Annotated in this window: 105 protein-coding genes; 56 read left to right on the top strand and 49 right to left on the bottom strand. The window is 44.3% G+C overall.

Annotation, left to right across the window (positions count from 1 at the left end; all coding sequences use genetic code 11):
- The 8 genes from Q5866_RS08165 to Q5866_RS08130 all read left to right on the top strand — a co-directional run.
- Positions 1 to 904 (top strand): zinc ribbon domain-containing protein (locus Q5866_RS08165; RefSeq protein WP_303179803.1); only part of this gene is annotated, 904 nt, incomplete at its 5' end.
- 33 nt (positions 905 to 937) lie between these two features.
- Positions 938 to 1231, top strand: a complete 294-nt coding sequence (locus Q5866_RS08160) for a hypothetical protein (protein WP_186975205.1) — start codon at positions 938 to 940, stop codon at positions 1229 to 1231.
- Between the two features lie 52 nt (positions 1232 to 1283).
- Positions 1284 to 2480, top strand: coding sequence for a hypothetical protein (locus Q5866_RS08155; RefSeq protein ID WP_303179802.1), 1197 nt, complete (start codon positions 1284 to 1286; stop codon positions 2478 to 2480).
- 49 nt (positions 2481 to 2529) lie between these two features.
- The gene (locus tag Q5866_RS08150) at positions 2530 to 3441 is read left to right on the top strand and encodes a hypothetical protein (protein ID WP_176555053.1); all 912 of its coding nucleotides are present in this window, start codon (positions 2530 to 2532) and stop codon (positions 3439 to 3441) included.
- A gap of 9 nt (positions 3442 to 3450) precedes the next feature.
- Positions 3451 to 4698 carry a DUF6175 family protein gene (locus tag Q5866_RS08145; protein WP_303179801.1) on the top strand — a complete coding sequence of 416 codons (1248 nt, stop codon included), beginning with the start codon at positions 3451 to 3453 and terminating at the stop codon, positions 4696 to 4698.
- A 29-nt stretch (positions 4699 to 4727) separates the two neighbouring features.
- Positions 4728 to 6068 carry an LPP20 family lipoprotein gene (locus Q5866_RS08140; RefSeq protein ID WP_303179800.1) on the top strand — a complete coding sequence of 447 codons (1341 nt, stop codon included), beginning with the start codon at positions 4728 to 4730 and terminating at the stop codon, positions 6066 to 6068.
- 11 nt (positions 6069 to 6079) lie between these two features.
- A complete protein-coding gene (locus Q5866_RS08135) occupies positions 6080 to 6637 on the top strand; it encodes a hypothetical protein (protein WP_303179799.1) in 558 nt (185 codons plus the stop codon).
- 172 nt (positions 6638 to 6809) lie between these two features.
- Positions 6810 to 7157, top strand: coding sequence for an efflux RND transporter periplasmic adaptor subunit (locus Q5866_RS08130; protein WP_141560950.1), 348 nt, complete (start codon positions 6810 to 6812; stop codon positions 7155 to 7157).
- Between the two features lie 40 nt (positions 7158 to 7197).
- Here the strand turns inward: Q5866_RS08130 and Q5866_RS08125 are convergent, their stop codons facing one another.
- Both Q5866_RS08125 and Q5866_RS08120 read right to left on the bottom strand, forming a co-directional pair.
- On the bottom strand, positions 7198 to 7743 hold the full coding sequence (locus Q5866_RS08125; RefSeq protein WP_303179798.1) for a porin family protein: 546 nt from the start codon (positions 7741 to 7743) through the stop codon (positions 7198 to 7200).
- 34 nt (positions 7744 to 7777) lie between these two features.
- Positions 7778 to 8545, bottom strand: coding sequence for an RNA methyltransferase (locus Q5866_RS08120; RefSeq protein ID WP_303179797.1), 768 nt, complete (start codon positions 8543 to 8545; stop codon positions 7778 to 7780).
- A 48-nt stretch (positions 8546 to 8593) separates the two neighbouring features.
- On the opposite strand from Q5866_RS08120, the gene Q5866_RS08115 reads away from it, so the two are divergent.
- The 4 genes from Q5866_RS08115 to Q5866_RS08100 all read left to right on the top strand — a co-directional run bounded on the left by Q5866_RS08115 (position 8594) and on the right by Q5866_RS08100 (position 13411).
- Positions 8594 to 10930, top strand: a complete 2337-nt coding sequence (locus Q5866_RS08115) for a BamA/TamA family outer membrane protein (protein WP_255302013.1) — start codon at positions 8594 to 8596, stop codon at positions 10928 to 10930.
- 121 nt (positions 10931 to 11051) lie between these two features.
- On the top strand, positions 11052 to 11993 hold the full coding sequence (locus tag Q5866_RS08110) for a sensor histidine kinase (protein ID WP_227214568.1): 942 nt from the start codon (positions 11052 to 11054) through the stop codon (positions 11991 to 11993).
- Positions 11994 to 12003: 10 nt separating this feature from the next.
- Positions 12004 to 12654, top strand: coding sequence for a response regulator transcription factor (locus Q5866_RS08105; RefSeq protein WP_099292200.1), 651 nt, complete (start codon positions 12004 to 12006; stop codon positions 12652 to 12654).
- A gap of 37 nt (positions 12655 to 12691) precedes the next feature.
- Positions 12692 to 13411: a sugar phosphate nucleotidyltransferase gene (locus Q5866_RS08100; RefSeq protein WP_303179796.1), complete on the top strand. Its 720-nt coding sequence runs from the start codon at positions 12692 to 12694 to the stop codon at positions 13409 to 13411.
- 58 nt (positions 13412 to 13469) lie between these two features.
- Here the strand turns inward: Q5866_RS08100 and Q5866_RS08095 are convergent, their stop codons facing one another.
- From Q5866_RS08095 to Q5866_RS08050, 10 genes are all read right to left on the bottom strand, one after another.
- Entirely contained in the window at positions 13470 to 13862 is a 393-nt protein-coding gene (locus Q5866_RS08095; protein WP_099292201.1) for a DUF6146 family protein, read from the bottom strand.
- 269 nt (positions 13863 to 14131) lie between these two features.
- Complete coding sequence (locus Q5866_RS08090; protein WP_099292202.1) at positions 14132 to 14509, bottom strand: RidA family protein; 378 nt, start codon at positions 14507 to 14509, stop codon at positions 14132 to 14134.
- Positions 14510 to 14669: 160 nt separating this feature from the next.
- The gene (gene rbr, locus Q5866_RS08085) at positions 14670 to 15242 is read right to left on the bottom strand and encodes a rubrerythrin (protein ID WP_018336532.1); all 573 of its coding nucleotides are present in this window, start codon (positions 15240 to 15242) and stop codon (positions 14670 to 14672) included.
- A gap of 108 nt (positions 15243 to 15350) precedes the next feature.
- On the bottom strand, positions 15351 to 16247 hold the full coding sequence (locus Q5866_RS08080) for a hypothetical protein (protein WP_099292203.1): 897 nt from the start codon (positions 16245 to 16247) through the stop codon (positions 15351 to 15353).
- A gap of 27 nt (positions 16248 to 16274) precedes the next feature.
- The gene (locus Q5866_RS08075; protein WP_303179795.1) at positions 16275 to 17498 is read right to left on the bottom strand and encodes a porin; all 1224 of its coding nucleotides are present in this window, start codon (positions 17496 to 17498) and stop codon (positions 16275 to 16277) included.
- A 15-nt stretch (positions 17499 to 17513) separates the two neighbouring features.
- Positions 17514 to 19046 (bottom strand): M14 family zinc carboxypeptidase, encoded by a 1533-nt coding sequence (locus tag Q5866_RS08070; protein ID WP_303179794.1) that lies wholly within the window; start codon positions 19044 to 19046, stop codon positions 17514 to 17516.
- Positions 19047 to 19067: 21 nt separating this feature from the next.
- The gene (locus Q5866_RS08065; protein WP_099292206.1) at positions 19068 to 20414 is read right to left on the bottom strand and encodes a porin; all 1347 of its coding nucleotides are present in this window, start codon (positions 20412 to 20414) and stop codon (positions 19068 to 19070) included.
- A 14-nt stretch (positions 20415 to 20428) separates the two neighbouring features.
- Positions 20429 to 21580 carry a beta-aspartyl-peptidase gene (gene iadA / locus Q5866_RS08060; protein ID WP_303179793.1) on the bottom strand — a complete coding sequence of 384 codons (1152 nt, stop codon included), beginning with the start codon at positions 21578 to 21580 and terminating at the stop codon, positions 20429 to 20431.
- A gap of 3 nt (positions 21581 to 21583) precedes the next feature.
- Positions 21584 to 22957 (bottom strand): C4-dicarboxylate transporter DcuC, encoded by a 1374-nt coding sequence (gene dcuC / locus Q5866_RS08055; protein WP_099292208.1) that lies wholly within the window; start codon positions 22955 to 22957, stop codon positions 21584 to 21586.
- Positions 22958 to 22961: 4 nt separating this feature from the next.
- A complete protein-coding gene (locus tag Q5866_RS08050; protein WP_303179792.1) occupies positions 22962 to 24368 on the bottom strand; it encodes a hypothetical protein in 1407 nt (468 codons plus the stop codon).
- A gap of 239 nt (positions 24369 to 24607) precedes the next feature.
- Here Q5866_RS08050 and Q5866_RS08045 point away from each other — a divergent pair, with 239 nt between their 5' ends.
- The 4 genes from Q5866_RS08045 to Q5866_RS08030 all read left to right on the top strand — a co-directional run bounded on the left by Q5866_RS08045 (position 24608) and on the right by Q5866_RS08030 (position 27719).
- Positions 24608 to 25420 carry a DUF1573 domain-containing protein gene (locus Q5866_RS08045; RefSeq protein ID WP_303179791.1) on the top strand — a complete coding sequence of 271 codons (813 nt, stop codon included), beginning with the start codon at positions 24608 to 24610 and terminating at the stop codon, positions 25418 to 25420.
- Between the two features lie 396 nt (positions 25421 to 25816).
- A complete protein-coding gene (locus Q5866_RS08040; protein ID WP_099292212.1) occupies positions 25817 to 26941 on the top strand; it encodes a DEAD/DEAH box helicase in 1125 nt (374 codons plus the stop codon).
- Between the two features lie 22 nt (positions 26942 to 26963).
- On the top strand, positions 26964 to 27407 hold the full coding sequence (locus Q5866_RS08035; protein ID WP_176555055.1) for a cold-shock protein: 444 nt from the start codon (positions 26964 to 26966) through the stop codon (positions 27405 to 27407).
- 36 nt (positions 27408 to 27443) lie between these two features.
- Entirely contained in the window at positions 27444 to 27719 is a 276-nt protein-coding gene (locus Q5866_RS08030) for an RNA-binding protein (protein WP_099292214.1), read from the top strand.
- Positions 27720 to 27958: 239 nt separating this feature from the next.
- Here Q5866_RS08030 and Q5866_RS08025 read toward each other — a convergent pair whose 3' ends face one another.
- The gene (locus Q5866_RS08025) at positions 27959 to 28099 is read right to left on the bottom strand and encodes a hypothetical protein (RefSeq protein ID WP_176555056.1); all 141 of its coding nucleotides are present in this window, start codon (positions 28097 to 28099) and stop codon (positions 27959 to 27961) included.
- Positions 28100 to 28232: 133 nt separating this feature from the next.
- On the opposite strand from Q5866_RS08025, the gene Q5866_RS08020 reads away from it, so the two are divergent.
- Genes Q5866_RS08020 through Q5866_RS08005 form a run of 4 tightly spaced genes read left to right on the top strand, consistent with a single transcriptional unit; the run spans position 28233 to position 30589 of the window.
- Complete coding sequence (locus Q5866_RS08020; RefSeq protein ID WP_303179790.1) at positions 28233 to 29015, top strand: HipA family kinase; 783 nt, start codon at positions 28233 to 28235, stop codon at positions 29013 to 29015.
- A complete protein-coding gene (locus tag Q5866_RS08015; protein ID WP_227214582.1) occupies positions 28993 to 29376 on the top strand; it encodes a DUF3037 domain-containing protein in 384 nt (127 codons plus the stop codon). The genes Q5866_RS08020 and Q5866_RS08015 overlap by 23 nt, the downstream gene beginning before the upstream one ends.
- 60 nt (positions 29377 to 29436) lie before the next feature.
- Positions 29437 to 29949, top strand: a complete 513-nt coding sequence (locus Q5866_RS08010) for a HigA family addiction module antitoxin (protein WP_186975233.1) — start codon at positions 29437 to 29439, stop codon at positions 29947 to 29949.
- Positions 29930 to 30589 carry a nucleotidyl transferase AbiEii/AbiGii toxin family protein gene (locus tag Q5866_RS08005; RefSeq protein ID WP_099292218.1) on the top strand — a complete coding sequence of 220 codons (660 nt, stop codon included), beginning with the start codon at positions 29930 to 29932 and terminating at the stop codon, positions 30587 to 30589. Before Q5866_RS08010 ends, Q5866_RS08005 begins: the two co-directional genes overlap by 20 nt.
- Before the next feature lie 117 nt (positions 30590 to 30706).
- On the opposite strand, the gene Q5866_RS08000 is transcribed toward Q5866_RS08005, so the two are convergent.
- The 9 genes from Q5866_RS08000 to Q5866_RS07960 form a co-directional block, all read right to left on the bottom strand.
- Positions 30707 to 30991, bottom strand: coding sequence for a helix-turn-helix domain-containing protein (locus Q5866_RS08000; protein ID WP_303179789.1), 285 nt, complete (start codon positions 30989 to 30991; stop codon positions 30707 to 30709).
- Positions 30992 to 31029: 38 nt separating this feature from the next.
- Positions 31030 to 31290: a hypothetical protein gene (locus tag Q5866_RS07995; RefSeq protein ID WP_303179788.1), complete on the bottom strand. Its 261-nt coding sequence runs from the start codon at positions 31288 to 31290 to the stop codon at positions 31030 to 31032.
- Between the two features lie 69 nt (positions 31291 to 31359).
- Complete coding sequence (locus tag Q5866_RS07990) at positions 31360 to 31728, bottom strand: hypothetical protein (protein ID WP_303179787.1); 369 nt, start codon at positions 31726 to 31728, stop codon at positions 31360 to 31362.
- A 227-nt stretch (positions 31729 to 31955) separates the two neighbouring features.
- Positions 31956 to 32117 carry a hypothetical protein gene (locus Q5866_RS07985; RefSeq protein WP_303179786.1) on the bottom strand — a complete coding sequence of 54 codons (162 nt, stop codon included), beginning with the start codon at positions 32115 to 32117 and terminating at the stop codon, positions 31956 to 31958.
- Entirely contained in the window at positions 32104 to 32346 is a 243-nt protein-coding gene (locus Q5866_RS07980; RefSeq protein ID WP_303179785.1) for a hypothetical protein, read from the bottom strand. Before Q5866_RS07980 ends, Q5866_RS07985 begins: the two co-directional genes overlap by 14 nt.
- A gap of 267 nt (positions 32347 to 32613) precedes the next feature.
- Positions 32614 to 33162, bottom strand: coding sequence for a hypothetical protein (locus Q5866_RS07975; protein WP_099292221.1), 549 nt, complete (start codon positions 33160 to 33162; stop codon positions 32614 to 32616).
- Positions 33163 to 33186: 24 nt separating this feature from the next.
- Positions 33187 to 33816 (bottom strand): fasciclin domain-containing protein, encoded by a 630-nt coding sequence (locus Q5866_RS07970; protein ID WP_099294509.1) that lies wholly within the window; start codon positions 33814 to 33816, stop codon positions 33187 to 33189.
- 33 nt (positions 33817 to 33849) lie between these two features.
- Complete coding sequence (locus Q5866_RS07965) at positions 33850 to 35409, bottom strand: RagB/SusD family nutrient uptake outer membrane protein (protein ID WP_303179784.1); 1560 nt, start codon at positions 35407 to 35409, stop codon at positions 33850 to 33852.
- A gap of 3 nt (positions 35410 to 35412) precedes the next feature.
- On the bottom strand, positions 35413 to 38670 hold the full coding sequence (locus tag Q5866_RS07960; RefSeq protein WP_303179783.1) for a SusC/RagA family TonB-linked outer membrane protein: 3258 nt from the start codon (positions 38668 to 38670) through the stop codon (positions 35413 to 35415).
- A 37-nt stretch (positions 38671 to 38707) separates the two neighbouring features.
- Between Q5866_RS07960 and Q5866_RS07955 the strand changes: the two genes are divergently transcribed.
- The gene (locus Q5866_RS07955; protein WP_255469435.1) at positions 38708 to 38995 is read left to right on the top strand and encodes a hypothetical protein; all 288 of its coding nucleotides are present in this window, start codon (positions 38708 to 38710) and stop codon (positions 38993 to 38995) included.
- A 61-nt stretch (positions 38996 to 39056) separates the two neighbouring features.
- Here the strand turns inward: Q5866_RS07955 and Q5866_RS07950 are convergent, their stop codons facing one another.
- Positions 39057 to 40283 (bottom strand): FecR family protein, encoded by a 1227-nt coding sequence (locus Q5866_RS07950; RefSeq protein ID WP_227214587.1) that lies wholly within the window; start codon positions 40281 to 40283, stop codon positions 39057 to 39059.
- Positions 40284 to 40772: 489 nt separating this feature from the next.
- On the opposite strand from Q5866_RS07950, the gene Q5866_RS07945 reads away from it, so the two are divergent.
- Positions 40773 to 41138 carry a hypothetical protein gene (locus tag Q5866_RS07945; RefSeq protein WP_099292225.1) on the top strand — a complete coding sequence of 122 codons (366 nt, stop codon included), beginning with the start codon at positions 40773 to 40775 and terminating at the stop codon, positions 41136 to 41138.
- A gap of 74 nt (positions 41139 to 41212) precedes the next feature.
- Here Q5866_RS07945 and Q5866_RS07940 read toward each other — a convergent pair whose 3' ends face one another.
- Entirely contained in the window at positions 41213 to 42667 is a 1455-nt protein-coding gene (locus Q5866_RS07940; protein ID WP_099292226.1) for an amino acid permease, read from the bottom strand.
- 105 nt (positions 42668 to 42772) lie between these two features.
- Positions 42773 to 43357 carry an RNA polymerase sigma-70 factor gene (locus Q5866_RS07935; RefSeq protein ID WP_303179782.1) on the bottom strand — a complete coding sequence of 195 codons (585 nt, stop codon included), beginning with the start codon at positions 43355 to 43357 and terminating at the stop codon, positions 42773 to 42775.
- Between the two features lie 64 nt (positions 43358 to 43421).
- Between Q5866_RS07935 and Q5866_RS07930 the strand changes: the two genes are divergently transcribed.
- On the top strand, positions 43422 to 45092 hold the full coding sequence (locus tag Q5866_RS07930; RefSeq protein ID WP_186975242.1) for a putative transporter: 1671 nt from the start codon (positions 43422 to 43424) through the stop codon (positions 45090 to 45092).
- Positions 45093 to 45116: 24 nt separating this feature from the next.
- On the opposite strand, the gene Q5866_RS07925 is transcribed toward Q5866_RS07930, so the two are convergent.
- Complete coding sequence (locus Q5866_RS07925; protein WP_303179781.1) at positions 45117 to 45665, bottom strand: hypothetical protein; 549 nt, start codon at positions 45663 to 45665, stop codon at positions 45117 to 45119.
- A 325-nt stretch (positions 45666 to 45990) separates the two neighbouring features.
- Here Q5866_RS07925 and Q5866_RS07920 point away from each other — a divergent pair, with 325 nt between their 5' ends.
- The 8 genes from Q5866_RS07920 to nth all read left to right on the top strand — a co-directional run bounded on the left by Q5866_RS07920 (position 45991) and on the right by nth (position 52558).
- Complete coding sequence (locus Q5866_RS07920; RefSeq protein WP_186975244.1) at positions 45991 to 46206, top strand: heavy-metal-associated domain-containing protein; 216 nt, start codon at positions 45991 to 45993, stop codon at positions 46204 to 46206.
- 5 nt (positions 46207 to 46211) lie between these two features.
- Complete coding sequence (locus tag Q5866_RS07915) at positions 46212 to 46982, top strand: YaaA family protein (RefSeq protein WP_303179780.1); 771 nt, start codon at positions 46212 to 46214, stop codon at positions 46980 to 46982.
- A 70-nt stretch (positions 46983 to 47052) separates the two neighbouring features.
- A complete protein-coding gene (locus Q5866_RS07910; protein ID WP_186975246.1) occupies positions 47053 to 47805 on the top strand; it encodes a CDGSH iron-sulfur domain-containing protein in 753 nt (250 codons plus the stop codon).
- A gap of 139 nt (positions 47806 to 47944) precedes the next feature.
- Entirely contained in the window at positions 47945 to 48706 is a 762-nt protein-coding gene (locus tag Q5866_RS07905) for a DUF1295 domain-containing protein (protein ID WP_303179779.1), read from the top strand.
- 23 nt (positions 48707 to 48729) lie between these two features.
- The gene (locus Q5866_RS07900; RefSeq protein ID WP_303179778.1) at positions 48730 to 50022 is read left to right on the top strand and encodes an NADH:flavin oxidoreductase; all 1293 of its coding nucleotides are present in this window, start codon (positions 48730 to 48732) and stop codon (positions 50020 to 50022) included.
- Positions 50023 to 50104: 82 nt separating this feature from the next.
- On the top strand, positions 50105 to 51004 hold the full coding sequence (locus Q5866_RS07895) for an SDR family oxidoreductase (protein WP_303179777.1): 900 nt from the start codon (positions 50105 to 50107) through the stop codon (positions 51002 to 51004).
- Complete coding sequence (locus tag Q5866_RS07890) at positions 50970 to 51833, top strand: SDR family oxidoreductase (protein WP_186975248.1); 864 nt, start codon at positions 50970 to 50972, stop codon at positions 51831 to 51833. The genes Q5866_RS07895 and Q5866_RS07890 overlap by 35 nt, the downstream gene beginning before the upstream one ends.
- 89 nt (positions 51834 to 51922) lie before the next feature.
- Positions 51923 to 52558 (top strand): endonuclease III, encoded by a 636-nt coding sequence (gene nth / locus Q5866_RS07885; protein ID WP_099292236.1) that lies wholly within the window; start codon positions 51923 to 51925, stop codon positions 52556 to 52558.
- A gap of 14 nt (positions 52559 to 52572) precedes the next feature.
- Here the strand turns inward: nth and Q5866_RS07880 are convergent, their stop codons facing one another.
- Positions 52573 to 53109: an HD domain-containing protein gene (locus Q5866_RS07880; protein WP_099294515.1), complete on the bottom strand. Its 537-nt coding sequence runs from the start codon at positions 53107 to 53109 to the stop codon at positions 52573 to 52575.
- Positions 53110 to 53246: 137 nt separating this feature from the next.
- Here Q5866_RS07880 and Q5866_RS07875 point away from each other — a divergent pair, with 137 nt between their 5' ends.
- The 5 genes from Q5866_RS07875 (at position 53247) to Q5866_RS07855 (ending at position 57076) form a co-directional block, all read left to right on the top strand.
- Positions 53247 to 54104, top strand: coding sequence for a nitroreductase family protein (locus Q5866_RS07875; protein WP_303179776.1), 858 nt, complete (start codon positions 53247 to 53249; stop codon positions 54102 to 54104).
- An 86-nt stretch (positions 54105 to 54190) separates the two neighbouring features.
- Entirely contained in the window at positions 54191 to 54472 is a 282-nt protein-coding gene (locus Q5866_RS07870) for a YtxH domain-containing protein (protein ID WP_099292238.1), read from the top strand.
- 6 nt (positions 54473 to 54478) lie between these two features.
- Entirely contained in the window at positions 54479 to 54892 is a 414-nt protein-coding gene (locus tag Q5866_RS07865; protein WP_099292239.1) for a phage holin family protein, read from the top strand.
- Entirely contained in the window at positions 54822 to 55160 is a 339-nt protein-coding gene (locus Q5866_RS07860) for a hypothetical protein (RefSeq protein ID WP_303179775.1), read from the top strand. The genes Q5866_RS07865 and Q5866_RS07860 overlap by 71 nt, the downstream gene beginning before the upstream one ends.
- A 551-nt stretch (positions 55161 to 55711) precedes the next feature.
- The gene (locus tag Q5866_RS07855; protein WP_186975251.1) at positions 55712 to 57076 is read left to right on the top strand and encodes an MATE family efflux transporter; all 1365 of its coding nucleotides are present in this window, start codon (positions 55712 to 55714) and stop codon (positions 57074 to 57076) included.
- 99 nt (positions 57077 to 57175) lie between these two features.
- Here the strand turns inward: Q5866_RS07855 and Q5866_RS07850 are convergent, their stop codons facing one another.
- Both Q5866_RS07850 and Q5866_RS07845 read right to left on the bottom strand, forming a co-directional pair.
- Entirely contained in the window at positions 57176 to 57484 is a 309-nt protein-coding gene (locus Q5866_RS07850; RefSeq protein ID WP_099292242.1) for a hypothetical protein, read from the bottom strand.
- Between the two features lie 130 nt (positions 57485 to 57614).
- A complete protein-coding gene (locus tag Q5866_RS07845) occupies positions 57615 to 57989 on the bottom strand; it encodes a hypothetical protein (RefSeq protein WP_186975252.1) in 375 nt (124 codons plus the stop codon).
- Between the two features lie 193 nt (positions 57990 to 58182).
- Here Q5866_RS07845 and Q5866_RS07840 point away from each other — a divergent pair, with 193 nt between their 5' ends.
- Both Q5866_RS07840 and Q5866_RS07835 read left to right on the top strand, forming a co-directional pair.
- Complete coding sequence (locus Q5866_RS07840; protein ID WP_099292244.1) at positions 58183 to 58710, top strand: GNAT family N-acetyltransferase; 528 nt, start codon at positions 58183 to 58185, stop codon at positions 58708 to 58710.
- A gap of 3 nt (positions 58711 to 58713) precedes the next feature.
- Positions 58714 to 59667: an NAD(P)-dependent oxidoreductase gene (locus tag Q5866_RS07835; RefSeq protein WP_303179774.1), complete on the top strand. Its 954-nt coding sequence runs from the start codon at positions 58714 to 58716 to the stop codon at positions 59665 to 59667.
- A 65-nt stretch (positions 59668 to 59732) separates the two neighbouring features.
- Here the strand turns inward: Q5866_RS07835 and glyA are convergent, their stop codons facing one another.
- Entirely contained in the window at positions 59733 to 61013 is a 1281-nt protein-coding gene (gene glyA / locus Q5866_RS07830) for a serine hydroxymethyltransferase (RefSeq protein ID WP_099292247.1), read from the bottom strand.
- Positions 61014 to 61173: 160 nt separating this feature from the next.
- Between glyA and Q5866_RS07825 the strand changes: the two genes are divergently transcribed.
- Positions 61174 to 61668 (top strand): hypothetical protein, encoded by a 495-nt coding sequence (locus Q5866_RS07825; protein ID WP_099292248.1) that lies wholly within the window; start codon positions 61174 to 61176, stop codon positions 61666 to 61668.
- Positions 61669 to 62052: 384 nt separating this feature from the next.
- Here the strand turns inward: Q5866_RS07825 and nqrF are convergent, their stop codons facing one another.
- The 6 genes from nqrF to Q5866_RS07795 all read right to left on the bottom strand — a co-directional run bounded on the left by nqrF (position 62053) and on the right by Q5866_RS07795 (position 68129).
- Entirely contained in the window at positions 62053 to 63321 is a 1269-nt protein-coding gene (nqrF, locus tag Q5866_RS07820; protein ID WP_099292251.1) for an NADH:ubiquinone reductase (Na(+)-transporting) subunit F, read from the bottom strand.
- An 83-nt stretch (positions 63322 to 63404) separates the two neighbouring features.
- Positions 63405 to 64028, bottom strand: coding sequence for an NADH:ubiquinone reductase (Na(+)-transporting) subunit E (gene nqrE, locus Q5866_RS07815; protein WP_099292252.1), 624 nt, complete (start codon positions 64026 to 64028; stop codon positions 63405 to 63407).
- A gap of 24 nt (positions 64029 to 64052) precedes the next feature.
- Positions 64053 to 64697: an NADH:ubiquinone reductase (Na(+)-transporting) subunit D gene (locus Q5866_RS07810; protein WP_303179773.1), complete on the bottom strand. Its 645-nt coding sequence runs from the start codon at positions 64695 to 64697 to the stop codon at positions 64053 to 64055.
- Positions 64697 to 65473 carry an NADH:ubiquinone reductase (Na(+)-transporting) subunit C gene (gene nqrC, locus Q5866_RS07805; RefSeq protein WP_186975257.1) on the bottom strand — a complete coding sequence of 259 codons (777 nt, stop codon included), beginning with the start codon at positions 65471 to 65473 and terminating at the stop codon, positions 64697 to 64699. The genes Q5866_RS07810 and nqrC overlap by 1 nt, the downstream gene beginning before the upstream one ends.
- Positions 65474 to 65541: 68 nt before the next feature.
- Positions 65542 to 66690, bottom strand: a complete 1149-nt coding sequence (locus tag Q5866_RS07800) for an NADH:ubiquinone reductase (Na(+)-transporting) subunit B (RefSeq protein WP_099292255.1) — start codon at positions 66688 to 66690, stop codon at positions 65542 to 65544.
- An 83-nt stretch (positions 66691 to 66773) separates the two neighbouring features.
- Positions 66774 to 68129 (bottom strand): Na(+)-translocating NADH-quinone reductase subunit A, encoded by a 1356-nt coding sequence (locus tag Q5866_RS07795; protein WP_303179772.1) that lies wholly within the window; start codon positions 68127 to 68129, stop codon positions 66774 to 66776.
- A gap of 246 nt (positions 68130 to 68375) precedes the next feature.
- Here Q5866_RS07795 and Q5866_RS07790 point away from each other — a divergent pair, with 246 nt between their 5' ends.
- Positions 68376 to 68807, top strand: a complete 432-nt coding sequence (locus tag Q5866_RS07790) for an META domain-containing protein (protein ID WP_227214597.1) — start codon at positions 68376 to 68378, stop codon at positions 68805 to 68807.
- Positions 68808 to 68916: 109 nt separating this feature from the next.
- Here the strand turns inward: Q5866_RS07790 and Q5866_RS07785 are convergent, their stop codons facing one another.
- The 4 genes from Q5866_RS07785 to Q5866_RS07770 all read right to left on the bottom strand — a co-directional run bounded on the left by Q5866_RS07785 (position 68917) and on the right by Q5866_RS07770 (position 73819).
- Positions 68917 to 71517 (bottom strand): carboxypeptidase-like regulatory domain-containing protein, encoded by a 2601-nt coding sequence (locus Q5866_RS07785; RefSeq protein ID WP_303179771.1) that lies wholly within the window; start codon positions 71515 to 71517, stop codon positions 68917 to 68919.
- 1 nt (position 71518) lies between these two features.
- Positions 71519 to 72499, bottom strand: coding sequence for a FecR family protein (locus tag Q5866_RS07780; RefSeq protein ID WP_099292259.1), 981 nt, complete (start codon positions 72497 to 72499; stop codon positions 71519 to 71521).
- A gap of 18 nt (positions 72500 to 72517) precedes the next feature.
- Positions 72518 to 73195: a hypothetical protein gene (locus tag Q5866_RS07775; RefSeq protein WP_303179770.1), complete on the bottom strand. Its 678-nt coding sequence runs from the start codon at positions 73193 to 73195 to the stop codon at positions 72518 to 72520.
- 81 nt (positions 73196 to 73276) lie between these two features.
- A complete protein-coding gene (locus Q5866_RS07770) occupies positions 73277 to 73819 on the bottom strand; it encodes an RNA polymerase sigma-70 factor (protein ID WP_099292261.1) in 543 nt (180 codons plus the stop codon).
- Positions 73820 to 74246: 427 nt separating this feature from the next.
- Here Q5866_RS07770 and Q5866_RS07765 point away from each other — a divergent pair, with 427 nt between their 5' ends.
- Positions 74247 to 74864 carry a DUF1062 domain-containing protein gene (locus Q5866_RS07765; protein ID WP_099292262.1) on the top strand — a complete coding sequence of 206 codons (618 nt, stop codon included), beginning with the start codon at positions 74247 to 74249 and terminating at the stop codon, positions 74862 to 74864.
- A 124-nt stretch (positions 74865 to 74988) separates the two neighbouring features.
- Here Q5866_RS07765 and Q5866_RS07760 read toward each other — a convergent pair whose 3' ends face one another.
- Complete coding sequence (locus Q5866_RS07760; protein ID WP_303179769.1) at positions 74989 to 76263, bottom strand: folylpolyglutamate synthase/dihydrofolate synthase family protein; 1275 nt, start codon at positions 76261 to 76263, stop codon at positions 74989 to 74991.
- Positions 76264 to 76548: 285 nt separating this feature from the next.
- Here Q5866_RS07760 and Q5866_RS07755 point away from each other — a divergent pair, with 285 nt between their 5' ends.
- Positions 76549 to 76920 carry a polymer-forming cytoskeletal protein gene (locus Q5866_RS07755; RefSeq protein ID WP_099292264.1) on the top strand — a complete coding sequence of 124 codons (372 nt, stop codon included), beginning with the start codon at positions 76549 to 76551 and terminating at the stop codon, positions 76918 to 76920.
- 68 nt (positions 76921 to 76988) lie between these two features.
- Positions 76989 to 77624, top strand: a complete 636-nt coding sequence (locus Q5866_RS07750; protein WP_099292265.1) for a redox-sensing transcriptional repressor Rex — start codon at positions 76989 to 76991, stop codon at positions 77622 to 77624.
- A 263-nt stretch (positions 77625 to 77887) separates the two neighbouring features.
- On the opposite strand, the gene Q5866_RS07745 is transcribed toward Q5866_RS07750, so the two are convergent.
- Positions 77888 to 79087, bottom strand: coding sequence for a TlpA disulfide reductase family protein (locus Q5866_RS07745; protein WP_303179768.1), 1200 nt, complete (start codon positions 79085 to 79087; stop codon positions 77888 to 77890).
- 323 nt (positions 79088 to 79410) lie between these two features.
- Here Q5866_RS07745 and Q5866_RS07740 point away from each other — a divergent pair, with 323 nt between their 5' ends.
- From Q5866_RS07740 to Q5866_RS07695, 10 genes are all read left to right on the top strand, one after another.
- Positions 79411 to 80070: a hypothetical protein gene (locus Q5866_RS07740; protein ID WP_303179767.1), complete on the top strand. Its 660-nt coding sequence runs from the start codon at positions 79411 to 79413 to the stop codon at positions 80068 to 80070.
- Positions 80071 to 80246: 176 nt separating this feature from the next.
- Complete coding sequence (locus Q5866_RS07735; protein WP_303179766.1) at positions 80247 to 81101, top strand: Rpn family recombination-promoting nuclease/putative transposase; 855 nt, start codon at positions 80247 to 80249, stop codon at positions 81099 to 81101.
- A 132-nt stretch (positions 81102 to 81233) separates the two neighbouring features.
- Positions 81234 to 83192, top strand: coding sequence for a threonine--tRNA ligase (gene thrS, locus Q5866_RS07730; protein WP_303179765.1), 1959 nt, complete (start codon positions 81234 to 81236; stop codon positions 83190 to 83192).
- Positions 83193 to 83221: 29 nt separating this feature from the next.
- The gene (gene infC, locus Q5866_RS07725; RefSeq protein ID WP_099292271.1) at positions 83222 to 83755 is read left to right on the top strand and encodes a translation initiation factor IF-3; all 534 of its coding nucleotides are present in this window, start codon (positions 83222 to 83224) and stop codon (positions 83753 to 83755) included.
- Positions 83756 to 83869: 114 nt separating this feature from the next.
- Positions 83870 to 84064, top strand: a complete 195-nt coding sequence (rpmI, locus tag Q5866_RS07720; protein ID WP_186975268.1) for a 50S ribosomal protein L35 — start codon at positions 83870 to 83872, stop codon at positions 84062 to 84064.
- A gap of 81 nt (positions 84065 to 84145) precedes the next feature.
- Entirely contained in the window at positions 84146 to 84499 is a 354-nt protein-coding gene (gene rplT, locus Q5866_RS07715; protein ID WP_099292273.1) for a 50S ribosomal protein L20, read from the top strand.
- A gap of 101 nt (positions 84500 to 84600) precedes the next feature.
- Complete coding sequence (dapB, locus tag Q5866_RS07710) at positions 84601 to 85332, top strand: 4-hydroxy-tetrahydrodipicolinate reductase (RefSeq protein ID WP_303179764.1); 732 nt, start codon at positions 84601 to 84603, stop codon at positions 85330 to 85332.
- A gap of 24 nt (positions 85333 to 85356) precedes the next feature.
- Positions 85357 to 86727, top strand: a complete 1371-nt coding sequence (gene lepB / locus Q5866_RS07705; protein WP_303179763.1) for a signal peptidase I — start codon at positions 85357 to 85359, stop codon at positions 86725 to 86727.
- 71 nt (positions 86728 to 86798) lie between these two features.
- Positions 86799 to 88139 carry a PhoH family protein gene (locus Q5866_RS07700; RefSeq protein ID WP_099292275.1) on the top strand — a complete coding sequence of 447 codons (1341 nt, stop codon included), beginning with the start codon at positions 86799 to 86801 and terminating at the stop codon, positions 88137 to 88139.
- Between the two features lie 171 nt (positions 88140 to 88310).
- Positions 88311 to 88946, top strand: coding sequence for a LysE family translocator (locus Q5866_RS07695; protein WP_186975270.1), 636 nt, complete (start codon positions 88311 to 88313; stop codon positions 88944 to 88946).
- Here Q5866_RS07695 and Q5866_RS07690 read toward each other — a convergent pair.
- On the bottom strand, positions 88926 to 89879 hold the full coding sequence (locus tag Q5866_RS07690; protein ID WP_186975271.1) for a GNAT family N-acetyltransferase: 954 nt from the start codon (positions 89877 to 89879) through the stop codon (positions 88926 to 88928). The genes Q5866_RS07695 and Q5866_RS07690 overlap by 21 nt on opposite strands.
- 10 nt (positions 89880 to 89889) lie before the next feature.
- Positions 89890 to 90705 carry a glycerol acyltransferase gene (locus Q5866_RS07685; protein WP_227214604.1) on the bottom strand — a complete coding sequence of 272 codons (816 nt, stop codon included), beginning with the start codon at positions 90703 to 90705 and terminating at the stop codon, positions 89890 to 89892.
- Positions 90706 to 90851: 146 nt separating this feature from the next.
- On the opposite strand from Q5866_RS07685, the gene Q5866_RS07680 reads away from it, so the two are divergent.
- On the top strand, positions 90852 to 92540 hold the full coding sequence (locus Q5866_RS07680; RefSeq protein WP_292267332.1) for a tetratricopeptide repeat protein: 1689 nt from the start codon (positions 90852 to 90854) through the stop codon (positions 92538 to 92540).
- Positions 92541 to 92679: 139 nt separating this feature from the next.
- On the opposite strand, the gene ruvC is transcribed toward Q5866_RS07680, so the two are convergent.
- The 5 genes from ruvC to rplU all read right to left on the bottom strand — a co-directional run bounded on the left by ruvC (position 92680) and on the right by rplU (position 95627).
- Positions 92680 to 93234, bottom strand: a complete 555-nt coding sequence (ruvC, locus tag Q5866_RS07675; protein ID WP_186975273.1) for a crossover junction endodeoxyribonuclease RuvC — start codon at positions 93232 to 93234, stop codon at positions 92680 to 92682.
- Between the two features lie 13 nt (positions 93235 to 93247).
- The gene (locus tag Q5866_RS07670) at positions 93248 to 93550 is read right to left on the bottom strand and encodes a DUF4286 family protein (RefSeq protein ID WP_292267336.1); all 303 of its coding nucleotides are present in this window, start codon (positions 93548 to 93550) and stop codon (positions 93248 to 93250) included.
- 57 nt (positions 93551 to 93607) lie between these two features.
- A complete protein-coding gene (gene serS / locus Q5866_RS07665) occupies positions 93608 to 94882 on the bottom strand; it encodes a serine--tRNA ligase (RefSeq protein ID WP_186975275.1) in 1275 nt (424 codons plus the stop codon).
- Between the two features lie 139 nt (positions 94883 to 95021).
- Positions 95022 to 95282, bottom strand: coding sequence for a 50S ribosomal protein L27 (gene rpmA, locus Q5866_RS07660; protein ID WP_099292283.1), 261 nt, complete (start codon positions 95280 to 95282; stop codon positions 95022 to 95024).
- Between the two features lie 33 nt (positions 95283 to 95315).
- Positions 95316 to 95627 carry a 50S ribosomal protein L21 gene (gene rplU, locus Q5866_RS07655; RefSeq protein WP_099292284.1) on the bottom strand — a complete coding sequence of 104 codons (312 nt, stop codon included), beginning with the start codon at positions 95625 to 95627 and terminating at the stop codon, positions 95316 to 95318.
- A gap of 529 nt (positions 95628 to 96156) precedes the next feature.
- On the opposite strand from rplU, the gene Q5866_RS07650 reads away from it, so the two are divergent.
- Complete coding sequence (locus Q5866_RS07650; protein WP_303179762.1) at positions 96157 to 96567, top strand: immunoglobulin domain-containing protein; 411 nt, start codon at positions 96157 to 96159, stop codon at positions 96565 to 96567.
- A gap of 312 nt (positions 96568 to 96879) precedes the next feature.
- The coding region (locus tag Q5866_RS07645; protein WP_303179761.1) for a hypothetical protein at positions 96880 to 97446 on the top strand (567 nt) is incomplete at its 3' end.

Below are 97446 nucleotides of genomic sequence, written 5' to 3'. Positions count from 1 at the left end.
TGTTCGTCTGGAAGGTGAAGCTGACAAGGCGGCAGTGATTATCAAGAAGGAACTCGAGTTGACCGGTTTGCGTGACGATTATGACGACAGCCGTTTCTATAAAGAAGTTGAAAAACAGCGTACGCTTGCCGAAACTAATTTGGATTTGGAACAGCGTAGCCGTGATATGGACTATCAGGATGTCAAGCGTATGCACGATATGGAACGGGAGGATGACGATACCCAATTCCAACAGTTCATGGCGATGCAAAAGGGGGAGGAAGAAGGAAAAGAAAATCAGCGCCGGCATGAGGCGGAACTGGAACAAACGCGTTTGAAGAGTGCCGAGGAGTTGGAACGTCTGAAGTGGGAGAACTCCAAGGAACTTTCCGACGAGAAGGTGTGGGCGTTAAGCGGTGGCGATGCTGCCGTGGCGTATGCCGAGAACAGGTATAGCGCGGATGCCGAGCGGGAAGCGAGCGAACGTCTGGAAGCCCAACGGCGCGAGTTGGATGCGCGTCTGGAAGCGGAACGTGCGTCCCGTGATGCCGAGCACCGGGATAATCAGAGTCAGATGTTCGGGATGATGCGCGACATGATGGCTATGACCGGGGGTATTCAAGCCCAGAAAGCGGAGGAGCGGGATAGCCGGACACGGGAAAAGATGGAGGAAAAAGACCGTCAGTTGCGTGAACGCGATGAGCGTATTCTGCGGCAGGAGGGACGGATGGATACGGCTTACGACCGTGCGTTGGATTATAGCACCCGCGGTAACGCGCCCGCTCACCCGCGGCAGAACGCGGAGTCGGAACAGGTAGCACGGCAAGCGGGAGCGAAAACGGTTGCTTTTGTCGTGTGCCCGGAATGTGGGAAGCAGTTGGAAGCCGGAATCAAGTTTTGCGAGGATTGCGGAGCCGAGGTATAGCAAAAGAATTTCTCATTTCAAAGAGTTAAGGATATGACAATAATTCATGGAATCATAGAGTGTCGTTTGCAGCATGTCGGGTCGAAGTCGGAAGGCGTGAGAGCGGTTCTGAAAGGAGATGACGGCAGGACGTATAAACTCTATCGGGTTGGCATTTTACCTGCCGGGGATCCTTTTTTTATCCCTTATGACGGGATGCGGGTCGGGATTTCCGGAAACGCGGAGGAAGCGACAGGGAGTTTTTGTGTAACATCTATTCTATTGGATGACGGAACGGAAGTTTTTTCGCAACCGGTAGAACCTCCCGTTGCCGACGAGTCTGTTTAGTCCTATGTGCTGTACGAGTTTAAAGAAAAAAATGAATTAAAAATACGAGATTATGAGCAAAAAGAGATATTGTCCGGAATGTGGTCAGGTAATGGAAACGGATGAACGTTTTTGTCAGGATTGCGGGGCAGAGGTACCGTGTGATCCGGATAAAGACCGTGCCGCGGCGGAGGCGGTTTTGAACGAGGTCAAGCCTTCGGATACGGAGGGATCTATCATCGGCGCGGGGGCGCGGGCAAACGTTACCGGGGGCATCAATAAAACTTCAACTACACATACTAATGTCAATACCTCCCATGTGGATAATTCCGCTACCGTCCATAATAACACGACGATAGTGATGGGAAAGGGGGAGATTGAATATTGTGAGGTATGCGGGAATCCTTTCGGGGAGAAACACGCTCGTTGTCCGAAATGCGGCAAACAGATATGTTTTGACTGTAAGGTGAAGAACAAGAATCGTTGCGTGGAGTGCGAGAAAAAGTCCGTGAACGAATACAGTGTCGCTTTTCAGCAATTGCTCTTGACGACGAACGGGAATATTGGTATTGCCGGACGGCAGATGATGAATCAGAAGGCGAGAGAGTTGGACGTGGAGGACTCGAAAGAGGCTATCGAGGAGGAGATGAATGAATTGTACAAACCGGTGGATAAGGCTGTACAACCCTTGGTTGGGGGTGCTGCAACATTCACGGGACAATCCGTTCAGCAAGCGGAAATAGCCGGAAAAGGCGTGGGAGCTTTAACCGGGGACAAACCTCTTCAGCCTCGTTCGACAAGCAAGGGGAAAAACAAGTGGCTTCCCGCGGTTGTTATCGTGTTTGTCGTGATTGGCGTTTTTTTCGTTTTTGGCAAGAAAGATAATTCTTCCAAAGAAACGGCTTCTGTTCCCTCGACGGAACAAAAACAGACGGTTTCTAAACAAGCGGCTCCGGCAGCGGAACAGAAAGCCGCACCACAGGTCACAACTCCGGCGAAAACGGAAAAAACGGCGGTAAAGGCTGAACAACCCGTGGTGGCGAAGAAAGATGCTGATTATGATGCGGGAATGGCGGCTTATGATAAGAAGGAGGGGATTGAAGCCATTCGCCTTTTCAAGAAATCCGGCAGTGCGACGTCTTATTATATGCTGGGTAGGATTTATGAAAGCGGCTGCGGTAAAGTGGCTGCCAACGCAATGATGGCACGGCAGAATTTTAAGAAAGCTGCCGATATGGGAAATGAAGACGCGAAAGCGAAATTGAAATGAAAATAAAAAAACATATTAATAGAATTTACTAATGACTAAAATTGGCGCTATGTTAAAAATTGTTTTGAGTGTTGCCTTGTTCTGTGTTGTAGCAATTGCAGTTCAAGCTCAGGAAGTTAAGAAACCGCGTTTGTACGTGGAGTATTTCACGGAAGCGAATGGAGTATCGAAAGCGGACGGCGATAAAGTTCGTCAGGCGGTGATTGATGCCCTCAGCAAGACAAAGCGTTTCGAGTTGGTAGACCGGGATGTTGAAAGCTCTCTTAAAAAGGAAGAGGAACGCCGTTCCGACGAGAAAGCGATGGGAGATGAAAAAGCCCGTACACAAACCATGTCTGCCGCCGCCCATGATTATATCTTGAGCGGGAATGTATTGGGTTGTTCCGTGAAATCCGAACAAAAAGACGGCAAGACGATGTACACCTGTGTTTTGAATTATTCTGTCACGTTGACGGAAGTTACCACGTCAACGACTGTTGCAACCAAAGCGTTCGATCATTCACCTTCGGGGATAGGCGGTACCGTGGGTAAACTTTTGGATATGTCGGATTCGAAAGAAAAGGCAATTGCCGGTGCCGTTAATATGATTTCCAGTGATATTCAGGATTTCCTGATCAAGGAATTTCCGTTGGAAGGTACAGTTATCCCTTTGGACTATGAGGTGAAGAAGGACAAAATGGTAAAGTGTTACATTGATTTGGGGGCTGAACACGGGGTTAAGAAAGGAGATTATTTTTCCGTTTTGTCGCCCAGCGTAAGAGCCGGTCGCACGACTTACAGCGAAGTGGGGCGGTTAAGAGTGGAAGAAGTGGTAGACGGAACCATGTCGCAGTGTAAGGTGGTGCAAGGGGACAAGCGAGTGTTTGCCGCGATGGAAAGTTTTCAAGCACTGGATGAAGCGGCACAGAAGAAACAAGCTCTAAAGATTAAATCTACGGTGGCGCCTTTATTATCATTTTAATAGTCAGCTATGAAAAAAATAATTAGCCTATTTTGTGTACTATTATTCGGGGGTGTAATTTCAGTAAAGGCTCAGGATTATCTTCAGATTGTTTCTTTGGAATCGGATAACGGGACACAAGCTGTTTTTTCTTCCGCGGGGGCGGCTGAGAATAAAAAAGGGATTGAAACAGACGCTATAAAATCACTTATCTATACCTTGTTTTTTCAAGGTGTAGAAGGTGTTAATGACGGGAAACCTTTGGTTAGCAAGCCTAACGAGGCCTATACCAATTCGTTTTTTAATAATCAGGCGCGCTACGCTTCTTATGTGGCGCGTACCGAAGAGGCTGTCAAGGCCGCGAAGATTGGCGGACGTTACCAAGGGACGACGCGTGTCACGTTGCGCCTTCGCCAATTGATAAACGACGTGAGGAAGAACACGGGTTATGACCAGATGGTGGCGGAAACTCCTAAACCCCGCCTGCCTAAACCCACAATCATTGTTGTTCCTTACAAGAAGGAAGGCGAAAGTTTTCAAAGCATACTGGAGAATGACTATGATCTTCGTGTTGCCGTGGCTGCCGTGCAGAAAGGGTTTGAAGATTGTGATATTAAAACGAGGGATTTGCAGGGGACTATCGACGCGATGAAACGGCGTATGCAATACGAGGACAATGTCGGTGCGGCGGATTCCAATGATAAGCAGCTTTTGCTGTCGTCGGGTGCGGATGTGTATGTCACCGTGGATATGAAAAAGGATGTCACGGAACAGGATGCCCGCGTATCATTGATAATGAAGGCTTACGAAACGGCAAGCGGAACTATCTGGGCATCGGAAGACGGGTGGACGAATCGTTTCCGTACCAGAGCCACGGATGTTTTGTGTTCTCATGCCGTTAAGGACAATCTTCCGAAGTTCTTGGAACAGATTGTTAAGAATTATTCTCAGCCGGCACGTGTCGTTTTGCAAATATCCATTAGCGGAAGTTCTATAAGTTCCTTGAACGATGCTTCCTGCTCTAATGGAGAGCGGATTTTGGATTTTATCCAGAATTGGTTGGATCGTAACGCTTTTGAAGGGGATTATCATATGCAGGGTATTATGGGAGAGTCGGCTATATTTGATTATGTCATGATTCCTATGCAAGACGAGAACGGTTACAAAATGACCGCGGACAAATTCGCCGGTCAACTGGGACGGCAACTCAAAGAACAGGGTGTTTCCGCCTCTTATCGTATCGAGGGCGGCACGATTTTGCTGATGCTGGATTTGTAGAGAGTAATAACAGTTAAAAGAAAAGGATTATGCGAAAGATTATTTTAAGCTTGTTGCTTTCCGTGTACGGTGTTTTTCAAGCCGGAGCGCAGGAACCCGAATGGGTAAACAAGCGTCCGACTTCGCCGGATATGTATATCGGCATAGGCATGGCATCGCTGACAGAAACCGACTACATGAAAAAGGCCACTCAAAATGCTCTGTTGGACATTGTTTCACAGATAGCGATAAAACTTGAAAATAATTCTTTTTTACATCGGGTGGATGTAGACGGGAAGTCGCGCGAGATGTTCGAGGACAAGATACACGGTTCGCTGGCGGCTTGGATAGAAGGGCAGGAGTTGAAGGATACCTACCAATCCGGACAAAAATACTACGTGTATTATGTTCTGGATAAAAACGTGTATGCCCGGAAGGCGGAGGAACGCAGGCAGCAGGCGATAAAAACGGGTATGGATTACCTGCAAAAGGGACGTGCCGCGGAAGAGGCCATGAATCTCACGCAAGCCGTCCAGCTTTACGGTAAAGGACTTGAAGCCGCGGAACCGTGGGTGTTTATGGATTTGACGACGGACGAGGGGGGAAGGTCTGTAAATGTTCCCGTTGAACTTTACAATGCCTACATGAATGTATTCAGCGGTATGGCTATTACCACGAATGTCGTTCAAGTGGAAGGGGAGGCTTTCAAGGCGGTTGCTGAGCCTATTGCCGGGTGTCTTTCAAAGAATGGCGTTGTTGTTCCCAATGTGAAGTTGAAAGCGTCGTTCGTGTCCGGTAGCGGTGCCGTGTCGCCTGCCATACAGACGGATCACACGGGGATGGCTGAATTTTACGTGACGAATATCACGTCTAAAGAAGATGTGCAGGAGTTACGCGTTTCTATTGACGAGTCGTTCACGGACGCTCTTCCTGCGGCGTATCGCCGGCTGTTACAAAATCAAACGTGGCCGGCTGCCAAGGTTTCTATTCTGTTGAAAAGTGCCCCGATCACGGCTTACTTGTATGTCAACGATAATGACTTGGAAGGATGTGAACGCCATATCAGCAGTTTATTGACCAACAATTATTTCACGCTGTCGGAAGACCCGGATGCTCCACAATGTTTTGTCGATTTGTCAACAAAAATGGAGATGGGGGAAACGGTTACCGGTGGTATTTATGATTTGAACGCGTGTTATTGTACACTCGTTCTCAAGATTTATAATAACAAGAATCAGCAGATGTTACTAAACTATTCGGTGAATCGCGTGAAAGTTCTGGTACCTATCAGTAAGTCTGCGGAAGAAACTATTTCAATGTGTGTGCGGGAAGTTATGAAACGTGTCAACCGTGAATTACCGGACCGGATTAAAAAATTAAAAATCAATTAAAATGTAAGATTATGAAACATTATGCCTTGTGGGTAATATTTTTAGTTCTGTTTTTCTCGTTAGTCGGTTGCGGCTCATCGAAGAAAGTACAGGAAACATCTCCCGTATCCACTTTTATCATGCCCGGTTCCGAATATGTCAGCGGCAACGGTGTGCTTCGCGGATGGGGTTCCGGGAAGTCCGACAGCGAGGCTTCTGCCCGGAAGAAAGCACAGATGATGGCTTCCGCTGAATTGGCCGCCATGTTGTCTAAAACCGTGGAGGCTACCGTTGAAGAATACACCACGGTGCTGTCCGAGGGGATGTCGTCCGCGTCCAAATCTTTGCTTCAGGATAAGACGAAAGTAACGGTGAAAAAGACTTTGGTGGGGGCTACTATTGTATTCGACCGTTGGACACAGGATGAGCAAACCGGACAATACACGAATTATATTGTTCTGGAACTGAAAGGAGCTGAATATTTGGATGCTCTTTACAAGGAATTAGGCAAAAATAACGAGGATTCTATTGATAAAGAATTGTTGCAACGCCTTTTCTTGAAGTCTATTGACGCAAACGCGAAAAAGTAAAATATTTCCCCTGCCCGGAGAAAAGAAGGGCAGGGGGACTATAATTGGTTTACGAGTCTACCGTGGAGATTACTTCGTTGATACGCAAACAGAATAACTATAGTATTAGCAACTGAAGCGTAAGTTCGAGAACAAGCAAAGTGCCTCTCGAGCGGAAATCTGGTCGTTGGAATTGGATTACAAGATAGCCAGCTCGGTGAATAACGGGATTATCAAGTTTGTCGTGTTCCTGACGGAGCATAACAACACCCGTTTGCGTTCCGGGCTGAAAGTGGATGTACATGTTACCCACGCCATGAAAGACGACGTGTTACGGATCCCGACGGGAGCTTATTACATGGGTAAAGGCGATTACGATATGTGGGTAGTGAACGGCGACCGTGCCGAGAAGCGAAAAGTAGTGTTGGGAGAGAGCGGTTTTGAGCACGTGGAGGTTGTGCGGGGACTGACTTCGGGAGAGAAGGTGATATTGTCGGATATGGGAAGATACCGGGATAAGGAGGGGTTGTATATAAAATGAAGGAGTGTTTTTACACTCCTTCATTATGATATACAGTTTATTAAATAATCTTGAATCCAAGAGTCAAGTTCCATGATTTCGGGGCTTTGATGCCGTCACCGAATTTCTTTAAACCGAATTCGTAGTCGATATCGAAAGTAACTTTCCATACATCTACACCGGCGCCGACTTTACCGTTCCACATCATCTTGTCGGTGTCAAACATATCTTTTTTAAGTTTTTTTGTTGTGAAAGAGGCTACCGGGCCAACGAATCCGCGAAGTTTGAAGATCGGGAGTTCCAGTATATGGTAACCGACCATAACCGGAATGTCAATAGAGCTGTATTTGAATTTCCCGATATTTCCGGCGGTAACTTTACTTTCCTTGTGAGCGAAGTTTAAAGCCGGTTCCAGATAAATACTTCCGAAATTGATTCTGGCAAAGGCACCGATCATGTATCCGCCGTGAGAATCTACTTTCAAGTGTTTTGCCTTGATTTTCGTGTCGTTCCAACCGCCGTGGATACCCAGACTGATAGGGAGGGATTGAGCCATGGTAGTTAAACTGATAAGGCTGAAGAACGCTAAAATTACAATCTTTTTCATACTGTTCTTTTTTGTGTGATTAAATAAATTGTTGCTATTTATATTCTATCCGTTTAAATTCCGAGAGGATGATGCCAGTGGCAACGCCCACGTTCAGGGATTCCGTCGAATAGGGGCTGTGTGCAAAGCTGGGGATTGTTATTTTTCGGGTAACAAACCTTTCTATTTCGGGACTGATACCGTTCCCCTCGTTTCCCATGACGATAAATCCTTTCGTTCGAAGTTCAGTCCGGTAGATGTTTTCTCCTTCCAGAAACGCCCCGTAACAGGGGAAATCCTGATCCACGAATTGCGGGATAAATTCAACAAGATCCAAGTAGAACACGTTCACCCTGAAAATTGCACCCATACTCGCTTGAACGGATTTCGGGTTAAAAATGTTCGCGCAATCATGGTCACAAAACACGTGCCTAACTCCAAACCAATCACTCAAGCGAAGAATCGTGCCGAGATTACCGGGATCTTGAATACCGTTGAGCACGATGCTAAGCTCATTTTTTATTTCTTCCGGCGAGTGTTCTTTGACCGGAATCTGTGCCAAAGCGATTACTTCGGGGAGGGACTTGAAGTTGGAAACTCGTCCCATTTCAATTTCGTTGACTTCTATCGTGTTGTATGACTGTGCTTTTTGCTTGTTGCGTTCAATCCACGAGGGACGGGCGATCAAGGTGTCAACCTTCATGTCGGAAAGGAATAATTCCTGCACGAGTTTTTCACCCTCTATTTTGAACAAATTATATTTTTCCCTGAATTTCTTTTTTTCAAGGTTTTGGATTATATTTGTTAAGTGTTTACTAAGCATACTTTTCAAGTTTGCTGATTAGAATTAAAACACAAACATAGTATTTTTTTGAGATTTTTGAGCATGCGTGGAGCGTACAAGATAAGTTTTATTCTTTTTATATTCTACTTCCTGTATTCGTGTTCCCCGACGAAGTATGTCGGTAAGGATGAGTATTTGTTGGATCACGTGAAGGTGAAAGTGGATGATTACAAGCTGAATAGGAGTGATGTGAGGCGGAGTATACGACAAAAACCGAACACCCGGATTCTAGGTACTGTACGGTTCCATTTGGGGCTTTATAATTTAAGCGGACGGAACGAAAAAAAGAAATTTAATCAATGGTTGCGTCGTATCGGGGAGGCTCCCGTGATTTACGATCCTTTTTTAACGAAACGGAGTGTCGAGCAAATAGAATTATTCCTTCACAATAAAGGATTCTATCAAGCGGAAGTGCATGATACGGTGTATTACAAGAAGAAAAGGGCGAACGTGGAGTATAAGGTGAAAGTCGGTCCCGTGACCTCGATCGAGAGTATAAAATTTGATGCCCCCGAAGGACGGCCGGAAAATCGGATAGCGGAAGAAAGTGGCTTAATGGCGAATTACCGGAGAGACACGGTGAACACGCTGTTGGAGAAAAATGCACCTTTGGATTTGGACGTGCTGGACGACGAGCGGGAAAGGATCACGAAAGCGCTTCGGGAAAAGGGGTACTTCAACTTCTCGAAGAATTTTATTCGCTTTATGGCAGACACGTCGACCGTGAAAAAAGAGAATATGGCAAAAGTCTTCGTGCGTATTGTCGAGAATGCCGTGGACAGTAATGCCTACAAGCGTTATTTCGTGCGGAATATCAGCGTCAACTTTGACTATGATCCTCTCGTGAGCGCGGAACAGGTTGCCGCAACCTATAATTCATTGGTGTATAACGGGTACACGATATTGTACAAGGATAAGTTGAAAATCAAGCCGAAGATGATTATCGAGACGATACAGTTGCAGCGAATGGAATTGTACGATGCGCAACGGGTGATTGATACTTACGTGCGTTTACAGGCGTTGAATCTTTTCAAGCTGGTGAATATCGACTTCAAAGAGGTGGAATCCGACGGGGAGGTGAAAGCGTTGGATTGCACGATACAGTTGTCCCCCGTGAAAAGACAGTCATATAACGTGTTCTTGGAAGGAACTCATAATTCGGGTAACTTGGGAGTCGGGGGAAACTTCACGTATAACCACCGTAACGTGTTTCGGGCGGGCGAGAATATCTCTGCCAGCGTGTGGGGAAGCCTGCGTAAGGAGCAAGTGAACGGGGAGGGAAAATTATTTAATACCACGGAGATCGGGGCGGAATTGAAACTCGTGACGCCGCAGTTCTGGATGCCTTTCTTGCGGATGAAAGATTTCCGTCGGAATTATGCCCCGAAGACGTCGATATCTTTCTCTTACAGTTATGAATACACGCCTTATTATACCCGTTCGATTGCCAACGCCCGGTTCGGTTACTTGTGGCGGAAAGCGGATAAGAAATGGCGGTATAATTTTGATTTGATCGATTTGAATTACGTGTTGATGAAGGATGTCGACAAGAGTTTTATTGACGGGCTGAAAAACGAGTATATCAAGAATGCCTACACGGACCACATGATTCTTTCGGCCGTGTTCTCTGCGACCTTTACCGATCAGCTCCTGAATGCGAAAGCAATGAATTATAATTATTTCCGGGTGAACGTGGAAACTTCCGGTAACGTGTTGAATGCGATAGATCGCCTTTCCGGCGGCAAGAAGACAGGTGAGAGTCTGGACGAGAAATATTATAAGTTGTTGGGTGTACGGTACGCGCAATTTGTCAAATCGGATGCCGAATACCGTTACAATTGGTATATCAACCGGGCGAACTCCCTCGTCGGGCGTTTCTTTGTCGGTTGCGGTTACCCGTACGGGAACATGAAAGTGTTGCCTTTCGAGGAGGCCTTTTACGGGGGAGGGGCTAACGATATGCGGGCTTGGCAGGCTCGGACACTGGGACCGGGGTCATATCTGGCAACGGAAAAGTACCCGAATAGCGTGGGGGATTTCAAGTTGGCAGCCAATATCGAGTATCGTTTCAAATTACTTTGGCTACTGGAAGGTGCTTTGTTCCTCGATGCCGGAAACGTGTGGAATATCAACCCGAAAGAAACCCGTCACGGTGCAAAATTGAATTACAATTTCTTCAACCAGATAGCGATAGGTACGGGAGCCGGATTACGATTGAACGCTAATTTCTTCCTTCTGCGTTTCGACTTGGGTATAAAACTGAAAGATCCTGCGCTCCCCGCCGGACAGCGTTTCGTGTTGTTTAACTCGGGCGGAGGTTTCCGTCGTTCGGTATTTAATGTGGCAATCGGGTATCCGTTCTAGCAGGGTAAAAGCGTTTTAACGTATTTGCCCTGTGGCGTTTGGTAAATTTGTAAATTATACCGATATTTGACAGATAACTTTTATCTTTTAGTTTTTAACTTTTAATTTAATATATCTCTTGGTGACACAGATCGTTGTATATTTATCGTTGTTGTTGCAGATCGTGGCGATGGGATTTGCAATCAGTTTATTTAAGCGGACAAAATTCAACGCGGCGTGGATATTGATTTCCACGGGCTTTTTTCTTATGGCGATTTACCGGGCGATAGAGTTAGTTCCGTCCATGCACCGGGGAGAATCGGAAGAGTTATACCAGACGAAAGTATGGCTGTCGTTCGTGATTTCCTTGGCATTTGCCATCGGGGCGTTTTATATACGGAAAGTATTTCAATTCCTGCGGCGTTTGGACGGGATACGGAGTGAAACGGAGAAAAGGGTTTTGTCGGCAGTGATCCGCACGGAGGAACAGGAAAGGCAACGATTTGCCAAAGAATTGCATGACGGTCTGGGACCGTTGCTGAGCGTGATAAAAATGCTGCTTTCCGGTTTTGACCAAAGTAATACCCCGGAGGTAAACGAGAAAATCAAGGTGAATCTGAAACAGGCAGTAGACGAGGCCATCGTGGGAGTCCGGGAGATATCCGCGAATATCAGTCCGCACATATTGAACAATTTCGGGCTAAAGGATGCCGTGGGGTCATTTATCAAGAAATTGCGTCCGGCCGAAGGTATCGAGATAACTTTTGAAACAAATGTAGAAAATCGCCGTTTCGCTTATAATGTCGAGGTTATCATGTATCGTGTGGTTTGCGAATTGCTCAATAACACGTTGCGCCATGCCGAAGCGAGTAAAATCAGTATTGACCTGCAATTACAAAATGATATCCTATACCTCGAATACGAGGATAACGGCATGGGATTTGACGTGAAACTGGCGGAAAGTGACGGGGGAATGGGATTGAGTAATATGCAATATCGTCTGAACTCCGGTAACGGGGATATCAAGATATTGAGCGAGCGGGGAAAGGGAATGATTGCCCGGGCTTTTATAAAATGTAAGTAGTTGTTTAAATATGGATAAATTGAGAATATATCTGGTCGACGACCACAAGTTATTTCGCGAGGGATTGAAGCTGTTGCTCTCGACGCAGGATTTCGTGCGACATATCTACGAGGCTTCGAACGGTCGGGAGTTTATCGAGAATCTCTCGTTCGTGGATTGTGACGTGGTACTCATGGATATCGAGATGCCGGGAATGAACGGGATCGAGGCGACGATCGAGGCGATGAAGATGAAGCCCGGCTTGAAAATTATCGTGCTTTCCATGTACGGGGACGAGCAATATTATTACAAGATGATCGACGCGGGAGCGAAAGGATTTTTGTTGAAAAATTCCGGTATTGATAAAGTGGTAACGGCGATTCAAAAGGTGGCGGAAGGGGAGAGTTTCTTCTCGGAAGAGTTGTTGGTGAATATCTTGAATAATATGCGGGATAATAAAAATGACGTGCCGGAAGTGGTGGATAATGACATTTCGGAACGGGAATTGGAAATATTGTACCACGTTTGTCGCGGGCTTTCCAACCAAGAGATTGCCGACGAGTTGTTTATCAGTAAACGGACGGTGGATAAACACCGTGCCAATTTGCTAAGCAAGACGGGATGCCGCAATACTGCCGCGTTAGTTATGTACGCCATAAAGAACAACATAATAGAGATCTGAAAGCTAAAAGATAAATCATTAAATTTAAAATTAGTTGATGAATGGAATGATTTTCGCCGCCGGATTAGGCACACGGCTAAGACCGTTGACGGATGATCGCCCGAAGGCTTTGGTGGAATTGAACGGGAAAGCCTTGTTGGAACGGGTGATCGGGAGAATGAAAGAAGTGAAGGTCGAGCGTTTGGTGATAAACATTCATCATTTTGCCGATCAGATAAAGATCTTTCTACGCGAGCATGAGAATTTCGGAATGGATATCGTTCTATCCGAAGAGCGGGAAAAATTGCTCGATACGGGGGGAGGAGTTCTGAAAGCCCGTGATTTATTCCTTCCTGACACTCCGGTGCTGATACACAACGTGGACATATTAACCGATCTGGATTTGAATGCTTTGATTCGGCAGCACGAGGAACACGACGCGTATGCCACGTTAGTGGTGAAGCCTTGTCTGGCAGATCGGGTGTTAAAGTTTAATGGCGGTATATTGAAAGGTTGGGAGAACAAGCGGACTGGAGAACAGAAAATCGTGGACGACGGTTTTTACAGGGCGAAAGAATACAACTATTGCGGGATGCAGGTGCTTAGTTCCGAATATTTACATAACATGATCCATGGGGATGTTTTCTCTATCATCGACGAACATCTGGCACAAGCAAAGAATCATCCTATCGAACTTTTTCAACATGACGGACTTGCCTTTGACCTCGGAACTCCGGAGGCGATAAAAGAGGCAAACGGGATGATTTACGATTTATGATTTACGATTTCGGATTGAAAAAAAGATATAGCCTCGTGTGGTTGAAATCTAAAATCATTTAAATGCTTCTGCTTCCCGGTATCAGTTTGATGTGATTCGTGTCCTCGAAGAATTTGAAATACATGTATAGCTTGTAATTAAAATCGAAGCCGTAGTTTTTATTCATACTATAATCGATATAACTGTTTATCCTCGGATCGCCCATGGCATAGCGCCTGTTCCATTCGATGGAGTATTGCAGATTCATGCTTTGATAATATTCGTTGCTGTGTTGGTTCGCGACGGATTGGTGAGTTGCCAGCCAATAGTCAAACCCGGAATCGAAAACGATTAATTCATATTGCGCGGAGTCTTTGATAGCGCAACGTCCCTTCTTGTTTTGGGTAATGTCTTTCTGTGAGGCACACGAGCAAAAGAAGGCAAGCACGAGAAGAAATCCGAATGTTCTCATAATCATTGTTTTTATGTATTTATAAGTGCAGTCCAAGTTACGAAAAAAAACGGAGAAAAACAAAAATCATGACATGCTCCATGTATCGCCCTCTCGTCCATAAGGTCTGAATGTCCATAATGTCATAAGGTCAAATCTATCGGAATGTTTTGTTTATGATACTGTATATCATTATGTTATTGCGTCGTGAACTTTATGGACTTTAGGATCCGGAGGCTCGACTTTATAGACATTACAGACAGGAGGTGTGTTTGACACACCTCCTTTTTTTATTTCACGGCTATCGTTTCGATCTCCACCATAGCGCCCATGGGAAGTGCTTTCACGGCGAACGCGGCACGTGCCGGGCAGTCACTCTTGTAGAATTGCGCGTATACTTCGTTCATTTCAGCGAAATAAGACATATCACCGAGTAAACAAGTTGATTTAACCACGTTGTCGAAAGTGTATCCGGCTTCTTCGAGGATATAACCGATGTTCTTCAAACATTGTTCGGTTTGCTCTTTCACGCCACCTTCCGCGAATTTACCGGTGTTCACGTCAATAGGAAGTTGTCCGCTGATATAGAGCGTTCCATTGGCTTCAATAGCTTGACTGTAAGGCCCGATTGCTTTCGGTGCTTTCGGTGAATTGATAACTTTTTTCATAATGACTTTTATTTTATTGATTTAAAAATATAATTCTATTTCCTCGACGCGAATATAACGAAAATCACCTTGTTATTTTTCTACCACGTGTAAAAATAAAAAACTGAAAGCTGGAAAAATATATCCCCGGCTTTCAGTTTTTAACTATTAACTTTTCTCGTTAATAGTTGTTCTTCTTTTCTTCAAAGTATGCTTGCGGATGAGCACATGCCGGGCATGCTTTCGGGGCGGTCTTGCCTTTATGCACGTAACCGCAGTTACGGCATTGCCACAGGATTTCTTCATCTCTCTCGAATACTTTTCCTTCTTCAACGCGAGCGAGTAAAGTTCTGTAACGAGCCTCGTGTTCAGCCTCTACTTTCGCGATATTGCGGAATACGGCAGCGATAGCGGTAAATCCTTCTTCTTCGGCTACTTTAGCAAATTCAGGGTAAAGGTCTGCCCATTCTTCGTTTTCACCTTCGGCGGCAGCTTTCAGGTTTTCAGCGGTAGTTCCGATAATTCCCGCGGGGTAAGACGCCGTGATTTCAACCATTCCGCCTTCCAAGAACTTGAAGAATCTCTTGGCGTGTTCTTTTTCTTGTTCCGCGGTTTCCATGAATACTCCGGCGATTTGCTCGAAGCCTTCTTTTTTAGCCACGCTTGCAAAGAAAGTGTAACGACTTCTGGCTTGTGATTCACCAGCAAATGATTTCAATAAGTTCTGTTCTGTTTTTGTTCCTTTAATACTCATAGTCTTATATATTAGCTGTTGTTGTATTTTCGCATTACAATATTACTACAATTTGAGGAAGCAAACAAATATTTATTTTTTATATAGTTATAGAAATTAACGATGAGTTTATAAACCCAAGTAATCCGCCGTTTCCACCATCATTGCCTCAAAATCGTGTGCCACACCTTTCACGATGACTCTTTTCCAGTTGAAAATCATCGAGTTGGTTTGGCTGATTTGTTGGCTTTCGCTGTAATAGTGTTCCCCGCGGGCGTAACGGTACAGACCTTGCGCGTCGGCTTCCGGCGTGTGGCGTAAAGAACTGTCGTTCGGGTCGGTATCTTGATCCCCTAATGCCACGATCAAGTTGGAGCCGAATAAATGTGTTAGGGTAGACAGATCGGAGAAACCGGAGTTTTTCAACCCGTAAGGGTACTCTATTCTCGTGTCGGGCACCGTGTACCAGCCGGAATTTGCCGCTATGGCTTTGTTCAGGTGCGTGTTTTGTTTGAAAGTGACGAAACGATGCACGAATTGAGCTCCCGCGGAATGACCGAACATGTTGTATTGCACGGATTGATTGCCCGTTTCTGATTTCACGTGATCGAAAATGGCTTCAATCACCGAGTATGACCATTGTTCTTCCGGAAGTGCCTTGTTGTTCTTGAACATATTTCCCTCTATGTATTCGCTCGTGGAATAATGATTCTGGGGAAATTCCAAGGCAATGGCAATTACTTTCCGGTCTTTGAAATGTTTCACCCAAGCATCCAGATAGTCATTGGCATTTCTGGACGTCCCCGGCAAAATAAACACGATCGGCATTGCCTTGATATCGCCTTCCGGGATGTAGAAATGTAAATTTATCGGTTTGTCCTTCAACGGTTCGTAGCCCGTGTAGGTCACGATTCCCCGTCCTGTCCCCAGTTGATTCAGAATGGGATCATCCACGTCGCTTTTCCATTCACAGCTCGTGAGTGTAAAGCCGAAAAGCAACAGTAATATAGATATTCTTAAATTCATAAAGCGTTTCTGATTATTATTTGTGATTTAGAAGATGATTTGTAACGATAATTCTGCGCTTAATTTCTCGTTTGAAGTTTTCAGGTTCGGGTTTTTCCAGTAACTGAAAGAGCCTTGACACATCAAGCGGTTGTCAATGAAATATTTGGCAACACTCACGGCGTATTCATCGGTTTCAAGTAATACGGATTTAGCGGTTTCCTTAAATTCCGGTTTTACTTTGCTGTAACGGGCGTCGAATGCCCAGCCGTTTTTCAAGATATAACCCACTTGTACGTTGTACCCGTTTCCGATGCTCAAGTAGTTGGCAATCTCTTCCGGCTGGAGGGGAAGATCACCCGTTGATTTGGTGTAAATACCTTTCAAGTCGGTAGCCGAGGAGTTCACGTATTCGGCCATCACGCTCAGGCCTTGCCATTTAAATAATAAGTCGGCTGCAATCTTGCGGAGTGCCGGGAATCGTGTATCCCCGTCCTTGTCGTAGAGGATAAAATCACCATGGCCTTCACCCGCGCTGTTGCTTGCCCCGTCATTGTAGCTCATGGCTCCACCGATCAATAATTTCGGGGTGGCTTCCCGCGCGAAGTCTGCACCCACGCCGTCGTTGCCCGGTTTGAATTCACCGAGGGGAAGTACGTCCAGACGTCCCCCGTATTTTAAACCGCCCATGTCCGCGTCAACAGAACTGGAGCCGAACGAGTTTCTCCCGTCGCCTGTGGTGATGGCGATAGAGGGTTTCAAGCCTACATTCCCGATATGGAATCTGCTTTCGAAGAAAAGTCCGAGTTCACGTCCCGTACCCGAAAAATATTGACTCACGATGCTCCGTTCCGCCATGCTCAATCCTTTCTCGTGCATCATCATCTCCCGGTTGTTGGTGAATGTCTGTTTCTGTCCGGCGGTAATCGTGAGGTAGTCTTTATAATTGTAGGCTGCCCATGCGTCCATCAACGGGTTGGAATCCGCGAAATTGACTTCCAGCATAAAGGTGAACTTGTTGTATAAAGCGCCTCCTTTAAACCCGAAGAAAGCGTTCTTCACGCCGAAAACCGATTCGTCCTCGCCGTCTTTCTGGTTGCGGTAAGCCCCGTAAACTTGAATAAATCCGTTCAAGTTGAAGTGGTACTCGCCATTGTTTAAATTGATATCCAATCCTTTGCCCAATTCAAATTTGGCCGTGTTTTTATTATCTTGTGCAACAACTGTGGTTGCTGATAATAATGTTATGATAGCTATAAATAATGTTTTCATATTGCTGTAATTCCCTTATTTTTCACTGTTCATTTTCCGGTAGACCGGTAATTCCTCTCCTTGTTTTGTTTCGTAAACCCGGTAATTGATAAAACCGTTCGGTGCTTCCGGTTCGAGTACCGATGCCGCCACGTTACCGTTCTTCTGATTCATGGGAATCACGAACGATCCGGTGGGGAAGGTCACGGTTTTGGCGGCGACACTTGTTTTCACTTTCACGGGATAGAATTTCTCGAATAACGAGTATTCCGCTTTGTGCGACTCTACCGTGTATGCTTCCACCTCGACGGTTGCCGGGGCGGTTAGGGTTTCGACCGTTACCCCCAGTTGTTTCAGTTTTTGAGTGATCTCCGGGTGGGAAGCGGTAATATAATAGGCTTCCGGGCGTTTCCGGGTGAGGGTAGGGGTGGACTCCAACGACAGGTTGGCGTTTACTTCCAGTTCCACGATTTCATTCGTGTTCATGCTGATGAACGGAAGCACGTAATTATCTACCGTTTTGGCTTTACTGGTGACCACGATATCGTTTTTAGAGCGGGCAGCCTCCGCCGTGATATTCATTACCTCGTCGAAGTTGTCATATGCCGTTTTCAAGTACGATTCGGCTAGCGTGAAAGCGGTGTTGATTCTGCGTTTCAAGGATGTCTTACCGATTTTCACGCCCCGTAATTCCATTAATATAGCCACGGAATTACCCAGAGAGAAAGCGTTGGCTGTTGAACGGGGATTGATACCGCCCACGTTGAATACCACTTCCCCGAATTTCTTCGAGGTCGTGAAATAGTCGTGATGGCGAAGTCCCTTGGAGTCAAGTGCTTCACGAGCGTTTCCGACGAATTTGCCCGCCGTGAGGTTGCGCAACTCTTCGGGCACGTTGAGGTTGCCCGTGTAGAGGAACATGGCGTCGAACGAGTTGGTGATGTTATCCGTGCTGATTAGCGTGTAGTCGGCACGTAGAGGTTGGAACTCGTGGAAGTCGATCACGACTTGCGGGTTGTAGTTGTTGTAAAATGCCCGTAGAACCACGGCTTCCGGTGTAGCGAGTTTGCTTTGATCCCGGTTCAGGTCCAGCGTGTTGGCGGTTACCCGTTCCAGATGACTGCCCCCGTCGATATTGACCATGGGGATGATCGTGATTTCCAGACGTTGCAACAGGTATGCCAGTTCCGGATCGTTCAACAGGCGTTCCATCGTGTAGAGCATGCTCTCCGTGCTGCCCGGTTCATCGCCGTGTACCCGTCCGAGGAATAATACTCTCATCTTGGTATTTTTGGTCTTCCCGGAAATGGTGACGGCGGGGATCTCTTTACCTTTCTGTGTTTTCCCGATAAAATTCAGCGTCGCTTTGTCGGGATGTCGCGTAACGAGTTGACGGATGTATGTCATCATTTCGTTGTATGTCGTGAATTTCCGTCCTTTCTGGAACCACGGTGTCTGAATATCCATCTCGGGGTCAGGGAAGAATTTTTTGGCAACCTTGGCAGGTTGTTGTGCCCAAAGTGAACCGACCTGCACGAGAATCAATAATGTCAATAAGTATCTTATCATCGTATTCATCTTTTGCTGTTATTAGAATGAGAACTGGATCATAGCTTGAAAGAGCGTTTCGTTGCCCTTGGTCACGACACTGTTCACGTTTTTACTACCCGGTTCGGCATCCACGAATACGACGGAAGCCTGTACTTTCACGGCGTATGATTTCGTCAGGTATTTGCCGAGTCCGATTTCGTAAAAGTTGTTCCGGTTGAAGTATAGTTCGTTATGCAGGAACGAATCTTTTGCCGGATCGAAATGCGTGTACCGGGCATCGATCGACAGGCGGCAGGGGAACATATACCCGGCTTGGATATTGTACCCGGAACCCAGCATCATGCGTCCCTTCACGTATTTTTCCATATCTCCGCTGAAATCGGTCGAGGTTGTTCCGTCGTTTCTCACCCGTTGCGTGATTTCACTTGGCACGTGCGCCCATGTTTTCACGAACTCGCCCAGCATGGAGAATCCCATGTATTTGAAATGGAAGTCTGCCACGAATTTGATGTAATCCGGTAATGCTTCTTTGTTCTCGTCGTTCAAGTAGAGGATAGAACCGCTTTCCCGACCTCTCCGGTCACTGATGCCGACATTGTAACTGAATGCCGTACCGATGGAAAGTTTCGGGACTACTTCTCTTACCATGTCCCCGCCACGGCTCTCCCCGTAAGCCCGGAATAGCCCGAAAGGCAGGTAATTGACACGAGCCCCGTATTTGAATCCCCCGTGACGGCGGGTAAAGGTGGCGCTACCATCGCCGTCCGTGATGGCAATCGAGGGACGGATGTAACCCGTGTGTCCGACACGGAAAGAACCGTCCACGAAAATACCCACTTCCCGGATGGAACCGAAATAAGAGGATAGTTTACTGCGGTCGACCAATTGTAGCGTGTTTGAAGTCATTCCCAATTCCCGGTTATCCGTCGGGGTGGACTTTTGTCCGAAAGTCAAGGTTAGTCCTTTCACGGGTTTGTAAGAAATAAAGGCATCCAGTAGCATCCCGCTTAATTCGCCGTCGCCGCCATTGGCTTGAGCGAAGTCTGTCTGTAAACGGTAGCCGATTTTACCACCCCAAGCGTCACCGGATAAGCGAAGACGTAAACGTCGCATCCGGAAACGGGAATAGAATTTATCGTCACCCTCGTATTTGCGGGTTTCAAAGGAAGTTTGAATAAATCCCCGCAGGTTGATGTTGTACCCCCCGTCCGGTGCGGAGAACGTGATTCCGTCACCCGGACGGTATTTATTCACGATGATTTTAGCTGCATCGGAATCTGCCGTTACGGCTTCCGAGTCGTCGTCTTCCGTTTCGTTCTCTTGGGAGAGAGCGGGAAAACAGAACCCCAGCATAAACAGCATAAATATGAACTTATATTTTTTCATCTTTTCGTTTCAAGTTAAAGCGTTTCGAAATTCCCAACCTTTACCAACTGTCCCCGGCGCATCCATTCCACACCACCCGCGATCACGCCTTGCAGGTTCAGTTCGTTGTCGAATAAACAGAAATCGGCGTCACAATCCGGGGCTACGCGTCCCTTCGTGCGCAAGGTCATGTTCTTTGCCGGATTGGTCGTTACCGGGCGGAGAGCCTCTTCTAACGGTAGTCCACCTTCTTTCACCAGTTTCTGCACTTGTTGCAGGTTCAAGTGCAAGGGGGCTTTGTAGAACACGAGTTCGCCCGTTTCCGGATCTTTCTTGCTCATTCCCGCGTTGCCGTCGCTGCTGAAAGTCATGCGGTCGATAGGTACTCCTTTTTCCAGACCGTGCAACAGAATCTTGTAGGGTTCATCGTATTTGGTGCCTCCCGTGGTGATATCAATCATTCCTCCCAGAAGGGCAAACTCGACGGCTTCCTCGAATAAGGCTGCCGTTCTGCCCACGTGAGTGGGAGAGATGTGTTTTACCAGCGTGGGATATTCCCGTGCGATTTCCAACAGGAGTTGCATACGGGAAGGTAACGCTCCCAAGTGGATATGTAAAACTCCTCCCTTGCCGGAAGTCAGACCACCTGTGTGTACTTGATTGATCAGGCGCAGTAGCTCCTCCTTGGTCGGGAATGAACACCGTTCATCGCTAATGGCTACCTTGCAACCGATGATTTTGTCAATAAACAACATATCCTCTGCCACGCTGTTCATGATCGTTTTCGGGGGTACGGCGAAATAACTCGTGAGCATATATGCCCCGATACCGTACTGTTCCAGTGACTTGCATTTGGCGTAGAGAGTGGTCAATTCTTTCGTGATACCGTCGGTACCCAGCAGACCTACTACCGTGGTGGTTCCACAGCGAATCAGTTCGCTCGGTTGTACTTCGGGGGTGATGGAGAAATAACCGCTTTTGCCGCCTGCACCGATAATATGCATGTGTTGATCGATAAAACCGGGGGTCACGATCATGCCCCCGGCATCGATCTTCGAGTGGCTAACACTCGTCAACTCGATCTTCTCATCCACCATGATTATTTTCCCGTTACACACGAGAAGATCTTTTATCCCCAGTTTTTCCGGGGCGTATATATTTGCGTTTCTTATAATTGTAATATTCATACCTTATCCGATTAAGAAGTGATATGCCAGCATGACTATCATGGTAACCGATAGCGGAATCAGGTTCCGGCGTGCAAGGTCGAAGGACGATACCCCGGCGATTTCCGATATGGCGATGATAACCCCGGCGATTGGTGATGCCGCGCGCCCCATGCTGGAGGCAAGCTGCATCGGTAATATCATGTTCACCCCATCCAATCCTACTTTGGTTGCGATGGAAGGAACTAGCGGTCCGAACGAGAAAAATGATGCGTTACCGCTGCCCATCAACATGGAAGCCGCGAAGATGAGCAGTGTCATCAATATGGCTATGGCTGCCCCGGAGAACCCGATGTGCTGCGAGAGCATCACCAGCGAATCGATAAAGCCGAGGCTGATCAATCCTCTGGAGAAGACTTCGGCGGCCACGATCAACGTGATCACGCTGGCGAAGACTTTTCCCATGCCGTCCCAGAACGTTTTGATGGAAGCGAATACATTCTTGAGGTTCTTTTGCCGGATCAGCTCGAAGATGATAGCGATAAAGAATGACATGAACATCGCTGTCGTCGTGTCGAGTTCTACCGAGAAGTTGAACAATTGAATGTATTTCGAGAACACGATCAACAGGATCAACGGCAATACCGGAAGAATGGCGTAAATCAGAGGTACATCTACCTTGAAATCTTCCCGTTTGGGTTCTTCGGGTTGTTTGTGCAACGCATCTTTCCTGTCGTAATACCGGTTACTGAAGTAATACACTACCATGAGCAGTATCGTCATAGGGATGGTCAGCGGCATCTGGTGTTCGATAAAATACATCACGTTATTCATCCCCACGAGTTCCGATGCTCTGGCTGTATTTGCCGAGGCGGGCCCCATGTCAAATACCGTGCATGCCGAGATTACCGATACGGCAGACAGTTTGCTGACACCCAGACTCACGAGAACCGGGTAGATGGAAGCTACCAGCAGTAGTCCCAGCCCCGTCGCCGAGGGAGTGCAGATAAACAGCAGTTGCCCGATAGGTATCACCAATGATGCGGCGAGATAGGGGTACTTCCGGAAGATAGACAGCGGTTGCATGGAAACGTACACGAGGGCATCGCTTGCCTTGATGTGCTTCATGTAAGCCACGAATCCTCCGATGGTCATAATCATCAATCCCACTCCCGCACCTTTCTCGCTGAAAATCTCCTGTATCACTTTGAAGAGATCGAACTCTTTCAGTCCGGTAGCGTTCTTCAGTTCGGGAATATCGAACCCCAGCAGCAATGCTAAGGTCAACATCGCCAAACCGCTGAAAAGCAGTACCGCCTGCGCATGATATTTCTTGAACAGCCAGTAGGCAGTCAGGGCAATGAATTGAATTGAAATAAGTGCTCCTATGTAAATCATGGTGTTATTTTTTGATACTGTCGATGACCGTGTTCTTATTGCCTTCGGCTGCAACATTGTCGTAAACTTCAGAGGAAACGACAAAGGGAACTCCCGGGTTTTTACTTAAGTCAATGACAGTCAATTTCGTGTTTTTACTTAAATCCAAGTCATTCAATAAATGACCGCTTAATAAAACGGTGGTTAATGCTGTGTTCTGTGTTAAGTCGAGATTGGAAAGTTTGCTGTTTTCCGGGGCATCTTTACTTGAACTAGCCCCGTAACGCAGGTATTCTAACTTCGTATTTTTGGTTAAATCCAAACTGCCGATCCAGTTAGCGTTCAAATCCAGATAAGTGAGGTTCACGAGTTTTGTGATATCTAAAGAGGTAACTTGATTGGAAACCAGTTTCAACGAGGTGATTCCCGTGAAATATTCGATACCGCTCAAGTCGGTTAATTTGGTTTCTGCCGTTTCAAGTCCGGCCTCCGTGAGTTCGGTTATAGCGCTTTTGCTTTTGGTCAGATCCAGTTCTCCCGTGTAGGCGGCGGCTTTTGTCTTGTCAATTTTATACGCTCCGTTTTCTTCTGCCACGATACCCTGATCTTTTAAACGGTAGTGCAAAAATTCGCCGAAGGCTTTATCCGGAATCGTGTAGTAATCCCCTTCTCCTGGGGTTTCCGGTTCTTTGCTCGGCTGTAATCCGGTCGCCGTATTCAATCTGTCGTACACTTCTTGCGGTATGTACAAAGTATTGCTGTTACCTTTAAAGTTTACACCCCGTAGTTTCGTGTTCTGTGACAGGTCGATACTTTCCAACTCGTGATTTGTCATGGATATCGTGTCTAATTCCACGTTGTGAGTGAGATCAATCTCGATAAGTTTGCTGTTTTCCGGGGCAGATGCGCTGCTACTGGCGTTATATAAAAGTGTTTTTAATTTCGTGTTTTGCGACAAATCCAACGAACCTATCCAGTTGTTGTTCAAATTCAATAAGGTTAGATTCACAGACTTGCTCAAATTGATGGATGTCAACTCGTTTGACGTGAGGATTAATGACGTGGCTCCCGGAAAATACTGGATGCCGTCCAAGTCTTTGATTTTCTCTTTAGCTGTCGTCAGTCCGGCTGTTTCCAATTTCGTCATGGAACTGTTACTCTTGTTGAGGTTGATCTCTCCCGTGTAGCCTTGGGATTCAACCGTGTCGATCACGTAGGAGATAACGGCGTTCCCGCTCTCGTTGGATACTTGGGAATAAACTCCGCCAACCTTCAGGTATTTTAGATATTCCCCGAAAGCATTGTCTTTGATGGCATAGAGATTCGTCCCGTCACCGGGGCCTGTTTCTGTTAATGACACGTCATCCGTTGTGCACGCTTGAAAGGCGAACAACATCGAAATAAGTGCAATGAATAGATTCTTTGTTTTCATGGTGGATTAAAATTTATAATTAAAGATTTTGCTTCATTTTACTGCAACAAATTTATCTTGGAGAGATAAACAGAACAGTAAATAATCCACTAACGAAACCATTAATTACTACTTTTCTCTGATTAATTATGCTGTTTTCGAGGCAAAAATACGTTTTCTCCACAAAATTCGGAGAATGCCCGGACGAAATTAAGATTTTAATAGTAGCTTTGAAATTCATAAACGATTTATAATTTGTCATGAGAAATTTTTATTGGATTTTTATATTGTCTTTGGGGGTTTGTGCCTGTTCCGGGAAGAAAGTTCCGGAAGGGTTTATTTACCCCTTGGGCGATCTGTTGTTCAATAAAGAGAATATTGCTTTAGGTACGACTTATGTCGGGCGGGAGTACACGGATACCGTCATGGTATATAACCCCAAGAGTAAGGCTGTTCGATTGGAAGGCTTTAATAATTTCCCTGAGTTGACTTGTCGGAAAATAGGAAGGAGCGTTCAAGACTGGCGTTTGGGAGGATATGATATTGCTTCCGGTGAGATAGATACTTTGATTATCACTTTCCGACCGGAAAATGAAATGTTGTTGGGTGAATATTATAATGTTCTCCGTTTTTTGGTTGATGGAGAAGTGGATTATTCTTTCGGCGTTGTTGCCGAAGCGGAAGTAGAGGAGAATTTTAACGAGTGGAGCGAGGAAGAAAAAGCCAAAGCTCCCCGAATAGAGGTTGATTCTTTGGAATATGATTTCGGAACGCTAAAGGAAGGTGAAGAAAAATCGATCATCATCCCTATTCGAAACACAGGCAGCGGTAGCCTTCTGCTCCGCAAAATCGAAACCACCTGCGGTTGTACCGCCGTCGTCCCCGGGCAACGTGTCATTCTCCCCGGCAAATCCACTCAACTTGACGTCGTTTTCCACTCCGCCGGAAGAATCGGCAAACAACGCAAACAAATTACGCTCTACTGCAACGATCCCCGCCGCCCCATCCTCCAATTCATAATCAAAGGTGAAGTGCGCAGGGCAAACGCGTCAAAACGCTTTTCGCCCTTTTAGTTAAAAGTTTATAAAGTCTATAAAGTTCATAAGGTTTATGGACCCTAGCGGGCGCTTTGTCCACGGCAGCATGGCTGCCGGTAAACCTTGTCCGAAGGACGCCCGTTACTTTATGAACTTTATAAACTTTAGGAGCTGAAAGCTCAACTTTATGAACCGGGCGAAAAGCGTTTTGATGCGTTTGCCCTAGTGAAGTGCGGGAGTGAGTTGGATTGTTAAATTATTTTTCGTATCTTTGCAGAACAAACAATCGAGTTCATATTGTATCTTTTAGAGCTGTGCTTTGCTCTGTCGTATTCAGGCAGGTCTTTTCATCGTCAAAATTGACTTCAAAATCAACTTATTTGTTTTAAATTTTTAATTAGACAGAGCTAGCTGTAAAGTAGCAGATATTTTATGACATTTAGAGAATTGAATATTTCGGAGCCGATATTGAAGGCTTTGGTAAATAAGAAATATGAAACGCCGACTCCCATTCAGGAACAGGCGATACCGGTCGCATTGGAGGGGCGTGATTTATTAGGTTTGGCACAAACGGGAACGGGTAAAACCGCAGCGTTCGCTATTCCCATTATTCAACAGCTTGATCAACAGATGCCCAAGAACCGGAAAAGGGAGATTCAGGCATTAATCCTTACCCCGACACGAGAATTGGCAATCCAGATAGATGAGTGTTTTCGTGATTATGCCAAATACACGAGTGTACGCCACACGGTAATATTCGGGGGAGTAAATCAACGATCACAAGTAGAACAACTTCAATCCGGGGTGGATGTTCTGGTGGCAACGCCGGGGCGTTTGCTGGATTTGATTAATCAAAAATACATTTCCCTTAGCCATATCCGTCACTTCGTCTTGGATGAAGTAGACCGGATGCTCGATATGGGTTTTGTACACGATATAAAACGATTGTTGCCTATGCTACCGAAACAAAAGCAGTGTCTTTTCTTTTCGGCAACCATGCCCGTGACAATTGCTAACCTATCCAAATCAATTCTGTACAAACCCGTTAGAATAGAGGTGGCACCCGTGTCGTCGGTCGTCGATACCATCCACCAGAGATTGTATTTCGTGGAAAAATCTCAAAAGAGCAAATTGCTTGTCGAGATTCTGGCAAAGGAAAAGAAAAAGACGGTTTTGGTCTTTTCAAGAACCAAACACGGGGCGGATAGAATTGCCCGGGTGCTGAACAAGCAGGGCATAGGCTGTGAGGCTATTCATGGTGATAAGACTCAAAACGCCAGGCAGCGTGCACTCTCGAATTTTAAATCGGGTAAAACTCGCGTGATTATTGCCACGGACATTGCCGCGAGGGGAATAGATATTGCCAATCTGGAGATTGTGATTAATTACGATTTGCCTGATATGGCGGAAACTTACGTGCACCGGATCGGACGTACCGGGCGTGCTGGGAATAGCGGGACTGCTCTGACGTTCTGTTCACAGGAAGAAAGTATCATGCTTAAAAATATACAGAAACTGACAGGAAAAGAATTGAACGCGGTATCTGTCTCCGCGTAAATATAACTATAATAATTTATAAATGCCTATGGCGATATCGTTTAGTAAAAGAGAATTAGAAAAGAAGAAACAGAGTAAGAAACTGGAAAAACAGAAACGCAAAGAGGAGCGTAAAGCAAATGCCGGTAACGGATCTTTTGAGGATATGATCGCTTATGTCGATGAAAATGGTCTTATTACCGATACCCCTCCTGATATGAATAACAAACAGGAGATTAATATAGAAGACATTGCTGTCTCTACATTAAAGAAAGAGGAAACCGAAGAAACCGTGTTGAGAGGTCGGGTGGAATATTTTAACGAGGACAGGGGATTCGGTTTTATCAAGGATGTCAATAGTACGGAAAAATATTTTTTCTATATTACCAGCGTCCAAAACCCTATTGTTGAAGGAAATATGGTTACTTTTGAGTTGGAACGCGGTCGTAAAGGCATGAATGCCGTGAGAATCGCTCTTGCAAGTTAAAGGATAACCCATTATCAATAATTAAATACCTAAATGATGAACATCTATGTATCCAATTTAAGCTATAGCACGACGAGTGAAAGCTTACAAGAATTATTTTCAGCGTATGGTAGTGTAACTTCTGCCTACATTATTACAGACCGCGAAACTAAAAGGTCACGTGGTTTCGGGTTTGTTGAAATGGCGAATGAGCCGGAGGCTCAAGAGGCTATTGCTAAATTGAATGAAACGGAATTTGAAGGAAAGACAATTAGCGTAACCGTTGCACGTCCCCGTGTTGAAAGAAGCGGCGGGAACAATCGGAGATATTAAAAAACAAGAAAGGGGTAAAAGTCATTTTAGCTTCTTCCCGTCTACGCCGTACCCCCTCTATAAACAGAGGGGGAGCTTGGTTACTCGCCGTTTTTGGAAAGATTCACCAGCTCCTCCTCTGTTTATAGAGGAGGTGGCTGCGAAGCAGACGGAGGAGTTTTTGAAGAAAAGGGGTTTTTACCCCTTTCTTGTTTTTAATTCATATCCTCTTTTCCCATCTTCAGGAAACGCCATACCTCTCAGGAATCCAACCATTCGGTTGCCGGGGTGTAAGTGTAATGTTCCAGTTTTTCCAGCAACAAGTTGACTTTGTCTATCAATGTTCTGCTATTTTTCAACAACAAACTCATGTTTTCATCTGTCATACTTTTTTCTTTCATATCTTTTGTTTTTTAATTTGTACATACAATATTACTGCTTAAATAAAAAAAGTTAATAGAGTATTTCGTGTGAAATCTCCGGTAAAATTGTCGTTTATTTATATCTTTGTTTTTGCTAAAATAAAGGAACGATATGGAGTTACGGACTGCAAATGTTACGAGGTATATCATGCCCTTGCGTGAAGGCGGCTCTTTGCCGGCATTGGCGGAAGCGGATGATGAATTCAAATACGTGGTGAAATTCCGGGGTGCAGGTCACGGGGCAAAAGCTTTGATCGCTGAACTGATCGGGGGAGAGGTGGCTCGTGCTTTGGGATTACGGGTGCCCGAGATCGTGTTTCTTCAACTGGACGAAGCATTCGGGCAGGCGGAAGGCGACGAGGAGATACAGGATTTGCTGAAAGCGAGCCGGGGATTAAACTTGGGGCTTCATTTCTTGTCGGGGGCATTAGGGTTCGATCCCACGGTGAATATAATTGATCCCGAATTGGCATCGAAAATTGTTTGGTTGGATGCCTTGCTCACGAATATCGACCGCACGATACGAAATACCAATTTGTTGATGTGGCACAAGGAACTTTGGTTGATAGACCACGGTTCATCACTTTATTTTCATTACTCGTGGGTGAATTGGGAAAAACACGTCTTGAGTCCTTTCGGGCAGGTAAAAGATCATGTCTTGTTGCCTCGGGCGAGCCGGTTGGTGGAAGTGGATGCCGGACTGAAAGCCTTGCTCACGCCGGAAAAAATACGGGAGATTGTCCATTTGATTCCCGACGAATGGTTGAATTGGGAAGATTTCGGCGTATTGCCTTCGGAGGTTAAAGATACTTACGTGCGTTTCCTTGTGGAGCGGGTAGCAAATTCGGAAATATTTATAAAAGAAGCTCAACATGCCAGAGAAATACTTGTATGAATATGCGGTCATCCGGGTTGTGCCCCGGGTGGAACGGGAAGAATTTGTGAACGTGGGAATCATTTTGTTTTCCAAACGGAAAAAATACCTCAAGGCAAAATATATCCTGCACGAGGATAAATTGAGAACGCTTTTTCCGGAGGCGGAGGTTGAGGTGATAGAAAATAATCTGCGTGTTTTCGATCGTATCTGTTCCGGTGCGAAAGAGGGCGGTCCTATTGCCGAATTTGAAATTCCCGAACGTTTCCGTTGGCTTACCGCCGTCCGGAGTACTTCAATACAGACCTCCCGTCCTCATCCCGGTTTCTCTGCCGACCTTGACGTGACGTTCGAGAAACTGTTTCGGGAATTAGTGTTGTGATTTTTGTTATAAAAATGCAAACAAATTTGTTTGCATTTTCGTATCTTTGTAAAAAGAATTATGGTGCATAAAATTGACATATTAAAAGGAATTCATCCGGGAAAGATCATTAGCCGAGATTTAAAAAAGAAAAATCTCAGCCAGCGTTCTTTCGCTGCTTCTATTGGTGTTCATAGTCAAACTCTTAATGCTATAATTAACGGGCGGCGGCAACTGACAATTGAATTATCTCTTAAGATAGAACAGGCATTGGGATACGAAGATGGATTCTTATATGCTCTTCAGGCGTATTATTTAGTAATAGAATTTAAGAATAAGGAATTAAGTCGGTCTGTATCTGGAATTCCCAATATCCGAAAGTCTTTGTTTTGGGACGTAGATTTTGATTCGATAGACTGGGGTAAATACAAAAAAGCCGTAATACAAAGGGTTTTAGAACGAGGAAATAAAGCAGAGAAGAAAGAAATAGCACGTTTCTATAATATAGAGGTTACTGAACTTGAAGGTTACAAATCGAACAATTATTATCGGATTACTAAAACGAAACATTCTAATGACAGTATTACATTATGAAACGGTAAAACCATATTTGAAGGAAATTCTTGATATGCTGATGGCGGAAGAATTGTTTAACCCGTTTCGTTTGGTTGGTGGAACTAATCTCAGTTTGCGATTTGGTCATCGTATTTCAGAAGATATTGATTTATTCACAGATGTAGAATACGGTAGTCTAAATTACCGGAATTTTGAATCTTATCTTCGTGCTAGATTTCCATATTATGAATCCACGGATACAACTTCGGTAGTGGGAAATGGCAGATCATATTATATAGGGTTGTCTGCTGATAATTATATAAAACTTGATCTGATGTACACGGATTCTTTTATAAATGAGATTGAAATCATTGACAATATACGTATGGCTAGCCTAAGTGATATTATTGCGATGAAAATGAATGTGGTGTCTCGCGGTGGACGAAAAAAGGATTTTTGGGATTTACATCTTTTGCTTGCTAGATTTCCACTATCTGAAATGTTTGCTTTTCATGAGAAAAGGCATCCGTGGGAACATGAGCCCAAAGAGTTGTTACGATTGTTCACTGATTTTAGTGTTGCGGATGAATTTCCTGATCCTATATGTTTGCTTGGTAAAAATTGGGATGATATAAAACTTGACCTAATTGAGATTGCTGATGAATATGTGGAAAAATAAGGTTCTCATGTATTCTTTAATGGTTTTGATTTTAGTATAAACTTGTCATTGTTTTGCAAATCCACTTTTAACAAGTGGATTTGCAAGAAATGCAGATTGTTTAATACGTGTTCTTCGTTAAAATTTCTTCGCTTCCAATGTTGCCTCGATGTCCGTTTTGCTGAAAAATACTTTGCCTCCTAAACGCCGGAAGGGGAGGATATTTTTGTTACAATAAACTTGTAATGTTCGGGGGCATATTTTCAGAATGCGACAGACATCGTTGCCGTCCAGCCATTCTGTAGTCGGGGCTATCGTTTGTTGGTCCACTCGGTTGAGCAATATTTCCACTTGGTTCAATAACGTGTGGTTACATTCCAGTAACACGTGGAGTTGATACTCGATGTCAATATATTTTTCCATAATATTGTAGATTTGTGGTTAGTGAAAAGGAAGGGAAGTTATTTTTTTCTCTGTTCTCGTTGCTCTGCGTAATCGAGGTACTGCTCCCGCAGTTTGTCCACGTATTTAAGCGGGTTGTAACGCCCGAGAGATTGGTGTATCCTATCTTCGAAATTATTGGCGCATTTCCGGTTCATCATGGCCGAGAAGTATCCTGCGAAAGCCTTTTTCGTGACACCGGGAGTGATGCCTTTCACCGCACCGGAATGCCATAGGAAATTGATTAATTCGTTCAAGTCTATTTCGGTACCTTCAAGCATGAAATCGGATGGACGGAAAGAGGTCGTGACGAGCAGGCTGGCTTTAGTTCTTTCGAAAGACTCTCGTTGCTAGGTGAGAAACCGGTCAAGATATTTCCGGTGGTCATTTGACAAATCCTGTAAAGACACGAGCTCGTTTCTTTTGGTGATTAATAAATGGCGGTGAATGCCGTTGATATTCTTTCCCGTGAACAGACTCTCCACGTGAAGGCAATAATTGTACGCTAACTTGCGCCAGTGATTGGTGTGTGTGCGGTTGAGGACGATCTTTACAGCAAGGGGCAATAACTCGATTTCCAGTCCAAGGAGGTAAAGTTGGTAATCTGCGAAATTGTCGGCACGATTGAAGGTGACGGGGTGATAGGGATCATCGGTGATTTCCACTCGAGCTTTACTTAATTCTGTTATATACTTTTTAATGGTTTTGGTGTTCATCATAGTTGGAAATGTTTATCGTTTGAAAATTGATAAAAGTTCTCGTTACTGAAAAAGCAGTACAAATGAGAAGGAAGCGATACTCCGGCGGGAAGACGGAAGGTGTAGTTTTCGTCGGCACGGCAAACAGTTGTTGCGATATATAAGGGAAGGAATGAGGTTTTCTCTTCAATTAGGATAATCAGTAATTGGTCGGTGTGTGAGGAAGATGCTGTATCGGGGTTACATGTTCAGTGCAAGGTGAAATTGCCGTCGGACATGGTTTTCAAGTTTAAATTCTCCGCTTGTTGCCGGACGCCTTCGCTGAAATGCAATTGCGAGTAATCCGCCACGAATCCGTCGCCCCGGAATGCGTGGATGTTCCGTTTCAAGAACAGGTTATACCCTGACATGGGTAAACCGATAGCGGCAATCCGCCAGATCCGGCGAATCTTTCATTCGCTGATAGAGGACGGTAACAGCTTTCAACTTTCCTCGTTGTTGCAACTGTTCTTCGCTTTGGGCATCGTGATACGTGCCGGGTAGGAGGCTGGCAAACTTCTTCCCGTAACGCTCCACCACGGATACCCCTCCGATCTTACCGGAAAGGGTTTGTACAAAATCAGAATCAATTTCTGCCATAGTTTTGTTATTTAGTAAGACAATGTTCTTCTCCAGTCAGACTGATATGACTGTATAGCCTCTATTCAGTCTGAAAAGAAGAAATAAAATAGATTCACACATGTTACAAACTTGTTTTCATTCGAATGTCAAGCGACTTTATATCAAGTCTATTTCGACTTTATAGGCTTAACATTCCTTGTCAAACGCCGGGAAAACAAGGATTATTTTTGTGAAGGGGTAGAGGAGGGCATTAGTGAAAGTGCCCTCCTGACACGCAACGATGACTTATTTCACGATGATGGTGAAACAATCATTTACGTCTTTCGAGTACCCCTCGTTCGAGAAATTTAAGGAGATCACGTAACGTCCGACGGGAATATCATGTTCAATAGGAACCTCGAATATTCCATTACCTCTAACAGTTAGGCAATCCGCTAATTTATTAGCATCGCCATTCGTTGTTTTGATTTCTTTCACGGTAACATAAATCTGTTGAGTTCCTTGAATGCCTTCGATAGGTACGCTTACCCATGGTTGTTTCCACTTTAACCGATAATAATCTTCTCCTTCTCCTCCCATACCTTCATAAGTAGGTTCGATTCCCCATTCGAGAATTTCTTCAGGTGGTATCCCCATGTTGATTAAATCGTAATATTCCGGGTTCGACCAAATACCCCAACTTGGAGGTGTAATATCTAAATCTTTTTTTACAATCATTGAATCGGTTTCATAACTGGCATTTTCTGTCAATAAATAGCCTATGGTTACATCTTGACACCCGACTCCAAGCCAAGTAACCATGGCAATAATCGTCAATATAATTATATTCTTCATAGTTTTAATTTTTTAATACCTCCATTATATTCTTCCCAAATCGTAATTATAATTCAATGCATGAACTACTCCATTCAGAGGTTGAATGTCTGGGGTGGCGAGAGGAACCATTGTTGCTTTTGTAAAAGAATAAATGTACATGGTCTCGGGACCTAAATCAGGAACTCCGCCATAAGCCGATTTATCTCGATAAATTCGTAAATGACTGCCGCCTAAAGTTTCAACATCCGTTCCTCCGTCTTGTAATTCGTCGTCAATCATATAGTCTACATTACGGTATGCAAAGTCGGCTTTCAAGTATTTTTTGTTCAACACGTGGCATAGCACGATTGCTTTACAATCCTTTATACTCATCTCGTCCACTGATTCCATACCGTTATTCCATAAATGTCGTAATATAGTGTAACTCGGGGGAGCAAAGAAAGTAATCTCTTTGTAATTCGAGTCTTTTCCCTCGAACATATCGGTTAATCCTGCCCGTTCTATCAATTTTACGGTTAATTCCCAGTTATATGTATCTTTTCGTAAATACTCCATGATAGAACAATCATGATAAGGGCTGGAAACCCCGCTGTCATACCAATCTTGTGCGGTACAAGAAGACAGGAAGATTGCGGCACTAATACAAACAAATATATTATATATTTTTTTCATAAAATTCAATTTAATAGATTTACGTTGTTCCATTTACATTCTTCGTTGCCAATATATATTTTGCCTTAACAAGGGGTTATCCCAAAAATTTGAACTTTGAAGGGCACCAAAGAATACACCGTCAATAATATCTTGGGCGCTTACGTTACGAAAACCGCCATATAATTCCGTTTTGTAGTATTCATTGCGTAACACGTCAAACCAACGTCCACCCTCTATCAGGAATTCTTTTTCCCGTTCTTTGAATATTGTATAACGCAAGTTACCGCCATACTCGGATGCATCATATAATTTTGCTTTTGCACGAGTCCGGATCGTGTTCAGGTCGTCTATCGCACCTTGCAGGTAACTGCCACCTAATCTAGCCCGGCATTCAGCTCTCAATAGAATAATATCGGCTAATCGCCACCAGATTTTATTAGCGTCGAAATTGATAAATTCTCCGCCGCCCGCCCCTCCGTCCGTGGAAACATAGGCTTTACGGTGTTTGTAAGGGTAAGCGTATCCGCCTGTTATATCAATATCCACGGAATCACGCATATATTCATACCGATAAAACCAAGCATCTCGTCTTAAATCGTCTTTGGAGAACATTTTTTCAACGGTTTCATTCGTGATTCGGAATCTCATGTATTGTATATTAGCCATTGTTGCCCCCGTAACCACCGGATAGCCTTGATAAAATACTGCCATATCGGTTGAAGCTAGACGTTGATCCCATTTTGTCTGAGCCAATTCATCCCAATAATTTCGGAAAATACTCTCGAAAACACTCTCCTTTGAACCACCCATGAAGGTTGTTTCACACATGTCTTCCGGGGCATCCGCTAGTTTATAAATATCTTCCCGCTTGATGATGTCCGTGCAAGCTTGTTCCGCTATTTTCCACAGTTCCTGTTCATCATAATTTCGGTCTTCCGGTTTTGCCATGTATTTACAACCGGCTTTCCATGCGCACAAATGGGCTAACAAGGCATTTGCCGCACCTTTGCATGGACGGGCACGATGAGTTACAGCATTGCCGTTTGCGTCCGTTAATTTGTCCCATTCGGGGAGAAGTTGTACCGCTTCTTTAGCTAATTCAATGGCGTAATCTATTACTTTTATCCAAGAGATTTGCCCTTGTGGGGTGGTTTCCACTTCGTCACGAATCAAGACGCAATCTCCGCATAGACGAACGATATGCAAGTAAGCAAATGCTTTAAAGAAGTAGATTTGTCCCCTGTAAAAATCGCGTCTTTCTTTTGGCATGTCAATTTTATCAATATAAGGTAATGGTACATTAGCGTATGAGATTACACGATAAAACCAATCCCAATCTACAATATACATAAAGGGTTCATGTTCTTGTAATAGTGACGATGAACCTTCTTCAATGTAATCCGAATATTCTCCATTGGGGGCAAGGTCTTGACCAACGCATTCATTGCGTACAGAGGCTTCCGCACCCATTACGCCAATCTCTAGTTCTCGTTCTGTTTCAAAAACATTCATGAATGTGACAGAGTTTTCCGGGCTCATGTCCAAGGAATCCACGCAAGCCGTGCAATTCAACAAAAATGTGAAGAGGAATAAATAATATATGTGTTTCATGGTTTAGAATTTTATCGTTAAACCTAAAGTAAACTTGCGAGCCAATGGATAGGGTAATGCTCCATTGTTTCCATCTATTCCGGAGCGAATATCCACCGTTTCCGGTTCTATACCGGAATAGTTTGTCCACGTGAACAAGTTTTCTCCACTGGCAAAGAAACGTAATTCTGAAAGCCCACAACGTTTGATCCAATTTTGGGGGAGCGAATAGCCTAAAGTTACGGTCTTTAGCTTTAACCAGTTTACTTTTTCTACGTCATCCTTAACGCTACCCCAGTTGTGGTCAGCATTTCCTTGCCACATGGGGAAATCTGATTTATCTCCGTTTTTTTCCCAGAAAGTTACTTTATTTAAATTCATTGCGATAGCGGGGTATTCACCGGGCATGCCCAAACATCTTTTAGATATATAATTTATCATATGTCGTCCTAATTGATAGGATATCAGCATATTCAAATCAAAATTTTTCCAACGTACTTCATTCACAATTCCTCCGCTTATCTCGGGTAAGGCACTGCCACAATATACTCGGTCTTCAAAACCGATTTGTCCGTCACCGTTCACATCAATGAACTTGTAATCCCCGGGTTTGAAATAAGTACTATTACCTTCATCTCCTCCTAGATAATGACTTACACCAACAGAATTATAGAACACGGGCATTTCATCTTGTGAATTTATATAGCCGTCTGTTTTAGGTAAATAAATTCCGTTTAAAGCTTTTCCTATAATTCGTTCGGCTCCGTCATCTTTTCCGTTCGTGGATTTTTTGAAGCGATTCCAGTTTTTGGCAGCGTTGATAGAAATTTTCCAATACAGCTCGGGACGTCGGAATATCTCGTAACGAACCATTAGTTCTATACCTTCGTTTGAAATTGTTTTTGCATTTTGCCATTGGGAATCATATCGTTGATAAGAGCCTGTGGGTAAATTGATTCTATCAAGTAATTTGTCTGTAAGCCGATAATAATAATCAACCGTAAATCCTAAGCGATAGTCAAAAAAATCCAAGTCAGTCCCAAAATCATATTGGTCGGTTTCTTCCCAACTTAATTTATCATTATATAGTCCTCCAAACCATTGGGGACGAATCATTCCGTTACCCATGTAAGGAATATCCGTGACAAAGATTCCTAATGCTAAATAGTTTTGTGCGAAATGCATACCAGAACGTCCCCAACTTGCACGTATTTTACCGAAAGAGAACCATGCTAAGTGTTCTTTTATCCAGTTTTCTTCAGAAAAATTCCATCCTGCTGCGATAGAGGGGAAAGTTCCCCAACGGTTGTTTTTTCCAAATGTGGAACTTCCGTCCCTGCGAATGCTAAATGAAAGTAGATATTTATCTCGGAAACCGTATTCCAAACGGGCAAAATAAGAGAGTAAACATTTTTCTTGCATGTCGGATTGGTAATTTTTGAAAGCGATTGGACGAGATTCGCCACCTCCCCAATCTTCATACCCGATATCCGGCATTCCATCCGGGGCATAATATATTTTATCACTTGGTGAATTTTGGGCGTATCCTCCGTTGTATTCCTCTTGATCATACTGGTAAGAGAAACCGGCTACAAAGTCAACATGATGGTCTTCATGAATTACTTTTTTGTATGTCAATAAATTTTCATTTAGTACCATGAGATTTATCCCCGTTTCCCCGATGCTTTTAGAATAACCGGAATAGCTTAAGTTTGCCGGTTGGAAATAGTTTCGACGGTCAATGACATAATCTGCAGCCAAGGAAGAAGAAATATTCAATCCCTCTATGATTTCGTAACCTAATTTCATGTTCGTTCTTAAGCGTACGGAACGATTGTTTTCTTTTGTACCTTTGTATGCGTTTAGGGCTTGCTCCCACACGATGGAACCTTCTCCTGGCAATAAGGATGATAATTGATAGGGTTCTCCCGGGACTGTTTCTATTGGGACTGCATTTCCCGAATAAGCTAAATTTTCAGAAGCATTTGAACTTGCTCGTTTTTTTCGTGTGATAGAAGCGTTAAAACGTAAATCTACAGTCAATTTTTTTACCGGATTCACATTTAAATTGGCATTTAGATCAATTCTCCGGTATCCTGTGCCCTTATAAATACCTGTTTCATCGTATAAACCTAATCCGATGGCGTAAGTTGTTCTCGTTGTACCTCCATACGTTTGAATGTTTGCATTTGTAATTTTACCGGTTTCAAAATACATTTTGAAAAAATTCGTGGAATTGTTGTAAAAAGGATTTAAACTATCTTGAAACATCGTGCCATTTCCTGTTCCCCAATATTCCGTGTTTGGAATCCAATTTTTATCTAATGTGGCTCCTTGTGTATTGTGTTCGTATTGTTCCTTTAAAGAAGTCGGGTATTTCCAGCGATTGGTTTCTTTATCTAAATATGCACGATAATACTTTCTATTGGCAGCCAAACGAAAGGCTCGTTCTGCTCGTCCTGACGTTAAATCGGGATAACGTGGCAGAATGCTCCATGATTGGGAAAAATTGACAGAAAATGTAGCATCTTGATCTTTCAATCCTTTTTTCGTGGTAACAATAATTACTCCGTTTGCTGCACGTGAACCATAAATTGCCGCAGAGGAAGCATCTTTTAATACTTGAATTGATTCGATCATATCCGGGTTTAAATCAGCCAATAAGTTTGCTCCCGTGATAGGTGAAGTAAAAGAGTTTAACGGCATCCCGTCCACCACCCATAAAGGATTGGAAAAACGACGTTTTTGTTCGACATCTAATGAGTTGTAACCTCGGATTGTGACTGCAATATCGCCTCCTCCCGGTGCTCCGGAGATATTGGTTATATCCATACCGGCTACCCGTCCTTGTAATAGGTTAGCAATACTTGATGTCGGAATTCCTTTTATTTCATCAGCCTTTATGGTTGACACTGCGCCTGTCATTTTTCTTTTCGTGGTATTTCCATAGGCAACAACGACAGTTTCGTCCAACATTTGTATGTCTTCCTCTAGGGTGATGCGGAGGGTATCTGTTTTTCCCGTGAAGTTGATGATTTGTGTTTTGAAACCCACGAAAGAAAATTCTAAAGAGCCTTTGGTTGTTGGAAGTTGTAAAGAAAACCAACCTTTATTGTTTGTTGCTGTTCCAATGCTCGTGTTAGCTAGTTTTATAGTTACTCCCGGCATCGGTTCTTTTTTCTTGTCATAAACCCAACCTTTTAACGTGATAGATTTTTTTTCGTCCTGTGTATTGGCTTTGAGTTTGATAACAATAGCGTTATTTAGAACGACGTATTCCAAGTTCGTGTTCTCCAAGCATTTTTGTAGAATCTTTTCTATGTCTACATCGGTTTCATTAAGCGTGATGCCTTTCACGGGTGCAATGTCCGTATCATTGTACATGAAGGTGAAGTGGCTTTGTTGCTTTAACTCCCAGATTACCTCTTCCAAGGTGGCATTTTTCTTCTTGATCGTGACGGTTTGTGCGTTCGCCCCGGCAAAGGTTTGTATCACGAAACACGTGAGTAATAGTAATGTCAATTTCATACATCTAATCATTTTTCGCGTATTTCCCCCGGAGGGAAAAACGCTTTTCCATCTTTTTTTCATAACTTTGTTCAGTTAATTAATGACTAATTAATTCCTAGGATCGGGAAATGTTGGAGCAGGCCCCGATCCTTTTCTTGTTATCGGGTTTGAACGGTAATCGTGTTTGCCTTCCGGACGGCAAGCACTTTCCCGCTCTCGTTGATAATTTCCAGTAAGTTGTCGATTTCTTCGTATTTATCCAGATTCGCCGAAATTTTTATCTCTTTCGCTTCCGGGTTGGTGTAGAAGATTGTCATCCCGTACCAACGAGCCACCTCGTTCATCACGTCTTCCAAACGTTGGTTGCGGAAGACAAACATCCCTTTCACCCATCCCGTGTATAAGTCTGTGTCCACTTTTTGGACGGAAGTTTCTCCGGTTATCCTATCCAGACGGAATTGCTCCGAGGGTTTCAACAACACTTTCGATTTGTCGGTGTAAGCCCAAACGGAACCTTCCACCAGCGTGGTATGCACGATGTCTTCGGTGGGATAAGATTTTACATTGAAACACGTTCCCGTCACTTGTACTTTCATGCCCTTCGTGTTTACTATGAAAGGCCATCCTTCGGCATGCACGACTTGGAAGAATCCTTCTCCTTCGAGAAACACCTCTCGCGGTTTCCCTTCCTCGAATTGTTCGGGAAAGCGTAATTTCGATTCGCAGTTCAACCATATTCGAGTCCCGTCGGTAAGTGTCACTCCATAGTCTGTTCCTGCCGGGATTTGTATCGTGTGGTAGGAAGGAAGTATTATCTGTGAATCCCGAACCTGTTGATGTTGTGAACCTGCCGGGCTATTTGTTTGATAGGCAAGTAAATTCGAGGAGTCGTTCACGATCTGTGTACCTTGAGGTGTTTCCAAGTGAATCTCCGTTTGAGTCAGATCGTAGACTTGTCCCGATGCGGTTGTCAATATGGCACCTTGTTTACCCTTGTGTACTTCTTCTGCCACTTGAATCGTTTTCTGTTTTGTAAAATGCTGTTTTAGCATCAATCCTCCCGCCACGCTCAGCAACACGCCCGTGCATGCAACCACGGATAGCCACGCTCTCCTTCCAACTCGGTGTTGCCGTATCGTTCGACTCCTTTGTGAAGTCATATTCTTTTCTTGTACCTTTTGCCGGAACTTCTTCCACTCCTCGCTCACCACGATCTGCCGCCCGTACTCCTCGCGTAAAAACGCCTCTCGATTCAAGATTACCTCCTCGAACAATTCTTTGTTCTCTTTGATAAGTAGCCACTCTATAAACTTTTCGTCCAACAACTTCTCCGGCTCCCTCAAATGAGAAAGAATAAATTCTATTCTATCGTATTTTTCGTCCATTTTCAGCTTTTTTCTTCTTGTTTTCTTATATCACAGATTCATCTCGAAAATGGGTGAGAAAAAAATGAACTTTTTTTAATTTTTTTTCGTCGAACTTATCCCCGGGAATTTGAAACATGACCTAATACTTTTATTTACACCAATCTAACGCAATAAAAAAAGAGGGCGTATTTCCCGTTTGCTTTCCCGTTCGCCCTCTTAACAAATTCGAATTGTCGCACAAATGTAATAAATTATTTCAATATTAGAATAAAATGCGTGATTTTGAAATGTTTTTTTGGTGGGAATATGATTTTGAATTGAAATTTCGGGATGTGAATTTTTCTGATAGTTGTAGACTCGTTAATGGATTAGGAAGATTTGGCTATTTCCTTTATTATTCGATTAAAATCATTTTTCGTGGAAAAATGTGGTGTTTATATTTTTTTGTATATATTTGTAAAACAGTGATGATGTATTAAGGTATGTTTATTTTATTTCAAAAGTAGCATGAATAGAGAGGATTATTTATCTCAGATGAAGGCACTTGAGGATATTATTATTGATGCTCGTTCGCAACAAGATACTTTGAGGCAGCAGTATATAGATGCCAATAAGAAGTTTGATGTAAATGAGAGGATCAGGATAATTACTCCCGGTTTTAGAAGAGTTACTCCGGATGAACAAGGAAGAACGCGTATTCCCGAAGATGTGAGGTATGCTTATGTAGAAGGATACACGATAGACAGTCAGGGGAAAATAACGTATTTACTGGCGAAGGAGACAACGACTCATCGGAAAGCGGTAGCAAAGACTTCTTACACGGAGTTTGATATTCTTGAAAAGATAGATCCGGAAGCACTTCCGGTTTTGTAAAAGAGGGGAATATCCCGGTGCATAAAAAAAAGAGCGATAAGTGAAAAACTTACCGCTCCCGGTATGTTATGCGGTTAATGTCCGCTTCGTTGGCGTTTCTTTTCCATCGCGATACTGATTATGAATGGGATGGAGAAGAATACCACGGTTCCTATGACGACAAGTCCGGTATACATTGCCGGGCTGCCGACAGGTAGTTGGGATGGTGGGAAGAAGGTGACAGCGAAGGAGAATAGTACTGCAAGAAAGCCTATGCCCGCTATAAGCCACATTCCCAGATTTCCTCCCGGTACCCGGTAACTACGGGGAAGGTCGGGTTGCGTGTACCTCAGCTTAATGCCGGAGGCGTACATCATCATGTACATAAGTAAGTACAATCCGATCGTGAGGGCGCTCAACAGGAAGAATGCAACGCTGACGTCGTCCATGATCATGTAAAGTGAAGATAGAACGGAAACGATACATCCTTGTATGATAAGGATGTTAATTTGTATCCCGTTTTTATTGGTTTTCTTCAGTAAATCGGGAAGTTGTCCGTCTTTTGCTGTCCAGAGTAGACCGCGGCTGGGGCCGGATATCCATGACATAACTCCGGCGAGAGCCCCGAAAGCGACAAGGAGTCCCATCACGTTGGATAGCCAGCCGACATGGTAATGGTCGAACAATTGTTGGAAGGTGGTAAATAATCCCGATTGAAGGTTTATCTGGTCATAAGGGGTGACGATTGCCACTGCCAAAGCTCCTAGGGTAAACAATGCGAAAGAGATCAATGCCGCGAGGAACATGGCGGCCGGGAATTGTTTTTGAGGGTTTTGTAATTCTTGGGCGTGTACGGCGTGTACTTCAACTCCGGCAAAAAGAAGTAATATTCCTGCAAGGAAAGCGATATCGCTCATTCCCGTGATGTGAGGGAACAGACGGGGATGCACGTGATGTGCGGCGTCTATATTTACAACTTCCGAAACGGTGGCCGGCACGTGTTCCAGAGCTATCGGGTTTTTATCAACCATCCAGATGATAGCCATAACGATGACGACGATTCCGGGTAATACCGTTCCGATCAAGAAGCCTTGGCTGGTGAGCTTGGATACGGTGGAAGTCCCCTTGAGGGTTACCCACGTGGCAAACCAGTACATGATGATAGAGAATAATCCGACAAACATTCCGTTCTGTGCCAGATCGGGTTTGCCTATCATGTACGCGATGGATGCGGCGGCAAAACCGAGGACGGTAGGATACCAAACCACGTTCTGTATCCATTGCAGGAAGATAGCGGCAAATCCCATCCGTTGGTTGAAAGCTTCTTTTACCCACGTGTAGACGCCTCCTCCTTTGGAGGCGAAAGCACTACCTAATTCCGCTCCAACAAGGGCGGCGGGAATAAGAAACAGGAAGGTGGCAAAGAATATATAGAAGAACATGGTAAGTTCTTCTTGTGCCATCATTGGTAAACCTCGCAGGCTGATTACCGCGGCGGCGGTCATTAGCGCGAGTTGAGTTGTAGTGATGTTCTTAGTTGGTTTAGTCATAACGAAAAATTTAAAATGAGATATGTTTTCCTCCGTTTTTATTTAATATTTTTCGTTGTAACGTGGAGAGAAGAAGATTTGTTATGTAAATTTCTAATAATTTGATTATCGTTGATAGCCCTCCGGTGTGCTATCGTTGTGCAAAGAGTCTTCGTGAACGAGAAGAAGTAATAGCAGAGAAGAGGGAAACTCGTCACGTAATATATTTAATCCGGTGGTTACGTGTGTTTTAACGGTGTTGACCGAGATGTTAAGTTCTTCCGCTATTTCTTTATATTTTTTGCATTCTATAAAGCATAATTTCATCACCCGCGAGCAACGTTCCGGAAGTTGGTCTATTCGTTTTATGATACGGTTGATGAGTTCATCCCGATCGGAAGGCTCGGATAGGGTATATACCGGTTCCTCGACAAGTGCCTGTTGTGCGTGGGCGTCCTCTACTTTCCGGTGTGCCAAGTAATTGATTGCCCTGTTGCGGGTAAGGCTGAACAGGTAAGGCAGGATAGGACGGGAAAAGTCTATTTCTTCCCGGTGACTCCACAAGCTGAGAAATACGTCATGAACGATATCTTTCGAGGCGTCCGGATCGTTCACGAAAGTAGTAGCGTGGGTACATAGCGTTGCAAAGTGCTGTTTGAAGATATCTTCAAACCCGGTACACATCGATTCTTTGTTTTTCACGCGTTCCATAATCCAACTTTGATTGTTGCAAAGGTAGGAAAATTTATTAATTTTGGCATTCAAATTTCAATATATGGAATGGTTGAATAGTTTATTTGTAGAACACTCTGTTATTCAGGCGGTAATCGTGATATCGCTGGTTTCGGCAGTGGGATTGGCTTTAGGGAAAATCAGTATCTGGGGAGTATCGTTAGGGGTGACGTTCGTGTTCTTTGCCGGTATTATGGCAGGCCATTTCGGTCTCACGATTGATCCGCAGATGTTGAATTACGCCGAGAGTTTCGGGTTGATTATTTTCGTGTACGCTCTCGGTTTGCAGGTGGGACCCGGTTTTTTCTCGTCATTGGGAAAGGGCGGTTTGAAGTTGAATATACTGGCAATGGTCGTGGTGGCTCTCGGGGTAATGCTGACTTTGGGTTTTCATTGGACGACGGGGGTATCTTTGCCGGACATGGTAGGTATTCTCAGCGGTGCGGTGACAAATACCCCGGCGTTGGGTGCGGCGCAACAGACGTTGAAGCAGATGGGAGATCCGACGATGACTCCTTCCGATATAGCGTTGGGATGTGCGGTGGCTTATCCGTTGGGGGTAGTCGGGGTGATTCTTGCAGTGATTTTCGTGCGTAAACTTTTTGCCTCGAATATCTTTTTCAAGAAATCGAATGATGATAAGCATAAGAAGACGATTGTTGTGGGGTTGAACGTGAGCAATCCCGGCGTGGAGGGCAAGACAATTAAAGATATAGCGCGAATGGCGTCGAAGAGATTCGTGATTTCCCGTTTGTGGCGTGACGGGAAGGTAGTCATTCCGGCTTCCGACACGGTAGTGCAGCTTGGCGATCGTTTGCTGGTTATTATCACGGAAAGTGATGTTGACGCTTTGTCGGGAATGATTGGTGAGCGGGACACGACGGATTGGAATCAGGAGGATATCGACTGGAATGCCGTGGATAACCAACTCGTGTCGCATCGTATCGTGATTACACGTCCCGATATTAACGGGAAGCGGTTGGGGACATTGCGCCTACGGAACGAGTTCGGGATTAACGTGACTCGTATTTACCGAGCGGGAATCGTGCTTTTGCCGACACCTGATCTTGTCTTGCAGTTGGGCGACCGTTTGAACGTGGTTGGCGAGGAGGCTGCTATTGCCCGGGTGGGGGAAGCTGTGGGTGATGCCGTGAAAGACCTTGACGAACCTAATCTTGTGGCGGTGTTTATCGGTATGGTATTCGGTTTGTTGCTCGGTTCAATACCTTTGGCTATTCCCGGTATCAGTTTTCCGGTGAAGTTGGGATTGGCGGGAGGTCCGATTATAATGGGTATTCTGGTCGGTGCTTTCGGTCCTCGGATACATATGATTACTTACACGACGATTAGCGCGAACTTGATGTTGCGGGCTTTGGGACTTTCGATGTATCTCGCTTGTCTTGGGCTGGATGCCGGTACGCATTTCTTCGAAACGGTTTTTCGTCCGGAAGGAGCATTGTGGGTGGCTCTCGGTTTTGCTATCACGGTGGTTCCTGTCGTGCTTGTGGCGGCTGTGGCAATCAAGTGGATGAAGATTGATTTCGGTTCGGTGGCGGGAATGTTGTGCGGGAGTATGTCTAACCCGATGGCGTTGAATTATGTAAACACGACCGTGGATAATGATTCTCCTTCCGTGGCATACGCGACAGTTTACCCGTTGACGATGTTCGTACGGGTAATTCTGGCGCAGGTGATTTTGATGTTGTTTCTTTGAGTGTAGGCTTGTGAACTTTTATTTTCAGAGGCAGAAGTCGCTTTTTTCCCATTCGATGGAGCATCCTGTGATTGGGACGGCGCCTTTGTCAGTGATATCGAGCAGTTCATCTTCCATTTCATAGTAGGCGAAGCCGGCTCCTATGACTAGCTTTTTGTAGATTTCGTTTATGTCGATAGCTTTCGGCACGAGTTTTCCTTGCCTTATGGATACAGGGGTGAGTTTTTGTCCTTTTACCCCGATTTTTATTCTTCCGCCGATAAACAGGATATGCCAACCGTCCACCACGGGCAGGTCTTGCGTGGGATATAGCACGTGTTTTCCTTTTGTGCTGGTAAAGGTGATTTTTGCCGGACGTATTTCACGATTTTTCCCGAATATTTTACTGGCGAGAGTACCCTGTCTGGTCATTTCGTCTATGGTATATTTAAATTCATCAATGAGGTCGGGCATGAGCATGTAAAGTTCTTTCTGCGGGTCTTCGTCCCATTCATCGAGTTTCATTTCCAATATTAGAGCAAGAGCCATGAGAGCCTCTGGTGCCACGTGGAGGGTAATATCTTTTCTTTTCATAGCTGTATGTTTTATATTTTCCTTCTTGATCATTTGTATTTATAGCCGGGAAGTAAGTTACGCGAATATTTTATAAAAAACAACGAATTGTTTCATTTTTCTCCTTGCGGACGGTAGGTAGACACGGGAACAGGCAAAGATTTTATGGAGATCCTATAATAATGTCAAAAAAAAGTTTACCCTTGGTATGGAATTTGGTGATCTAATACTTTATATGCCTGTCATTTGAAACATAGAAGCACTTGTATTCGTAAACATATAAATGATAATTTGCAATGTCAGGTAATGATAGTCATATCTTGTAAACTTTATAAACAGATTAGACATGGAAAAGAAATTTCGATTCAAGACAAACCTAAAATGTAATGGTTGCGTATCAAAAGTTACCCCGTACTTGAATAGCACGAGGGACGTTACGGATTGGACTGTTGATTTGAAACATCCCGATAAAGTACTGACAGTGACGTTGCAAACGGGCGATACCCGTTCCGTGCGCAAGGCATTCGAGGGTGCGGGGTATAAAATTGAAGAAATACATTAGAAGTTATGTTGATTATTTTATCACCGGCAAAGGCCATGGATATGTCCGCGGTAGAGAAAGATGTTCCGGGTTCTATACCCGAGTACGCGACCGAGGCGGAGTATCTCGCGGAACAGATGCGTCGTTTTTCGGCATCCGATTTAGAGAAAATGTTAAAGATCAGTGATAAGTTGGCTCAGGAGAATTACGAACGTTATCAAAAGTTCGGTAGTTTGTCGAATCCTCGCAAACAGGCGTTGCTGGCATATAACGGGAGTGTGTTCAAAGCTATTGATCCAGCTTCATTCGCGGTAGACGATCTGAGATATGCCCAGAATCATCTCCGTATTATTTCAACGCTCTACGGGTTGGTACGACCGCTTGATCTGATACAGGCGTACCGTATCGCTTTCGCGGTAAAATTGAACGGGACAAACGGGGGTGATCTTTACGATTATTGGACGCCCAAGTTGACAATCCCGTTGCTGGATGCCGTACGTTCTGCCGGTGGTATTATGGTAAACCTCGCCAGTCTTGATATACAAGGGGCGTTACAAATGGACGTGATCCGGGAAAAGGTGAAGGTGATCACACCGGAGTTTCAAGAGTGGCGTGACGGGAAATACGAGACAATTCGTACTTATGCCAAGGTAGCACGAGGTATTATGACCCGTCACATTCTGCTCAACCGTATCGAGGCCCCCGAGGAGTTGAAGTCTTTTCGTTGGGACGGTTTCACGTTTAACCCGGAACTATCGAATGAAGAACATTATTTTTTCACGCGGGTGAAGAAATAATGTGGTGATTTCTTGAAACAAAACCTTATTTTTTTACGATATATCTATCATGTTATAAATCTTATAAGTCATGAAAGAGCGTAAAATAGAACCGGGGACACCCCTGAACGATCATAAGTATTCTATCGTGGTGGATCGCAAAGGACCTTATATGGTCTACGGGCGTCCACCCATGAAACAACAGTTTATCGTGCAAAATGAGGAAGGTACTTCGTGGTCGTATCGCGACGGTATCGAGTTCGATTTGGAAGATGACCCCGTGGCGCTTTGTCGGTGCGGTGCATCAAAGAATCACCCCTTTTGTGACGGCAGCCATTTGACCACCAATTGGGATCCCTCGCTGACTGCCGATAATATACCTTTACTCGATAACGCCGACGTGTTCGACGGTCCGGAATTGGAATTGACGGATAACGAGAAATATTGTGCTTTTGCCCGTTTTTGTGATGCTTACGGTAAGGTGTGGAATCTTGTCGAGGAATCCGACGATAAGGAAGCACGTGAACTTACCGTGCGCGAGGCGAATTATTGTCCTGCCGGAAGACTGAAGGCGTGGGACAAGGAGAAAGGTGAGTTTATCGAGAACAGGCTGACTCCCTCGCTCGTGTTACTTGAAGATCCTCAGGAACGTTGCAGTGGTCCGCTGTTCGTGAGAGGGGGGATTCCTATTGACGACACGGAGGGGGTAAAATACGAACTTCGCAATCGGGTTACTCTTTGTCGTTGCGGTGCCTCGTCCAACAAGCCATTCTGCGACGGTACGCATGCCAGTATCCGTTTCCGTGACGGATTGCCGGGACCGCACGGGGAAGCTAAACGATAAATAGGTTCATAAAGTTCATAAGGTTTGTAAAGTTTATAAAGTAACGGGTGCTTCTCGGACTGTGTCTATTACTTTATAAACCTTATGAACTTTATAAACTTTTTATTAGTTTTGCCGGAAACTAATAAAAGGTTATTGTATGGATACATTTCATATATTTTTATTCGTGATGACCGGAATTGCGGTTATCGTTTTCGTGGCACTTTATTTCGTGAAGGCGGGATACGGTATGTTTTTTGACGCGAAGTGGGGATGTCCGCTGAATAATCGGTTGGGGTGGGTGCTCATGGAGAGTCCCGTTTTCGTGGCGATGTTGCTTTACTGGTATTTTTCCGATCGTCGTTTTGATATTGTTCCGTTTTTATTCTTTCTTTTTTTCGAGATACATTATTTCCAGCGTTCGTTCATTTTCCCGTTTCTGCTGAAGGGTAAGGGACGTATGCCGTTGGGTATCGTGCTTATGGGAATCACGTTCAACGTGCTTAATGCATGTATGCAAGGGGGATGGATATTTTATTTCTCTCCCGCGGATATGTACACGACGGCGTGGCTGACCACCCCGCAATTTATCATCGGTACGGTCGTGTTTTTCGGGGGGATGTTTATCAATCTTCATTCCGATTATATTATCCGGCATTTGCGTCGTCCCGGTGACACGGCTCATTATCTGCCTCGAGGCGGTATGTTCCGTTACGTGACTTCCGCGAATTATTTCGGTGAAATCGTGGAGTGGACAGGTTTTGCCATACTCACGTGGTCTCTTTCCGGCACGGTATTTGTCGTTTGGACATTCGCGAACCTTGTGCCGCGAGCGAACACTATTTATCATCGTTATCTTGACGAATTCGGTGATGAGGTGCGCGCGATGCGTTTGAAGCGGGTGATACCGTTTATATATTAGTTCTCAAAGATAAAAAGGTTAACATGAAAGAAGACACCACTAACAGCAACAACTTGCAACTCGCTAACGGCGGATGTAACCCGCAACCTGCGACTGCCGAAGGCAGCAAACTGTTCACGCCTTATAATATCGGTCCTTTGACATTGCGCAACCGGACGATTCGGGCGGCTGCTTTCGAGGGAATGTGCCCGGGGAATGCCCCGTCGGATATGTTGCATGATTATCACGTGGCGGTAGCCCGCGGGGGAATCGGTATGACCACCTTGGCATACGCGGCAGTGACGAGGAGCGGATTGTCGTTTCCTCACCAGCTATGGTTGCGGCGGGAGATCATTCCCGATTTGCGGCGTATAACCGATGATATCCACGCCGAGGGAGCCGCGGCATCTATTCAAGTGGGGCATTGCGGGAATATGTCCCATCGCTCGATATGTGGTTGTATGCCTCTCTCTGCGTCCAGCGGTTTCAATATTTATTCGCCTACGCTCGTGCGGGGAATGAAACGGGACGAGATCGTCGATATGGCACGGGAGTATGGTAACTCCGTGCGTCTTGCCCGAGAGGCGGGATTCGATGCCGTGGAGATTCATGCCGGGCATGGTTATTTGATTAGTCAGTTTCTTTCGCCTTATACCAATCATCGTCGCGACGAGTATGGTGGTTCGCTCCAGAACAGGATGCGTTTTATGCGTATCGTGATGGACGAGGTGATGGAGGCGGCGGGCGATGATATGGCTATCCTCGTGAAAGTGAATACACGCGACGGTTTTCGCGGTGGCATGGAAGTACCGGAGTGTATCGAGGTTGCGAAAGCTTTGGAAAAATCAGGAGCACACGCTCTTATTCTTAGTGGCGGGTTTGTCAGTCGGGCTCCGATGTACGTGATGCGCGGGGCTATGCCGATACGTTCTATGACACATTATATGCATCAGGCGTGGTTACGCTGGGGGGTACGTTTGGCAGGACGTTTTATGATTCCGACGGAGCCTTTCAAAGAAGCTTATTTTTATGATGACGCGATAAAATTTCGTGAGGCGTTGCATTTGCCTCTCGTCTTTGTCGGTGGTCTGATAGCTCGTGATACGATAGATCGGGTGCTGAATTCGGGATTCGAGTTTGTTTCTATGGCAAGAGCCTTACTTAATGAACCGGATTTCGTGAACCGTATGGCACGAGAAGAAAACGCCCGAAATACTTGTGAGCATGTCAATTATTGCATCGCCCGGATGTATTCCCGCGAGATGGCTTGCTACCAGCACGTGAAGGATTTGCCGAAATCGCTGGTAAAGGAAATGGAACGATTAAATGATTTATGATTTATGATTTATGATTTATGATTGCCGATTGAGTGATTAAGTGATTAGTGATTAGATATTTAGTGATTAAGTGATTATCGGAATGAAAAGTAACTTGCAACTCGCCGAAGGCGAATGTAACTTGCAACCTGCAACTTGCCGAAGGCAAACAAAGAAGGCGAACCTCACGGCTGTTGTAACCGGAGCGAGTTCCGGTATCGGACGGGAATATGCCCGGCAGTTGTGCGAGAAGGGATACGAGGTGGTGATGGTGAGCAACGAGGATATCCCGCTACGGAAAGCGGCGGAAGAGTTCGCCGCGAAATACGGAACCCGGACTTATCCCGTGTGCATGAATCTGGCTGTACCCGATGCGGCGGTGCGGTTGCACGAATTTTGTCGAGAACGGGGATTCACGGTTGATATACTGGTGAATAACGCGGGTGTATTCTATTTCGAGCAGGTTGTGGATGTTCCCGTTGATCGGGTGGAGTTGATGCTGACGCTTCACGTGACTACACCGACAATGCTATGCCGTCTTTTCGGTGAAGATATGAAATCCCGCCGTCGCGGGTATATCTTGAATATGTCGTCCGCCTCGGCGTGGTTACCTTACCCGTCAATTTCGCTTTATGCGTCCACGAAAGTTTTTCTTAGAAATTTCTCCCGTGCGTTCCGGTTGGAAATGCTTGACCACGGGGTAAGTGTCACTGCGGTGTGTCCGGGTGCGGTAGCGACAGACTTGTACAATTTACCGCGACATTTGCAAAGACTCGCCTTGCGCCTTGGGGTGATGATGACTCCCCGTTCGTTGGCTCGCCGCGGGTTACGGGCTATGTTCCGTCGTCGGGCAAGAGTAATCCCGGGGATATTCAATTATTTCATGATCGGGACATTGAAACTCGTGCCATTAGGGGTGATCAGGTGGGCGATTCGAGAGGTAGATAGAAGGATAAAAGGAAAGAAAAATGAAACAAGGTTGGGTAATAGTCACGGGTGCTAACGGCGGCATGGGACGGGCAATTGCGATGGCGGTAGCCCGGGCGGGAATGCCCGTGGTGATGGCTTGTCGCGATATAGCGAAAGCGATACCGGTGCGCGAGGATATTGTACGGGAGAGTGGTAATTCAAACGTGGAATTATATCGTCTTGATCTCGCTTCGTTCGCGTCCATTCAAATGTTTTCCGAGGAAATGACAAGAAAGGATATTGCCGTGCTGGTGAATAACGCGGGAACGATGCCCGGCGAATTTTCTCTGACGGAAGACGGGCTGGAAATGACCGTCGGTGTGAATTACGCGGGGACGTGGTTGCTGACCAATTCGTTACTCCCGTTCATGGGACACGGCATCGAATCGCGTGTTATCAACACGACCTCGATCACCACTTGCATGGGACACGTGGGAGAGCGTTTCCTTGTTCCCGACCCGGAACGTTTCCGGCGTTTCCGGGCGTATCCGGATTCTAAACTTGCCGTGCTCATGTTCACGGCGGAACTTGCCCGGCGGTTACGCGGGCGCACGATTACTGCCAACGCGGTCGATCCCGGTGTAGTCGATACGGGCATGATCACGATGGGACGTTGGTATGACCCGTTGACCGATCTTCTGTTCCGTCCCTTTATCAAATCTCCCGCGCGGGGAGCATCCTCTGCCATTATGCTCGCTACTACCGACCGCTACGCCCACGTGACGGGTAGTCTTTTCCGTGGCGGTCATCCCGTCAAACTACCTGCCGAGGCTCGTGACCTTCCGGCTTGTCGGGCTTTGTGGGAAGAAACACTTCACTTCGTGCAGGGAAAGTTGCGTCGCCCGTGGGATGAATTTAGTTGATCGTGTGATTACAGAATCGACTTCGGGGCGTGTATTTTGAAAAATAACTTGTAACTTGCGGACTTGAAACTTGTAATTATATATAAGGTATGGAATTGAAAGAAAGATATGACCGCGTGTTGGCATGGTTCCGGGAAGAGATGCCCGTTGCCGACACGGAGTTGCGTTATAATGACCCTTTCCAGTTGCTGGTTGCGGTCATCCTGTCGGCACAGTGTACTGACAAGCGGGTAAATATGGTGACTCCGGCATTATTCGAGCGATTCCCGACAGCCGAGGCGATGGCGGGCGCCACGATAGAAGAGATTTTCGAGTTGATACGGTCGATATCGTACCCGAATAATAAGTCCAAACATTTGTCGGCAATGGCGAAGAAATTGATGAACGAGTTCAACGGGGAAGTGCCGTCTGATTTCGAGTTACTGCAAACCTTGCCCGGTGTGGGACGAAAGACCGCGAACGTTATGGAAGCGGTGGCTTTCGGGCGTCCGGCAATGCCCGTGGACACGCACGTGTTTCGTGTGGCTGATCGTATCGGGTTGGTGACAGGGGCACGTACTCCACTGGAAACAGAGAAACAACTCGTGGCTAATATCCCGGCGGAATGGTTGTCGAGAGCACACCATTGGTTGATTTTGCATGGACGGTACGTGTGTACGGCACGAAGCCCGAAATGCGGGGAATGCGGGATAAAGAACTGGTGTAGAAAGCAAAATGGAGAATAACACTCCATTTTAAATTACAAGAACAGTCTGCACCATTCGTCAAAGCGGGCGGCGGAATCCGCCCCGTGAAACAACATTTCGGCACGGATTTTACTGATTTTCTTTTCGCGGGTGAGGTTGCTTTTCGAGTAGAACTTGTCGGCGAAAGCGATGAGTTTCTCTTCCAGCGTGACGGGTTGCATGTCGCGAAGGGGAAGCGGGAGATGTTTTTCCTGTATCATTTCGATCGTGAGCCCTGTGCCCGTGTGACGTTCGCACACGAGGGCGTGGCGAGGCAGTCCTTCTTTCCGGAGTAAATCGGCACCGAGATAGCCGTGGCAAATGTAAGGATATTCGCCGAAACACCCGATGTCGGGAGCGTTGGTGAGGAATATCCCGATATCGTGCAACATGGCGGCTTCTTTGATAAAGGAGATATCGAGATCCATTTCCGCGTGGCGCATAGCGATGGCGAGTGCTTTGTCCCGCACGAGTTGGCTGTGTATCAATAGACTTTGTCCCGCGAGGGAGTCAAGCGTGTAGTATTTGCGTATAATATCTAACGGTTGTATCATTTGTTCGTTTTTTAAGCCCACAAATATAAGGTTTAGTTTATAAAGTAGCGATACCCGCAAGTATGCTTTGAAATCATTTACGAATAAAAGTTCTTTTAGGTTATGAAATAGTCATTGAACTTTTATAAATTTGTATGATTTTAAGCGGGGAGAAAGGTAGTGGGGTGTGGAATGTCGAATTTCTAAGTGAACAGGATATGATCAGAATAAATGTTACTTTATCGGTCGGCGCCGGGGTACGCGCCGAAGTTGCGGCTTTGTTGAGCGAAATGGCAGACCTCTCGCGAGGAGAGCGGGGATGTATCGGTTACGAGATACTGGAAAATTGTCGGCTGGAAGACACGATGATGATCATAGAAACGTGGGAGAACGAGGCGGTGCTGGCGACACATAAGGAAAGCGGACATTTCACGCGCATTATTCCCCGTGTACGGGAATTGGCGACGGAGATGAAAAGCCAGAAATTCACGACGATGGCTTCCGCGGACGAGGCGATTACAGGTCGCCGCACGGTGCGGGAATACACGGGGGAGAAGATTTGCACGGGAGTGATCGAGCGTGTGGTGCGTGCCGGAATGTACGCACCCTCGGTGAAAGATCGTCGCCCGTGGGAGTTCTTCGTGATGGAGGATGCGAAACATCTGCACGAGTTGGCGGAGATTTTGCCGGGGAGCGAGGCGTTGCGGACAGCCCCGATGGCTATACTCGTGTGTTGTAATACCCGGCTGGCAGGTCTGGAGGGTGGTAATTGGCCGCAGGAATTGGGAGCCTGCGTGCAGAATATGTTGCTGCAAGCCTATGCCGAAGGATTGGGAACGGCATGGATCGGGGTGTACCCGAAAATGCATTTCGTGCACGAGGTGAAAAAAGCATTGCACTTGTCGTCGGAATTTGTGCCGTTCGCCGTGGTTGCGCTCGGGAATGCGGCAAGGGAAACGGATACTGTGACGGAACGGTATGACCCGTTGAAAGTGCATTTTATAAGTCGTTAAAATTAGTCTTGAAAAATAAAGAAAAAGGCAAACTTTTTGCAGTTCTATTCGTTGAAGTAAATATATAAATTAAAAATTAGACGAATATGAAAAACGAAACTTCAAATTTACTGCTGGGTCTGGGTATAGGCGCGGTAGTTGGAGTAGCTGTCGGGTATTTAATGGTTGCCGACAACCGCAAGAAATTAGCCGAAGAGTTTGATCACGCTGTTGCCAAAGTAAAGGACGAGGTGAAAGGCGTATACGCTAAAGCAAAATCAAAAGCCGAGGAAGCACGCGAACATGTTTCCGAGAATGTACATGATGTAGCGGAAAAAGTAGCGGGAAAGACTGAACACGAGGGGAGAGCGGCTGCTGAAACCAAGTAACGGCTTATGGAGAATTTCGCCGAAAAGACTTTCTCCGGGTTGAAAAATGACATTTCAACCTACGTGGAGACAAGACTTGAGCTAATGAAATTGAACACGTACGAGAGGGTAGCCAAGACAATGGCGGTCTTCTCGTACGGTATTGTTTTGGTATTGCTCGCCTTTTTCGCTATTCTTTTCCTGTTTCTCGCCCTTGGTTTTTTCCTCGGCGAGATATTGAACAGCGTGGCACTGGGGTTTTTGTTGGTAGTGGGGATGTACCTGTTGTTGTTCGGGCTGATTCTGTTGTTCCGGGAGAAGATTAGCGCGAGGGTGACAAATGAGATTATAACCGCGATGATGAGTAAAGATGAAAAAGAGGACGAAGAAACCACCGACCCCGCTGGAGATATTACGGGCGGAACAGAAACGGGTGCGTGAGAGTTGCCGTTTGCAGGAGGAAAAACTGAACGAGGATTTCCGTTTTATCCATCGCCATTCCGGGAAATTGTTGTTTTCCGGTATCTCGTCGTTGTTTTTTTCCGGCAGGAGGGACGATACCCCGAAGGAAGAAAAGGAGGTGTGCGATACCCCGATGCTGGGTGCCATGTTAAAAGATTTTTCGCCTGTTTTGATAGAGGCGGCTATACCCATTGTATTACGCTGGGGTGTGGGGCGGATCGGCAGACTATTCAAGGGAAAAAAATAAGGGTTTGTAAGGTTCATAGAGTTTATAAGGTTTATAAAGTAATAGATATCCGCGGGATGCTTTATATGCGGCGTCTCCTTGGGAATCCTCTACTTTATAAACCTTTAGGGCAAATGCGTCAAAATTGAATAGAGAGAAAAATTATCCCCTTTTTCTCTCTTGTTTAGTGTGAGATAAGTTAAATAGTAATTATATATGATATATATACTTTATAGTTTCTTTATAACAACTCCTATTCAACTCCTATTCAACTCCTATTCATCTTCTATTATAAAGGTAAAATAATAGAAAATAAATTGAAATTGAATAAAGTTTGATAATACGAAAATACATGGTATAATTATTATTCATTATAGAAAAATAACTGAATACACCAGAATCTTATCTTGAAAAAGGAAGGAAAATAGTAAAAATTATTTTGATGCGGTTGCCCTAGATAAACCTTATAAACTTTATAAACTATTTGCTATCTTTGCGCTCTCTGTTCTTATCTGATGGTGATCGAGGGGGAGTGAACGAGGCTGTAATACTAAAGAAAGGAGGATCATTTTATGTCTGCTGCGGACGCATCGCATTTATTGGAAACAAAACCCGTCGGGAAGTTATTGCTTCAGTACTCGATACCCGCTATCATCGGGATGACGGTTACATCGTTGTATAATATTATTGATAGTGTTTTTATCGGTCATGGCGTGGGACCGCTTGCCATTTCGGGATTGGCGATTACTTTCCCGTTGATGAACCTGATTATTGCTTTTTGTACACTGATTGGTGTCGGGGGAGCCACGATCAGTTCCATATACATGGGACAGAGAGATATGGAAAAGACCTCGTCGGTGTTGGGGAACGTGTTTTTGCTGTGCGTTATTCTCGGATTCTGTTTCGGAGGGATTGCCACGTTATTACTGGAGCCCACGTTGCGGTTCTTCGGGGCAAGCGAGGCCACGATGCCTTACGCCAGAGATTTTATGGAGGTGATACTATTGGGAAATCCTATCGCTTTCACTTTTATCGGGTTGAACAACCTGATGCGCGCGACGGGATACCCGAAGAAAGCCATGTTGTCATCGCTGTTGACGGTTTTCGTGAATATTATATTAGCCCCGATATTTATTTTCCATTTCGGGTGGGGAATCCGGGGGGCAGCGTTCGCTACCGTGATCGCGCAGACGAGCGGGTTGGTGTGGATTCTGGCACATTTTATAAACAAGAATAGTTCGGTACATTTCAAGGCCGGAATATTCCGGTTAAAAGGCCGGATAATCAAAAGTATTCTTTCTATAGGGATGTCGCCTTTCTTGATGAACGTGTGCGCCAGTACGGTGGTGATTATCTTGAATAATAGTTTCATGCGCTACGGTGGAGATTTGGCAATCGGGGCTTATGGCATCGTGAACCGGGTGTTGACGTTGTTTATCATGATCGAGATCGGGCTCACGCAGGGAATGCAGCCGGTAGTCGGGTATAATTACGGGGCGTTATTGTTTGACCGGGTACGACGTGTGTTGCGTTATGCCATGATCACGGGAATCTCGATCACGACGTTCGGGTTTATCACGAGCCAATTATTCCCGGACTTTATCGTGGGTATGTTCACGGATAATCATGAGTTGACGGAGCTTGCAAAGTTCGGGTTACGGATAACTTGTTTGTTATTTCCGCTGGTCGGGTGTCAGATTATTATTACCAATTTTTTCCAGTCTATCGGGAAAGCGAAAGTTTCTATATTCCTGTCGTTGTCGCGCCAGTTGATATTCTTGATACCGTTCCTGCTGATTTTACCCCGTTTCTGGGGTATCACGGGCGTGTGGGCCAGTTTGCCCATGGCGGATTTTATTTCTTTCGTGATGGCAGTCGTTACCTTATTTTATTTTAATAAAAAGGGACTCCTTTTCAAGATGAACAAACAGATATGAGGAAAAGTGTGGTAAATACTTTTTATACATGTGGAAATATTTCCCATGAAATAAGAAACGGGCTCAATTTCTTGAACCCGTTTTTTACTTAAAGAATGTCTAATCTTCCAGCGTGACTGCTCCCGAGAGAGCTACCGCTTCTTTATTACGGAAGATCATAATAGGTGAAACTGCTTCGTAAGCAGACATTATATACTCGAATAGTTGAGCTGTGGCTAATTTCCCGCGCTCAGCCAGTGAGAGTTTCAATTTCATACCCGTGTTCGCGTCCTCGCTTTTCTGTAACTCAGACAGACCGAGGAACTGTTTGGTTTCCAACAAATATTGCACCCGGTGCAATTCTTCCGGCTCGAAAAATAATTCGTAATTTTTCTCTTCCCGATTTCTACTGAATAAAGTTGTTTTCATTTTTGTGTGTATTGTGTGTGTATATATATAACGCTTTACGCGTTGCTCCGTTTTATAACTTGGGTAACACTTAGCAAATGTATCCTATGTATTCATGATACAAGATACGTGCCAAATATGTACTGGTTTTTCAAATGATTAGAAGGCAGAGCTCATGGAAATATCGCTTGGGTTGCGATATGAACACGTCACGTGTTCCCTTGTTGTCTGTCTTCGGGTTGAGAATTGGATATTCGTATTCGTCAGCGGTGATTCCGTCAAGCATGACTCGAACCCGACAAGGCAATTCCGATCTCCTCATGCTGACGAGCGTGTTCTGGAGTACCGGCATATCGTTGGGGTTCATGATATCAAAGGCTTCTGCCTTGGTGATAGAGTCATGTATTTCTGATATCTGACAAACGATGGCACCGCGTTGAGATTCAGTCATAACCAGTCCCATGGCAACATTCGTGAGTTGTGTTACCACCAAGATCAGAAGGCTATGTAATACGAATCTTATCATACTTAGTGTTTTGTTTCAAATATAGCGAATCGATTCAATAAATGCAACGTTTTCCGTGCTTTTTTTCTGCTATATACGTGAAAATAGGTATATTTACCACCTGAAAGTTCGTATTTTTCTTTATTGGGAAAGAAAATTAACATTTTAGTAATATTTCATTGACTTGGAGTAGGGGTTTTATTAAACAAATGATATGAATATGGAGATACGAGACGAGAGAGAACGTTTTTTATTGAGAGAATGGACGCTTGCCGATGTCGATTCTTTGGCTGAAAATATCAGTAATATTAATATATGGAATAACGTACGGGACGGTTTGCCTTATCCTTACACGAGGGAGGATGCCGGGACGTATATCCGTGTAACGATGGATAAACCGTACGTGCAGGATTTCGCTATCGTGGCGGATGGGAAAGCGGTGGGAGGAATCGGTTTCATTCCCCTGTGTGACGTCGAACGATATAGCGCGGAACTGGGGTATTGGTTGAGTGAAGATTATTGGAATAAAGGAATCATGAGCGAGGCAATACGCCGGGTGGTGGATTATGTATTCCGGGAAACGGATATCATTCGTTTGTTTGCCACCGTTTACGAGTATAATCCGGCGTCCATGAAAGTACTGGAAAAGGCCGGGTTCACGAAACAGGCAATACTGCGCAAAGCTGCCGTGAAGAACGGTAAAGTGATTGATATGCATTATTTTGATTTGGTGAAAGACTAAGGGATGGGTAAAAGAATCTTGATCACGGGTGCGGCGGGTAATTTGGGTAGTTTGCTTGCTTGTCGTTTGAAAGAAGAGGACGTATGCCTGCATCTTCTGACACATCGTAAAGATGTACCTTCCGAGTTGAAAGAAAAAGAAAACATTACCGTATTCAAGGCTGATTTAGGAGAGCCGGGTACGTTGCCCGAGGCTTTGCAGGGAGTGGATGTGGTAGTACATTTCGCGGGAGTGCTTTTCAGGCATAACCCGGAGAAGTTTTTGTCAACCACGAATACCCGTTATTTCAATAATTTGTTGGATGTTGCGGTGGTACAAGGTGTGAAGCGGGTAATCTTAATCAGCTTTCCACACGTGGAGGGTGAAACGACTCCCGAACATCCGGCCGCGGGACGATTGGACGGGACTCCCGTGTCGGTTCACGCTATCACGAGGCTGGAAGAAGAAAAGTTACTGTTCGATTACGGTCGGAAGAATGGGATTGAGGCTGTTTCTTTACGCGTGGGCATGGTATACGGTCGGGGTATTCTGATGGTGGACGCCGCCCGTTGGTTTTCCCGGTACGCGTTACTGGGGGTATGGCAAAAGCCCACGTGGATACATCTGATTTCTACCGAAGATTTTCTTGAAGCAACACGGGCAGCTTGCATGAAGGAGGGTATTGAAGGAATATATCATATCGGTGACGATGGGGTACAGACTTTACAGGAGTTTTTGGATGAAGCCGCGAAACATTGGCACACGGTAAAACCGTGGCGAATGCCTTTATGGATGATAAACACGGCAGCCCGCTTTTTTGAACTTTGTTCCCGTCTGTTCGGGGTTAGAAGTCCGTTGACAGTTGATTTTATCAGAATAGGGCAGGTATCCTATTACGGGGATACCTCCCGGATGAAAGAGGAGTTGTTACCCCGGTTGAAGTATCGGGATTTTAGAGAAGGTATAGGGACATTGTAATCCGTAAAAAAACAATCACGCGACTCGTTGAGAATCGCGTGACTGTTTTTATACGGGTACGATGATTACCAAGCAAACATAGGTCTGTCGTTCATCATCGCGTTTACTTCTTTCTTCACTTGAGCGATAACAGCGGCATCGTCGATGTTACTCAATACTCTGTCGATCATATCCACTACGATAGGCATATGCTCCTCTTTCAAACCGCGGGTAGTGATAGCCGGGGTACCCACGCGTAAACCTGACGTGGAGAACGGGGTACGGGTATCGAACGGAACCATGTTCTTGTTGATCGTGATGTCTGCCAATACCAACGTATTTTCAGCTTTCTTACCGGTTAATTCCGGGAATTTGGTTCTCAAGTCAATCAACATAGAGTGATTGTCAGTTCCGCCGGAAACAACTTTATAACCTTTTTCCACGAATGCTTTCGCCATAGCCTTGGCGTTAGCCAGCATTTGTTTAGCGTATTCGGTATAGCTGTCAGATAATGCCTCCCCGAAAGCAACGGCTTTGGCAGCGATCACGTGTTCAAGCGGTCCGCCCTGTTGTCCCGGGAACACGGCAAAGTTGATCACTTGTGACATCATTTTGATTTCTCCCTTTGGAGTCTTCAATCCCCAAGGATTCGGGAAGTCTTTCGGGAGAAGAATCATACCACCGCGCGGTCCGCGAAGCGTTTTGTGAGTGGTAGTTGTCACGATATGGCAATATTCCATCGGGTTGTTCAATAAACCTTTGGCAATCAATCCGGCAGGGTGTGACATATCGCACATTAACAAAGCACCTACTTTGTCAGCGATTTCACGCATACGTTTGTAATCCCAGTCACGAGAATAAGCAGATGCCCCGGATACGATCATTTTGGGTTTGTGCTCGATAGCCAATTTCTCCATTTCGTCGTAATCTACCATTCCGGTTTCTTCTTTCACGTGGTAAGCTACCGGGTGGTAGTTGATACCGGAAAGATTAACGGGTGATCCGTGTGAAAGGTGTCCGCCATGAGCCAAGTCAAGTCCCAAGAAGGTATCGCCCGGTTTCATGCAAGCGAAGAACACGGCAGCATTAGCTTGTGCCCCGGAGTGCGGTTGCACGTTAGCGAATTCGGCACCGAATAATTTGCAGGCACGGTCGATAGCCAATTGTTCCGTTTGGTCAACGATTTGGCAACCGCCATAGTAACGAGCTCCGGGATATCCCTCTGCATACTTGTTCGTCAAGCAAGAACCCATGGCTTGCATAACTTGTTCACTCACGAAGTTCTCGGAAGCGATCAATTCCAGTCCTTCTTTCTGGCGATGGCATTCCTTGTCAATCAGGTCGAAAATTTGAGTATCTCTTTCCATTATTTAGATTTTTAATAATATAGACGTTTATAAAATCTTGCCCAAAATTATACTAATTCGTTCGTCTAAGCAAAGTATTTCCCGACTTTTTTTCGTCCTCCCGCTTTTTAATTTTCAAAATTTTATTTATGTTTGTTGTTGTATAAAAAAATGACTTGCTATGGAAAATCCTTTTGAAACAGAAAAACCGGTAAGACCGACCTTTCTGACAGTACTTTGTATTTTAACTTTTATTGGTAGTGGTTGGGGAACGGTATCCAACTTATTCAGTTTGGTTGCGTTTTCTCCCGAAGCGATAGTGGCGCAGATCCAACAGATAACAACAATGACAGGTACAGAAGGAGCTCCTTCGTGGATGTCTTCTTTCATGGGATCTTCCATTGAAATGTTGCAGACCACGATTAAACATGCGATTCCGATTTATTCATTATTGACCTTGTTCGCTTTAATGAGTTTGAGCGGGGCTATTTTGATGTTTAACTTGAAAAGAACCGGATTCTATTTGTATGCTTTCGCTCAAATAGCGCAATTGTTTGTATTGCCTATGTATTCCGGCTGGAATATGGTAGTTATGGCTTCAATGATCGTATCCGGCTTTTTCGCTTTATTATTTATAATCCTGTACGGGGTGAATTTGAGCAAAATGAGAAATTAGTGATTGTTTATAGTCGCCTTCGGCGAATTGCAGGTTGCTTTTCTTGTGTTTAAGACTGTATTTTAACTCATCCTCTGTTTATAGAGGAGGTGGCTGCGAAGCAGACGGAGGAGTTTCTTTAGAAATAGAGTTTTGGCACACGTGATCTTTCTTTCTTTTCCCCGTGTTTGTCGGCTCTTATCTTCTGACTACCTATTGACTAAGTCCTGACCAAGTCCTGTATAGACAGGAGTTAGTCAGGACTTACTCAGAACCTAGTCAGGACTTGGTCGCCATGATATACGGAGAAGAGCGGGAGATAAGCGTGGGAGAGGGGAAAAGAAAAACAGACCGGACTCTTTACATTCTGGTCTGTTTTTCTTTTTATGATTGAAGGAATTTGGTTTATCCTCCGAAGTTGTCGTACATCACGTTTTCATCGGGTACACCCAAATCGTACAACATTTTGGTTACGGCCGCGATCATCATCGGGGGACCGCAGAGATAATACTCGATGTCTTCCGGGTTCTCGTGGTTTTTCAAGTAGGTTTCATAGATTACCTGATGCACGAATCCCGGCGTGTAAGCTACTCCGGCTGCATCAGCCACGGGGTCCGGTTTATCCAGAGCCAGCGTCCAATGGAAGTTCGGGTTCTCTGCTTGAATCTTGTTGAATTCATCCACGTAGGGAGCCTCTTGCAGGGCACGGGCACCGTAGAAGAAACTTACTTTACGATCCGTGTGCATCGTGTGGAACAAGTTGAAGATATGCGAACGCATCGGAGCCATACCGGCACCACCACCGATGAACATCATCTCGTTGTTGGTATCTCTCAGGAAGAATTCCCCGTAAGGGCCGGAAATGTTTACTTTATCTCCCGGTTTACGCGTGAAGATAAAAGAAGAACAGATACCGGGGTTCACGTTGGCAAATCCGCCGATAGCTTTATCAAACGGGGGAGTCGCAATACGGATATTCAACATGATAATGTTGCCTTCTGCCGGAGAGTTAGCCATGGAATACGCGCGGTAAGTCGGTTCCGGGTTATGCATTTTCAGATCGAACATCTTCATACGTTCCCAGTCAGCCTTGTATTTCTCGTCAATATCCATGTCTTTGAAATCCACGTCAAGGGCGGGTACGTCAATTTGTATATATCCACCCGATTTGAATTTCAAGTTTTCGCCTTCCGGTAATTTTACCACAAATTCTTTCAAGAATGTGGAAATATTTCTATTGGAAACCACTTCACATTCCCATTTCTTGATACCGAGTACTTCTTCCGGAACGCTCATCTCGATGTTTTCCTTCACTTTTACCTGACAAGCCAGACGCCAGTTATCGTGCTGTTGTTTGTACGAGAAGAACCCTGTTTCGGTCGGGAGTATAGACCCCGCGCCTGATTCTACCTGACAACGGCACATACCGCAAGAACCTTTTCCACCACAAGCGGAGGGAAGGAATATCTTGTTGTTCCCAAGTGTGGCAAGAAGCGTGGAGCCGGGCTCGGTAACTAATTCTTTTTCGCCTTGGTTGATGCTGACTTTCACTTCTCCCTTGGGGGTAAGTTTAGCTTTCGCGAACAAAAGCATACCCACGAGAAGCAGTGTCACGATAAGAAACACCACGATCCCCGACAGGACAATTGTTGTATTTATTGCTAATAAAATCATCTTACTAATTTTAGATTTATTGATTTTAAATTTTAAATTGTAAGTCTTGAAATTTACAATTTAAAATTTACAATTTAAAATTACTACAGGTTAATACCCAAGAAACTCATGAATGAAATAGCCATCAATCCGGTCACGATAAAGGTAATACCGATACCTCTAAGTGGGGCGGGGATGTTGGAATATTTCAGTTTCTCGCGTATGGCGGCGATACCCACGATAGCGAGCAACCAACCGATACCTGAACCTAAACCGAATGCCGTGGCTTCACCGATATTCGCGTATCCTCTCTCTTGCATGAACAAGGAAGCACCCATGATGGCACAGTTCACCGCGATCAACGGGAGGAAGATACCCAATTGGTTGTAAAGCGCGGGAGTGAATTTCTCCACGACCATTTCAACCAATTGCACGATAGCGGCGATGACCGCGATAAACATGATGAAACTCAAGAAGCTCAAGTCTATGTTAGCGGCAGCTTGTTCTCCCAATAACCACGCTAAAGCTCCTTTTTGTAACACGAAATTATCGAGCAGGTAGTTTACCGGAACGGTAATCAATAGCACGAATACAACGGCAATACCCAATCCGAACGATGTTTTCACGGTCTTCGATACAGCAAGGTATGAACACATACCCAAGAAGTAGGCGAAGATCATGTTATCGATAAATACAGACCGGACAAATATATTTAATAGATTTTCCATATTCTATTTTTTCTTTTAAGTTCACTATTTCTGTTCTATCAACTCTTTGTTCTTTGAGCGTTGAACCCAAATGATCAATCCTACCAGTATCAAAGCCATCGGGGGGAGGATCATCAACCCGTTGTTTTGGTATCCCCAATCGTAAAATATCTGGGGGATAACTTTAAAACCGAACAGAGTTCCGGAACCCAGTAATTCGCGGAAGAAACCCACGATTACAAGTACCAGACCGTACCCCAAACCGTTACCGATACCGTCAAGCAGAGAAGGCCACGGTTTGTTTGCCAACGCGAAAGCCTCGATACGTCCCATGATAATACAGTTCGTGATGATCAAGCCGACGAATACGGATAGTTGTTTACTAACTTCGTAAGCGAATGCTTTCAATACTTGGTCTACGATGATTACCAGTGCGGCAACCACAACCAATTGCACGATGATACGGATACGGGTAGGAATTGTATTTCTCAATAGCGAAAGAATCACGTTAGAGAAAGCTGTCACTGCCGTTACCGAAAGAGCCATCACGATGGCGGGTTCCAATTTTGCCGTCACGGCGAGAGCAGAACATATACCCAACACTTGCACGAGTACCGGGTTATCCTTGTTCAACGGACCGAGTAATAATCCCCGGTTCTTGGCTGAAAATAATGTTTCTTTATCGCTCATTACTGTATTTGTTTTAAGAATTGTTCGTAACATTTTAGATAATCGGCAATCATCGTTTCAACGGCTTTCGACGTGATTGTTCCTCCCGAAATACCGTCTACTTCGTGGGCACCGGTAGCGTTTCCGCCTTTTTTCACGGTAATTGCTTTTAGGGTTGAGTTGTCGAAGATCGTCTTGCTCTTGAATTGCTCTTTAAAGAACGGTTGGGTGATTTCGGCTCCTAACCCGGGAGTTTCTCCCTTGTGGTCGAACAGCACGCCGTAAACCGTGTTCTTGTCCTCGTTCAAGGAGAGATATCCCCATACCGGACCCCAAAGTCCTGCCCCGTAAACCGGAAGTATGTATTTGATTGCTCCGTCAACATCCGCGACAAATACCGGGAATTTGATATCCGCCAATGCTTTATCGTCTTTTATTACTTCGGTAATCATGCGTCCGTCTTTCAACGCTTTTTGCAGTTCCGGACTATTCTTGATGGCTTTCTGAAGTTTTTTTCCTTCCACGGGAATGTCAACTTCAAAAGCATTTCCCTCGATGGCCTCTCCCTTGTAATTCAGAATGAATTGTCTTTTGATAATTTTATCGAACAACTCTTTTGACGTTTCCGGGGTTGAACTGATATTCACCGAGCTCAGTATATTCTGTCTTTTCTCGTTCTCTATATTCTCATCTTGCAGTGGTTTTAGTGAAAGAGATACCACGGCCAGTATAGCCGCCACCACGACAACCAAAACGATGGAATAGATAAAGGTATATGTATTTCCTTGTTTGTTCATCTCTTTAAAGATTTAGTGATTTACGATTTATGATTTATGAATGTTTTGTAATCTGAAATCATGAAATCTTAAATCTGAAATTGTTTGGCTCTTTTAAGTCTGCGTTTGATGTTTCCTTGAACCACGAACCAGTCGATAAGCGGGGCAAAGGTGTTCATCAACAGGATAGCGAGCATCATACCTTCCGGGTAACCGGGGTTCAGCGTACGAATCAGGATGGCCATCACACCGAGGATAAATCCGTATATCCATTTTCCTTTTTCCGTTTGAGCGGAAGTCACGGGGTCGGTTGCCATGAACACGGCTCCGAACGCGAATCCACCCATGATGAGGTGCGCGATCGGGGTGATTGCGGCGTACGGGTTCGTTTCCGGTAACGTGTAGTTTAATAACAACGCCATACAGTATCCCCCGATAAAGGTGGAAAGCATAATCTTCCAGCTGCCGATACCTGTCGCGATCAATAAGATTGCTCCCAGTAAAATGCAGAATGTGGAGGTTTCACCGATAGAACCGGGAATCAATCCCCAGAACATGGATGCCATGTCATAGGTCGCCGGTAAGCCTTGAGAGGCTTCGGCCAGCGGGGTAGCTTGTGAGAATCCGTCGGGCATTCCGGCAATCCAAACCTTGTCCCCCGAAATCATGGAAGGGTAGGAGAAGAAGAAGAATGCACGGGCTAATAAAGCGGGATTCCAGATATTCATACCGGTACCACCGAAAATCTCTTTACCGATAATCACGGCGAAGGCGGTAGATACTCCCACCATCCAGAGGGGTGCGTTGACCGGCATCACCATCGGGATTAATAATCCCGACACGAGGAATCCCTCGTTGATCTCGTGTCCTCTGATTTGCGCGGCGGTAAATTCTATCGCCAGTCCTACCACGTAGGAAACGATGATCATGGGCAATACTTTCCATAACCCGTAGAAGAACATTTCGAAAAGTCCGGATTCTACTCCCAAGGCTTTGAAGTGTTGGTACCCCACGTTGTAAATACCGAACAACAAGGCGGGAACCAGTGCCAGTACCACGATGATCATGGTTCTTTTCAAATCGATACCGTCCCTGATGTTACACCCTGAACTTGTCGTGCGATTAGGCACGAAAAGGAAAGACTCGAAACCGGTGAAAACGGAATGAAGCTTTTCCAGCTTGCCTCCCTTTTCGAATTTTGGTTTCTGCTTGTCTAAATATTTGCGTAAGAAATTCATCTTTATAATTTATGATTTGTGATTTATGATTTACGATTTATTGTCGCCAAGCGAATCTTAAATCGTCCATCTGCAATCGTCAATTAATTCAGTTCTCTAATCATTAACTCTATACCTTTTTCCAGAATCTCTTGAACGGGAGTCTTGGAGGTACAAACGAATTCACACAAAGCCATGTCTTCCGGTGCAATCTCGTACATGCCGAGTTGTTCCATCTTATCAAGGTCTTCGGCCAAAACTGCTTTCAGCAAGTACACGGGCAGAATGTCCATGGGAAGGACTTTCTCGTATTGTCCGGTAACCACGAAAGCCCGTTCTTCCCCGTTATAGTTCGCGTTCAGCGAATACTTCTTGTTCGGGCACAAGAATGACGGGAAGGTTTTGGAGAGCGAGAATTTGTTGAAGCCCGGCATAGCCCAGCCCAAAAATTCATAATTATCGCCTTCCGGGATAACCGTTACCATATTATTATAGTACCCGAGATAATTGTCCTCGTCGGTTTTATAACCCGTGAGCACGTTTCCGGATATAATACGTTGGTGTACTTGATTTTTCAAATTGCCTTTCACGAGGCACTTAATTTGGGCTCCCATGATCGTCTTGTAGTAAGCGGGTTTCTCCACCTCTGAACCGGCAATGGCGATCACTTTGCGGGCATCGAATTTACCGGTAGTGAATACCCGTCCGATGATGGCAAGATCCATGGCGTTTACCACCCACACGATATCCCCTTTGTTGATCGGGTTCAAATGGTGAATTTGTATCCCTACATTACCTGCCGGGTGCGGTCCGGAGAAATAATTCACGTCCACGTTTTTCAGTTTCGTGAAAATAGAGGTGGAAGGAGTCCCTTCTCTCAAATTGAGATTCACGTTTTTCTCGCACAATTTCTTTAAGCAATCGATTCCGGCTTGAAGCGCGGGAAGCTCATCCGCGAGGGTTACGTCATAATCCGGTGCAAGCGGTGCGGAATCAAATCCCGATACGAATATCGCTTTCGGCATATCTTCCGGGTTAGCGATGATGTCGTACGGGCGTTGTTTGATCATAGGCCAAACACCACTGTCGAGCAACTTTTCGATGATTTCTTTTCTGGAAAGTTGGTTCGCGTCGGCACTCCCGAAATCCCGGTATTGGATTTGATCATCCGCTTTGACGACAACTTCCAGTAGTTTTCTTCTTTCACCTCTGTTGACGGCTTCGATAGTACCGCTGATGGGTGCCGTGAATTTGACTTCGGGTCGGTATTTATTAATAAACAATACATCGCCCGCCTTCACTTGGTCGCCTACCTTTACTGCAAGTTTAGGAGTAAGTAACCGGAAATCTGTCGGTTTTACTGCATAGAGATTGCATTTCTCCACGTTTTTTACCACGTTTTCCGCTTCTCCTTTCAACTTGATATCAAGGCCTTTTTTCAGTTTTATCACCTTGGACATTGTTTTATTATATTTTTGATATGTAGATAATTATTTCTCTTCCACGCATAAAAATGGTGTTTTAAAAATACGTGCAAATATATAATCAATTATTGAATTTATTCAGTAATTCAAAGGTTAATTCTTGCAATAGAATGCTTTTTTTAGCTTTGAGTATCGGATTGGTATATTCCTATTTGGCATAGTATTTGTTGAGATTAGTGTGAAAATGATTAATATGATATTATCCAAAATAGTGATCGAGTTATGAAAGGTATGATAGTTTGTTGCTTTATAACAGTTCTGGCGATTTCGTGTAAATCCGCTAAGGAAAGCGTTTCTCTGACCGGAGTGAAGTGGGTGGCGGAAAGCTTGAACGGAAAAGAAATTAAATTCAAGGAGGCGCAGAGCGAGGTATTCTTTACTCTTGACGCCACCGATAAAAAGGTTTCCGGGAAAGCGGGTTGCAATCGTTTTTTCGGGACTTACGATTTGAACGAGTCGGAATTGGCGTTTAGCGGGATGGGGGCGACGAAGATGGCCTGCCCGGATATGGATATCGAGGCTTCGTTCTTCAAGGTGTTGGAAGATACAAAGAGTTTCGTGATCAAAAACGACAAGCTGACTCTGAAAGATGCCAACAACGTGATAGCGGTATTTAAGGCCTTGGATGAAAAGGCAGACAAGAAGAAAAAATAGTTTATAGTTTGATTTTTCGTGATAGAAAAGGGGCTTGTCGGTAACGATAAGTCCCTTTTAAATGTATCAAAACATCTATTGAAATATATCATCGGGCGGGGGAGGGTGTTTAAAACAGGATTTTGTAACTCAAATTCGGCAATATATCGCTTACTCTTTTTTTCTCTATCATATTCTTCGGTTCGTTATACTGGAGCCCGTGTTGTCCCGTGTACCCGGTTAAATTCAATAACTGAAGGCCGATTTCATGGGACACGTGTTTTTTATTTAACTTGTAACTAATCCCTAAATCTACGGTAAAGGCGGGGGCGAATTGCCGGCTGAATGCTCGTGTTTCGTCATAAGTGATATCTTTTTCGGCTAAAGATTTCGTTTCGTCAACCGGGGTGTAACGGTCGCCGCCTTGATAAGACATACGAAAGTTCAAGTTAAATATATTTTCTTGTTTTTGCCCAACCATCCATTCTTTACCTCCCAGAGCATTAAATATATATCCCCGGTCAAGTCGTGTATTCCGCCACACGTGATCCCCGCCGAGATATTCCGATTTAAAGACAGACCCTGTGAACAGGTAATAGTAGCCTTTATTCAGGTAACGTTCCAACGTGATATCCACCCCGTAATTATGTCCTTTACCCTTGTTCACGAGCTGCCTGTCCATGTAATAGGAATCGTGATTGATGATCGAAAAGGATGTTTCCGGCTCAACCGGCACGTCGAATAACGCTTGGTAGTAAGGTTCTATTTTCAAGTGAATATTTTCAGATATTCCCCAATCGTAAGTCAACACGAAATGATGAGCCTTGGCGAAATCCAATTCCTTATTTACTTTATCATCTCCCGTTTGTGGTGTCTGTACAAAATAGTAATCCAGTTTTTCACGACGGGAATGTAACCCGTAAGCGACTGATAATGCCTGTTTCGAGTTGAAATCCCATTTAAAAGCGAGGCGGGGTTCTATCGTCCATTTCGAACTTAACGTGAACATTTGTGCGTTTATGCCCACGTTGGTTGTCAGCTTATCCGTGAGTTTGAGAATGGAATTACTGTATACCGATATTACCATAGCTTCGCCTTTGCCTTTCACGATTCTTTCCATGGGTTTGTTTAACCCGAAATTGGGGGATAAATTGAAATTCAAGTCGTATAATAGTCCGGTAACGGTAATACCGGTGCGGTTCGTGTGTCCGGAACTATATTTCTTATTGAAGTAAGAATTAAAGACGATATCCAGATTCGCGCTTTTCATGTTTACAACAGGGAAATAAGTTAAGGCATCCCGGGAGGTCAGTTGTTTTACCCGCGGATGGTTGTCCGAGTAAGTAGCGGCTAACGAAGTCTTGAAGTAAGCATCGTTACCCGGGGCATACCTGTGTGTAATTCCCCCGGCTCCTTTTGTCATTGTCATCTTTATTTTTTGCCTGTCGTCGTATGTTTCCCATTTGGAGCGGTTTTCCTCCGCGTCGACTTTATTCATGTCAAGCAGACCGATGCCCCAAACGGAAAATGTACCAACCCCGCGTGTCGGGAAATTCAGTTTGAAGGTCAAATCTTGAAAATTGATACCCGTGTTAGCTGCAAGTCCTCCCATCAACGCGGTTGAAAAGAAACGGTAATTAAAGATATAAGAACTTCCTGATTTCTTGTTTATCGGACCTTCGGAAGCGATATCCAGTCCTAAGAATCCGATTTGAACGGCATGTTCGTGTTGCTCGTTATTCCCGTTCTTGACGGACATATCGAAGACGCCAGAAAGTGCGTTGTTGTATTCTGCGGGGAAAGCCCCGTTGAAGAAATCGGAATTGCCCATGACTTGACTGCTCAATCCCGAAAACAGACCTCCCCCGATGCCTGCCATGTCTGCGAAGTGTGTCGGGTTCGGGATTTCCACTCCTTCCAGTTTCCATTGCAGAAACTGAGGTGAATTGCCCCGGATGGCGATAGCGTTGCTTCCGGGAGCGCGGGCTACTCCGGCAAATGATGTTGCCAGACGGGCAGGATCGTCCAGTCCGCCCGCGTAACGATTGGCTTCCTCCACGCTGATCATGCGTCCCCCGGCGAGAGCCATGGGATTCAACGTGTGTTCCTTGTTTATGCTGGCTCTTACCACGACTTCTTCCAAATCTTGCGTGTTTTCCGACAGAAAAATCTCACGATACACTTCCTTCGCGGAAGTCAGTAATATTTCTTTTATCATGACAGGCTCGTAGCCTAGACAAGAAACTTGAATATCATATCTGCCGACGGGTATATTCTTGAAACGAAAATTCCCGAGACTGTCCGTTGTCGTCCCTACCGGTGGATTGACATGGCATAATATCACGTTCGCGTTCGGAACGGGCGCTCCCGATGCTGCGTCTTTAACCACGCCTTTTATCGTCTGTCCGGGGATATCTTTCCGGGGGACGGGAGAAAGAGGGACGATAATGATATGCCATCCTTTTATTTTGTACGTGAGTCCCGTGTTTTTTAGAATTTGTTCAAGTACTTTTTGAATTCCCGTGTTTTTTATATCAACCGTGATTTTCTTCCGGTCGTCCAGTTTGGCTTGACTATAAGCAACCGTGTATTTGCTTTGGGCTTCAATTTGTTCGAAGGTTTGTTTTATCGAGATGTTCTGTCCCGTGATGGTGATTCGGGTGTCTTGAGCGTACGATATAATTGAGATGAACAAGATGGAGAATAAACCGATTATTTTGAACGAGAGCATATTATTTTTTTATTAGTGTGACTTTATTGTTTTGTATCGTGTACCGGAAATCGCCTGTGACGTCCTGTAATATATCTAAAATCTCCGTGAGGCTTTCGTGGTGAACGAACTTCACCGTGTACGAGGCATTGGGGAAATCTTGTTTGTCATATTCGATGGATACGTCAAATCGGCGTTGCAGCGCACTAGTGATATCATTGAACGTGGTGTTCCGGAATATCAATAACCCGTCTTTCCAACCTGTGTTTTTTTCCGTGGCAATATTGACCTGCACGGATCGGTCTATTTTGCTATAAATGATTTGTTGATTGGGGCGAAGAATATACCCGCTGTCGTTTTCCTCTTGTTTTATTTTCACTTGTATGCTTCCGCTGTCGAGTGTCGCTATAGCTCTGTCGTTTCTTGGATAAGCGGAAATATTAAACTTCGTTCCGAGTACTTTCACGAGTAACGAACCGGTTTGCACGATAAATGGTTTCGTGGGGTTTTTGGTGACGGAAAAATATGCTTCCCCGTCCAGCGTGACCATGCGTGTTGTATCTTTGAACTTGGAAGGATAAGTGATTCTACTTCCCGAGTTGAGCAGAATCGTCGTTCCGTCCGGTAGGGTACATTCCCTTTGTTCGTTGTTGGAAGTGAAGACGGTGATCATTTTTACCTCTTGAGTCATGTAGAGGTAACCGCCCAACAGCAGAAGTGCCGGAACTATGACAGCGGCATATTTCATCCATGCACGTGTGGTTATTGGACGTCTTTTTTTATTTTCAATGCGTTGAATCGCGGCGTTTACCCGAGCGAGAGACTGGTACGTGCCGGCGTCCGCAGTCGCCGACAATTTGTCCCAAATTGTTCGTAAAGCCTGATCTTTCTCGGCAGCCCGGCGGTCGTCGATGATCCATTTTTGTATTTTTATTTCTGTCGCGGGGAGATACGAGTCGCTAAAGAACTGATCGAGTACCCGATAGATATAATTCTTTTTCATAGGTGTATTATTATATCATTAAAAACCGATAGAAACGCGTCCGGAGGTTTCCACTTTCCATTTCTGTGATTTATTGTCAAATTGATATTCTGCCCCGACACTTATGTCCGTGTCCTTTTTCACGTTAATGGATAGGGATGCCCCTGTGCCCGTGTGAGGAAACAGCGAATTGTAAACAGAGTGTAGGGAAGGAGCCCTCGCGAAAATGTACTGTCCCCGGATATTTAACCGGATGCGGTTTGCCGGAGTGTATTGTATCTTCCCGTTTACCCCCGTGATATTCTGCCAAAACAAGGATGCTGAATAATAAAATTGTTTGCTGAATAATCCTCCCGTTTCTATAAACAGTTTTTGTGTCGGTTGCCAGCGTATAGCCCCGTGTATAGAAATATACTTGCCCATTCCGGGGTAGAACATCTGTTTCCTGTTTCCCGCGAAAGATAATTGCCTGTAAACGGGATTCTGTTGGGAACGGTAGACGTCTGTCCGTGTCGGTGTGCTTCTTGTCATGGCGGGATAAGAGTAGAGAAAAGGAAGTGGCTTCCGGTATGAATATTCCGGTTTAATACTTGATGGGCGTGTCGATCCTAACTTTGTCGGGGTGTTTATTTTTTCTTTTTTTTCCACCGTTTGGGTGAATCCCGGGGAGGCAGATGCAAGAATCATAATTATTGATATTGCTATTCGTGCTTTCATAACATTTTTCTTTTGTTGTTGTTTACATGATTAATACAACCAAGTAGTGTATCGCTCCCGACCGGAAATGTATTTTTCTTGCTAAAGAAAGAATATCAAGAAGCTTGATATAACCTGCCGGATTTCCTGTAAAGCCAGACTTAGTTGGTTCTCAACCGTTTTCTTTGAAATATTCAGTTCTTGTGCGATCTCGTTATTGGAAAGCCTGTTGTCCCGGCTCATTTGATAAATTCTTTTTCTTTGAACAGGCATTTTGCAAATCGTCATTTCTATCAAAAGCTGAATTTCTTTCGCGAATAGGATTTCATCCGAACTGTCTGTTACGGGATTGAAATTGCTGAAGCTGTCTATAAACGTGTCTTCAATCAGCTTGTGTTTCAGAAAATTCAAAGCTGAATTTCTTGCCATCGTGTAAAGATATGGACCGAGAGGTTTCTCCGGATTTAAGGTTGTCCGGTTCACCCACAACTTAATAAATACGTCTTGCGCTAAATCTTCCGCGTCTGCTTCCGATCTGATAATGCCGCGAATGAATGATTTGACTTTTGGGAAACATGTAATAAACACATTTTCAAAAGCTTCATGATTACCATGATGGAGCGATTCAACTTCTGTTTCCTTCATTATAATATTTATTCCATAGTCATTTATTATAAATACAACCAAGTCGCACGATACTCCCGACTTTGAGGACGTAAATGTAATACCCGCGGGATAGGAAAATGGGAAAAATAGAGAATTTAATTTTTTAAGTTTATTTGTTACAAATAATTATTGAAGAAAAGACCGTTTTCAAAAAAACAGTTATCTTTACCTCGAAATTATAAGTATCCACATTTTGAGAACAATTCTTAGATTTATACTGGTTTAATATTTAGCCCTGTAAACCGCGGGCTAATAATTCTTTCGTTCGAGTAATTCTACTTGAAAAGGTTTTCTATTTCATTTTTATTCATGGCATTGCTCTTTTGAAGGGCATGGGACGCGTGTTGTAGCGCGATGTCGTGAATCATAACAAGACTTTCAAAGAATATTAGGTACAGTATAGAGCATGAGAACAGAGTATACATGGGAAATAAAGATTAAAAACACTCCCGCTTTAGAAAGAAAATGTAACCGATGTAATTGTAATAAATTTTATTGCAGCAACAAATTCAGAATGAACGCGCAAAAAAAGAACATTGATGTATGGCTGATTTACAGGTGTATGGAATGTGACAGTACATATAATTTGACGATATTGTCACGTACAAAACCCGAACTGATAAGAAAAGATTTGTTCACCAAGTTTTCGGACAATGATGAAGATATAGCTTGGGAATATGCTTTCTCGCTCGAAACGGCACGGAAAAACAATGTAAAATTTGATTACAATAGTGTTGAATACGAGATAGAGCATGATAATATTTCGATAAATGATATACTGAACGCGGGAGATGAATCGGTAGTATTCAAGATTCAAACCGGTTTTGAATTTGAACTTAAATTATCCTCCGTTATTCGCTATTGTTTAGGTGTATCTGCAAGTCAATTAAATCAAATGATTGAAGTTGATGCTGTTTTTACCCCCGAAGGCTATCCGATAAAGAAGCATAAAGTCAAGAATGGAGATATTGTATTGATAAACAAAGAGAAGTTACAAGGTATCAAATCTTTGGGTAGCGTTTGATTTTTAGGAATTTCTATTTCGAGATTACCGGAAAAGTCCTTCTTGAACGGGGCGAAAAATCTCTTGTCCGCTGTAGCTTGCACGAGGTTCTTCGCTTTGTTCGAGAGGGGCTTTTCCGGTGATGTCAGATAACTTCAGCTACCACGAATGTACTTCCCCCGATATAGATCATGTCATCGGGAGTGGCAGCGGCTTTCGCTGCCGCGTATGCTTCCGCGACGGTCGGGTACGTTTTACCGTGTAAATGGTGGGCTGCCGCTTTTCCCGCCAATACATGCTCATCCATTGCCCGGGGGATAGACGCTTTACAGAAATAGTAGATCGCGTCTTTCGGTAAGATATGCAATACGCTATCCACGTCTTTGTCGTTCACCATGCCCATGACGAAATGGAGGCGTTCGTACTTGCACGTTTCCAGTTGAGCCGCGATTTCCGTCAACCCGTCGATATTGTGTCCCGTGTCGCAAACCGTGTAAGGGGCACGGGATAATTCCTGCCAACGCCCGAGTAATCCCGTGTAACGAATCGTGTTCGCTATACCGTTATATATATGTTGATCCGAAATGTTTATCCCTTGCGCCCGTAGACTCAATACCGTTTCCAAAACTGCGGGGATGTTTTTGCGTTGGTACAATCCTTTCAGATCCGGATGCAGGTTGTCGAACGTGATGCCTTGCTTGTTTTTTAGATTGTAAGTGTTGCCCGGGGTGCGCTCCGCGTTCCAGTTGTCGGAAGCAAATTCAAGCGTCGTACCGCACTCTTTGGCTCTCCCGATAAACACGAAATCGGTATCGGCATCCCTCGTGCCGACGATTGCCGGAACGTTTGGCTTGATGATTCCCGCTTTCTCGCGGGCGATCTTTTCCAGTGTATCTCCCAGAAGTGCCATGTGGTCGAATGAAATATTCGTGATCACGGAAGCCAGAGGCGTGATGATATTCGTGGAATCGAGCCGTCCGCCCAACCCGACCTCTATCACGGCGATGTCCACTTGTTGATCGGCGAAATACTTGAATGCCATGGCTACCGTCATTTCGAAAAATGACGGTTTGATACCCGTGAAAAGAGTTTTGTTCTCTTCCACGAAGTCAATCACGTATTGTTCCGGCATCATTTCCCCGTTAATCTTGATTCGTTCGCGGAAATCCTTCAAATGAGGGGAGGTATATAATCCGGTCTTGTATCCCGCTGTTTGTAAAATAGAAGCGAGCATGTGTGACACGGAACCTTTCCCGTTGGTTCCGCCCACGTGTATCGTTTTGAACCGGTGATGCGGCGCACCGAAATGCTCGTCCAGTTTTAACGTGTTATCCAGATTGGCTTTGTACGCGGCTTTTCCCTCGCGTTGATACATGGGAAGTTGGGCGAACAGCCATTCTAAAGTTTCATTGTAATTCATATATCCTCTGTATTAAAACAAGTTCTCGTTATTGAACGGGCAAAAGTAGTAAAAATATGATGAGGGTATCATCTTGCAAAACGATTTGTTGTTTCTCGTCTAATTGGTGGACATCGTGCGGGTATCACTCTTTTTAGATGTTTCTTGGTAAATATGTGTTGTTTTATAATATTTGTTTTTAAATAGTTACATGGTTTGGTTGAAGTATTTTGATTTATTTTTACTAACTTTCAGTCCTGAAAATATCGTGTTGATAGTAGTATGATTTATTAAGAGAAAGAATATATGGGAAAAGAAGTACAGACCATCTTGAATCTTTTGAGTGAAGGTATCGTTGTGGAAGGTGATATCCGGACGACGAAAGATATACGGATTGACGGCACGCTCGTTGGTACGGTGCAGACCAATGGTCGTTTGGTTTTGGGTCCTGCCTCCAAAGTGACCGGAGGGGTAAATTCCCCGAGTATAGATATTTACGGGCAAGTTGAAGGGGACATCGTTTCGACAGGCTCTATCGTGTTGAGAAAAGACTCGAAAATCAAGGGAACGATAACCACACGCACGATGATTGTTGAGGCGGGAGCGACTTTTAACGGGGAGAGCAAAATGGTTGTCGACAAGGGGAAGAGTGAGTTGCCAAGTGGGGGTGAAAAATAAATAATGCAGATTATTTACATCGTTTTCGATGAAAAGATATAAATTTGCAGCGAAATTATTGACGATATATGGCTAACGATAGTAAAATAGTTCCGGTTCCGGTACTCAGGCGGATGCCTGCTTATCTTTCATTCGTGAAAACCTTGCAGAAGCAGGGAGAGAAGTACGTGTCATCGACAAGAATAGCCGAATACATGGAAATTGATGCCACGCAAGTGACGAAAGATCTATCACATACCGGGATATCCGGTAAGACTCGGGTGGGGTACGAGGTGGACAATTTCGTGGAAATCCTTGATGATTTTCTCGGGTTCAATAAGATGAATAACGCTTTTCTCGTGGGAGCCGGTTCGTTAGGAGGAGCCTTGTTGCAAGATAAGGGATTGAGAAACTTCGGTCTGAATATCCAAAAGGCTTTCGACGTGGATAAATCGAAAATCGGCACGAAAATCAATGACGTGGAGATATTTCATATCGATCAGTTCCGCGGTATGCCCACCGAATGTAACGTGGCCATCGGAATCATCACGGTTCCGGCAGATTGCGCGCAAGCGGTAGCCGATTTAATGGTGGCATGGGGAATCAAAGCCATTTGGAATTTTACCCCTGCGCGCATTAAAGTACCTTCGCATATAGCTGTCCAGAATAGTACTATTTACACGAATCTGGCAATCCTGTTCAATAAATTACACGGGCAGGAATAGGTTCAATCTTTTTTGGTTAGGTGTGTCACAAGGGTTTTGCCGGGGATAATCTCTACCGGTGGATGTTGTTTGCTGTTTGTTTGGGGGGTAAAAGAATGGGAAGACATGTTTTTCAAGTGTGTTAAATAAGCGTATTTTTTGCAAAAACGTGGGCTAAGAGTGGGCGATAAGTAGGCGAAGTGTAGGCGATGCCGCCTAACAGTCAGGCAACAGTCGCCTAATAGCCGTCCTATGGTATAGGTTTACGGGCTGTCGTGGGGTGTTTAAATATTGGAATGCGCAGAACGGGCTAACTCGTCAAGTGTTTGATAAAATTTCGGATTCACGCCTGAACCGATGTAAATGATTTTTTTGTCCGGGGAGATTATGACTTGGGACGGGTAGGCGAGAATCCCGTAATCTCGTGTGATTGTCATTTCTGGGGAACAAAATAGATTTTTCCATGGTAAATCGTTTTTCTTGATGGCTTGTAGCCATTTTTCTCTCGTGTCGTTGCAGCATACTCCCACGAATTCAAATAAAGTGTGATATTTCCTGTAATAATTCTTTAAATGTGGAAATTCGGCGATGCAATAGCCGCACCAACTTCCCCAAAAATCAAGTATAATGTATTTGTCCTTGAAGGAAGATAACGAGATTTGATTCCCGTTTGTATCGGGGAGAAGGAAATCCGGGGCGATGCTCCCTGTCGTAAGTTCTTTATGTCGTTGTTGGGTCTGTATTTGCTGTGTCGAGAATGACACGATATGATTAAGTCGATTTTTTAATTTTCCGTCGCGGATTTTCGGGTTCAAGCTGTTGTATAAAGGTGGTACACTATCCGTGTCCATGCTGCTAAGGTAAATGGCGGAAGCCTCCCTGTCGGGGTGTTGTTTTATGTAGTTATATTTAAGTGCTTGTATTTCGTTCCCGATTTTCTTGTAGCGATTGTATATTTTATTTTTCTCTGTTTGTGGGGCATCTTCCTTGAAAAGCGAGTCTAAAACCATATCACATTTCGTGTTTTCAACAAGCAGGTGAATGTATGTTTTTTTGTACTCGGCTAATTGTGAATTTAGTTCTGAACCGGATATGGAATAAGATAAATAATCGGGAAAAAATTCACCTGAAATATTTATTTGTTCGTTCGGTGTGATATAGAGATCTATTGTTTTGGATGAAGCCCAATAGGTGTTGCCATCCGGGTAAAGAACTTGTCCCTTGCCGGGAATAAGCTGAATCATCTGTAAGTCGTTAAGGGGTAAGTCGATCGTGAATTTCCCGTTTTTGGCAACAGTCTTAAAACTTGGTAATTCGGTATCTCCCCGGTAACGATTGATCGAATCCGGGTGCAGGCTCGTGTGTATTCCGTAAATCGTATCATTACCGATTCCCTTGATATACCCGGTAATGGTATGTTTTTGTTCGCATGATATCATTGAAATACATAGAAATGCCGCGAGTATGGTGTAGATTGTTTTCATTCTTCTTGATTTTTTGTAACAGGTTAAAAGTATGCTTTTTTGTTGGGTTTTCCAATAAAATGTGAATTCTTGTACCCTGTTTTTTCGCATTGTTCGTTCATTTATTAATATTTATTAAATAACAAGAGAGGAGGTGATAAAAATACGTATCAAGTGAAACTTATTCATGAAAACCTTTTCATAGAAAGTAAAATTGGAGGCTATTACACGATGTTCCTCAATTACTTCAATTTACATTTAGTGGTGAATGGAGGAATTAATATCGATTAGAATGATGATTTTTTATAGTTTATTTTATATATCACTTTAAATCATTTTATGTTATGAAGATTTTTTTGTTTTTAGGTGTCGTTTTTTGTTTGTTTTTTGCACAGAAAGGTGTGAGTCAAAGTCGGACGATTGGGAGTGTGTTGGACACATTGTCAAGGGATAGTGCAATTGTGACATTAGTGAACGAATCTTACCGGGTGATGGAGGGGCGAGATTGTTTGATGAATGTTAAAAATAAGTTCGATTTTGCTGGTGTGATGGATTGTAGGAAAGGGAGAAGGATAACATTTATGGAAGAAGGGACGATTGATGAAAAAGTTTTCAAGAAAGTTTTTTCAAAAGAGCGTATGGCTGAGTTGAGGGGACAGAGTTTCACGATAGTTTGTATTATTGATTCGACGGGATGCGTGCACGAGATTATTCGTTTTCTGTTGGCTTCTGCCCCGGGATTGACTTTCGAGGAGGTAGAGCAAGTGGAAAAAGAGATGCAAGGGTTCAAGATTAAGCTATTGGGCGTGGGAACCCCGCGTGTGCCACCTTACGATTTGTTCGGGTATCGTTGTGATTTCAAGAGGCTTTATGAGAACTACGAGGTTAATCAGGCAAGAGAGTTGAAGGATCCTGTTGAGTTGTGGGAAGAGATAAATAGGATAAACGAGCAGAAAAATCTAGAAAAGTCACGAAGGGATAGGCGAGGAAGTGTTGGGTTGTAAACCTGATAATATCTGCTTCGAAAAGATGTTGGCAAGTGCTTGCCTGTTGTGTTCTTGCTCTCCACGTGATTCGGTCACGTGGAGAGGTGTACTTTTTTTTATTCGAATACGAAATATAGATATGATTCTTGTAAGTTTGTATTATCTTTGTTTGAGTAATAAACAATATAAAGCCCATGGGAAGCGAAGGTTTACAAGAACGGTATATCAATCCTTACACGGATTTCGGGTTCAAAAAATTGTTCGGTACGGACATGAACAAAGATTTGTTGATCAGTTTCCTGAATGCTTTGTTGCACGGGGAACAGATGGTGAAGGATGTTACTTATCTGAATACGGAACACCTCGGTACTCAAGAGATTGACCGGCGTGCCGTGTTCGACGTGTATTGCGAGAATGAACAGGGCGAGAAATTTCTCGTGGAAATGCAAAAGGGAGAGCAGCAGTTTTTCAAAGATAGAAGTTTGTTTTATTCAACTTTTCCCATTCGGGAACAGGCGGTAAAAGGGAAAAACTGGGATTACGAGTTAAAAGCGGTTTACACCATTGGAATCCTTAATTTTACTTTCGACGAGAAGGACGGTTATTACCATCATGAAGTAAAATTACTGGATACCCGCACAAAAGAAGTATTCTATGACAAGCTTACTTTCATTTACTTGGAAATGCCCAAGTTCAACAAGGCCGAGTCGGAGCTGGAAACGATGTTTGACAAGTGGATGTTTGTTTTGCGGAATCTTTCCGGACTCATGGAGCGTCCGGCGGCATTGCAGGAACGTGTTTTCGAACGTCTTTTCAAAGCGGCGGAAATTGCCGGGTTTTCCCAACAGGAACTATTTGAATACGAGGATAGTTTAAAAGTTTTTAGGGACTGGTATAGCGTGATGAAAACGGCTGTAAAAAAGGGTAGGGCAGAAGGAATAGAAGAGAGTAAAATGGAAATAGCCCGAAACCTGAAAGCCTTGGGAGTTCCGATTGAGGTTATCGTTAAAAGTACGAACTTGTCGATGGAAGAGATTGAGAAGTTGTAAGAGTTTTGTATTTTTCTTAAATGTAGTCGATTAAATCTGATCGAATCTATTACTCGTGTGTTGTTTTTCCGATGTTTTTTCGTACTTTTGCAACTTGTAAATTACAATTAGTAATAACTAAAAGAAAGCAGAATGGTAAAGATTAAATTTCCCGATGGGAATGTAAAAGAGTTCGAGTCCGGGGTTACCGGCATGGACATAGCTAAGTCGATTAGCCATAAGCTGGCTAAGGAAGTGTTGTCGATATCCGTCAATGGAGTCACGTGGGACTTGACGCGGGGGATAACGACAGACGCCGAGATTAAGCTGTATACATGGGACGACGAAGAGGGACGCCATGCTTTCTGGCACTCGTCTGCACACCTTATGGCAGAAGCTTTGCAGGCTCTTTACCCGAATATCAAGTTCGGTATAGGACCGGCTATCGAGAATGGTTTCTACTATGACGTGGATCCCGGAGAAGGTGTTGCCATCCAAGAGAAAGATTTAGTGGAGATTGAAAAGAAAATGTTGGAGTTGGCAAGGAAAAACGAGGAGTATTGCAGGATAGACGTTAGCAAGCAAGAGGCGTTGAATCATTTTTCATCCCTCGACGAAACATATAAAGTTGAGTTAATCAATGATTTGGAAGACGGTACGATCACGTATTACCGTCAGGGTGATTTCACGGACTTGTGTCGCGGACCGCACTTGCCGGATACATCCTATATCAAAGCGATCAAGTTGACATCCGTTGCCGGGGCATACTGGAGAGGGGACGAGCACAAGAAGATGCTGACCCGTATCTACGGTATCACTTTCCCGAAGCAGAAGATGTTGGACGAGTGGATCGTGTTGATGGAGGAGGCGAAGAAGCGTGACCACCGCAAGATAGGCAAGGAGATGGAATTGTTCATGTTCTCTCAAGCCGTGGGTTCGGGATTACCCATGTGGTTGCCGAAAGGCGCCATGTTGCGCGACCGTTTGGAGGCTTTCTTGAGAAAGGTACAGAAGAAATACGGTTACGAGCAGGTAATTACCCCGCATATCGGTAACGTGAACTTGTACAAGACTTCCGGGCATTTCCAGAAGTACGGGAAGGATAGTTTCCAAGTGATCACCACGCCGCAAGAAGGCGAGGAGTTCATGTTGAAACCGATGAACTGCCCGCATCATTGCGAGATATACAAGTTTAAGCCCCGCTCGTACAAGGATCTTCCGGTGCGTTTTGCCGAGTTCGGTACGGTGTATCGTTACGAGCAGAGTGGTGAATTGCACGGGTTGACAAGGGTACGCGGTTTTACTCAAGATGACGCTCACTTGTTCTGTACGCCCGATCAATTGAAGGAGGAGTTCAAGAAAGTGATTGATATTATATTCACGATTTTCAAAGCGTTGGATTTCGAGAATTTCACGGCGCAGGTATCGTTGAGAGACCCGAATAACAAGGAGAAATATATCGGTTCGGACGAGAACTGGGAGAAGGCGGAAACTGCCATCATCGAGGCTGCTGCCGAGAAAGGTCTGACAACTACCGTGGAATTGGGTGAAGCCGCGTTCTACGGTCCGAAGTTGGACTTCATGGTGAAAGACGCTATCGGTCGGAAATGGCAATTGGGTACGATTCAAGTGGATTACAACCTGCCGGAACGTTTCGATTTGGAATACACGGGTGCCGATAACCAGAAGCATCGTCCGGTGATGATCCACCGCGCGCCGTTCGGAAGTATGGAGCGTTTCGTGGCGGTTTTGATCGAGCACACGGGTGGTAAATTCCCCTTGTGGTTGACCCCGGATCAGGTTGTAGTGCTTCCGATTAGCGAAAAATATAACGATTACGCGGAAAAAGTTGTAAATTTCTTAAATAATTCCGACATTCGCACCGTTTTAGACGACCGTAACGAGAAGATAGGTCGGAAGATACGTGATAACGAGTTGAAAAAGATTCCTTACATGTTGATTGTCGGGGAGCAGGAAATGAACGAAAATAAAGTTTCCGTGCGCCGTCAGGGTGAAGGTGACAAGGGAGCGATGTCGACGGAAGAGTTTGCAGAGATGATAAATAAAGAGGTAGAGATGCAGTTGAACGCTATCTACAATGAAAATAAATAATAAAAGGAGGATTAATTATAGCAAGGACAATGGAATTTAGGGGCAGAGGTCAAAGTGACAAGCCACAGCACAGAATTAACGAGCAGATAAGAGCCGCTTCTGTGAGAGTCGTTGGTGAAAACGTGGAACCGGGGGTTTATCCCGTGAAAGAGGCTTTAGCGATGGCTGAAGCTGCCGGAGCGGATCTGGTAGAAATATCTCCCAATGCCGATCCACCCGTGTGCAGGATTATTGATTATAGTAAGTTTCTGTACCAGTTGAAGAAAAAGCAGAAAGAGATTAAAGCCAAGAGCGTAAAAGTGGTCGTGAAGGAGATTCGTTTCGGACCCCAGACAGATGATCATGATTTCAATTTCAAGTTGAAACACGCGATTGAGTTCTTGAAAGAGGGTGCTAAGGTGAAAGCCTACGTTTTTTTCAAGGGACGCTCTATCTTGTTTAAGGATCAAGGGGCTACATTGTTGGAACGCTTTGTCGATGCTTTGGAAGATTACGGTAAATTGGAATCCGCTCCCATGTTGGAGGGGAAGAAGATGATTGTGATGATTACTCCTAAAAAATAGTTTAGAATTTGGGTTTTAGAATTTAGAATGAAATCTAAAATTTAAAATCTAAAATTTGAATTGAAAGGATTTTTTATAATTACATATTCTGAAACACAATTAAATTTAGAACAAATGCCAAAGATGAAGAGTGTAAGTAGCGCGAAGAAAAGATTCGTTCTGACCGCTACCGGGAAGATTAAAAGAAAACATGCTTTCAAAAGTCATATTTTGACGAAAAAAGCAACGAAGAGAAAAAGAAATTTGACTCATAGCACGATCGTTGATCCTAGCAATGTGGCTGGTGTGAGAAAGATGCTTTGTATCTAAGAAATTTAAAAGTAATTAACCGGAATGTTATGCCTGACAAGTTTCTGAAAAGAACGCTAATATTCAAAAAAAACAAGAATTATGCCAAGAGCTAAAAATGCCGTTGCTTCGAGAGCACGTAGAAAAAAGGTTTTAAAACAGACCAGAGGTAACTTTGGTGCAAGAAAAAATGTCTGGACGGTTGCTAAAAACACGTATGAAAAAGGTTTGACGTACGCGTACCGTGACAGAAAGAAGAAAAAATCAGAATTTAGAGCACTGTGGATTCAGAGAATTAATGCCGCGGTTAGAATGGAAGGTTTAACTTACTCCAAATTTATGGGCTTGGTTCATAAGGCTGAAGTAAACATGAACCGTAAAGTTCTTGCTGATCTGGCTATGAATCAACCGGAAGCTTTCAAAGCTGTTGTGGCGAAAGTGAAAGAGTTAGCTTAGTAATTATAAAATATCGGAAAAAGGCTGCCCTCGGGTAGCCTTTTTTTTTAATTAAAATGTTACCTTTGCGTGTCAGTGGTATATTTTATTTATTTAGAATAATGAAGATTGCATTACTAGGATACGGGAGAATGGGAAAAGCTATCGAACGATTGGCTCGGGAGCGCGGTCACGAGATTGTTTTAATCGTGGATGAAACAAATCGGGCTTCGTGTACGGACGAGCAGTTGAAGCAAGCGGATGTGGCGATAGAGTTTACAACCCCGGCTGTTGCCGTGGATGATTACGGCTGGTGTTTTCGCAACGGGGTTCCCGTGGTATCCGGTACAACCGGGTGGTTGGAGAGATGGAGCGAAGTGACGGAATTATGCAACGAAACGGGGGGTGCGTTCTTTTACGCGTCGAATTACAGTATAGGGGTGAATATATTTTTTCACTTGAACCGATGGTTGGCTAAGACCATGGCGGGGTTTGATAATTATAAGGTATTCGTGGAGGAAACGCACCATGTACATAAACTGGATGCACCCAGTGGTACGGCAATTACTTTGGCTGAAGGAATTTTAGAGGAACACCCGAAATATTCTTCTTGGAAACTGGCTGAAGGAGAGGTGAAAGCCGGCGAGTTGCCGATCAAGGCAAAGCGTGAAGGAGAAGTGCCCGGTATTCATGCCGTGACGTATAAATCGGAAGTGGACGAGATTCAGATATATCATTCCGCCTTTTCCCGTGACGGCTTTGCTCAAGGTGCCGTGATGGCTGCTGAATTTCTTGCCGGGAAGAAGGGGGTTTACGGGATGGATGATCTTTTGGAGTTGAAAGTTAAAAACTAAAAGTTTAGAATTAAGAACGAAGATATGAGAAATGTATTGACAAATAAATGGTTTAAGTTCGGAATAGTTCTTTTTATATACTTGTTGTGGACGTTGTGGGTACAGAGTTGGTGGTTGCTGATCGGGGTACCTGTATTGTTTGATATCTATATCTCGAAGAAAGTACATTGGGCATTCTGGAAGAAAAAGAACGTGGAGAAGCAAACGAAAGCCGTCGAGTGGATTGATGCTTTGATATTTGCCGTTATTGCCGCCACGCTGATCAGAATGTTTTTTTTCGAGGCGTACACGATCCCGACGTCTTCCATGGAGAAAACCATGCTCGTGGGGGATTATTTGTTCGTGAGTAAGGTCGCTTACGGACCGAAGTTGCCGAACACCCCTTTATCAGTACCTTTTACACATCATACCTTACCTTTCACGCAATCCACGAAAGCGTATTCCGAGGCAATACAGTGGCCTTACAAGCGCATCGGCGGATTAGGCAAGGTGAAACGGAATGATATTGTCGTGTTTAATTTCCCAGCGGGGGATACGGTTGTCGTGGGGAACGAGAATCCGGACTATTATTCACAGATACGTAGCCATGCGAACTACATGGAGCAGGTTGCTAAAGAAAAAAATATGGATTTGACACCGGAAGAAGCATGGACGTTTGCCCGGAATCAAATATGGAAAGAGAAGGACATCATCGCCCGCCCGGTGGATAAACGGGAAAACTATATCAAGAGATGCGTGGGGATGCCGGGAGATGTGTTGGAGATGAAAGATGCCGTGTTATACGTGAACGGGCAAAAGGAAGAGAATTACGCTACCATGCAGTTGAATTATCATATTAAGGTGACTTCCCCGTTTAATCAATTGAAGTTGCAGGAGATGGGGATTGCTTTGGATGACATTCAATATTACAATAATAATTATAAGTTGCCTTTAACACCGGAGATGTTGGAGAAGATCAAGGCGATGCCTAACGTGGTTTCTGTTACTCGAGAGACGGAGCGGGGAGAGGTGTTCCCGTATAGTGAGGCTTACCCGTGGACGAGAGATGATTTCGGTCCGCTGCCGATTCCGAAGAAGGGGGAAACGATTGATCTGACTATCGAGAATTTACCTTTGTACGAGCGTATTATCGGGGCTTACGAGGAGAATAAGCTGGAAGTGAAGGATTCCGTTATCTATATAAACGGGAATCCGGCGGATAGATATACCTTCAAAATGGATTACTATTGGATGATGGGTGATAATCGTCATAATTCGGCGGACTCCCGTTACTGGGGATTCGTGCCCGAAGATCATATCGTGGGTAAGGCTTATTTCATCTGGCTTTCCTTGGATAAGGATAAATCTTTCTTGGGTAAGATACGATGGAACAGGATGTTCCGGTTTATACATTAAAAAAAAGCGGCTTAGCCGCTTTTTTTGTTAATTAATTTATTAACTTGTCAGTGTTTTGAAATACTACAATTATGGCAAAGAGTAAAACTAAAAAGACATTTGTATTAGATACGAACGTTATCCTTCATGATTATAGATCGATTTACAATTTCGAGGATAATGATATCGTTATCCCGATAACGGTACTTGAAGAGTTGGATAAATTCAAACGGGGAAATGACCAGATTAATTACCACGCGCGGGAGTTTGCGCGGGAATTGGATCAGATTTCGGGGGAGGATTTCTTTGTTAAAGGAGCTTCTTTGGGTAAAGGCAAAGGAAATCTTTTTATCCAGACGGGAGTGCCGTTTAACGAGAAGATAAACGAGTCGTTCAGTGAGGATATTCCGGATCACAGGATATTGGCTATTGCCGCTTATATTACAGAGAAGAGGAAGGGTGAAAAGGTTGTTTTGGTGTCGAAAGATATGAATTTGAGGATGAAAGCGAGGTCTCTGGATATTTTGGCAGAGGACTATAAGACGGATCAAGTGAAGAATTTGGAAGTGTCGTTGAGCAAGTGCGTGATCACGAAAGAGGATTTCTCGCAAGACTTGATCGCCAAACTTTACGAGAGCGGGGAAGCCGGGGTTCCGGTGGAAACGTTCTTCCCGAAAGAGGATATTAAAGGAAATAATTATTACATATTAAAGAACGGCAGTAATTCCGTTCTGGCCTGTTATGATCCTACGCGGAGAGTTGTGCGGAAAGTGGAGAAGTTGAATACTTTCGGAATCTACCCGAAGAACTCGGAGCAGGCATTCGCGTTGGATGCATTGATGAACCCGAATATATCCCTTGTTGCCTTGAGCGGTAAGGCGGGAACGGGTAAGACATTGTTGGCGTTAGCGGCGGCATTGCAACAAAATAAGGCTTTCGAGCAGATTTATCTGGCTCGTCCTATCGTGGCATTATCCAATAGGGATTTAGGGTATTTACCGGGTGACGTGAACGAGAAAGTAGGTCCTTATATGCAGCCTCTATTCGATAATCTGGCGGTTATCAAGCATCGTTATAATATGCATAGTCAGGAGAACCGCTTGATTGATGATATGTTGAAAGACGAACGTTTGGTTATTTCCGCGTTGGCATACATCCGCGGACGGAGCTTGTCAAACGTGTTCTTTATCGTTGACGAAGCCCAGAACCTTACCCCGCATGAGGTGAAGACGATTATCACACGTGCCGGAGAAGGGGTGAAGATGGTGTTCACGGGAGATATTGACCAGATCGATTCTCCTTATCTGGATCGTCAGTCTAACGGTTTGTCACATCTGTTCGACCGAATGCAGGGACAAGAGATTTTCGCCCACGTGCATCTGGAGAAAGGGGAACGGAGTTACCTTGCAGAGGTGGCTAGTAACTTGTTGTAATAGTCGAATTAGTAGTTTATAAGGTTTATAAAGTTCATAAAGTTTATAAGGTTCATAGCCCCCTGCGGGGCGCTTTGTCCACGACAGCTTTAGCTGTCGATAAATATAGTCCGAAGGACACCCGTCACTTTATAAACCTTATAAACTTTATGAACTTTATAGACTCATTTTATGAATATATTGGGATTTCTGGGTGCGGCAATTCTGTTGACATTGATGCCGGGACCCGATATTTTGTTCGTGATAACACAAAGTATTATCCGGGGAAAAAAGGCGGGAATCATTTTTGCTTGTGGGTTGTGTACCGGGTTGATCGTTCACACGGCGGCAGTCAGTTTGGGACTTTCCTTGATTCTGTACAAATCTCCGGTGGCCTTTGCCGTGCTGAAGTATCTGGGGGCGGGGTATTTAATCTATCTGGGTATCAAGTCTTTTATTCATCGTAACGAGAACTCGATGGAGTTGCCTGCATCCGGGGGAGCGGAATACAAGCTATACCGCAAGGGTATTCTGATGAATGTCTTGAATCCCAAGGTTCTCGTGTTTTTCATAGCGTTTTTTCCCGGATTCGTCAATCCGGCAACGGAGAATCCGGCAGGTGAATTCCTGTTGCTGGGCGTGCTTTTTATGGCACAAGCTATCGTTATATTCTCGCTGGTAGCTCTGTTGGCAGACCGGTTATCCCGTCGTTTGATGCAAAACAACCGTTTCTCGTTGATTATGCATATCATCGAGTCGTTGGTGTATTTCGCTATCGGTATCAGTTTGATCTTCGTGACCGTGGGATCAGAACTTCCTCAAGCGTAATATGCGGGGGATATATGTTGAAATATGACGCGCTTTTTTCGTATCGTAGACGTCGGCTATTTTAATTAAAATAGCTGTTTCTTCCACACCGCCGAATCCCGGGTTTATCGCCGTGCCGAATGATTTCATCGAGGGCGACAGGCTCATGTAGGCGTTCACGAGAGGAGGTATGTTTTCCCCTTGTTCACGCACGTAACGGGAAAGTATCCTGTAATCTTCCTCGTAACTGTTCCCGCAGAGGATGCTGCCGAGTTTTCTATCGTCGATATGTATTTCCAAAGGAACGATAGGTTCAACCAATCCTTCGTTGTCTTTAAAATACTTGCGCATGAAGAAAAGTATCATGTCGCGGGCTTTTATGTTGAAGCTGGTGTACATGGTGACTTTACCGAAGAAGTATTCCATCTCCGGGTTCTCCACGGTAAGGGCTCCCAATCCGTCCCATAGATTATCCAAGGCAAAAAGGGATTTCCGTCCCATTTTGGTGGATTGATACAAAGGTTGAACGAAAGAGCGTCCGAGTTCTATCATCTTGGTGAGGTACTCCTTTTTGAAGCGCTCTGAAAAACGGAATAACTCCGTGGTCGCGAGATTGGGCTCTCCCTCTGCGTTCAGAGAGAGGTTGTCGCAAAGGATATAACGGTAGCCACCCAGTATTTCCTGCTCTTTCGGGTCCCACACGATAAGTTGCTGATAGGGTACCTGTTCATCCACGTCGAACGGGTCTATATCTACTTCTTTTCCTGTCCCGCCCCCCGCTGTCCTGAAAGTCAATTCACGTAACCGTCCGACCTCTCTCATGAGGTTGGGACTGTTGAAGGCATTGAACGAGTATATTTCATTATTGCCTTTATTGGTTTTCCGGATAAATCTTTCTTCCGTTAATTCAGCTAGCAATTTTGCTTTATCGACAGGATAAATAACTGGTTGCATAATTTTGAATCTATAAACTATATACGTTTTTTTTCACTTCTGCTGCCCACTCTTTGGGAGTCTTACTTTTATCGAACGTTTCCCACGGGATGGGTTTACCTATACTTAATGTGAATGTAGAACCTTTTTTATTGAATGTTTCCTTGGGGAGGCACATCATTTCGAGGTTTACTTTCAAGCCTATTTTTTTTCTGAAGTTAGCGAGGTTGTAGAAGAACTTGGAGTTCTCGCCTTTCACGTGTATCGGAACAATATCACGTTGGTATTTCACGGCTTTCACGATAAAGCTCTTTTGCCACTCGGGATCAATGATTACCCCCTTGGTCTTACGACTGACCATCCCTGCCGGGAAGGTGATTATTTGCGCGTCGGAAGCGAAAGCGTTTTCGAGATCGGCAGCGGCTTCTTTTGCCAGAGCCCCGTGCTTGTTGACGGGCAGGAAGATGTTGTTCAAGTTCTTCAAGTTCATCAACAAGTCGTTTACCGGGAATTTTAACGGACTGTATTTTCTACCCAAATAGGAGATTAGTATAATTCCGTCCGGACCGCCGAGAACGTGGTTGGCGGCGAATATATATCGTCCGTTGGGATCGGGAAGGTTTTCTTCTCCCTCGATTTTAAAGGATAAGTCAAGGTATTCCATGACTCCGTCAGCGAAATCGAGTCCCTTGCGGTCCCCGTATTTCGAGATAAAATCGTTGATTTGGTCCTGGCAAATTAATCTTTTTAAGAATGAATAAACGAATTTAGGAATCCAGCGTGCTAATTTTGGATTTTTGCTCTTAAAAAGTTGTTCAATGTATATCGGTTTAACAGTTTCTTCCATAATTATTGTGAATTGCTCTCTCTTACTTCAAAAGTTTTGACAAAGATAAAAAACCTTATTCAATAAAATTCGTTATAGAGGATATGAATTGAAAAATATGAACATTTTTAATGAATGGAATAAGTTGAACGCAAAAAAAGAGAACTATGAAAAAATTATCTTTGATAAGTAGTGGAGTTATTTTGATGCTTTCTTTCTTGATGGTGGGGTGTAATACCATGAAGAAGTTAGAGAGAGAAGCCATCGAAACGGCAGTAGTGGGGAAGGTCTCACCTCAGCAGTTGACAGCGGTGGATGGAACGGTGAATTTTAATTATAATATTGCTTTCGCTCCCAAGCAGTTTTATAAGAAGTTAATTTTGAAAGTGACTCCCAAGATGCAATATCCCGGTGGAGAAGAGGCTATGGCACCACTTTATTTCCAAGGAGAGAAAGTGAAAGGAACGGATTATCCCGTGGTAGAGTACAAGGGTAATACGATGGCAACTTATAATTTGTCTTTCCCGTACCGTGACGGTATGCAGAAAGGCGTGCTAATCGCGGATATCGAGGCAATCATGAAGAACAAGAGCGTTACTTTGACTCCTGCTATATTGAACACGAACGGGGTGAAAGAGTGGAAAACTTACGCTTATTCCTTACCTAATAATCCTAACGCGATACCGTTGTTTACCGAAACATTCGTGAAAGATGTTCCCGCTACGGGCGTAGGTGTGGTCAGCGGTTATGTATTGTTCCCGTTATCTCAATCCGTGATCACGGACGCGCAAAAGAAATCAACCGTGATGACGCAGGCCGCTAAGGTTATGAAAGAAGTGTTGGCTAATAAGGATGCCAAGATCACGAAGATGGTCATGTATGTTTCCAGTTCTCCTGAAGGACCGGAGAGATTGAACAAGAATCTGACGACGAACCGTTTCAAGGCTGCCAAGTCTTTCTTCGAGAAAGACCTTGCTCTGGCAAATACTCCGGTGGCAAAGGATTCCAAACTTATCGTGTCTAATTTGGTAGACGAGAACTGGGATGGTTTGTATCTGTTGTTGGATGACTCTAATATACGTAATAAAGCCGCGATCGTGAAAGATTTGAAGGCTGCCCCGAGTTTGGCAAAACGTGAAGCTGTTCTTGATTCATATATCAAGTCGGTTCCGGAGTTGAAAGATGTTGTTCTTCCTGTTCTTCGTCGTGCTGACTTCTTTATATTCTACACGATGCCCGCTGTTATGCAGGTAGAGAATCAGGCAACTGCTTATTATGTGCCTCAATTACAGGAAAATTCAGTGTTGTCTGCACAGACTGACGTGAGTTTATTGAATGATCTGGCCGCTATGGCTATCCGGAATAAGGATTACCGGAAAGCCAAGAAGTTGTTGGAGTCGGCTGCCGTGATGAAAGAGCAACCGGAAGTGTTCAATAATTTGGGTATCGTGTACCAAAACGAGGGAAATAACGCGCAAGCCCAAAATATGTATTCCAAAGCATCTATCAAGAAAGAGGCCAAGTACAATTTAGGTATGTTGCTATTGCAGCAAGGTGAGTATAGCAAGGCTATTCCTTACTTGAAGGCAATGCCTGATGTAAATCTTGCTTACGCGCAATTGATGGCTAATGACAATCGTGCCGCTTTACAGACCTTCAAGAGTTTGAACTTGACGACAGGATATGAATATTACTTGATGGCTGTAGCTGCTGCCAGATTGAAAGATACGCAGACCATGGCTGACGCTTTGCAGAAAGCGATACAGCTTGATCCGCAAATGAAAGAAAAAGCTCAGATGGATAGAGAATTTTATCCTTACGCGCAAGAAACGATTTATTTGAATATTGTTGATTAAAATTGTTTGACTTTGCATTGTTGAATAGGGTTATAGCGGAGGCTATGACCCTATTTGCTATTGTATAAAAGCCAACCTGCAACTTGCAGAGCCGTAGGCTCAACTTGTAACTTGCAACTTTGTAAAGCAATTTATCGCTTTACAAAACCTTATCCGGATTCTGTTTGATGAAATCTCCCCAGTCTTTGCATTTGGAACCGCCTGTTGTCGGAAGGTTGCCTTGTATATGGTGGCAATAAGCGATGGCGATAGCGTCCGTTTCGTCCAGTGTCGAAATGGTGTCGGGCATAACCATAAACTTGCCTAACAGGATGGCAATCTGTTCTTTTGATGCCTCTCCTGTACCCGTGATGCTCATCTTGATTTTTTTAGGAGCGTACTCGAAGATAGGTATGTTGCGTTGCAGCGCGGCAGCTATAGCTACGCCTTGCGCACGTCCCAACTTGAGCATGGATTGGATGTTTTTCCCGTAAAACTGTGATTCAATGGCTAATTCGTCCGGGTGATAGGAGTCAATGACTTGCAGGGTTCTCTGGAATACCCGTTGTAACTTCAGATATGGATCATCCAGTTTCTTCATGTCCACGACTCCGGACACGACAAGTTCGGGTCTGCTGTTCTTTCCGGTAGTGCGGAGAATTGCGTATCCCATGAAATTAGTTCCGGGATCGATGCCCATGATTAGTTTTTCCATATCCTTTAGATTTCTATACTTCTTCCAGCGTGGTGCTGAAATGAAGCATTCTTTCTCCGAACATTTCTGTCAATACACCCAGTAATTTTTCTTTGTATAGTTCCATGAAAACAGCGTAATCGTCTGCAACGGAGAAAACGAGTTGCAGGGAGAATGATTTCCCATCCTCTTCATTTACCAGTATTCTGGTGAACAGAACATCACAGCATACTCCTTTGGTTTTGACGAAAGGAATATAAAATTCGTGGATGGCTTTTCTGAATGCCCCCTCTATTTCTTCTTCGACGTGGAATGTTGTGTTGTAGATAAAACGCATAGGTGTCGAGATGAAATTTAGGACGTGACCGCTGACGGTCATGTCCTAAATTGATTATTATCTGATATAGTCCGTACCCATGAATCCGCGTAAAACGTCGGGTACACGGATGCCTTCCGGTGTTTGGTTATTTTCCAGCAAGGAAGCTACGATTCTCGGCAGAGCCAGCGCACTGCCGTTAAGCGTGTGAGCCATGATGGTTTTCTTCTCTCCTTTGTCCCGGAAACGCAGTTTCAAGCGGTTCGCTTGGTATTCCTCGAAATTGGAAACGGAACTGACTTCCAACCAACGATTCTGGGCTTTGGAATATACCTCGAAATCGTAAGTTAGGGCAGACGTGAAACTCAGGTCACCACCGCACAACCGAACGATACGGTAAGGGAGCTCCAGTTTTTGCAACAAGCCTTCCACGTGTTTTACCATACCGTCCAGAGCCTCGTAAGACGCTTCCGGGCGAGTGATTTGCACGATTTCCACTTTATCGAACTGGTGCAGACGATTCAATCCGCGCACGTCCTTACCGTATGAACCCGCTTCCCGGCGGAAACAAGCCGAATAGGCTGTGTTTTTTACCGGCAACTGGTCCGCGTCAAGAATAACATCCCGGTAAAGGTTCGTTACCGGAACTTCTGCCGTCGGGATAAGGTAAAGTTTATCCTCGTTCACGTAATACATTTGTCCGTCCTTGTCGGGCAATTGTCCGGTTCCGAAGCCGGAATCTTCATTCACCACAAGGGGCGGTTGTACTTCCTCGAACCCGGCTTTGATGTTTTCTTCCAGAAAGAAATAGATCAAGGCTCTTTGCAAACGGGCTCCCAATCCTTTGTACACGGGGAATCCTGCTCCGGTGATTTTTACACCTACCTCGAAATCGATTAATTGATATTTCTTTGCCAGATCCCAGTGGGGGAGTTGTCCTTCCTCGTGGGCGGGCACGTTGTCGCATACTTTCACGATCACGTTGTCGGCATCGCTTTTGCCGGGAGGTACGGAGTCGTGGGGAAGGTTCGGCAGGCGCACGATGAGCGTGTTCAACTCGTTCAGCGTTTCGTTGTGTTTGGTTGTCAACGCGGCGATTTCCTCTTTCAAACGGGTGGTGTTTGCACGGGCAGTTTCCGCTTCCTCTTTTTTTCCTTCTTTCATCAACGAGCCGATTTGTTTCGAGATGCTATTCATTTCGGCTTGTTTATCGTCTGATTCTTTTTGAAGGTTCTTTCTCTCGTTGTCAAGAGAGATGATTTTTTCTACTAATTCCTTGGCATCAAAGTTTTTCACGGCTAATTTACGAATCACCGTTTCTTTGTTTTCCTGAATAAATTTAAGGTTTAGCATCCCGTCTTAATTTTAGGTTTTAGATTTTAGATTACGGGAACAAAAGGCTTTTGAGGATACCGTTGTTCCGGGGTGTAAAAATAAAAAAACTCCTGTACTTTACCAAGGACAGGAGTTCGAAATATGTTCATTTTTCTGTTTACTCGGCAATAGCTTCAACAGAAACGTACGATTTGTTGTCTTGTTTCTTTTTGAAAACAACTTTTCCGTCGATCAACGCGAACAAGGTATGATCTCTACCTAATCCCACGTTCAAACCGGGGTTGTGTACAGTTCCTCTTTGACGAACAATAATACTACCAGCCTTGGCGAATTGTCCGCCGAAAATCTTTACTCCTAATCGTTTGCTTTCTGATTCACGACCGTTCTTAGAGCTACCGACTCCTTTCTTGTGTGCCATATCGTCTTATAATTTTAGAAGTTACAAAATAAATTAAGCGTTGATCGTTTCGATCTGAATTTGAGTCATACATTGACGATGACCGTTCTTTTTGCAGTATCCTTTTCTTCTCTTTTTCTTGAAGATGATTACTTTGTCAGCTTTCAAGTGAGATAATACTTTTGCCGTAACTTTGGCTCCTTCTACAATTGGAGTACCGATTTTGATATCTCCTTCATTGTCCACTAAAAACACTTTGTCAAATTCTACTTGAGAACCTTCTTCTGCAGCCAGTCTGTGAACATAGACTTTACGGTCTTTCTCAACTTTGAATTGTTGTCCTGCGATTTCTACAATTGCGTACATTGTTCTAATTCATTTTTAAGTTAATACCATGGGGTGGGCATTTCTCCGCTTGGTGTACCCCTGAGGTTAAATTTTCGCTCGGCAAAAGTAGTAATTGTTTTTGAAACGGCAAAGATTTCACTGAATAAAACGGTGTTGTTTTTAATAGAAATTCTTTGGATTCGTATTTTTGAGTGGATATTGAATAATTAAAGGTAAAATGTCGTGAATGGTAGTGAGATATTATTGCTAATATCATGAAGCGGGTCGAAATCAAGAATGGTAATTCAAGAAAATAATGATATTATGATTAGTTTTGTGTGTTTGCTTGAATTTTATCAAAATACGAAGAAGTATTTAGTATATTGCCGATATATGGAAAATTATTCTTATTAAGTTTGATGATTTTCAAAATAGCTAAAAATATACTATATTGCCTAATGAACTATTTTTTTTAATCTTTTTAAAAATAGGGTAAATTCTTTGATATATGAATTTATTTTAATATTTTTGTAATACTAATTATTTACTAATTTAAAATACAAATAACATGAAAAAGAGGATCGTTTTTATTTTCGCATTGTTTTTAGGGTTGACAGGCTTCGGTGGAGAGGGGCGAGTTATGGAGCAAAGTCATATAAATTTCCATGAGAGAGTTTCTGCTTTAGGGGAGGTGCTTAGAATAGTTAAAGGTCTTCCTGAGAAGATTATGGTTGATGAAGGTCAGGATGTTAGATTTAGTGCTACTGTTTCGTCATCCGATTATTCGGTTAAATGGTTTAAGAATGGTGATGAAATTGTAAATGGAGATAGATTTTTTCTCTCTCGTAATGGAAATACTGCAACTTTGCTAATAAAAAAAGTGGTTCCAGAAGATGCAGGTGAATATAGTGTGCAATTTATAAATAAGGAAGGACCGATTGTGTCAAAAACGTCACTATTTGTTGTATTGCCGGAATAAGAAAAATATTTAATTTTATTTTGTTAATTATAAGAATATTTTCAATATATCTTCAAGTAATTCTTTAAAACTATTTGTCTTTTTCTTAAGTGCGGGTGCTTTTAAGAAAGTGTTATACATCAAAAATCAAGTGTTATGGGAGTTAATTGTGTTTTAATTGAAATTTTATATGGGTTCAAACGTGCTCGCCGGAATGTTATTTTTTTGATGTTTGCTATTCTTGGAATCGTGGGAATAGTTCTTTACGTGTTTACGTCGTTATCTGCTTTGCTCCAAGTCGAAAGTCTCGACCAACTTTTAAAGCAACCTCCAATGGAATGGGTATCTCAGGCATTACCTTCGTCTATACCCTTCCGGTGTGCTTATTTGTTCAATATATTGCAGCTTTTCTTCGTGACAATACTCGTTATCAATGATGCGAGAATATCCCGCATGGACACCATAGATGCTTTGAATGTTCACCCGCAGGGGAATTCAGAGAGTTCGATAGGGAATGTCGTGGGAAAATTCCTTGCCTTTTCGATAGTCAACGTGTTGAGCTTCGTCTTTTGTGGCTTGCTGAATCTTCTTTTTTATTCCAATGTGTTTAACATCGGGTATTACTTCTTTTATTGGGTGACGTTGAACCTCCCGACTTTGGTCTTTTGTTTGGGGCTCTCGACTCTCGTGGTAAGACTAACGAAAAATCAGGGTTTGAGTGTAATCTTTTTGACAGCTATTCTTGGCGTGTTGACCCTTCCCGGTTCAGTTTGGCTAAACGGGGTGTTTGACCCGCTGGCGGCGAAAATTCCCAATATGTTCTCCGATTTCACAGGACACGTGAACCTCGGGGGGTACTTGTTACAACGGGTATTTATTTTGTTCTGGGGTGTTGGTCTA

Origin of the sequence: uncultured Butyricimonas sp., from assembly GCF_959596855.1 — a bacterium.
Classification (GTDB): domain Bacteria; phylum Bacteroidota; class Bacteroidia; order Bacteroidales; family Marinifilaceae; genus Butyricimonas; species Butyricimonas muris.
The sequence above is the reverse complement of the archived record's forward strand: the minus strand, read 5'-3'. Positions and strand labels throughout refer to the sequence as shown.

What these genes read in the sequence shown, in the direction of transcription:
- Q5866_RS08160 (WP_186975205.1), top strand. Translation starts at nt 938, where the DNA reads ATGACAATAATTCATGGAATCATAGAGTGTCGTTTGCAGCATGTCGGG.
- Q5866_RS08155 (WP_303179802.1), top strand. Translation starts at nt 1,284, where the DNA reads ATGAGCAAAAAGAGATATTGTCCGGAATGTGGTCAGGTAATGGAAACG.
- Q5866_RS08150 (WP_176555053.1), top strand. Translation starts at nt 2,530, where the DNA reads ATGTTAAAAATTGTTTTGAGTGTTGCCTTGTTCTGTGTTGTAGCAATT.
- Q5866_RS08145 (WP_303179801.1), top strand. Translation starts at nt 3,451, where the DNA reads ATGAAAAAAATAATTAGCCTATTTTGTGTACTATTATTCGGGGGTGTA.
- Q5866_RS08140 (WP_303179800.1), top strand. Translation starts at nt 4,728, where the DNA reads ATGCGAAAGATTATTTTAAGCTTGTTGCTTTCCGTGTACGGTGTTTTT.
- Q5866_RS08135 (WP_303179799.1), top strand. Translation starts at nt 6,080, where the DNA reads ATGAAACATTATGCCTTGTGGGTAATATTTTTAGTTCTGTTTTTCTCG.
- Q5866_RS08125 (WP_303179798.1), bottom strand. Translation starts at nt 7,743, where the DNA reads ATGAAAAAGATTGTAATTTTAGCGTTCTTCAGCCTTATCAGTTTAACT.
- Q5866_RS08120 (WP_303179797.1), bottom strand. Translation starts at nt 8,545, where the DNA reads ATGCTTAGTAAACACTTAACAAATATAATCCAAAACCTTGAAAAAAAG.
- Q5866_RS08105 (WP_099292200.1), top strand. Translation starts at nt 12,004, where the DNA reads ATGGATAAATTGAGAATATATCTGGTCGACGACCACAAGTTATTTCGC.
- Q5866_RS08100 (WP_303179796.1), top strand. Translation starts at nt 12,692, where the DNA reads ATGAATGGAATGATTTTCGCCGCCGGATTAGGCACACGGCTAAGACCG.
- Q5866_RS08095 (WP_099292201.1), bottom strand. Translation starts at nt 13,862, where the DNA reads ATGAGAACATTCGGATTTCTTCTCGTGCTTGCCTTCTTTTGCTCGTGT.
- Q5866_RS08090 (WP_099292202.1), bottom strand. Translation starts at nt 14,509, where the DNA reads ATGAAAAAAGTTATCAATTCACCGAAAGCACCGAAAGCAATCGGGCCT.
- rbr (WP_018336532.1), bottom strand. Translation starts at nt 15,242, where the DNA reads ATGAGTATTAAAGGAACAAAAACAGAACAGAACTTATTGAAATCATTT.
- Q5866_RS08080 (WP_099292203.1), bottom strand. Translation starts at nt 16,247, where the DNA reads ATGAATTTAAGAATATCTATATTACTGTTGCTTTTCGGCTTTACACTC.
- Q5866_RS08075 (WP_303179795.1), bottom strand. Translation starts at nt 17,498, where the DNA reads ATGAAAACATTATTTATAGCTATCATAACATTATTATCAGCAACCACA.
- Q5866_RS08070 (WP_303179794.1), bottom strand. Translation starts at nt 19,046, where the DNA reads ATGATAAGATACTTATTGACATTATTGATTCTCGTGCAGGTCGGTTCA.
- Q5866_RS08065 (WP_099292206.1), bottom strand. Translation starts at nt 20,414, where the DNA reads ATGAAAAAATATAAGTTCATATTTATGCTGTTTATGCTGGGGTTCTGT.
- iadA (WP_303179793.1), bottom strand. Translation starts at nt 21,580, where the DNA reads ATGAATATTACAATTATAAGAAACGCAAATATATACGCCCCGGAAAAA.
- dcuC (WP_099292208.1), bottom strand. Translation starts at nt 22,957, where the DNA reads ATGATTTACATAGGAGCACTTATTTCAATTCAATTCATTGCCCTGACT.
- Q5866_RS08050 (WP_303179792.1), bottom strand. Translation starts at nt 24,368, where the DNA reads ATGAAAACAAAGAATCTATTCATTGCACTTATTTCGATGTTGTTCGCC.
- Q5866_RS08045 (WP_303179791.1), top strand. Translation starts at nt 24,608, where the DNA reads ATGAGAAATTTTTATTGGATTTTTATATTGTCTTTGGGGGTTTGTGCC.
- Q5866_RS08040 (WP_099292212.1), top strand. Translation starts at nt 25,817, where the DNA reads ATGACATTTAGAGAATTGAATATTTCGGAGCCGATATTGAAGGCTTTG.
- Q5866_RS08035 (WP_176555055.1), top strand. Translation starts at nt 26,964, where the DNA reads ATGCCTATGGCGATATCGTTTAGTAAAAGAGAATTAGAAAAGAAGAAA.
- Q5866_RS08030 (WP_099292214.1), top strand. Translation starts at nt 27,444, where the DNA reads ATGAACATCTATGTATCCAATTTAAGCTATAGCACGACGAGTGAAAGC.
- Q5866_RS08025 (WP_176555056.1), bottom strand. Translation starts at nt 28,099, where the DNA reads ATGAAAGAAAAAAGTATGACAGATGAAAACATGAGTTTGTTGTTGAAA.
- Q5866_RS08020 (WP_303179790.1), top strand. Translation starts at nt 28,233, where the DNA reads ATGGAGTTACGGACTGCAAATGTTACGAGGTATATCATGCCCTTGCGT.
- Q5866_RS08015 (WP_227214582.1), top strand. Translation starts at nt 28,993, where the DNA reads ATGCCAGAGAAATACTTGTATGAATATGCGGTCATCCGGGTTGTGCCC.
- Q5866_RS08010 (WP_186975233.1), top strand. Translation starts at nt 29,437, where the DNA reads ATGGTGCATAAAATTGACATATTAAAAGGAATTCATCCGGGAAAGATC.
- Q5866_RS08005 (WP_099292218.1), top strand. Translation starts at nt 29,930, where the DNA reads ATGACAGTATTACATTATGAAACGGTAAAACCATATTTGAAGGAAATT.
- Q5866_RS08000 (WP_303179789.1), bottom strand. Translation starts at nt 30,991, where the DNA reads ATGGAAAAATATATTGACATCGAGTATCAACTCCACGTGTTACTGGAA.
- Q5866_RS07995 (WP_303179788.1), bottom strand. Translation starts at nt 31,290, where the DNA reads ATGCTTGAAGGTACCGAAATAGACTTGAACGAATTAATCAATTTCCTA.
- Q5866_RS07990 (WP_303179787.1), bottom strand. Translation starts at nt 31,728, where the DNA reads ATGATGAACACCAAAACCATTAAAAAGTATATAACAGAATTAAGTAAA.
- Q5866_RS07985 (WP_303179786.1), bottom strand. Translation starts at nt 32,117, where the DNA reads ATGTCAGGGTATAACCTGTTCTTGAAACGGAACATCCACGCATTCCGG.
- Q5866_RS07980 (WP_303179785.1), bottom strand. Translation starts at nt 32,346, where the DNA reads ATGGCAGAAATTGATTCTGATTTTGTACAAACCCTTTCCGGTAAGATC.
- Q5866_RS07975 (WP_099292221.1), bottom strand. Translation starts at nt 33,162, where the DNA reads ATGAAGAATATAATTATATTGACGATTATTGCCATGGTTACTTGGCTT.
- Q5866_RS07970 (WP_099294509.1), bottom strand. Translation starts at nt 33,816, where the DNA reads ATGAAAAAAATATATAATATATTTGTTTGTATTAGTGCCGCAATCTTC.
- Q5866_RS07965 (WP_303179784.1), bottom strand. Translation starts at nt 35,409, where the DNA reads ATGAAACACATATATTATTTATTCCTCTTCACATTTTTGTTGAATTGC.
- Q5866_RS07955 (WP_255469435.1), top strand. Translation starts at nt 38,708, where the DNA reads ATGTCTACATCGGTTTCATTAAGCGTGATGCCTTTCACGGGTGCAATG.
- Q5866_RS07950 (WP_227214587.1), bottom strand. Translation starts at nt 40,283, where the DNA reads ATGGACGAAAAATACGATAGAATAGAATTTATTCTTTCTCATTTGAGG.
- Q5866_RS07945 (WP_099292225.1), top strand. Translation starts at nt 40,773, where the DNA reads ATGAATAGAGAGGATTATTTATCTCAGATGAAGGCACTTGAGGATATT.
- Q5866_RS07940 (WP_099292226.1), bottom strand. Translation starts at nt 42,667, where the DNA reads ATGACTAAACCAACTAAGAACATCACTACAACTCAACTCGCGCTAATG.
- Q5866_RS07935 (WP_303179782.1), bottom strand. Translation starts at nt 43,357, where the DNA reads ATGGAACGCGTGAAAAACAAAGAATCGATGTGTACCGGGTTTGAAGAT.
- Q5866_RS07930 (WP_186975242.1), top strand. Translation starts at nt 43,422, where the DNA reads ATGGAATGGTTGAATAGTTTATTTGTAGAACACTCTGTTATTCAGGCG.
- Q5866_RS07925 (WP_303179781.1), bottom strand. Translation starts at nt 45,665, where the DNA reads ATGAAAAGAAAAGATATTACCCTCCACGTGGCACCAGAGGCTCTCATG.
- Q5866_RS07920 (WP_186975244.1), top strand. Translation starts at nt 45,991, where the DNA reads ATGGAAAAGAAATTTCGATTCAAGACAAACCTAAAATGTAATGGTTGC.
- Q5866_RS07915 (WP_303179780.1), top strand. Translation starts at nt 46,212, where the DNA reads ATGTTGATTATTTTATCACCGGCAAAGGCCATGGATATGTCCGCGGTA.
- Q5866_RS07910 (WP_186975246.1), top strand. Translation starts at nt 47,053, where the DNA reads ATGAAAGAGCGTAAAATAGAACCGGGGACACCCCTGAACGATCATAAG.
- Q5866_RS07905 (WP_303179779.1), top strand. Translation starts at nt 47,945, where the DNA reads ATGGATACATTTCATATATTTTTATTCGTGATGACCGGAATTGCGGTT.
- Q5866_RS07900 (WP_303179778.1), top strand. Translation starts at nt 48,730, where the DNA reads ATGAAAGAAGACACCACTAACAGCAACAACTTGCAACTCGCTAACGGC.
- Q5866_RS07895 (WP_303179777.1), top strand. Translation starts at nt 50,105, where the DNA reads ATGAAAAGTAACTTGCAACTCGCCGAAGGCGAATGTAACTTGCAACCT.
- Q5866_RS07890 (WP_186975248.1), top strand. Translation starts at nt 50,970, where the DNA reads ATGAAACAAGGTTGGGTAATAGTCACGGGTGCTAACGGCGGCATGGGA.
- nth (WP_099292236.1), top strand. Translation starts at nt 51,923, where the DNA reads ATGGAATTGAAAGAAAGATATGACCGCGTGTTGGCATGGTTCCGGGAA.
- Q5866_RS07875 (WP_303179776.1), top strand. Translation starts at nt 53,247, where the DNA reads ATGATTTTAAGCGGGGAGAAAGGTAGTGGGGTGTGGAATGTCGAATTT.
- Q5866_RS07870 (WP_099292238.1), top strand. Translation starts at nt 54,191, where the DNA reads ATGAAAAACGAAACTTCAAATTTACTGCTGGGTCTGGGTATAGGCGCG.
- Q5866_RS07865 (WP_099292239.1), top strand. Translation starts at nt 54,479, where the DNA reads ATGGAGAATTTCGCCGAAAAGACTTTCTCCGGGTTGAAAAATGACATT.
- Q5866_RS07860 (WP_303179775.1), top strand. Translation starts at nt 54,822, where the DNA reads ATGAAAAAGAGGACGAAGAAACCACCGACCCCGCTGGAGATATTACGG.
- Q5866_RS07855 (WP_186975251.1), top strand. Translation starts at nt 55,712, where the DNA reads ATGTCTGCTGCGGACGCATCGCATTTATTGGAAACAAAACCCGTCGGG.
- Q5866_RS07850 (WP_099292242.1), bottom strand. Translation starts at nt 57,484, where the DNA reads ATGAAAACAACTTTATTCAGTAGAAATCGGGAAGAGAAAAATTACGAA.
- Q5866_RS07845 (WP_186975252.1), bottom strand. Translation starts at nt 57,989, where the DNA reads ATGATAAGATTCGTATTACATAGCCTTCTGATCTTGGTGGTAACACAA.
- Q5866_RS07840 (WP_099292244.1), top strand. Translation starts at nt 58,183, where the DNA reads ATGAATATGGAGATACGAGACGAGAGAGAACGTTTTTTATTGAGAGAA.
- Q5866_RS07835 (WP_303179774.1), top strand. Translation starts at nt 58,714, where the DNA reads ATGGGTAAAAGAATCTTGATCACGGGTGCGGCGGGTAATTTGGGTAGT.
- glyA (WP_099292247.1), bottom strand. Translation starts at nt 61,013, where the DNA reads ATGGAAAGAGATACTCAAATTTTCGACCTGATTGACAAGGAATGCCAT.
- Q5866_RS07825 (WP_099292248.1), top strand. Translation starts at nt 61,174, where the DNA reads ATGGAAAATCCTTTTGAAACAGAAAAACCGGTAAGACCGACCTTTCTG.
- nqrF (WP_099292251.1), bottom strand. Translation starts at nt 63,321, where the DNA reads ATGATTTTATTAGCAATAAATACAACAATTGTCCTGTCGGGGATCGTG.
- nqrE (WP_099292252.1), bottom strand. Translation starts at nt 64,028, where the DNA reads ATGGAAAATCTATTAAATATATTTGTCCGGTCTGTATTTATCGATAAC.
- Q5866_RS07810 (WP_303179773.1), bottom strand. Translation starts at nt 64,697, where the DNA reads ATGAGCGATAAAGAAACATTATTTTCAGCCAAGAACCGGGGATTATTA.
- nqrC (WP_186975257.1), bottom strand. Translation starts at nt 65,473, where the DNA reads ATGAACAAACAAGGAAATACATATACCTTTATCTATTCCATCGTTTTG.
- Q5866_RS07800 (WP_099292255.1), bottom strand. Translation starts at nt 66,690, where the DNA reads ATGAATTTCTTACGCAAATATTTAGACAAGCAGAAACCAAAATTCGAA.
- Q5866_RS07795 (WP_303179772.1), bottom strand. Translation starts at nt 68,129, where the DNA reads ATGTCCAAGGTGATAAAACTGAAAAAAGGCCTTGATATCAAGTTGAAA.
- Q5866_RS07790 (WP_227214597.1), top strand. Translation starts at nt 68,376, where the DNA reads ATGAAAGGTATGATAGTTTGTTGCTTTATAACAGTTCTGGCGATTTCG.
- Q5866_RS07785 (WP_303179771.1), bottom strand. Translation starts at nt 71,517, where the DNA reads ATGCTCTCGTTCAAAATAATCGGTTTATTCTCCATCTTGTTCATCTCA.
- Q5866_RS07780 (WP_099292259.1), bottom strand. Translation starts at nt 72,499, where the DNA reads ATGAAAAAGAATTATATCTATCGGGTACTCGATCAGTTCTTTAGCGAC.
- Q5866_RS07775 (WP_303179770.1), bottom strand. Translation starts at nt 73,195, where the DNA reads ATGAAAGCACGAATAGCAATATCAATAATTATGATTCTTGCATCTGCC.
- Q5866_RS07770 (WP_099292261.1), bottom strand. Translation starts at nt 73,819, where the DNA reads ATGAAGGAAACAGAAGTTGAATCGCTCCATCATGGTAATCATGAAGCT.
- Q5866_RS07765 (WP_099292262.1), top strand. Translation starts at nt 74,247, where the DNA reads ATGAGAACAGAGTATACATGGGAAATAAAGATTAAAAACACTCCCGCT.
- Q5866_RS07760 (WP_303179769.1), bottom strand. Translation starts at nt 76,263, where the DNA reads ATGAATTACAATGAAACTTTAGAATGGCTGTTCGCCCAACTTCCCATG.
- Q5866_RS07755 (WP_099292264.1), top strand. Translation starts at nt 76,549, where the DNA reads ATGGGAAAAGAAGTACAGACCATCTTGAATCTTTTGAGTGAAGGTATC.
- Q5866_RS07750 (WP_099292265.1), top strand. Translation starts at nt 76,989, where the DNA reads ATGGCTAACGATAGTAAAATAGTTCCGGTTCCGGTACTCAGGCGGATG.
- Q5866_RS07745 (WP_303179768.1), bottom strand. Translation starts at nt 79,087, where the DNA reads ATGAAAACAATCTACACCATACTCGCGGCATTTCTATGTATTTCAATG.
- Q5866_RS07740 (WP_303179767.1), top strand. Translation starts at nt 79,411, where the DNA reads ATGAAGATTTTTTTGTTTTTAGGTGTCGTTTTTTGTTTGTTTTTTGCA.
- Q5866_RS07735 (WP_303179766.1), top strand. Translation starts at nt 80,247, where the DNA reads ATGGGAAGCGAAGGTTTACAAGAACGGTATATCAATCCTTACACGGAT.
- thrS (WP_303179765.1), top strand. Translation starts at nt 81,234, where the DNA reads ATGGTAAAGATTAAATTTCCCGATGGGAATGTAAAAGAGTTCGAGTCC.
- infC (WP_099292271.1), top strand. Translation starts at nt 83,222, where the DNA reads ATGGAATTTAGGGGCAGAGGTCAAAGTGACAAGCCACAGCACAGAATT.
- rpmI (WP_186975268.1), top strand. Translation starts at nt 83,870, where the DNA reads ATGCCAAAGATGAAGAGTGTAAGTAGCGCGAAGAAAAGATTCGTTCTG.
- rplT (WP_099292273.1), top strand. Translation starts at nt 84,146, where the DNA reads ATGCCAAGAGCTAAAAATGCCGTTGCTTCGAGAGCACGTAGAAAAAAG.
- dapB (WP_303179764.1), top strand. Translation starts at nt 84,601, where the DNA reads ATGAAGATTGCATTACTAGGATACGGGAGAATGGGAAAAGCTATCGAA.
- lepB (WP_303179763.1), top strand. Translation starts at nt 85,357, where the DNA reads ATGAGAAATGTATTGACAAATAAATGGTTTAAGTTCGGAATAGTTCTT.
- Q5866_RS07700 (WP_099292275.1), top strand. Translation starts at nt 86,799, where the DNA reads ATGGCAAAGAGTAAAACTAAAAAGACATTTGTATTAGATACGAACGTT.
- Q5866_RS07695 (WP_186975270.1), top strand. Translation starts at nt 88,311, where the DNA reads ATGAATATATTGGGATTTCTGGGTGCGGCAATTCTGTTGACATTGATG.
- Q5866_RS07690 (WP_186975271.1), bottom strand. Translation starts at nt 89,879, where the DNA reads ATGCAACCAGTTATTTATCCTGTCGATAAAGCAAAATTGCTAGCTGAA.
- Q5866_RS07685 (WP_227214604.1), bottom strand. Translation starts at nt 90,705, where the DNA reads ATGGAAGAAACTGTTAAACCGATATACATTGAACAACTTTTTAAGAGC.
- Q5866_RS07680 (WP_292267332.1), top strand. Translation starts at nt 90,852, where the DNA reads ATGAAAAAATTATCTTTGATAAGTAGTGGAGTTATTTTGATGCTTTCT.
- ruvC (WP_186975273.1), bottom strand. Translation starts at nt 93,234, where the DNA reads ATGGAAAAACTAATCATGGGCATCGATCCCGGAACTAATTTCATGGGA.
- Q5866_RS07670 (WP_292267336.1), bottom strand. Translation starts at nt 93,550, where the DNA reads ATGCGTTTTATCTACAACACAACATTCCACGTCGAAGAAGAAATAGAG.
- serS (WP_186975275.1), bottom strand. Translation starts at nt 94,882, where the DNA reads ATGCTAAACCTTAAATTTATTCAGGAAAACAAAGAAACGGTGATTCGT.
- rpmA (WP_099292283.1), bottom strand. Translation starts at nt 95,282, where the DNA reads ATGGCACACAAGAAAGGAGTCGGTAGCTCTAAGAACGGTCGTGAATCA.
- rplU (WP_099292284.1), bottom strand. Translation starts at nt 95,627, where the DNA reads ATGTACGCAATTGTAGAAATCGCAGGACAACAATTCAAAGTTGAGAAA.
- Q5866_RS07650 (WP_303179762.1), top strand. Translation starts at nt 96,157, where the DNA reads ATGAAAAAGAGGATCGTTTTTATTTTCGCATTGTTTTTAGGGTTGACA.